109 protein-coding genes, 4 tRNA genes and 2 pseudogenes (2 of these 115 cut by a window edge) are annotated in these 112934 nt (G+C 60.1%); 46 read left to right on the forward strand and 69 right to left on the reverse strand.

Annotated features, from left to right (window positions below):
• Positions 1–805: the 3' portion of a dipeptidase gene (locus AACY08_RS15890; protein WP_339470318.1), read on the forward strand. The gene continues 935 nt to the left of window position 1, outside the view; only the last 805 of its 1740 coding nucleotides appear in the window; the start codon falls outside the window, past its left edge; it ends in the stop codon at positions 803–805.
• 306 nt (positions 806–1111) lie between these two features.
• On the opposite strand, the gene AACY08_RS15895 is transcribed toward AACY08_RS15890, so the two are convergent.
• The 4 genes from AACY08_RS15895 to AACY08_RS15910 form a co-directional block, all read right to left on the reverse strand.
• Positions 1112–1187, reverse strand: a tRNA-Gly gene (locus AACY08_RS15895).
• Between the two features lie 3 nt (positions 1188–1190).
• Positions 1191–1266 (reverse strand) — tRNA-Glu (locus tag AACY08_RS15900).
• Between the two features lie 104 nt (positions 1267–1370).
• Positions 1371–1446 (reverse strand) — tRNA-Gly (locus AACY08_RS15905).
• A gap of 4 nt (positions 1447–1450) precedes the next feature.
• Positions 1451–1526 (reverse strand) — tRNA-Glu (locus tag AACY08_RS15910).
• Between the two features lie 359 nt (positions 1527–1885).
• Here AACY08_RS15910 and AACY08_RS15915 point away from each other — a divergent pair.
• Both AACY08_RS15915 and AACY08_RS15920 read left to right on the forward strand, forming a co-directional pair.
• Positions 1886–2656 (forward strand): hypothetical protein, encoded by a 771-nt coding sequence (locus AACY08_RS15915; RefSeq protein WP_339470319.1) that lies wholly within the window; start codon positions 1886–1888, stop codon positions 2654–2656.
• Between the two features lie 117 nt (positions 2657–2773).
• Positions 2774–3586: an alpha/beta fold hydrolase gene (locus AACY08_RS15920; protein WP_339470320.1), complete on the forward strand. Its 813-nt coding sequence runs from the start codon at positions 2774–2776 to the stop codon at positions 3584–3586.
• Between the two features lie 36 nt (positions 3587–3622).
• Here AACY08_RS15920 and AACY08_RS30535 read toward each other — a convergent pair whose 3' ends face one another.
• The 4 genes and pseudogenes from AACY08_RS30535 to AACY08_RS15935 all read right to left on the reverse strand — a co-directional run bounded on the left by AACY08_RS30535 (position 3623) and on the right by AACY08_RS15935 (position 8083).
• Complete coding sequence (locus AACY08_RS30535; protein WP_445261446.1) at positions 3623–4504, reverse strand: methyl-accepting chemotaxis protein; 882 nt, start codon at positions 4502–4504, stop codon at positions 3623–3625.
• Positions 4484–5590: pseudogene (locus tag AACY08_RS30540) on the reverse strand (HAMP domain-containing protein); the annotation flags it as partial. The pseudogene AACY08_RS30540 and the gene AACY08_RS30535, both read right to left, overlap by 21 nt.
• Before the next feature lie 114 nt (positions 5591–5704).
• Complete coding sequence (locus AACY08_RS15930; protein WP_339470323.1) at positions 5705–7117, reverse strand: aminotransferase-like domain-containing protein; 1413 nt, start codon at positions 7115–7117, stop codon at positions 5705–5707.
• A 204-nt stretch (positions 7118–7321) separates the two neighbouring features.
• Complete coding sequence (locus AACY08_RS15935) at positions 7322–8083, reverse strand: SDR family oxidoreductase (protein ID WP_339470324.1); 762 nt, start codon at positions 8081–8083, stop codon at positions 7322–7324.
• A 240-nt stretch (positions 8084–8323) separates the two neighbouring features.
• On the opposite strand from AACY08_RS15935, the gene AACY08_RS15940 reads away from it, so the two are divergent.
• The gene (locus tag AACY08_RS15940; RefSeq protein ID WP_339470325.1) at positions 8324–9331 is read left to right on the forward strand and encodes an NADP-dependent oxidoreductase; all 1008 of its coding nucleotides are present in this window, start codon (positions 8324–8326) and stop codon (positions 9329–9331) included.
• A gap of 86 nt (positions 9332–9417) precedes the next feature.
• Here the strand turns inward: AACY08_RS15940 and pyrF are convergent, their stop codons facing one another.
• Positions 9418–10116, reverse strand: coding sequence for an orotidine-5'-phosphate decarboxylase (gene pyrF, locus AACY08_RS15945; protein WP_339414653.1), 699 nt, complete (start codon positions 10114–10116; stop codon positions 9418–9420).
• Between the two features lie 259 nt (positions 10117–10375).
• On the opposite strand from pyrF, the gene AACY08_RS15950 reads away from it, so the two are divergent.
• On the forward strand, positions 10376–11140 hold the full coding sequence (locus AACY08_RS15950) for a response regulator (RefSeq protein ID WP_339470326.1): 765 nt from the start codon (positions 10376–10378) through the stop codon (positions 11138–11140).
• Positions 11140–12177, forward strand: coding sequence for a sensor histidine kinase (locus AACY08_RS15955; RefSeq protein ID WP_339470327.1), 1038 nt, complete (start codon positions 11140–11142; stop codon positions 12175–12177). Before AACY08_RS15950 ends, AACY08_RS15955 begins: the two co-directional genes overlap by 1 nt.
• Before the next feature lie 38 nt (positions 12178–12215).
• Here the strand turns inward: AACY08_RS15955 and AACY08_RS15960 are convergent, their stop codons facing one another.
• From AACY08_RS15960 to AACY08_RS16000, 9 genes are all read right to left on the reverse strand, one after another.
• Positions 12216–13277, reverse strand: coding sequence for an AI-2E family transporter (locus AACY08_RS15960; RefSeq protein ID WP_339470328.1), 1062 nt, complete (start codon positions 13275–13277; stop codon positions 12216–12218).
• A gap of 71 nt (positions 13278–13348) precedes the next feature.
• A complete protein-coding gene (locus AACY08_RS15965; protein WP_339470329.1) occupies positions 13349–14167 on the reverse strand; it encodes a DUF4892 domain-containing protein in 819 nt (272 codons plus the stop codon).
• Between the two features lie 102 nt (positions 14168–14269).
• Positions 14270–15124 (reverse strand): alpha/beta hydrolase, encoded by an 855-nt coding sequence (locus AACY08_RS15970; RefSeq protein WP_339414658.1) that lies wholly within the window; start codon positions 15122–15124, stop codon positions 14270–14272.
• The gene (locus AACY08_RS15975; protein WP_339470330.1) at positions 15121–15924 is read right to left on the reverse strand and encodes an alpha/beta fold hydrolase; all 804 of its coding nucleotides are present in this window, start codon (positions 15922–15924) and stop codon (positions 15121–15123) included. Before AACY08_RS15975 ends, AACY08_RS15970 begins: the two co-directional genes overlap by 4 nt.
• A gap of 97 nt (positions 15925–16021) precedes the next feature.
• On the reverse strand, positions 16022–16465 hold the full coding sequence (locus AACY08_RS15980) for a hotdog fold thioesterase (RefSeq protein WP_339470331.1): 444 nt from the start codon (positions 16463–16465) through the stop codon (positions 16022–16024).
• 30 nt (positions 16466–16495) lie between these two features.
• A complete protein-coding gene (locus tag AACY08_RS15985; RefSeq protein WP_339470332.1) occupies positions 16496–18145 on the reverse strand; it encodes an AMP-binding protein in 1650 nt (549 codons plus the stop codon).
• 85 nt (positions 18146–18230) lie between these two features.
• Positions 18231–18680 (reverse strand): phosphohistidine phosphatase SixA, encoded by a 450-nt coding sequence (sixA, locus tag AACY08_RS15990; RefSeq protein ID WP_339470333.1) that lies wholly within the window; start codon positions 18678–18680, stop codon positions 18231–18233.
• Positions 18677–19024 (reverse strand): DUF4389 domain-containing protein, encoded by a 348-nt coding sequence (locus tag AACY08_RS15995; RefSeq protein WP_339414664.1) that lies wholly within the window; start codon positions 19022–19024, stop codon positions 18677–18679. The genes sixA and AACY08_RS15995 overlap by 4 nt, the downstream gene beginning before the upstream one ends.
• A 10-nt stretch (positions 19025–19034) precedes the next feature.
• On the reverse strand, positions 19035–20060 hold the full coding sequence (locus AACY08_RS16000; RefSeq protein WP_339470334.1) for an NAD(P)H-dependent glycerol-3-phosphate dehydrogenase: 1026 nt from the start codon (positions 20058–20060) through the stop codon (positions 19035–19037).
• A gap of 194 nt (positions 20061–20254) precedes the next feature.
• Between AACY08_RS16000 and AACY08_RS16005 the strand changes: the two genes are divergently transcribed.
• The 5 genes from AACY08_RS16005 to fabB all read left to right on the forward strand — a co-directional run bounded on the left by AACY08_RS16005 (position 20255) and on the right by fabB (position 27201).
• On the forward strand, positions 20255–22375 hold the full coding sequence (locus AACY08_RS16005; RefSeq protein ID WP_339470335.1) for a TonB-dependent receptor plug domain-containing protein: 2121 nt from the start codon (positions 20255–20257) through the stop codon (positions 22373–22375).
• A gap of 1 nt (position 22376) precedes the next feature.
• Positions 22377–23306, forward strand: a complete 930-nt coding sequence (locus AACY08_RS16010) for an ABC transporter substrate-binding protein (protein ID WP_339470336.1) — start codon at positions 22377–22379, stop codon at positions 23304–23306.
• Positions 23303–25204, forward strand: coding sequence for an ATP-binding protein (locus AACY08_RS16015; RefSeq protein ID WP_339470337.1), 1902 nt, complete (start codon positions 23303–23305; stop codon positions 25202–25204). Before AACY08_RS16010 ends, AACY08_RS16015 begins: the two co-directional genes overlap by 4 nt.
• A gap of 249 nt (positions 25205–25453) precedes the next feature.
• Positions 25454–25969 carry a 3-hydroxyacyl-[acyl-carrier-protein] dehydratase FabA gene (gene fabA, locus AACY08_RS16020; protein WP_003210552.1) on the forward strand — a complete coding sequence of 172 codons (516 nt, stop codon included), beginning with the start codon at positions 25454–25456 and terminating at the stop codon, positions 25967–25969.
• Positions 25970–25980: 11 nt separating this feature from the next.
• On the forward strand, positions 25981–27201 hold the full coding sequence (fabB, locus tag AACY08_RS16025; RefSeq protein WP_012723103.1) for a beta-ketoacyl-ACP synthase I: 1221 nt from the start codon (positions 25981–25983) through the stop codon (positions 27199–27201).
• Positions 27202–27279: 78 nt separating this feature from the next.
• On the opposite strand, the pseudogene AACY08_RS16030 reads toward fabB, so the two are convergent.
• Both AACY08_RS16030 and AACY08_RS16035 read right to left on the reverse strand, forming a co-directional pair.
• Positions 27280–27758: pseudogene (locus tag AACY08_RS16030) on the reverse strand (HAMP domain-containing protein); the annotation flags it as partial.
• Positions 27759–27932: 174 nt separating this feature from the next.
• The gene (locus tag AACY08_RS16035; RefSeq protein WP_339470338.1) at positions 27933–28955 is read right to left on the reverse strand and encodes an amidohydrolase family protein; all 1023 of its coding nucleotides are present in this window, start codon (positions 28953–28955) and stop codon (positions 27933–27935) included.
• Positions 28956–29094: 139 nt separating this feature from the next.
• On the opposite strand from AACY08_RS16035, the gene AACY08_RS16040 reads away from it, so the two are divergent.
• A complete protein-coding gene (locus tag AACY08_RS16040) occupies positions 29095–29511 on the forward strand; it encodes an OsmC family protein (RefSeq protein ID WP_314567716.1) in 417 nt (138 codons plus the stop codon).
• Positions 29512–29575: 64 nt separating this feature from the next.
• Positions 29576–30442: a pirin family protein gene (locus AACY08_RS16045; protein WP_339470340.1), complete on the forward strand. Its 867-nt coding sequence runs from the start codon at positions 29576–29578 to the stop codon at positions 30440–30442.
• 107 nt (positions 30443–30549) lie between these two features.
• Here the strand turns inward: AACY08_RS16045 and AACY08_RS16050 are convergent, their stop codons facing one another.
• The 4 genes from AACY08_RS16050 to AACY08_RS16065 all read right to left on the reverse strand — a co-directional run bounded on the left by AACY08_RS16050 (position 30550) and on the right by AACY08_RS16065 (position 34265).
• Entirely contained in the window at positions 30550–31278 is a 729-nt protein-coding gene (locus AACY08_RS16050) for a dienelactone hydrolase family protein (protein WP_339470341.1), read from the reverse strand.
• Between the two features lie 67 nt (positions 31279–31345).
• Positions 31346–33250: a molecular chaperone HtpG gene (gene htpG / locus AACY08_RS16055; RefSeq protein ID WP_339470343.1), complete on the reverse strand. Its 1905-nt coding sequence runs from the start codon at positions 33248–33250 to the stop codon at positions 31346–31348.
• A 104-nt stretch (positions 33251–33354) separates the two neighbouring features.
• Entirely contained in the window at positions 33355–33792 is a 438-nt protein-coding gene (locus tag AACY08_RS16060) for a PaaI family thioesterase (RefSeq protein WP_339470345.1), read from the reverse strand.
• Complete coding sequence (locus AACY08_RS16065) at positions 33789–34265, reverse strand: PaaI family thioesterase (RefSeq protein ID WP_339470347.1); 477 nt, start codon at positions 34263–34265, stop codon at positions 33789–33791. Before AACY08_RS16065 ends, AACY08_RS16060 begins: the two co-directional genes overlap by 4 nt.
• 157 nt (positions 34266–34422) lie before the next feature.
• On the opposite strand from AACY08_RS16065, the gene AACY08_RS16070 reads away from it, so the two are divergent.
• A complete protein-coding gene (locus AACY08_RS16070; protein WP_090407089.1) occupies positions 34423–34674 on the forward strand; it encodes a hypothetical protein in 252 nt (83 codons plus the stop codon).
• A gap of 90 nt (positions 34675–34764) precedes the next feature.
• Here AACY08_RS16070 and AACY08_RS16075 read toward each other — a convergent pair whose 3' ends face one another.
• The 11 genes from AACY08_RS16075 to sdhC all read right to left on the reverse strand — a co-directional run bounded on the left by AACY08_RS16075 (position 34765) and on the right by sdhC (position 48749).
• Complete coding sequence (locus AACY08_RS16075) at positions 34765–35502, reverse strand: DUF599 domain-containing protein (RefSeq protein ID WP_339414676.1); 738 nt, start codon at positions 35500–35502, stop codon at positions 34765–34767.
• 171 nt (positions 35503–35673) lie between these two features.
• Positions 35674–36987 carry a branched-chain amino acid transport system II carrier protein gene (brnQ, locus tag AACY08_RS16080; protein ID WP_339414677.1) on the reverse strand — a complete coding sequence of 438 codons (1314 nt, stop codon included), beginning with the start codon at positions 36985–36987 and terminating at the stop codon, positions 35674–35676.
• A 373-nt stretch (positions 36988–37360) separates the two neighbouring features.
• Positions 37361–38242 carry a succinate--CoA ligase subunit alpha gene (gene sucD / locus AACY08_RS16085; RefSeq protein ID WP_065872666.1) on the reverse strand — a complete coding sequence of 294 codons (882 nt, stop codon included), beginning with the start codon at positions 38240–38242 and terminating at the stop codon, positions 37361–37363.
• Positions 38242–39408, reverse strand: coding sequence for an ADP-forming succinate--CoA ligase subunit beta (gene sucC / locus AACY08_RS16090; RefSeq protein ID WP_060754516.1), 1167 nt, complete (start codon positions 39406–39408; stop codon positions 38242–38244). The genes sucD and sucC overlap by 1 nt, the downstream gene beginning before the upstream one ends.
• Positions 39409–39612: 204 nt before the next feature.
• Complete coding sequence (lpdA, locus tag AACY08_RS16095; protein WP_339414678.1) at positions 39613–41049, reverse strand: dihydrolipoyl dehydrogenase; 1437 nt, start codon at positions 41047–41049, stop codon at positions 39613–39615.
• Positions 41050–41157: 108 nt separating this feature from the next.
• On the reverse strand, positions 41158–42381 hold the full coding sequence (odhB, locus tag AACY08_RS16100; protein WP_339470348.1) for a 2-oxoglutarate dehydrogenase complex dihydrolipoyllysine-residue succinyltransferase: 1224 nt from the start codon (positions 42379–42381) through the stop codon (positions 41158–41160).
• Between the two features lie 44 nt (positions 42382–42425).
• Positions 42426–45257 (reverse strand): 2-oxoglutarate dehydrogenase E1 component, encoded by a 2832-nt coding sequence (locus tag AACY08_RS16105; protein ID WP_339470349.1) that lies wholly within the window; start codon positions 45255–45257, stop codon positions 42426–42428.
• 263 nt (positions 45258–45520) lie between these two features.
• Entirely contained in the window at positions 45521–46225 is a 705-nt protein-coding gene (locus AACY08_RS16110) for a succinate dehydrogenase iron-sulfur subunit (protein ID WP_003172807.1), read from the reverse strand.
• Between the two features lie 11 nt (positions 46226–46236).
• A complete protein-coding gene (sdhA, locus tag AACY08_RS16115; protein ID WP_065872671.1) occupies positions 46237–48009 on the reverse strand; it encodes a succinate dehydrogenase flavoprotein subunit in 1773 nt (590 codons plus the stop codon).
• 3 nt (positions 48010–48012) lie between these two features.
• Positions 48013–48381, reverse strand: a complete 369-nt coding sequence (gene sdhD / locus AACY08_RS16120) for a succinate dehydrogenase, hydrophobic membrane anchor protein (RefSeq protein WP_003172805.1) — start codon at positions 48379–48381, stop codon at positions 48013–48015.
• Complete coding sequence (gene sdhC, locus AACY08_RS16125) at positions 48375–48749, reverse strand: succinate dehydrogenase, cytochrome b556 subunit (protein WP_339470350.1); 375 nt, start codon at positions 48747–48749, stop codon at positions 48375–48377. The genes sdhD and sdhC overlap by 7 nt, the downstream gene beginning before the upstream one ends.
• Positions 48750–49113: 364 nt before the next feature.
• Between sdhC and gltA the strand changes: the two genes are divergently transcribed.
• A complete protein-coding gene (gene gltA, locus AACY08_RS16130) occupies positions 49114–50403 on the forward strand; it encodes a citrate synthase (protein ID WP_339470351.1) in 1290 nt (429 codons plus the stop codon).
• A 171-nt stretch (positions 50404–50574) separates the two neighbouring features.
• On the opposite strand, the gene AACY08_RS16135 is transcribed toward gltA, so the two are convergent.
• The 3 genes from AACY08_RS16135 to AACY08_RS16145 all read right to left on the reverse strand — a co-directional run bounded on the left by AACY08_RS16135 (position 50575) and on the right by AACY08_RS16145 (position 53610).
• Complete coding sequence (locus AACY08_RS16135; RefSeq protein WP_339470353.1) at positions 50575–52233, reverse strand: cation acetate symporter; 1659 nt, start codon at positions 52231–52233, stop codon at positions 50575–50577.
• Positions 52230–52541, reverse strand: a complete 312-nt coding sequence (locus tag AACY08_RS16140; RefSeq protein ID WP_339414684.1) for a DUF485 domain-containing protein — start codon at positions 52539–52541, stop codon at positions 52230–52232. Before AACY08_RS16140 ends, AACY08_RS16135 begins: the two co-directional genes overlap by 4 nt.
• Before the next feature lie 217 nt (positions 52542–52758).
• Positions 52759–53610 carry a glycine betaine ABC transporter substrate-binding protein gene (locus AACY08_RS16145; protein WP_339470354.1) on the reverse strand — a complete coding sequence of 284 codons (852 nt, stop codon included), beginning with the start codon at positions 53608–53610 and terminating at the stop codon, positions 52759–52761.
• 331 nt (positions 53611–53941) lie between these two features.
• Here AACY08_RS16145 and AACY08_RS16150 point away from each other — a divergent pair, with 331 nt between their 5' ends.
• Positions 53942–55495, forward strand: a complete 1554-nt coding sequence (locus AACY08_RS16150) for a glycoside hydrolase family 17 protein (RefSeq protein ID WP_339470356.1) — start codon at positions 53942–53944, stop codon at positions 55493–55495.
• A gap of 112 nt (positions 55496–55607) precedes the next feature.
• Here the strand turns inward: AACY08_RS16150 and AACY08_RS16155 are convergent, their stop codons facing one another.
• Complete coding sequence (locus tag AACY08_RS16155; protein ID WP_339470357.1) at positions 55608–55976, reverse strand: hypothetical protein; 369 nt, start codon at positions 55974–55976, stop codon at positions 55608–55610.
• Positions 55977–56211: 235 nt separating this feature from the next.
• Between AACY08_RS16155 and AACY08_RS16160 the strand changes: the two genes are divergently transcribed.
• A complete protein-coding gene (locus tag AACY08_RS16160; protein ID WP_339470358.1) occupies positions 56212–57510 on the forward strand; it encodes a serine/threonine protein kinase in 1299 nt (432 codons plus the stop codon).
• Positions 57503–58291, forward strand: coding sequence for an MlaA family lipoprotein (locus tag AACY08_RS16165; RefSeq protein ID WP_339470359.1), 789 nt, complete (start codon positions 57503–57505; stop codon positions 58289–58291). Before AACY08_RS16160 ends, AACY08_RS16165 begins: the two co-directional genes overlap by 8 nt.
• Before the next feature lie 55 nt (positions 58292–58346).
• Here AACY08_RS16165 and AACY08_RS16170 read toward each other — a convergent pair whose 3' ends face one another.
• Positions 58347–59261, reverse strand: coding sequence for a DUF808 domain-containing protein (locus AACY08_RS16170; protein WP_339470360.1), 915 nt, complete (start codon positions 59259–59261; stop codon positions 58347–58349).
• 134 nt (positions 59262–59395) lie between these two features.
• Here AACY08_RS16170 and AACY08_RS16175 point away from each other — a divergent pair, with 134 nt between their 5' ends.
• Together AACY08_RS16175 and AACY08_RS16180 are read left to right on the forward strand one after the other, a co-directional pair.
• Complete coding sequence (locus AACY08_RS16175; RefSeq protein ID WP_339414691.1) at positions 59396–60001, forward strand: TetR/AcrR family transcriptional regulator; 606 nt, start codon at positions 59396–59398, stop codon at positions 59999–60001.
• Between the two features lie 221 nt (positions 60002–60222).
• Positions 60223–60681 carry an REP-associated tyrosine transposase gene (locus tag AACY08_RS16180; RefSeq protein WP_339470361.1) on the forward strand — a complete coding sequence of 153 codons (459 nt, stop codon included), beginning with the start codon at positions 60223–60225 and terminating at the stop codon, positions 60679–60681.
• Positions 60682–60813: 132 nt separating this feature from the next.
• Here AACY08_RS16180 and AACY08_RS16185 read toward each other — a convergent pair whose 3' ends face one another.
• On the reverse strand, positions 60814–61254 hold the full coding sequence (locus tag AACY08_RS16185; protein ID WP_339427792.1) for a GlcG/HbpS family heme-binding protein: 441 nt from the start codon (positions 61252–61254) through the stop codon (positions 60814–60816).
• 267 nt (positions 61255–61521) lie between these two features.
• Here AACY08_RS16185 and gcl point away from each other — a divergent pair, with 267 nt between their 5' ends.
• The 8 genes from gcl (at position 61522) to AACY08_RS16225 (ending at position 70805) form a co-directional block, all read left to right on the forward strand.
• Positions 61522–63297, forward strand: a complete 1776-nt coding sequence (gene gcl / locus AACY08_RS16190; protein ID WP_339470363.1) for a glyoxylate carboligase — start codon at positions 61522–61524, stop codon at positions 63295–63297.
• A 10-nt stretch (positions 63298–63307) separates the two neighbouring features.
• Positions 63308–64090, forward strand: coding sequence for a hydroxypyruvate isomerase (gene hyi / locus AACY08_RS16195; protein WP_339470364.1), 783 nt, complete (start codon positions 63308–63310; stop codon positions 64088–64090).
• Positions 64091–64262: 172 nt separating this feature from the next.
• On the forward strand, positions 64263–65153 hold the full coding sequence (locus AACY08_RS16200; protein WP_339470366.1) for a 2-hydroxy-3-oxopropionate reductase: 891 nt from the start codon (positions 64263–64265) through the stop codon (positions 65151–65153).
• Positions 65154–65237: 84 nt separating this feature from the next.
• Positions 65238–66518, forward strand: a complete 1281-nt coding sequence (locus AACY08_RS16205; RefSeq protein ID WP_339470367.1) for a glycerate kinase type-2 family protein — start codon at positions 65238–65240, stop codon at positions 66516–66518.
• The gene (pyk, locus tag AACY08_RS16210; protein ID WP_339470368.1) at positions 66508–67923 is read left to right on the forward strand and encodes a pyruvate kinase; all 1416 of its coding nucleotides are present in this window, start codon (positions 66508–66510) and stop codon (positions 67921–67923) included. The genes AACY08_RS16205 and pyk overlap by 11 nt, the downstream gene beginning before the upstream one ends.
• A 40-nt stretch (positions 67924–67963) precedes the next feature.
• Positions 67964–68839, forward strand: coding sequence for an urea transporter (locus tag AACY08_RS16215; RefSeq protein ID WP_339470369.1), 876 nt, complete (start codon positions 67964–67966; stop codon positions 68837–68839).
• 31 nt (positions 68840–68870) lie between these two features.
• Positions 68871–69695, forward strand: coding sequence for an ion transporter (locus AACY08_RS16220; RefSeq protein WP_339470370.1), 825 nt, complete (start codon positions 68871–68873; stop codon positions 69693–69695).
• A gap of 105 nt (positions 69696–69800) precedes the next feature.
• The gene (locus AACY08_RS16225; RefSeq protein WP_339414700.1) at positions 69801–70805 is read left to right on the forward strand and encodes a sulfate ABC transporter substrate-binding protein; all 1005 of its coding nucleotides are present in this window, start codon (positions 69801–69803) and stop codon (positions 70803–70805) included.
• Between the two features lie 39 nt (positions 70806–70844).
• Here AACY08_RS16225 and AACY08_RS16230 read toward each other — a convergent pair whose 3' ends face one another.
• Both AACY08_RS16230 and AACY08_RS16235 read right to left on the reverse strand, forming a co-directional pair.
• Positions 70845–72212 (reverse strand): hypothetical protein, encoded by a 1368-nt coding sequence (locus tag AACY08_RS16230; protein WP_339470371.1) that lies wholly within the window; start codon positions 72210–72212, stop codon positions 70845–70847.
• A 125-nt stretch (positions 72213–72337) separates the two neighbouring features.
• Positions 72338–72952, reverse strand: a complete 615-nt coding sequence (locus tag AACY08_RS16235) for a DUF5666 domain-containing protein (protein ID WP_339436670.1) — start codon at positions 72950–72952, stop codon at positions 72338–72340.
• Positions 72953–73127: 175 nt separating this feature from the next.
• On the opposite strand from AACY08_RS16235, the gene AACY08_RS16240 reads away from it, so the two are divergent.
• A complete protein-coding gene (locus AACY08_RS16240) occupies positions 73128–74324 on the forward strand; it encodes an MFS transporter (protein WP_339470372.1) in 1197 nt (398 codons plus the stop codon).
• Positions 74325–74333: 9 nt separating this feature from the next.
• Here AACY08_RS16240 and AACY08_RS16245 read toward each other — a convergent pair whose 3' ends face one another.
• The 4 genes from AACY08_RS16245 to AACY08_RS16260 form a co-directional block, all read right to left on the reverse strand.
• Positions 74334–75836, reverse strand: coding sequence for a M10 family metallopeptidase C-terminal domain-containing protein (locus AACY08_RS16245; protein ID WP_339470373.1), 1503 nt, complete (start codon positions 75834–75836; stop codon positions 74334–74336).
• Between the two features lie 305 nt (positions 75837–76141).
• Positions 76142–76546, reverse strand: coding sequence for a type II toxin-antitoxin system HicB family antitoxin (locus tag AACY08_RS16250; RefSeq protein ID WP_339470374.1), 405 nt, complete (start codon positions 76544–76546; stop codon positions 76142–76144).
• An 11-nt stretch (positions 76547–76557) separates the two neighbouring features.
• Complete coding sequence (locus AACY08_RS16255) at positions 76558–76746, reverse strand: type II toxin-antitoxin system HicA family toxin (RefSeq protein WP_339414707.1); 189 nt, start codon at positions 76744–76746, stop codon at positions 76558–76560.
• Between the two features lie 110 nt (positions 76747–76856).
• Positions 76857–77978 carry a cytochrome P450 gene (locus AACY08_RS16260; protein WP_339470375.1) on the reverse strand — a complete coding sequence of 374 codons (1122 nt, stop codon included), beginning with the start codon at positions 77976–77978 and terminating at the stop codon, positions 76857–76859.
• Between the two features lie 74 nt (positions 77979–78052).
• Between AACY08_RS16260 and AACY08_RS16265 the strand changes: the two genes are divergently transcribed.
• Positions 78053–78739 (forward strand): ArsR/SmtB family transcription factor, encoded by a 687-nt coding sequence (locus AACY08_RS16265; protein ID WP_339470376.1) that lies wholly within the window; start codon positions 78053–78055, stop codon positions 78737–78739.
• A 71-nt stretch (positions 78740–78810) separates the two neighbouring features.
• Here AACY08_RS16265 and phnN read toward each other — a convergent pair whose 3' ends face one another.
• A complete protein-coding gene (gene phnN, locus AACY08_RS16270; RefSeq protein WP_339470378.1) occupies positions 78811–79383 on the reverse strand; it encodes a phosphonate metabolism protein/1,5-bisphosphokinase (PRPP-forming) PhnN in 573 nt (190 codons plus the stop codon).
• A 396-nt stretch (positions 79384–79779) separates the two neighbouring features.
• On the opposite strand from phnN, the gene AACY08_RS16275 reads away from it, so the two are divergent.
• Positions 79780–79929: a DUF6124 family protein gene (locus tag AACY08_RS16275; RefSeq protein ID WP_339470381.1), complete on the forward strand. Its 150-nt coding sequence runs from the start codon at positions 79780–79782 to the stop codon at positions 79927–79929.
• Positions 79930–80104: 175 nt separating this feature from the next.
• On the opposite strand, the gene AACY08_RS16280 is transcribed toward AACY08_RS16275, so the two are convergent.
• From AACY08_RS16280 to ccmA, 10 genes are all read right to left on the reverse strand, one after another.
• A complete protein-coding gene (locus AACY08_RS16280; protein WP_339470383.1) occupies positions 80105–80500 on the reverse strand; it encodes a hypothetical protein in 396 nt (131 codons plus the stop codon).
• A gap of 16 nt (positions 80501–80516) precedes the next feature.
• The gene (ccmI, locus tag AACY08_RS16285; protein WP_339470385.1) at positions 80517–81704 is read right to left on the reverse strand and encodes a c-type cytochrome biogenesis protein CcmI; all 1188 of its coding nucleotides are present in this window, start codon (positions 81702–81704) and stop codon (positions 80517–80519) included.
• Positions 81697–82170 (reverse strand): cytochrome c-type biogenesis protein, encoded by a 474-nt coding sequence (locus tag AACY08_RS16290; RefSeq protein ID WP_043050428.1) that lies wholly within the window; start codon positions 82168–82170, stop codon positions 81697–81699. Before AACY08_RS16290 ends, ccmI begins: the two co-directional genes overlap by 8 nt.
• Complete coding sequence (locus tag AACY08_RS16295) at positions 82167–82703, reverse strand: DsbE family thiol:disulfide interchange protein (protein ID WP_339414715.1); 537 nt, start codon at positions 82701–82703, stop codon at positions 82167–82169. Before AACY08_RS16295 ends, AACY08_RS16290 begins: the two co-directional genes overlap by 4 nt.
• Complete coding sequence (locus AACY08_RS16300) at positions 82700–84688, reverse strand: heme lyase CcmF/NrfE family subunit (RefSeq protein WP_339436665.1); 1989 nt, start codon at positions 84686–84688, stop codon at positions 82700–82702. Before AACY08_RS16300 ends, AACY08_RS16295 begins: the two co-directional genes overlap by 4 nt.
• Before the next feature lie 3 nt (positions 84689–84691).
• Positions 84692–85147 (reverse strand): cytochrome c maturation protein CcmE, encoded by a 456-nt coding sequence (gene ccmE, locus AACY08_RS16305; RefSeq protein WP_065872700.1) that lies wholly within the window; start codon positions 85145–85147, stop codon positions 84692–84694.
• Complete coding sequence (ccmD, locus tag AACY08_RS16310; protein ID WP_049709263.1) at positions 85144–85320, reverse strand: heme exporter protein CcmD; 177 nt, start codon at positions 85318–85320, stop codon at positions 85144–85146. Before ccmD ends, ccmE begins: the two co-directional genes overlap by 4 nt.
• A complete protein-coding gene (locus AACY08_RS16315) occupies positions 85317–86072 on the reverse strand; it encodes a heme ABC transporter permease (RefSeq protein WP_339470388.1) in 756 nt (251 codons plus the stop codon). The genes ccmD and AACY08_RS16315 overlap by 4 nt, the downstream gene beginning before the upstream one ends.
• Positions 86073–86158: 86 nt before the next feature.
• A complete protein-coding gene (gene ccmB / locus AACY08_RS16320; protein ID WP_339414719.1) occupies positions 86159–86827 on the reverse strand; it encodes a heme exporter protein CcmB in 669 nt (222 codons plus the stop codon).
• Positions 86824–87459, reverse strand: coding sequence for a cytochrome c biogenesis heme-transporting ATPase CcmA (gene ccmA / locus AACY08_RS16325; protein ID WP_339470390.1), 636 nt, complete (start codon positions 87457–87459; stop codon positions 86824–86826). The genes ccmB and ccmA overlap by 4 nt, the downstream gene beginning before the upstream one ends.
• Before the next feature lie 200 nt (positions 87460–87659).
• On the opposite strand from ccmA, the gene fliK reads away from it, so the two are divergent.
• Together fliK and AACY08_RS16335 are read left to right on the forward strand one after the other, a co-directional pair.
• Positions 87660–89237, forward strand: coding sequence for a flagellar hook-length control protein FliK (gene fliK / locus AACY08_RS16330; protein WP_339470391.1), 1578 nt, complete (start codon positions 87660–87662; stop codon positions 89235–89237).
• Entirely contained in the window at positions 89234–89563 is a 330-nt protein-coding gene (locus AACY08_RS16335) for an EscU/YscU/HrcU family type III secretion system export apparatus switch protein (RefSeq protein WP_033901402.1), read from the forward strand. The genes fliK and AACY08_RS16335 overlap by 4 nt, the downstream gene beginning before the upstream one ends.
• A 42-nt stretch (positions 89564–89605) precedes the next feature.
• On the opposite strand, the gene AACY08_RS16340 is transcribed toward AACY08_RS16335, so the two are convergent.
• Together AACY08_RS16340 and moaB are read right to left on the reverse strand one after the other, a co-directional pair.
• Entirely contained in the window at positions 89606–90832 is a 1227-nt protein-coding gene (locus AACY08_RS16340) for a molybdopterin molybdotransferase MoeA (RefSeq protein WP_339470393.1), read from the reverse strand.
• On the reverse strand, positions 90816–91355 hold the full coding sequence (gene moaB, locus AACY08_RS16345) for a molybdenum cofactor biosynthesis protein B (protein ID WP_049709269.1): 540 nt from the start codon (positions 91353–91355) through the stop codon (positions 90816–90818). The genes AACY08_RS16340 and moaB overlap by 17 nt, the downstream gene beginning before the upstream one ends.
• Positions 91356–91431: 76 nt before the next feature.
• Here moaB and mobA point away from each other — a divergent pair, with 76 nt between their 5' ends.
• Both mobA and AACY08_RS16355 read left to right on the forward strand, forming a co-directional pair.
• On the forward strand, positions 91432–92034 hold the full coding sequence (gene mobA / locus AACY08_RS16350) for a molybdenum cofactor guanylyltransferase MobA (RefSeq protein ID WP_339470394.1): 603 nt from the start codon (positions 91432–91434) through the stop codon (positions 92032–92034).
• A 79-nt stretch (positions 92035–92113) separates the two neighbouring features.
• Entirely contained in the window at positions 92114–92335 is a 222-nt protein-coding gene (locus AACY08_RS16355) for a YgdI/YgdR family lipoprotein (RefSeq protein ID WP_010211805.1), read from the forward strand.
• Between the two features lie 55 nt (positions 92336–92390).
• Here the strand turns inward: AACY08_RS16355 and AACY08_RS16360 are convergent, their stop codons facing one another.
• From AACY08_RS16360 to AACY08_RS16370, 3 genes are all read right to left on the reverse strand, one after another.
• On the reverse strand, positions 92391–93281 hold the full coding sequence (locus AACY08_RS16360; protein WP_339470397.1) for a pseudouridine synthase: 891 nt from the start codon (positions 93279–93281) through the stop codon (positions 92391–92393).
• 72 nt (positions 93282–93353) lie between these two features.
• Positions 93354–93689, reverse strand: coding sequence for a transcriptional regulator (locus AACY08_RS16365; protein ID WP_065872709.1), 336 nt, complete (start codon positions 93687–93689; stop codon positions 93354–93356).
• Positions 93690–93763: 74 nt separating this feature from the next.
• Positions 93764–94000, reverse strand: coding sequence for a glutaredoxin family protein (locus AACY08_RS16370; protein ID WP_339470399.1), 237 nt, complete (start codon positions 93998–94000; stop codon positions 93764–93766).
• 149 nt (positions 94001–94149) lie between these two features.
• Here AACY08_RS16370 and AACY08_RS16375 point away from each other — a divergent pair, with 149 nt between their 5' ends.
• Complete coding sequence (locus AACY08_RS16375) at positions 94150–95886, forward strand: cation:proton antiporter (protein WP_339470400.1); 1737 nt, start codon at positions 94150–94152, stop codon at positions 95884–95886.
• On the opposite strand, the gene AACY08_RS16380 is transcribed toward AACY08_RS16375, so the two are convergent.
• Complete coding sequence (locus tag AACY08_RS16380; RefSeq protein ID WP_339470401.1) at positions 95873–97081, reverse strand: ammonium transporter; 1209 nt, start codon at positions 97079–97081, stop codon at positions 95873–95875. The genes AACY08_RS16375 and AACY08_RS16380 overlap by 14 nt on opposite strands.
• A 360-nt stretch (positions 97082–97441) precedes the next feature.
• Between AACY08_RS16380 and AACY08_RS16385 the strand changes: the two genes are divergently transcribed.
• The 8 genes from AACY08_RS16385 to AACY08_RS16420 all read left to right on the forward strand — a co-directional run bounded on the left by AACY08_RS16385 (position 97442) and on the right by AACY08_RS16420 (position 106248).
• Positions 97442–97756: a DUF883 family protein gene (locus AACY08_RS16385; protein WP_012723021.1), complete on the forward strand. Its 315-nt coding sequence runs from the start codon at positions 97442–97444 to the stop codon at positions 97754–97756.
• A 2-nt stretch (positions 97757–97758) separates the two neighbouring features.
• On the forward strand, positions 97759–98142 hold the full coding sequence (locus AACY08_RS16390; RefSeq protein ID WP_339470403.1) for a phage holin family protein: 384 nt from the start codon (positions 97759–97761) through the stop codon (positions 98140–98142).
• Positions 98139–98474, forward strand: a complete 336-nt coding sequence (locus tag AACY08_RS16395; protein WP_339470404.1) for a hypothetical protein — start codon at positions 98139–98141, stop codon at positions 98472–98474. The genes AACY08_RS16390 and AACY08_RS16395 overlap by 4 nt, the downstream gene beginning before the upstream one ends.
• 93 nt (positions 98475–98567) lie before the next feature.
• A complete protein-coding gene (locus tag AACY08_RS16400) occupies positions 98568–99731 on the forward strand; it encodes an EAL domain-containing protein (RefSeq protein ID WP_339470405.1) in 1164 nt (387 codons plus the stop codon).
• A gap of 71 nt (positions 99732–99802) precedes the next feature.
• Complete coding sequence (locus AACY08_RS16405) at positions 99803–101134, forward strand: deoxyguanosinetriphosphate triphosphohydrolase (RefSeq protein ID WP_339470406.1); 1332 nt, start codon at positions 99803–99805, stop codon at positions 101132–101134.
• A 171-nt stretch (positions 101135–101305) separates the two neighbouring features.
• Complete coding sequence (locus tag AACY08_RS16410; protein ID WP_339470408.1) at positions 101306–101707, forward strand: response regulator; 402 nt, start codon at positions 101306–101308, stop codon at positions 101705–101707.
• 249 nt (positions 101708–101956) lie between these two features.
• Entirely contained in the window at positions 101957–102583 is a 627-nt protein-coding gene (locus AACY08_RS16415; RefSeq protein WP_339470409.1) for a response regulator transcription factor, read from the forward strand.
• Positions 102584–102591: 8 nt separating this feature from the next.
• Complete coding sequence (locus AACY08_RS16420; protein ID WP_339470410.1) at positions 102592–106248, forward strand: transporter substrate-binding domain-containing protein; 3657 nt, start codon at positions 102592–102594, stop codon at positions 106246–106248.
• On the opposite strand, the gene AACY08_RS16425 is transcribed toward AACY08_RS16420, so the two are convergent.
• Together AACY08_RS16425 and AACY08_RS16430 are read right to left on the reverse strand one after the other, a co-directional pair.
• On the reverse strand, positions 106249–106731 hold the full coding sequence (locus AACY08_RS16425; RefSeq protein WP_339470411.1) for a GAF domain-containing protein: 483 nt from the start codon (positions 106729–106731) through the stop codon (positions 106249–106251).
• Complete coding sequence (locus AACY08_RS16430) at positions 106728–107618, reverse strand: ATP-binding protein (protein ID WP_049709281.1); 891 nt, start codon at positions 107616–107618, stop codon at positions 106728–106730. The genes AACY08_RS16425 and AACY08_RS16430 overlap by 4 nt, the downstream gene beginning before the upstream one ends.
• 162 nt (positions 107619–107780) lie before the next feature.
• Here AACY08_RS16430 and AACY08_RS16435 point away from each other — a divergent pair, with 162 nt between their 5' ends.
• Complete coding sequence (locus tag AACY08_RS16435) at positions 107781–110090, forward strand: hybrid sensor histidine kinase/response regulator (RefSeq protein ID WP_339470413.1); 2310 nt, start codon at positions 107781–107783, stop codon at positions 110088–110090.
• Here AACY08_RS16435 and AACY08_RS16440 read toward each other — a convergent pair.
• The 3 genes from AACY08_RS16440 to msrB all read right to left on the reverse strand — a co-directional run bounded on the left by AACY08_RS16440 (position 110044) and on the right by msrB (position 111537).
• Positions 110044–110523 (reverse strand): MarR family winged helix-turn-helix transcriptional regulator, encoded by a 480-nt coding sequence (locus AACY08_RS16440; protein WP_339470414.1) that lies wholly within the window; start codon positions 110521–110523, stop codon positions 110044–110046. The genes AACY08_RS16435 and AACY08_RS16440 overlap by 47 nt on opposite strands.
• A complete protein-coding gene (locus AACY08_RS16445; RefSeq protein ID WP_339470415.1) occupies positions 110520–111005 on the reverse strand; it encodes a glutathione peroxidase in 486 nt (161 codons plus the stop codon). Before AACY08_RS16445 ends, AACY08_RS16440 begins: the two co-directional genes overlap by 4 nt.
• A gap of 139 nt (positions 111006–111144) precedes the next feature.
• Positions 111145–111537, reverse strand: a complete 393-nt coding sequence (msrB, locus tag AACY08_RS16450) for a peptide-methionine (R)-S-oxide reductase MsrB (RefSeq protein ID WP_017849410.1) — start codon at positions 111535–111537, stop codon at positions 111145–111147.
• A 201-nt stretch (positions 111538–111738) separates the two neighbouring features.
• Here msrB and AACY08_RS16455 point away from each other — a divergent pair, with 201 nt between their 5' ends.
• On the forward strand, positions 111739–112934 hold the 5' portion of the coding sequence (locus AACY08_RS16455; protein ID WP_339470418.1) for a pyridoxal phosphate-dependent aminotransferase. Its footprint extends 16 nt past the window's final position; the window shows 1196 of its 1212 coding nt (coding positions 1–1196); it begins with the start codon at positions 111739–111741; its stop codon lies beyond the right edge, outside the window.

Raw genomic sequence — 112934 nt, forward strand, 5'->3', positions numbered from 1 at the left:
CCCGTCGGCTTCGGTTGCAACGTTTGTCAGCGACAAACCTGCCGAATTGGCCGCCAGCCTGCAAAAGGCCGGCACTGAATATGCCAAGCGTAACGGCGGTGATTTCGAGGTCGCCACCAAGGTCGACGGTAAAGACGTCAAGCTGACAGTCACTGGTGTTTCGGCTCACTCGTCCGAGCCGGAGTCCGGCATCAACCCGGTATCGCGCATGCTGGAACTGATCCACAGCATCGACGGCAAAATCGCACTCAAGCACAACCACATTACCGATGCCGCACGTTATGCGTCTGACAACTGGGGCCTGGACTACCTCGGCGGCAAGCTGGGCGTGGGCTTCTCTGACGAATTCATGGGGCCGCTGACCACCTCGCTGACCTTTGTTGGCCTGGATGACAAAGCCTTCAAACTGGCGGTGAACCTGCGTGTGCCGAAGGGCAAATCCCCGGAGAAACTCAAGGCAGAAATCGCCGAAAAGTTGAGCGCCTGGGACAGGAAAACCAAGGTTGACGTGGACTTTACCTACTCGGTGGCCGAACCGATGTTCCGCAACCCGGAAGGTGAATGGGTGAAAGCACTCTTGGCAGTGGCCAGCGAAAATCTCGGCATGGAGCACAAGTTCGGTACCTCGGCCGGCGCAACGTCCGTGCACGAACTGCCGAACGGCGTGCAATTCGGCCTGGCGCGGCCGGAAGTAAAGTACACCGGGCACACCGACAATGAGTTCAAGACCGTCGACCAGTTCTTGCTGGACTTGCAGATTGTCACAGAAATGATGGCCCGTATCGGGCAGTTGCCGAAGCTCTGACCCTCGCCGGACCCGTCAACCTGGCGGGTCCTTTTGGCGCTGACCTAGCGGTTCGGTCAGTTACCACGCTGAATCCTCTTGCGTACCCTGCCCTCTGACTCTGTCGGACGAATCGGGATGTCTCTGCTCAACGCTGTAGAACGTGCCTGTACACGCCTGGCTCCCTTTGGGTGGCGCGACCTGTTGCTGCTCCATGGCCTGGATATCGTGGTGGACGCCACCGGGCGGCCTGGCTGCACACTCAGGAATAAAAAATCGACACACACAAAAACGCCGATCATCTCTGACCGGCGTTTTCGTTGAATATGGAGCGGGAAACGAGACTCGAACTCGCGACCCCGACCTTGGCAAGGTCGTGCTCTACCAACTGAGCTATTCCCGCAAATGGCGTCCCCTAGGGGACTCGAACCCCTGTTACCGCCGTGAAAGGGCGGTGTCCTAGGCCACTAGACGAAGGGGACACGCTACTGAAATACATGGTGTGTATTTCAGTGCCCAGAGATTAAATCCGAAGATCATGCCCTGGTTTCACTCAGTGTCGCCCGAGAGCAACACTGCTTAAATTTGGAGCGGGAAACGAGACTCGAACTCGCGACCCCGACCTTGGCAAGGTCGTGCTCTACCAACTGAGCTATTCCCGCATATTGGCGTCCCCTAGGGGACTCGAACCCCTGTTACCGCCGTGAAAGGGCGGTGTCCTAGGCCACTAGACGAAGGGGACACACGTACAACATTCACTCCCTACCGCGTTTCGCTGTGTGCTTTACGCTGTAAGTGGCGCGCATTCTATGGATGGATTGAAAGGTCGTCAACCCCCAAGGATAAATTTATTTAAATCAATGACTTCGCCCTGCTTTCCGGACTTGTGCAGGCGTTATGCGTGTTCGGGCTTTGGCGCCTATATTCTGGCGCCCGACAAGACGCTATAGTTCACTCCGGAAAATGATGGCAATGTGCATCCATGCAGGGAACGCCTATCTATATAGAAGCAAACTACCTGGGCAACTGGTCGATCAGTTCTATCCGCCGGAACGCCCAGTCACTACACTCCACTGTAAACCCTATAAAGAGGTCACACCGGTGACACCACTCATGATCACCCTGTTGGTAATAGCCGTTATCGCCATACTGATTGCCATTGGCTATATGAACCACGTGGTGGAAAACAACAAGCTGGAAAAGAAACGTAGCGAAATCGAACTCAATGATCGGCTGCGCCGCTGCGGTGAAATCACCGAGACCTTTCCTGGCCAGTTGATGACCCCGGCGCTCAAACTGTTGCTGACCCGACTGGAGCTCAACGTTAACCAGCGGCTGTTGAACCTCAACAAGACCAGCGCACCGATCAAGGCCCGCATCGCCGAGCTGAATGCGCTGGTGGCTCAGGGTGAATCGATCCCGGTGAGCAACCCGCCCGCGCCGATCCAGACCGAAGCCAAGGCCAAGGACGTGCGTTTCCTGCTTGAAGCCCTGCACGGCCAGGTCACCCGCGCTGCTCAGGACGGCTTCCTGTCGACCAACGAGGCCAAGCACTGGATCAAGGAAATCCGCCATATCCTGGTGTTGCTGCATATCGAGTTCTTCAACAACCTCGGCCAGCACGCTTTGCAGCAAAGCCAGCCGGGCCAGGCGCGCCTGGCATTCGAACGTGGCGTGCAGTACCTGCGCAAACAACCGGAGCCGGCGATCTACAGCGCACAGCTGCAACAACTGGAAGCCCAACTGGTCCGCGCCAACTCCACGGTACTGACCAACAGCAAGCCTGCCCAAGACGAGGTCAACGAATTGACCGAAGGCCTCAAAGTGGTCGACGCCGACGCGGAATGGAAGAAAAAAGCCATCTACGACTGATTGGCCCCTCTCCATGTGGCGAACGCTGTTCGCCACATGCCATCACTTTGCATCTATCCCCCGCCCCTCGACTAGCGTAAAAAAGTGCCCCTCACTCCGTGAAGTCAGAGGCCTGCTATGCCTGTCGCCGTCATTGATGGACAACCGCTGCACTACGTCGACCAGGGCTGCGGCCCCGTCGTCCTGCTGGGCTCAAGCTACCTGTGGGACCGCGACATGTGGTCGCCGCAGGTCGAAGCCCTGTCGCAACAGTACCGCGTGATCGTGCCCGAGCTGTGGGGCCATGGCGAGTCCGGCCCGCTGCCGGCGCAAACCCATTCCCTCGACGACCTCGCACGCCAGGCCCTGGCCCTGCTGGACCAGTTGGACATTTCACACATCAACCTGGTGGGTCTCTCGGTCGGTGGCATGTGGGGTGCGCGGCTGGCGTTGCTCGCACCCGAGCGGGTCAACAGCCTGGTGCTGATGGACACCTACCTCGGCGCCGAGCCCGAGGCCACGCGCCAGTACTATTTCTCGCTGTTCAAGATGATCGAAGACGCCGGCGCCATCCCCGAACCTTTGCTGGATGTTATTACTCCGATCTTCTTCCGCCCAGGCATCGATCGCGAATCAGCGCTGTACCAGGATTTCCGCAAGCAATTGCAGGGTTACTCCAAAGAGCGCCTGCTGCGCAGCATCGTGCCCCTGGGCCGGTTGATCTTCAGTCGCGAGGATGTGCTGGCGCAGTTGCCACGCCTGGAGGCCAACACTACGTTGGTAATGTGTGGCGAACAGGACAAACCGCGCCCTCCCGCCGAGTCCGAGGAGATGGCCGGTCTGATCGGCTGCAGCCTGATCCTGATTCCGCAGGCCGGCCATATCAGTGCGAGGGAACATCCGGACTTCGTCAACGAAGCGCTGCTGACCTTCCTGGCCAACCACGCCTGACCGCCCTACCCAGTGATCGCAGCCAACACGCTGCGATCACAGGCGAAAATGCCCCACCATGCCCTTGAGCTCCGCCCCCAACTGCGCCAGTTGAATACTCGACGCAGCGTTGCCCTGCATGCTCAGCGCCGACTGATCCGCACTGGCACGGATACTGGTGACGCTGCGGTTGATCTCTTCGGCCACAGAGCTTTGTTCCTCAGCCGCAGCGGCAATCTGCTGGTTCATCTGCTGGATCAACGACACCGCCGCCGCGATGCTGCCCAGGGCGCTTTCGGTTTCCAGCGCATCGCTCACTGCCAGCTTCACCAGCTCGCCGCTTTGCTGGATCTGCTGCACGGACGACTGCGCCGCACTGCGCAAGGTACTGACCAACCGCTCGATTTCTTCCGTGGATTGCTGGGTGCGCTGGGCCAACGCGCGCACCTCATCGGCGACCACCGCAAACCCCCGCCCCTGTTCGCCCGCGCGGGCGGCTTCGATGGCGGCGTTAAGGGCCAGCAGGTTGGTCTGTTCAGCCACGCTTTTGATGACGCTCAACACGGTGCCTATATGCTGGATCTCTGCGCTCAGGCTCTCGATGCTGGTGCTGGCACTGGTGCTGGAGGTGGCCAGTAATTCGATGCGCTGCAGGCTTTGGCGCACCACCCGTTGGCCACTGTCGACTTTGTCATCCGCCGTCTGCGCGGCTTGCGCGGCCTCTTCGGCATTGCGCGCCACGTCGTGCACGGTGGCGGTCATCTGGTTCATCGCCGTGGCAACCTGTTCGGTTTCTTCTTTTTGGCTGCTGACTTCGATATTGGTCTGCTCGGTGACGCTGGACAATGAATGCGCCGAGCTGGCCAGTTGTTCGATACCGGCTTGCAGGCCGCTGACCATTTGGCTCAAGCCACTGCCCATCTGCTGCATCGCCTGCATCAACTGGCCGATTTCATCGCGACGACTGACGTCCATGCGCCCGCTCAAGTCGCCGGCGGCGATCTGCTGGGCCACGGCGATCACACTGCGCAGCGGCGCGACGATCAATCGGGTTATCACCCACGCCGCAATCAAACCTACCAGCAGTGCCAGGGCCGAAGAACCGATGATCAGCCCTGCGCTTTTCTTTAACTGCGCCTGCATCGACTGATCTTCGGCGCTGTAAGCCTGGTTGACCCGGCTGACCACTTGCTCCGCCCGATCATGCAACTGTTTGTAGACCACTTTCTCCTGCGCCAGCAGGCCGGTGTATTCGCCGAGCTTTTCAGTGAACGCGGCAATATGCCCGGAGACTTCGTTGAGCACGGTCTGGTAGCCCGAGTCCTTTACCGAGGTCTTCAGTTGCTCAACCTGCGCCAGGGCCTGGTCGGCCTGCTCGATCTTGCCCTGCTCGGTGTCTTCCTCGCTCACTTTGCGGCTCTGATCCAGACGCACATGGGCTTCGTTCATGGCTTGCAACATCAAGCGTGAGACTTGGCTGACCTGTCCCGCCTGCTCGATAAACTCAGCGCCCTCCTTGCCCTGGCTTTCCTTCAGGCCATAGGCACCGTCATCTGCCAGCCCGGCCTGCAAGACGTCTAGGTTGTTCGCCACGCTGGACACCGACCAACTGGCCATTTCCAGGGCCAAGTCCTTGGTCTGGGTCAATTCGACAAACTCATCGAATGCCTTGCGGTATTGCGCCAAGGCTTGCTCGACATCGGTCATCACCGGCACGTTGGCGGGCGATTGAGCCTTGAGGCTGGCCGCGAGCGCTGCCAAGGTATCGACACTTTCATGCAGGGCATCGACGGCCTTGGGGTCGGCATGCAATGCGTAGTCCTGCTCGATCAGGCGCACCTTGAGCAGGCCGCTATTGAGCGAAGACATGGCCTTGAGGCCTTCGAAACGCTGTCCAACGGATTGCAGGGACCACACGCCGATGGCCGCGACCAACGCGGTCAGCAGCAATACCAGCATGAAGCCCAAGCCCAGTTTCTTTGCCATACCGAGGTTGGCGAAATGTCGTTGCACGGCCGAAATCATTGCACTTGGATCCTCTTGCAATGGCAGATGCCATAAAGCCCGGTTAACTCAGGCGAGATTCGCAACCACAAGGCATTGAACACAAGGCGTTGGCGCCACAATAATGGCAAAAAGCTACACGCTCGTCGTTTTCAGGATGGTCGAGGTCGATCTGGCAGGCCCCATGGCGCGGAACAACGCCAAGGCTCGTTGATCGGCCGCATAGGCCACATTGATGCGCAGCCAGTCGCTGGGTTCGCCGGTTGGACTGAACAGCGCCCCCGGCGATAACAGGACACCGAACCGCCGGGCACACCCCTGCACTCGTGACCGATCCCCCACCCCTGGCCGTGCCCACAGGAACATACCGCCAGCGGGTTTGGCGAACACCTCCCACTCCTCGTCCTCCAGTACCTGCAACGTAGCGGCCATTTGCGCACGCAGTCGCTTGCGCAGGCGCTGCACACACTTGCGATAGGTGCCATTAGCCAGCAGCGTGGCCACCACCGCCTCGGCAAATCGCGAGGTGCCAAACCCGGTCATGGTCTTGAGGCTGGCCAGTTGCGCGATAATCACCGTGCTGGCACTGAGATACCCCACGCGCAGGGCACTGCTCAGGGTCTTGGAAAAGCTCGCGACATAGATCACACGGTCATCATGGGGAAACGCCGACAGCCGCGTGCAAGTGGCAGGTTGCAGGTCGCCTAAAACATCCTCTTCAATGATCAGGAAGTTCTCGCGGTGCGCCAGTTCCAGCAAACGTTCAGCCACTGTGCGGCTCAGGCTGGTGCCGGTGGGGTTGTGATACAGGCTGTTGATGAACAGGCACTTGGGCCGATGCCGCTGCAGCAATGCTTCCAGCGCCGAAAGGTCCGGGCCTCCTTGGGTGCGCGGCACTTGCAGCAGTTGCACGCCGTGGAAAGCCAGCTGCCGATAGAGGTTGCCGTACCCCGGCGTTTCGACCACCACGCAATCGCCAGCCTTGAGCAACGTGCGGATCAGCAAGTCCTGTGCATGGCTGGCGCCTGCCGTGGTGAGAATGCGGTCAAGGTGGGTGGCAATGTGAACCTGGGTCAGTCGCTTGAGCAGTTGTTCGCGCAGCGCCAGCAAACCCAATGGGGTGCTGTAATTGAACAGACCGGCGGTGTCGGTACGCGTGACTTCACGAATCGCATAGCTGATGTCATCGCTTTCGCGCCAGGCATCCGGCAACCAGCCGCAGCCCAGTTTCAGCTCACCCATTGGGTTATCGACGAACGGCCCCCATTCCCGCTCTGCGCCTTCGTACCATTGGCCCTCATGCAAGCCGGACGGCTGCGCGACCACAAACCCCGAGCCGTGCTTCGACACCAGTACGCCCTGGGCGACCATCCGCTCGAACGCCTCGATCACGCTGGACTGGCTGAGCAGGTTATCGAGGGCCACCTGTCGAATGGACGGCAAGCGTGTGCCGGGGCTCGCCCCACTGTTGCGAATCCACTGCGCCACTGCGCTGATGATTTGCTGCACCACCGGTACAAGGGCTTGTCGATCGATCCCTAAATCCATGCGCCACTCACTTCAACTGTCTGTTATTCAACCCAGAACAGTTAAGCACAGAAGCCCCTCACAACCCGTCGCCAAATTTTATTAAAGTATTGATTTTATTACGTTATTTACCTAATGATACACATTCTGACAGGGCCCATTGCCAGCTATGGAAACGCCCCACAACCCTCCCAAACCTTTTCGAATGGCGGGCGACGCGAGGTCCTAGATAGCCGTAGCACCACCGTCAACCGCCAAGGCCTGGCCAGTGGTAAAGGCAGCGCCATCGCTACAGAGGTAGAGCACCGCACTCGCGATCTCCTCGACCTTGCCAATGCGCCCGACCGGATGCATGGCGGCGGCAAATTCGGCTTTGCGTGGGTCGGCTTCATAGGCACGCCGGAACATATCGGTATCGATCACCGCCGGGCAGACCGCATTGACGCGAATTTTCTTCTTCGCATACTCGATGGCAGCCGATTTGGTCAGGCCGATCACCGCATGCTTGGAAGCGGCGTAAATGCTCATCTTGGGCGCCGCGCCCAAACCCGCTACCGACGCCGTGTTGACGATTGCCCCGCCACCCTGGGCCAGCAGTAGCGGCACCTGGTACTTCATGCACAGCCACACGCCTTTGACGTTGACGCCCATGATCGCGTCGAACTCATCCAGGCTGCCGTCGGCCAACTTGCCTTTCTCGATCTCGATTCCGGCGTTATTGAAGGCATAGTCCAGGCGGCCATAGGCGGTGATGGTCTGGGCCATCAATTGCTGCACATCGGCCTCCAGCGTGACGTTGCAGCGTACAAACAGCGCTTCCCCACCCGCCTGGTGGATCAAGGCGACGGTGCCCTCGCCGCCCGCTGCATCCAGGTCGGCAACCACGACCTTCAAGCCTTCGGCGGCGAATGCGAGCGCAGTGGCGCGACCAATACCGGCGGCGGCACCGGTTACCAGGGCGACTTGACCGGAAAACGTCATGCTCATGGAGGATGTCCTGAAGAGTGTGTTGTGGGAAATCTAGCCGTGGGCCGAGTCTAGCCAACGCCACGCCGGACGCGTCAGCACTATCAAAAGGCCGGTTAAGGCTGCATGGATCGCAGTGATAACAGACATAGGCTGACTATCAGCAATGCCTATCGACAAGCATTCGCGCATTGGGTGAACCTTGCTCCATAGCCGATCAAGGTCTATCACTTCAGGTTCATTTCCAGAAGAGTCCCTGCCATGACCGCCCAGACCAACCGTCAATTCCTGCTCGCCAAGCGCCCGGTCGGCGCGGCGACCCGGGACACCTTCACCTACCAGGAAGTGCCGGTGGGCACACCCCAGGATGGGCAGGTGCTGGTGCGCAACGAATACCTGTCCCTCGACCCGGCCATGCGCGGCTGGATGAATGAAGGCAAGTCCTACATTCCGCCGGTCGGCATCGGTGAAGTGATGCGTGCGCTGGGTGTGGGAAAAGTGATTGCGTCCAACAACCCGAAATTTGCGGTCGGGGACTACGTCAACGGTGCCTTGGGTGTGCAGGATTACTTCCTGGGCGAGCCGCGTGGTTTCTACAAGGTTGATCCAAAACTCGCGCCTTTGCCGCGCTACCTGTCTGCCCTGGGCATGACCGGCATGACTGCCTACTTCGCGTTGCTGGACACCGGCGCACCCAAGGCAGGCGAAACCGTAGTGATCTCCGGCGCGGCCGGCGCCGTGGGCAGCATTGCCGGGCAGATCGCCAAGCTCAAAGGCTGCCGCGTGGTGGGCATTGCCGGCGGTGCAGACAAGTGCACGTTCCTGGTGGATGAACTGGGCTTCGACGCCGCCATCGATTACAAAAGCGAAGACGTGCCCGCCGCGCTCAAGCGCGAATGCCCCAAGGGCGTGGATGTGTATTTCGATAACGTCGGCGGCGATATTCTCGACGCCGTCCTCAGCCGCCTGGCACTGAAGGCGCGCGTGGTGATTTGCGGTGCCATCAGCCAATACAACAACAAGGAAGCCGTGAAGGGCCCGGCCAACTACCTGTCATTGCTGGTCAATCGCGCGCGTATGGAAGGTTTTGTGGTGATGGATCACGCGGCGAACTTTGCCGAGGCCGGGCAGGAAATGGCCGGCTGGATGGCGCAGGGCAAGCTCAAGAGCAAGGAAGATATCGTGGAGGGGCTGGAGACGTTCCCGGAGACGTTGATGAAGCTGTTCAACGGGGAGAACTTTGGCAAACTGGTACTCAAGGTCAACTGACACACCTTGGATCTAATTGTGGGAGCAGCGGTGCGACGATTCGACTTGCTCGCTCCCACATCTATGTTTCCAGGTTCGACCTGATATCAGGCGATCTCGGCAACTACCGCCGCCAGCGCCTTCGCCGGATCCGCCGCCTGGCTGATCGGGCGGCCAATCACCAGGTAATCCGAACCCGCATCCAGTGCCTGACGCGGGGTCAGGATACGGCGCTGGTCATCCTGGGCGCTGCCCGCCGGACGAATCCCCGGAGTCACCAGTTGCAGCGACGGGTGCGCGGTTTTCAGCGCCTGGGCTTCCAGCGCCGAACACACCAGGCCATCGAGGCCGGCTTTCTGCGCCAGGGCGGCCAGGCGCAGGACTTGCTCCTGGGGCTCGATGTCCAGGCCAATACCGGCCAGGTCTTCACGCTCCATGCTGGTGAGCACAGTGACGCCGATCAGCAGCGGTTTAGGACCGCTGCGCTGTTCCAGCACTTCACGGCAGGCGGCCATCATGCGCAGGCCGCCGGAGCAGTGCACGTTGACCATCCACACGCCCATTTCGGCGGCAGCCTTGACCGCCATGGCGGTGGTGTTCGGGATGTCGTGGAATTTCAGGTCGAGGAACACCTCGAAGCCTTTATCACGCAGGGTGCCGACGATGTCCGCGGCGCAGCTGGTGAACAGTTCCTTGCCGACTTTGACGCGGCAAAGCTTCGGATCCAACTGGTCAGCCAGCTTCAGTGCGGCGTCACGAGTGGGGTAATCCAGGGCGACGATGATAGGAGTCTGGCAGACGGGCATTGGAATGGGCTCTCAGGCAAGTCGAAATCGGCGCGGATTGTAGCGCAAGCAGCGCCTTTGCGGGATCCGATGATCGGTAAATACTGACCAAGCGCCGTCAGGCGGGCATTTCTGGAAATTATTTCAAAACTGATACATTCACGACATGCCCACAATACGCCCTACGGCTAGCCTCGCCTGCACGACCCACCGACCAGCACTTCCAGCCATGGGGCTGGGCGCCTATGCTGACCGCAACGACCAGGCAGATGATTGCATTATGCATACCCCTTCCGTCTTTATGAACGACGAGCAAAAAGCGGCGGTGATCGCCGATGACAAGCGCTGGAACACCCGTGCGCTGATCGTTGACGACGATGTGCCGATCCGCGAACTGCTGATCGACTACCTGGCCCGCTTCGGCATTCTCGCCACGGGCGTCACCGACGGCACCGCGATGCGCCAAGCCATGCAAGCCGAAACCTTTGACGTGGTGGTGCTCGACCTGATGCTGCCAGGCGAGGACGGCCTCTCGCTGTGCCGCTGGCTGCGCGCGGAATCGGACATCCCGATCCTGATGCTCACCGCCCGCTGCGAACCCACCGACCGCATTATCGGCCTGGAACTGGGCGCCGATGACTACATGTCCAAGCCGTTCGAGCCGCGCGAACTGGTAGCGCGCATCCAGACCATCCTGCGCCGCGTGCGTGACGACCGTACTGAACAGCGCACGAATATCCGCTTCGACAACTGGCGCCTGAACAGTGTGCTGCGCCAACTGGTGGCCGACGATGGTTTGGTGGTGCCGCTGTCCAACGCGGAATTCCGCTTGCTGTGGGTGTTTATCGAGCGCCCGCGCCGCGTACTGAGCCGCGAGCAGTTGCTGGATGCAGCCCGTGGCCGATCAATTGAAGCCTTTGATCGCAGCATCGACTTGCTGGTATCGCGCCTGCGGCAGAAACTCGGGGATGATCCCAAGGCACCGCAGTTGATCAAGACCGTGCGTGGCGAAGGCTACCTGTTCGACGCGCGAGATATCGGCTGATGCGTGCGCCCTTCAACACGCTGTTTGGTCGGCTGTTTGGCGTGTTGCTCGTGGCGATTGTGCTGGCCCACGCGCTGGCGTTCTTCTGGTTCCACCATTACGGCCAACCGCCGCCGCCACCGCCTGAGCGGTTTATCGAGCAACCGGACGGAACAAGGGTACCGGAGCACAAAGAGCACCACCGCCCCTGGTTTGGCGGCCCGGTGGTGCCCCTGACGTTTCAATTTGTCTCACTGATTATCGCCGCCTGGTACGGGGCCAAGCTGTTGAGCAGACCGATTCAACGCCTCAGCGAGGCGGCCGAGCGTTTAAGCCTGGACCTTGACAGCCCGCCGCTGGAAGAGTCCGGGCCGCTGGAAGCGCGGCAGGCGGCATCGACCTTCAACCTGATGCAAAAACGCATCCGCGAACAGGTCAGCCAACGCGCGCGCATGCTCGGTGCGGTCTCCCATGACCTGCGCACCCCACTGTCACGCCTCAAGCTGCGCCTGGAACAGATCGAAGATACGCGGCTGCAGGGCCAGATGCGCCAGGACTTGGACGACATGATCGGCATGCTCGACGCCACCCTGAGCTACCTGCACGAACAACGCACCAGCGAAACCCGGCATTGGCTGGACGTGCAAGCGCTGGTGGAGTCGATGAGCGAAAACGCCCAGGACCAGGGTTCGGATGTGCAATTCGCCGGCACCTGCGCGCCGTTGCAAGTACAGCCGATGGCCTTGCGTTCGTGCCTGAATAACCTGATCGACAACGCCTTGCGTTATGCCGGCTCGGCACGCATCGAGCTGACGGACAGTCGCGAGGCACTGGTCATCCGCGTCATCGATCATGGCCCCGGCATCGCCGCCGACAAGCGTGAAGCGGTGTTCGAGCCGTTCTACCGGCTGGAAGGCTCACGCAACCGCAACTCCGGCGGCGTCGGCCTGGGCATGACGATTTCCAAGGAAGCGGCGGAACGCCTCGGCGGTCGCCTGAACCTGGAGGAAACCCCAAGTGGTGGACTGACTGCCGTGATGTGGTTGCCCAGGGCCTGAGGGCCAGCACCACTCCCACATTAGGCCTCATACAACCGTTACAGCGGCTTATCTTCCAGACGCGCCTGAGCCTGGGTCGCACTCCAATCCGTCAACAGGCTGTAGGCCACCGCCAGCAAGGTCGGGCCGATAAACAGGCCGATAAAACCAAAGGCAATCAAGCCACCGAACACGCCGAGCAGCACAATGACCAGCGGCAGGTTGCCGCCCCGACTGATCAGGTAGGGCTTGAGCACGTTGTCCACGCCGCTGATGATGAACGTGCCCCATACACCGAGGAACACCGCATAGGTGTAATCGCCTTTCCAGGCCAGCCAGGCCGTGGCAGGGATCCACACCAGCGGCGGGCCCATGGGGATCAGGCTGAGCAGGAAGGTGACGACGCCCAGCACCAGCGCGCCCGGTACGCCGGCGATCAGGAAGCCGATAAGTGCCAGCACCGCCTGGGCGGCAGCGGTGCCGATCACGCCATTGACCACCCGTTGTACGGTGCCAGCCACCAGTTCGATGTAGTAGCCCGCGCGTTCGCCGATCAAGCGTTCCAATAAACGGTGGACGAACATCGCCAAGCGCGGCCCGTCTCGATAGAAAAAGAACACGAACACCAGGCTCAACGTCAGTTCAAGAATGCCCCCGCCGATCTGCGCACTGCGTGCCAGCAACCAATTGCCAACCTGCCCCAGGTACGGCTTGATGCTGACCATCATGGCCGCGCCTTGTTGGTCGATGCTGTCCCAGGTTGCCACCAGCCGCTCGCCAACAAAGGGAATGGAACCGAGCCAGGTGGGCGCCGCCGGCAAGCCGTCGACCTGGATATTCTTGATCAACGCCACCGCGTCGCGCACATGGTCCGCGAGGTTGAAGCCCAGCCACACCAGCGGCACCGCCACCAGCAACATCCAGCCCAGCGTCAGGATGGAGGCCGCCAAAGACTCCCGGCCGCCGAGCGAACGCGTGAGCAGGACCATCAGTGGCCAACTGGCAAACGCCAGCACCGCGCCCCAGAACAGCGCCGACCAGAACGGTGCCATCACCCATAGACTGGCACCAAACAGCACCAGCAGCAGGATTTGCACCAGTAGGCGATCGTTATTGAGCATGGGGTATCTCTAGAAGAAGGCTTAGGAAGACAGCTTAGGCGAACGAAGCGGGTCCGTTCGCCTGGTCACGCCTAGCGTATCAGATGCACGTGCAGGCCTTTGGCATCACCGGCGCCGGTTTCCAGGCGAGCAGCGCGCACGCCTTTGTCGATCAGGCCCTGGCGCCACGCTTCGGCGCTCGGCCCGGTCAAACTGACGCGCAACGTGGTGTCGAGGTTCAACCCACGGGAAATCAAGGTCAGCCAGGTGGTGTCGGGGGCGCCGGCGAGCGCAGGGAAGTCCAGCTCTCCGGTGCTCTTCAGCTCGCGCGACAGGGTCGCCGAGGTCGGCAATAGATGGCCCAATGGCGCGCTGGCGTCCAATTGCTCCACATGCAGATAGGCGCGGCGATTGCCCCGGGTGATGCCATAGAGCGCGACCAGGGAGTTGGCCTGTGGCTCGGCCAGACGCAGCAACACGTATTCCTGCTGGCTGTCGGCGCCGACCAACTTGGCGTTGCCGAAAATCTCATTGGCCCACAGGCTGCTTTCACCACAATCGCGGGCATTGCACCAGAATAACAACTGCGCGCCCTTTTCCTGTAAGGCTTCACGCGTCGCGGTAAACGCGGCGCTGGAGCTGTGTTCGGCGGGCAACTCATAGGTGATGGCGGTGGCTTGGCCGCGCGCGATGGCCTGGTCTTCATAGCGCAACTGGCCGCTGATCTTGCGGATCGCGCCCATGGGGTAGATGCGTTCTTTTTCTTCAGCGGGCCGGTAATCGACAATTTGCGAATCGACCTGGCGGGCCACGGCGGGCAGGTCCTGGCTACCCGGTAGGTCGGCGGCGAATACCAACGGGCTAAGCAGGCTTAAGCCCAAGACACGGATACATCCGTTACGCACGCTCATAAGATCAACGAGCCCTGGCCATCGTTGGTCATAGCGATGTTGAAGTTGTTCATGGTTGACTCCTTTTCAATCCGCCCAGCCTCGGCAGTTGACCGCCCCAAGTCAAGGCGCTCGGAAGAACCGATTGAAACAGTCTGCAACAAGGAGCGCCCCGGACTCATCATTCAGGTGCAAATGATGGCCACCGGGCAGCGTGGTCACGGTAAAGGGTAGCTGGGAAAGCAATTCGGGATGTTTCGCCAGCATGCCGTCGGCAGCGACCACTAACTGCGTAGGGCACCTTACGCGCCGCACGAAGGCCATGGCTTGTTCGTCGGTCAGGCGCATCGGCGAAGCCAGGGTCAGGCGGCTATCGGTACGCCAGGTGTAACCACCCGGCACCGGCATCAAACCGCGCTGGGCCAGCAGTTCTGCGGCTTCGCGACTGACCGCTACCACGCCTTTCATGCGCGCTTCGACGGCGCTATCCAGGGTGTTATAGACCGGCTTGCGCTTGTCCTGCAGGTTCAATTGCGCTTGCAACGCCATGCCCAGCCGCTCGGCGGCGTTCTCACCGTTGGCCGTCGGCGGGATCACGCCGTCGATCAATCCCAGGTGCGTTACGCGCTCCGGCAACGCACCGGCGAGCACCAGAGACACGATAGCGCCGAGAGAGTGACCAAGTAATGCAAAACGTTTCCACCCGAGTTGCTCGGCGACTTGCAGCACGTCATAGACGTAATCCCACAAGGCATAACCGGCGCCTGTAGGACGATGCGCCGAATGCCCGTGCCCGGCCATATCCAGCGCAACGACGCGCAAACCCTGAAGTTTCGGGGCCAGTCGCGCAAAGCTGTTGGCGTTGTCCAGCCAGCCATGCAGCGCGATCACCGGCACACCGTCCTCGGGGCCGAACAGGTGGGCCGCCAGTTCGATATGCGGCAGGCTCAGGCGGACGTCCTCGACGGGTGTGCTCATGCGCAACTACGCTCGCGCGTGTCCCAGCGGGAAAACAGGTTCTTGATCAAGGTCGCGGTGTCTTGGGGGCGCTCAAGGGGGAACATATGGCCGCCGGGCATGGTGAGCATTTCACCCATGGGCAGACGTCCGACGCCGCTGGCGTGGTGACGCATCACTACGCGGCTCTGTCGGCCGCGCACCACCGCCAGCGGCACCTTCAATTGGCGCACCTGGCCCGGGCTGGTGTGCGGCACGCCACGGTAGATGCTGATTTCGGTGGCTGGGTCAAAGCGCAGGCGCAGGCGATCACCCACCTGATACAAGCCATGTTGCAGGTAAGCGTCGAAGCATTCCGGGTCAAAGCCACGGAACAAGGTCTTGCCGGCGAAGTAACTGCGCGCAGCCTCTAGGTCGGTAAATTCCTCGCGACGGCCCAGGGTGCGTCCAGCCGGGGTCAGGCGGTCGATGAAACCCAAGCGCTTGGCCGCGCGAATTACCCAGCGGTCGGCGCGGGTCAGCACCGGCGAATCGAGCATCACCACACCGCGATACAACTGCGGGCAACGCATGGCCGCGTGCAGATGCAACACGCCGCCCAAGGAATGGCCCACGCCCCACACCGGTTCCGGCTGCTGCTCAAGGTGGTGGATCAACTCGTCCACCAGATTCTGCCAATTATCATCCACCGGAAACCTGGGGTCATGACCGTGCTGCGGCAGATGAGCCACCGTGTATTCCGGGGCCAGGGCGGCAAACAGCTTGCCGTAGGTGGCCGAAGGGAAGCCATTGGCGTGGGCAAAAAACACATGCTGCGACATACCGGATCCATCTACAAAAACAGAGACTGATTGTCACCATGCCTGGCCGGCACAGCAATGACTGTAACTGCCAGGAATGATGACACTCACGCCACGCCTATCGCACCGGTGGGTTCTCGCCCAACGGTACCACCGCCATGGTCAGGCGCGAGATGCAACTGGCCTTGCCATCGTCGCTGGTCAAGCGGATGTCCCACACCTGAGTAGTGCGGCCGATGTGAATCGCGCGCGCCACGGCAGTCACCCGCCCGCTGCGCACACCACGCAGGTGGTTGGCGTTGACCTCAAGGCCGACGCAATAGAACTTGGCGGGATCAATACACAGGTAGGCGGCCGTCGAGCCGACGGTTTCTGCCAACACCACCGACGCACCACCGTGCAGCAAGCCGTAGGGTTGATGGGTGCGATGATCGACCACCATGCTGGCGGTCAGGGACTCGTCGTCCACGCTGTCGAAGCGAATATCCAGCAGCTCACCGATGGTGTTTTTCTGCATGGCATTGAGTTGTTCGATATTCGGCTGGGTACGCCACAGGCTCATACAGGTGTCCTTCTTGGTTTTATGATGGGCCTAATCCTGCCACAGAACCGATTCGGAACGCTCGCTCCACGCCTGCAATTGTGCACCGTAGGTCGATTCGATCACGTTGCGCTTGATCTTCAGGGTCGGGGTCAGAAAGCCGTTTTCCACCGCCCAGTTTTCGTTGACCACCACCAGTTGACGCAAATGCTCATGCTTGTCCAAGGCGCCGTTGACCTGTTCCAACAGGCGCTCAAGGCTGCTGCGCAGCACTTGCCGGTCCTGGCTCCCCGCCGACAGCACACACAGGCCGATTGGCGCAGCCAGGCCGTCGCCCACTACGCACACCTGCTCGATGCGCGAGTGTTCGGCCAGGCGGTTTTCGATCGGCGCCGGGGCCACGTATTTGCCTTTGCTGGTCTTGAAGATTTCCTTGAGCCGCCCGGTCAGGCGCAAACGGCCATCGGCATCCTGCTCGCCCTTGTCGCCGGTACGCAAGAACCCATCGGCGGTGAGGGTCTCGCAGGTTTTCTGTGGGTCCTTGAAGTAGCCGAGCATGGTCGCACCGCTACGCACCTGCACTTCGCCCGAGGGGTCGATGCGCACTTCAACACCGGGGCACGGCAGGCCAATCCAGCCGAGGATCTGCTGGCCGGGACGACACACATGGGAGTAGCCGCAGCTCTCGGTCATGCCATACACCTCGAGCACATCCAGGCCCAGGCGTTGGTACCAGCGCAGCAGCGCCTCGGGCACGGGCGCCGCGCCGGACAGTGCGATGCGCAACGCGTCCAGGCCCAGGCCGGCAAGTACCTTGTGGCCTACGCGTTTGCCGATAAAGGGCAGGCGCAGCAAGGTATCGAGGCGCTTTTGCGGGATCTTGGCGTAGACACCCATCTGGAATTTGCTCCAGATCCGCGGCACGCCAAACAGTGCGGTCGGACGTGCCCTACGCAGATCGGTCAGAAAAGTCTCCAGGCTTTCTGCGAAATAAACCGTTTGCCCGGTGTAAATCGACGCCATCTCCACAAACATCCGCTCCGCCACATGACACAACGGCAGGTAGGACAACAGCCGGTCGCCCTCCCCCAGCCCAAATAACTCGGTGCCGCGGGTGGCGGCAAACCCCAAGGCGCCAAAGCTGTGCATCACGCCTTTGGGCAGGCCGGTGGTGCCGGAGGTATAGATGATGGTGGCCAGGTCCGAAGCGGCAGGCTGGGGGTCGTCATGAATCGACGGGCAGGCTTGCAGGTCGGCCCAACTGAAATCGAACGCGCCCGACGGGCACAGTGGCAGGCTGATGGTGGGCACACCCGCCGGCACACCGGGTGCCATGGCGGGCCAATCGTCGAGCTTGCCGATAAACACCAGTGCCGCCTCGGAATGGCTGAGCACATGGGCAACGGAGTCGGCGGTGAGGTTGGGGTACAGCGGCACAGAGACGTGCCCGGCCATCCAGATCGCCAGGTCGGCAATGATCCAGTGCGCGCAGTTTTTCGAGATCAAGGCAATGTGCGAGCCCTGGGGCAACTCGCGAGCACGCAGCCACTGCGCGGCGCAACGGGCCTGGTGGCCGACATCGCCCCAACTGAGGCGTTGCACCTCGCTGCCGCCAACGGGCTGGACCAGAAAGGTCTGACGCGGGTGGCGCGCTTCACGTTCAAAGAAGACCTGCAACGGCAAACGAAAAGCGACGGGCATGGGACGCGCTCCTTTGTGGTCCGACGATAGCCAACCAAGCACTTGCTTGGTTGAATATATAGCACACACAAAGCAGCGATATAGCCTACGGGTGTTTCACACCGACCAGGCTCATAAGCCCCGCCAGCGGGAAATCCCCCTCCAGTTCCGCCAGGCTGGCGGTGTGCATCGGCTGCGGCTGACGCTGGTGACCATGCTGCAGAAAGCTGATCAGGCTGCCCACCAACGGCTGGTGGCTGACCAGCAGCACGTTGTCATCGGTGTCGAGCTTTTCCAGCACCTGCAAAGGATTGCCCTCCGGCGTCAGCCACGCCACCGTGCGAATATCCGGCTCGAAACCCAAGGCCTCACGCACCAGGTGCGCGGTCTGCTGCGCCCGCACATAGGGGCTGGCGATGATGGCGCTGAGGGGTTGGCCAATCAGGTGCGCAGCACTGCGCAACACTTCGGCGCGCCCCTGTTCGGTGAGGTTGCGCTGAGCGTCGGAGGGGGCATGGGCTTCTGCTTCGCCGTGACGCAAAATCCACAACTTCACAGCTTTGGCTCCTCATCACGCACCGGGTGCGGCGCTGGCGGCACACTGTGGGCGGCTTCGCCCTCGGGTGCGCGCGGGGTCGGCCAGTCAGCGAACGGCCATGGTTTCTGTTCGGAGTGGAAGCTGCCGAAACGGCCGATCTGCGCCAGGAACTGGCTGAGGCTGTCGCCGAAGTTCATCAGGCCCAGGTTCGGTGCGCCATAGATCAAGCGGTAGATCAACTGCACCACCACCAGCGCGCCGAGCAGGAACTGCGCCACCTGCCACACCAGGGCAAACACCAACATCCACAGGATGCGCAGGCCAATGGATTCGTACTTGGGCGCTGCTTTTGGATCGTTCATGACGCGTTCCTCAGTTGAAACCACTGGTGGAAATAAAGTCGACATCGGTTTTCGGCTCGGCGCGCATCAGCACCTCGATGACCTGGTCCAAGGTGCGCCCTTCAAACAGGATAGCGTGCAGCCCGGCGACCAGCGGCATATACACGCCGGCCTCCTGGGCCTTGGCCTTGAGCACCTTGAGGGTGTTGACGCCTTCGGCCACTTCACCCAGGCGCGTGACCGCGTCATCCAGGCTCAAGCCCTGGCCGAGGGCGAAACCCACCTGGTAGTTGCGGCTTTTCGGCGAGGAGCAGGTGACGATCAAGTCGCCCACACCCGCCAGCCCCAGGAAGGTCATCGGGTTGGCGCCCTGGTTCACGGCAAAACGGGTCATCTCGGCCAAGGCGCGGGTGATCAGCATGCTCTTGGTGTTTTCGCCCATGCCCAGCGCCACGGCCATGCCGGCGATGATCGCATAGACGTTTTTCAGCGCACCGCCCAGTTCGACGCCAAAGCGGTCGTTGCTGGCATAGACGCGGAAGGTCCGGCCATGGAGCACGGCCTGGACGCGCTCGCAGAGCGCTTCGTCTTCACTGGCGACCACGGTGGCGGTCAGCGCATGCTCGGCCACTTCCCGCGCCAGGTTCGGCCCGGACAGCACGCCAATGCGCGCCTGAGGAGCGATTTCTTCAAGGATTTCACTCATCAGCTTGAAGGTCTGCGCCTCGATGCCTTTAGTCAGGCTGACCAGCAGCTTGCCCGCCAGGCGTTCGGCGTGAGGCGCCAACACCGAACGCAGTGCGCTGGACGGCAGCGCGACAAAGCACAGGTCGCAGGCTGTGAGGGTTTCCAGCAGGTCGGTGACAGGCTCGACCGCCGGATGAATCTTGATGCCTTTGAGGTAACGCGGATTTTCCCGGTTAACCCGAATGGCCTCGGCCTGTTCCGGATCGCGCATCCACTGGCGCACAGCGTGACCGTTTTCGGCCAGCAAATTTGCCACGGCGGTACCAAAACTTCCGCCTCCCAGGACCGCGATAGGGCGCTGTTCAGTCATATGCAATCCGTTAATCCATACCAGTGGCGATGGCGCATTATACGGGCCGACCCGCTTGCGGCCAGCCCCCGTATCAATTCATGCGTTTGCCGGAAAATGGCAAATTTACATGAAGTAATTACAAGTCCGACGACTGGCAAAAGGCCCCACCTCAGTTAACATGGGCGGCTATCCGCAATTATCAAGGCCGTGCCGTGTATTTGGGCCCTCCTCCTCGTCTACCTCTGTGGCTGATGCTGCTGTGCAGCGCGCCGGTCATGGCCGATGACCTGTTCCTCGACAGCCAGCCCCTGCCCCAAGTGTTGACCGCCACGCGCCTCAAGCAATCGGCCGCCGCCGTGCCTGGCAGTATGACCGTGATCGACAGCCAGCTGATCAAGGCCAGTGGCGCGCGGGATATCAGTGAACTGCTGCGGCTGGTACCAGGGATGATGGTCGGCTACACCACCGGCAACCAGGCGACGGTGAACTACCATGGCACCAGTGCCAGCGATGCGCGGCGCATGCAGGTGCTGATAGACGGCCGCTCGGTGTATCGCGCGGGCCTGGCCACCGTGGACTGGAGCGACATTCCGGTCGCCATGGAAGATATCGAGCGCATCGAAGTGTTCCGCGGCCCCAACACCGTCAGCTACGGCGCCAATGCCTTGATGGCGGTCGTTAACATCCTCACGCGCTCGCCGGCCAACAGCCATGGCTCGCGGGTCAAGGTGGTGCGTGGCGCACGCGGCATCAACGACTTCTATGCCAGCCAGGGAGCAGGCTGGGAAACCGGCGACTTGCGCTTGTCCCTCTCCGGGCAACAGGACGACGGTTTCGACAGCGACGCTGCCGGCGCCGACCGCCGTGACGGCCGCCGCCTCAACCGCTTCAGCCTGGCGATCAGCCAGACGCTGAACACCCAACAGAGCATCGATGTGCAGTTGGATGCAAAGGAAGGCACCAACCAACGACCTTATACCTACACTCCAGTGTTTGCCGGGATTACCGAAGGCGGTAACAATTCCGACGTCACAGCCAAAGACTACGCGGGTTCCCTGCGCTGGAATTTTGATTTCAACCCTGACCACAGCCTGTATATCCAGGGCTCGGCCCAACAGTGGGATCGCCGGCAAATCTGGAAAGCCTGTGATGCCAAGGTCTCGTTCAGCCCGGAGCTGACCCAGTTATGGCAGTTGAACCCCAATTATGCCGAACGGCTGGCCCGGCACATGGACACCTACAGCCAAGGCAGTGCGCCACCGGGCAGCCCCGCCGAGCAAGCCCTGGCCGACCAGGTGCTGGACCAATGGCGTAACGGCGCCAACCAGAGCGTGTGCGGTGACATCGACCAAAGCACTCGCGAAAGCCGCTATGACCTGGAGATTCAGGACACTCTCAGCCTGTCCGACAGCCTGCGCCTGGTCAGCGGCATGAACTACCGCTACGACCGCGCCGACTCCGACACCTATTTCAACGGCACTCTGGACGACAGCACCTGGCGTCTGTTCGGCCAGTTGGAATGGCGCGCCAGCGAGCATTGGCTGCTGCAAGGCGGCGCGATGTACGAAGACACGCACCTGAGCGGCAACTCGCTGACGCCACGGGTGGCCGTCAACTACCTGATCAACCCGCGCCACGGCCTGCGGGCGGTGTATTCCGAAGCGATCCGCTCGCCGGACATGTTCGAGAACAATGTCAACTGGAGCTATCGCGTCACCAACCTCGGCTCCCCGGCCTATGGGCAGACCACCGGGCAATACTTCGTAAAGACCCGGGGCCCGGGCAACCTCGATAAAGAGATGATGAAATCGAGGGAACTAGGGTACAACGGCTTTTTTGCCGACATCGGGCTGAACATGGACGTGAAACTGTTCTACGACGAGATCACCAACATGATCAGCTCGCCGCTGCGCAATAACCAATACATTGCCAGCAACGCCAACAGCTCTCGGTTTACCGGTGCTGAATCCCAGTTCGACTGGCGCGTGAGCAACGCCGACCGCCTGCGGCTGACCTATGCTTACGTCGATGCCACCAGCAGTAACCCGCGTGATAAAGCACAAACCGCGCGTAACAGTGGCTCCGCCGGCTGGTTGCGTGAATGGGGTCAGGGCTGGTCGAGCGCGCTGTTCTACTATGGCGACGACGCACTCAACGGCTATCGCTTCGAACGGGCCGACCTGCGGGTGGCCAAGCGCATTGCCTTGGGCAAAGCCAATGTGGAGCTGGCCGGCATGCTGCAACAACGCCTCGACAACCAGCCCACCACCTGGGCCGATAACAATTATGACAGTCGCCACGTGCTCTACTTCAGCGCGGAGTTAGAGTTCTGACATGGGCGACTCGTCACGGATGACCCGTTCTTTTATCAATACGCTCTGTCGACGCGCTGCGCTGCTCGGTTGCCTGCTGTTTGCCGCTCCTGCCTGGAGCGCCGATATCCTGCTGACCGCCGCCGAAGACGGCGCGGGCGTGCAGGCCTTTGCCCAGGCGCTGGCCCAACAACGCCCCGAAGACCACGTCACTTTCACCGCCCTCAAGGATTTACCGGCTCCCAGCCACCTGCCGGCCAACACGCGCCTGATCCTGCTCGACCTGCCCGGCCTCGACTGGCGCCTGCAGGACACCCTGGGCCCGCCGACCCTGGTGCTGCGCATCAGTCGGGTGCAAGCCCACCAGCGCCTGGGCACAACGCAGCACCCACGCATCAGCCTGTTGTGGAGCGACCCGCCGCTGGAGCGCCAATTGAGCCTGATCACCGGCATCCTTCCCCAAGCACGGCGCATCGGCGTGCTCTATGGCACCGAAAGTGAATTTCTCCTGCCCGAATTGCGCCAGCACGCCACGCCCTTGGGCCTGGAAATCGTGCCGCAGCGCTGGGACAACATTAATGACAGTCGGCCGCTACAAACCCTGTTCAGAAAAAGTGACGTGTTGCTCGGCCTCGACGACCCGCAGTTGTACAACCCGAAAACCGCGAAGAACCTGTTGCTGAGCAGCTATGCCCAGCAATTGCCGCTGGTGGGCCCAAATGCGGGCTTTGTGCGGGCCGGCAGCCTGGCCAGCACCTACAGCGACCAGGACGACTGGCTGCGCGTGCTCGACCGCCTGCTCGACCATCCGCCAGCCCATTGGCCGAGTTCGCTGTATCCGGAACGCTTCAAAGTCGTGGGCAACCCGCAAGTCGCGCGCTCACTGGGGATCGAACAGGTGGACGAAGCCAGCGTTGCCACGCGATTGGCCGAAGGAGAAAAACGCCCATGACCTTGCGTCGCCGTTGGGATATCAACACCCGTACCCAGCTCATCACCCTGGGCCCGGCACTGTTGCTGACGTTGCTGTTGATCAGCTTCTTTACCTTCGTGCGTATCCAGGACCTGCGCCAGGAACTGGACCACACCGGCCAATTGATCGCGAACCAACTGGCGCCCGCCACCGAATACGGGGTGATTTCCGGCAACAATGATGTGCTTGATAGCCTGTTGCGCGCGACGCTGGCCACGCCCCATGTGCGCTTCCTGGAGATCCAGGACAGCAGCGAGAACATTCTGGTGTACGTCGAGCAACCTTCAGAGAACCACGACCGTTCGCTGTCGGTAAAAGTGTTCCAGGCGCCGATTCGCCTGCAACACATCCAGTTGGGCAATGACTTCTTCCAGGACACCCTCAACGAACCCAAGGCACCGCGTGCGGACTACCTGGGCCGGGTGATCGTCGGCATGTCCAACGACGCGTTCAGCCAGCGCCAGCAGGAGATCCTGTTGAAGGCCGGCATCCTGGCGCTGTTCGCCCTGTTGTTCACCTTCCTGCTCGCACGGCGCCTGGCCGCCAGCCTGTCACAACCGATCAGCGCCATGGGCAATGCGGTGAAGGCCATCCAGCAAGGGGACTACAAGACGCCGCTGCCGATCGTGGATGACTCGGAGCTCGGCGACCTGTCGCGGCATATCAATAACCTCGCCGAAGGGCTCAACCAGGCCAGTCGCGAACAACAGCAGGCCATGGCCCAGTTGATCCAGACCCGCGAAGAAGCCGAGCGCGCCAACAACGCCAAGTCGGATTTCCTGGCGATGATGAGTCATGAGCTGCGCACGCCCATGAACGGTGTGCTGGGCATGTTGCAGCTGCTGGAAACCACCGAGATGACCGAGGAGCAGACCGAGTACGCGGCGCTGGCTTGCGAGTCCACCGAGCATTTGCTCAAGGTCATCAATGACATCCTCGACTTCTCGCGGATCGAACGCGCCGCGCTGGAGTTGGAGCACATTCCGTTCAACCTCGCGGACCTGATCAACAACTGCGCCCAGGCCTTCCAGCACAGCGCGCAGCAGCGTGGGTTGGCGCTGCAGCTGTCGATCCCGCAAGGAATGGACGCCTTGCGCGTGCAGGGCGACCCGACGCGGATCCGCCAAATCCTGGTGAACCTGATCGGCAACGCACTGAAGTTTACCGAGCACGGCGCGGTCAGCGTTGAACCCCAGTGGCAGACCCTCGACCATGAACTGATGTGGTTCACCTGTACCGTGCGTGACAGTGGCATCGGGATTTCCACCGAGCGCCTGGAGTTGATGTTCGATGCATTCCAGCAAGCCGACAGTTCCATTTCAAGACGTTACGGCGGCACCGGCCTGGGACTGCCCATCGCCCGTACCCTCGCTGAACGCATGGGCGGCACCCTGCGCGCCCAGAGCGAAGAAGGCCGTGGTTCGTTGTTCACCCTGGAAATTCCCCTGGCCATTGATCAGCAAAGCTTGCCGACCATCGCTACCGACGCCGACGGCAAAGGCAGCGCCGGCGATGGCCGCCATGTCCTGCTGGTGGAAGATAACCCAGTCAACCGCACCGTGGTCGAAGCCATGCTGCGCAGCCTGGGTTTCGCAGTGAGCATTGCCACCGACGGCGCCGAGGCGATCCGTAGCGCCGAAAGCCTGATTTTCACGGCGATCCTGATGGATTGCCGGCTGCCGCTGATCGATGGCTACGAAGCCACCCGGCAGATTCGCCAATTGCCGGGGTGCGCTGACCTGCCGATCATCGCCCTGACCGCCAACGCCTTGCAGGGTGACCGTGAAGCCTGTCTTGCAGCCGGAATGAACGATTACCTGGCCAAGCCGTTCAAACGCACGGATTTGCAGCAAATCCTGCAACGTTGGGTGCAATAGCGCCGCGCCATCAGCCAACTCCGACTGGCGTGAAAGGCGAAAGTGCGGCAGTCTTAGGCACCCGAACGGGCCCATAAACAGACCCGGTTTAAAATTTCAGTGAACAAGTGTACATTCAGTGCCTTGCCGCTGTGACTTTCACTACAACGCAATAGTCTATGTGTAGGCTGCCGACATGAGGCATGAACGCTTCATTCGGTTCGGGAAGATTTGCCCTACCCTGCCGCATGGGATTATTGAGGAGCTCGCATGACCAAACAAAACGCCTTTACTCGGGAAGACCTGCTGCGCTGCAGTCGCGGTGAGCTGTTCGGCCCAGGTAACGCGCAACTGCCCGCCCCGAACATGCTGATGGTGGATCGCATCACCCATATCAGCGAAGAAGGTGGCAAGTACGGCAAAGGTGAATTGGTCGCCGAGCTGGATATCACCCCGGACCTGTGGTTCTTCGCCTGCCATTTCGAAGGTGACCCGGTGATGCCAGGCTGCCTGGGCCTTGACGCCATGTGGCAACTGGTTGGCTTCTATCTGGGCTGGCAAGGCCTGCCGGGTCGCGGTCGCGCCCTGGGGTCAGGCGAAGTGAAATTCTTTGGCCAGGTCTTGCCGACCGCCAAGAAAGTCACCTACAACATTCAAATCAAGCGCGTCCTCAAGGGCAAGCTGAACCTAGCTATCGCTGACGGTTCGGTGACTGTCGACGGTCGCGAGATCTATACTGCCGAAGGCCTTCGAGTCGGCGTATTCACTTCCACTGACAACTTTTAAGGGTTATCCGCATGCGCCGCGTCGTTATCACTGGTCTGGGCATCGTTTCTTGCCTGGGCAATGACAAAGAGACCGTCACCGCTAACCTGCGTGCAAGTCGCCCTGGCATCCGCTTCAACCCGGAATATGCCGAAATGGGTCTGCGTAGCCAGGTTTCCGGCTCCATCGACCTGCCCCTCGAAGAACTGATCGATCGCAAGATCTATCGCTTCGTCGGCCACGCAGCCGCCTACGCCTACCTGGCGATGAAAGACGCGATCGCCGACTCCGGCCTGAGCGAAGACCAGGTATCCAACGTACGCACCGGCCTGATCGCTGGCTCCGGCGGCGCATCGACCCTCAACCAGATGGAAGCGCTGGACATCCTGCGCGAAAAAGGCGTGAAGCGCGTCGGCCCGTACCGTGTTACGCGGACCATGGGCAGTACCGTTTCGGCCTGCCTGGCCACGCCATTTGCAATCAAGGGCGTGAACTACTCGATCTCCTCCGCCTGCGCCACCAGTGCTCACTGCATCGGGACTGCCGTTGAGCAGATCCAGCTGGGCAAGCAGGACATCGTGTTCGCCGGCGGCGGTGAAGAAGAGCATTGGAGCCAATCGTTCCTGTTCGACGCCATGGGTGCACTGTCCACCCAGTACAACGAAACCCCGGAAAAGGCCTCCCGCGCCTACGACGCCAAGCGTGACGGTTTCGTCATTGCCGGCGGTGGTGGCATGGTGGTGGTCGAGGAGCTGGAACACGCTCTGGCCCGTGGTGCCAAGATCTACGCGGAAATCGTTGGCTACGGCGCGACGTCCGATGGCTACGACATGGTTGCACCAAGCGGTGAAGGCGCCATCCGTTGCATGCAGATGGCAATGTCTACCGTTGACACCCCAATCGACTACCTGAATACCCACGGCACGTCGACTCCGGTCGGTGACGCCAAGGAAATGGAAGGCGTGCGGGCGGTTTTCGGCGACAAGGCCCCGGCCATCAGCTCTACCAAGAGCCTGTCCGGTCACTCCCTGGGCGCCGCTGGCGTTCACGAAGCGATCTACTGCCTGCTGATGATGGAAGGCAACTTCATGGCCGGCTCGGCCAACATCGACGAGATTGATCCGGTTGTGGCTGATATGCCAATCCTGACCAAGACCGTTGAAAACGCCAAGATCGACACCGTGATGAGCAACAGCTTCGGCTTTGGTGGCACTAACGCTACCCTGGTGCTGAAACGCTGGCAGGGTAAATAAACCTCGCAGGTTGATCATATGAAAAGCCCCGACTGGTTCGGGGCTTTTTTGTGGGTCACTGAATTTGAGATCGTGCTGCTACACAGAAAACCGCGCCACCATCGAATTCAAATCCACCGCCAACCGCGACAACTCCTGGCTCGCCGCACTAGCCTGATTCGCCACCTCGATGTCTGATACGCCAGATCGCGAACGTTCATCAAATTGCGATCCACTTCCCGCGCCACTGCCGCCTGTTGCTCAGACGCACTGGCAATCACCAGGTTACGCTCATTGATGAGGGTAAACGCCGAGGCAATTTCCTCCAGCGCCGTGCCCGCCGAGGTCACACAGCTGAGTTCTTCAGAGGCCGACGCCAACTGGTTGGAAGACGCGGAGATACGCCGGATGGTCTCGCTCAAGTTCTCCTGCATGCCCTTGAGCGCCTGCTGCAAGCGCGCCGGCTCGTCGCGGCCACTCACGCCGACCTCACCGGTCAAGTCCCCGCTGGCCACGCCCTGGGCGACTTTCAACGACTACGCCAACGGCAGCACGATACTGCGTGTCAGCAAAACCGCCCAGGGCAAACACCATCAACGCCAACACACCAAAACCCAATCCTGCACGCGGGGCGATATTCAGACGTCTGATACTCATGCCTTGGCTCCTTCCAAACGCGCTGCATCCATTTGCAGCTGGCTCCTGAAAGGAATCGGCCCATTACGGCGATTGCGCAGGACCACAACGCGATATCAACGTGCTCCGCCATCGCGGCTCGCTTTAGGCAAGACGGCAAGAAAGTTGTCACGCGCGACTTTTTTGGCAACCTCCTCAGGCAACGCATCTAGAAAAGGGTCAAAGCGGCGCATTTCCTTACCCAGCTTGTTGAAACGCCCGACTACATCCGAGCCCACCATAAACCGATCTGGAAAGCGCCTCACCAGCGCTACCCACTCCGAGCGTGGCTGACCTGCGTCGTCCAGTAGATACGGCGTGAGCATGCTCCAGGACAAGTCGATATACAGGTTGGGGTAGGCCTCCAGCATGCGGCTCAACGCGGGCAACAAAAAGTCCATCTGCACCTGATGCCGCTGGATTTCCTTGCTGGTGCCGGCATGGGCCCAGATAAAGCGGGTGTGCGGATGGTTGCGCAGCGGCTCCTCGACCTCGGCGAGATACAGCGGGTTACGCTCGCGTTTGGAGGTGATATTGGAGTGCAGCATCACCGGCAGGTCGTTTTCCGCGGCGAGGTGATAGATGCGTGTCATGGCTTCGTTATTCGCGCGCGGTGTGTCACCCGCCGTGATGGCTGTGAGGTCGTCATGGCGCGTGAAGACTTCGCCGATGCCCTGCCAAAGCCCTGGGTTGAGGTCGAGCATGCGCTGGATATGGGCGTCCGAATTCTTGTCGTTGGGATTGAAGCCGGACAGGAACGGATGAAAGTGCTGGCGCTGCTCTGGGGTCAGTTTGTTGACGGCTGCCGCGACGATCACGTCGGTGGCGCTGTACCAATAGGCATCGGCGTCATCACCGGCGTAGTAGCGTGGGCGTTTGGGCTCGTCTTCGTGCCATTTCTTCGCGACCGGTATGCCGGAAATCATCACATGCTCAATGCGGTTGTCGGCCATCGCCTTGAGCAGCTTGTCCATGCCCGCGGTTTCCTGGAAGAAATCCACGTAATGCAGGTGCGCGTCGCTGTAGGCATAGTCGCGAGCCTGCACGGCAAGGCTACTGGCGGCGAGCCACAAGGCAAGGGTCAGGCGAGTCCAGGGCACGGTAAAACCTCGATTAGGGCTGATACGGGTAGACCTTGCGCGCCATGCCAGGTTCATCCAGCAAAAAACGCGGAACACCGAAGTGCCCGCATGCTCTATAACTGCATGACCTTCATCCTGCCACCCTGTGAGGTTTGCCATGCCTGTTACCGTGAATACCCTGAACCAGGACAACTTTCGCCATAGCGTCAATATCAACAACCATGAGTTGTTTACTGACCTGCCCAAAAGCCTGGGCGGCGACGATTCGGCGCCCTCCCCCCATGACTACTTCGACGCGGCACTGGCGTCGTGCAAGGCCTTGACCGTCAGGCTTTATGCCCAGAAAAAAGACATCCCGCTGACCGGCGTGACCGTGGAAGTCACCCACGACGCCACCGAAGAGCAAAAGGGCAAATACAAACTCAACGTTAAGCTGACGCTAAAGGGCGTACTCACCGACGAACAACGCGATGAGCTGCATCGCGTGGCTGATCGCTGCCCGGTGCACAAGTTGATGACTACCGCCGAGGTCAGCATCGAGACCCAATTGTCGGAAGGCGCCTTCAGCCAATAGCGGCAACATCCTACCGAGCGGGTTATGCTCAGAAGCATCCAACCCGCTCAGACTGGGATGCACCATGACCACCCTCACCGTGATCCGCCCTCGCCCCGAAGATGTCGAAGGCCAACCGATCCTGCGCCCTTTGCCGTCGCGAGAATGCCGCAGCGTTGGGCCTTTTGTGTTTTTCGACCATATGCTGCTCACCCGCTACACGCCGGGCGATGGCATGAACATCCGCCAGCACCCGCATATCGGGCTGTCGACCCTCACTTATCTGTTCAACGGTGCACTGCAGCATAAGGACAGCCTGGGCTCGGACCAAGTGGTGCAAGCCGGCGATGTCAGCTGGATGACTGCCGGCAGTGCGATTGCCCACGTCGAGCGCACGCCAGAGGCGCTCAAGGCCAGCGGTTTCAGCCTGCATGGGCTGCAAGTCTGGCTGGCATCACCAAAGGACCACGAAACGGGGCCGGGGCATTACAGCCATCACCCGGCAGCGAGCTTGCCGGTGAGTGACAACCTCGGCGTGCAGATCCGCCTGATTGCGGGTGATGGGTTCTGCCTCAAGTCGCCGGTGCCGGTGCTATCGCCCACGCTGTATGCAGAGGTGCGCATGCAACCCGCCACGACGCTGCTGATTCCTGATGAGCATGAGGAACGCGCGGTGTATGTGCTGGAGGGTGAAGCGCAGTTGGATGGTGAGGTGTTGGAGGTGCACAGCCTGGTAGTGTTGCCGACCGGGCAGGAAATGACGTTGTGTGCCGAGAGTGACTGCCATCTGGTGGTATTTGGCGGCGCGGCGCTGGATGGGCCACGGCGGATCAATTGGAATTTTGTGGCGAGTGACCCCTCAAGAATCGAACAGGCGCGGCAGCGCTGGGCGGCTGGGGATTGGCCGACGGTGCCGGGTGAGTCTGAAAGAATTGAGTTGCCGGTGAGATAGCATTCGCGAGCAAGCCCGCACACATTCGACCGCGTTTACCCTGTAGGAATGCGCTCGAATGTGGGAGCGGGCTTGCTCGCGATGAGGCCCGAACAAGCGCTAGGGATTTAGCCCTTGAACACTTCATCCAACAAGTTATGCATCGACTGAAAGGCCCGCGCAGCGGTCTTCGCGTCGTACATCATCGTGCCCGGCACATTCGCATGCGGGTCAGTGAAGGAATGTACCGCGCCGCCGTAGCTCAGCAACTGCCAATCCACACCCGCCGCGTTCATTTCATCTTCAAACGCCGGCAGTTGCTCTTTCGGCACCAACGGGTCGCAAGCACCGTGCAGCACCAGCACTGAACCCTTGATGTTCTTCGCATCCGCCGGATTCGGCGTGTCGAGGGTGCCGTGGAACGATACCGCAGCCTTCAACGGCGCACCGGTGCGCGCCAGCTCCAGGGAGCAGCAACCGCCAAAGCAGAACCCAAAGGTTGCCAACCTGGAGGTATCAACCTTCGCTTCGGCCTGGCCTTGCAACTGCTCGAAGGCCGCCTGCATACGCTGGGTCAGCAACGGGCGGTCATTCTTCAACGGCATCATCGCTGCGCCGGCTTCATCGCCATTCGACGGACGCACGGTTTGCCCGTACAGGTCGGCGATGAGCACCACGTAGCCCTTGCTGGCCACGCTTTTGGCGATCTCTTCGGCACCCGCACTCACACCCATCCAGTTCGGCGCCATCAGCAGGCCCGGCAACGGGCCTTTGTGGCTGGCATCGAACGCCAGGCGGCTTTCATAAGACTGGCCATCAATCTGATAGACCACGGAACGCACAGTGACTTGGCTCATCATTTACTCCAGTTGAGATGCACTAGAACGAAAAAACCCGCCGAGGCGGGTTTTCTCTACAACGGTGTCAAACCGACAGTTCAACCAACAGCTTGTTCAGGCGGCGCACATAGGCGGCCGGGTCTTTCAGGCTGTCGCCAGCAGCCAGGGCCGCTTGGTCGAAGAGGATGTGCGACAGGTCGCCAAAACGCTCTTCGTTCTGCTCGGCGTCGAGCTTCCCGATCAGCGGGTGAGCCGGGTTGAATTCGAAGATCGGCTTGGAATCCGGAACCTTTTGCCCGCTGGCTTCGAGGATCTGACGCATCTGCATGCCCAGGTCCGCTTCGCCGATGGCCAGGATCGCCGGGGAATCGGTCAGACGGTGGGAAACCCGCACTTCGCTGACAGCCTCGCCCAGGGACGCCTTGATCCGCTCAACCAGGCCTTCTTTGGCCTTGGCGACTTCTTCGGCTTCTTTCTTCTCTTCTTCGGAGTCCAGGTTACCCAGGTCCAGGTCACCACGGGCCACGTCGACAAAGGACTTGCCGTCGAAGTCGCTGAGGTAGCTCATCAGCCACTCATCGATACGGTCGGTCAGCAGCAGCACTTCGATGCCTTTCTTGCGGAAGACTTCCAGGTGCGGGCTGTTCTTGACCTGAGCGTAGGTTTCGCCGGTCAGGTAGTAGATCTTGTCCTGACCATCCTTGGCACGTGCCAGGTACTCGGCCAGCGACACAACTTGCTCGCCGCCCTCTTCATGAGTCGATGCAAAACGCAGCAGGCCGGCGATTTTTTCCTTGTTGGCGAAATCTTCAGCAGGGCCTTCTTTCATGACCTGGCCGAAGTTTTTCCAGAAGCCTTTGTATTGCTCAGGCTCGTTCTTCGCCAGTTTTTCCAGCATGTCGAGCACGCGCTTGGTCAGCGCCGACTTCATGGAGTCGATGATCGGGTCTTTCTGCAGGATTTCACGCGACACGTTCAGCGACAGGTCGTTGGAGTCGACCACGCCTTTGATAAAGCGCAGGTACAGCGGCAGGAAGGATTCCGCCTGGTCCATCACGAACACGCGCTGCACGTAGAGCTTGAGGCCCTTCGGCGCTTCACGCTGGTACAGGTCGAACGGAGCACGGGCCGGCACGTAGAGCAGCGAGCTGTATTCCAGCTTGCCTTCGACCTTGTTGTGGCTCCAGCTCAGCGGGTTTTCGTAGTCGTGACCGATGTGCTTGTAGAACTCCTGGTATTCCTCGTCCTTGATCTCGGTACGCGGACGGGTCCACAGCGCGCTGGCGCGGTTGACCACTTCCCATTCCTGGGCCGGCGCTTCTTCGCCTTCGGCAGCAGCCTGTTCTTTAGGCAGTTCGATGGGCAAAGCGATGTGGTCGGAGTACTTCTTGATAATGTTGCGCAGGCGCCAGCCATCGGCAAACTCGTCTTCACCGTCTTTGAGGTGCAGCACGATACACGTGCCACGGTCGGCCTTATCGATGGTAGCGATTTCGAACTCGCCCTCACCTTTGGATGACCAGTGCACGCCTTCACCGGCGGCAAGGCCGGCACGGCGACTGAACACTTCAACTTTATCGGCAACGATAAAGGCCGAGTAGAAGCCCACACCGAACTGGCCGATCAGGTGCGAATCTTTTTTCTGGTCGCCCGACAGATTCTTCATGAAATCAGCGGTACCGGATTTGGCGATGGTACCCAAGTGGGTAATCGCGTCTTCACGGCTCATGCCGATGCCGTTGTCTTCGAGGGTGACGGTCTTGGCGTCCTTGTCGAAGCTCACACGGATTTTCAGTTCGGCGCCACCTTCAAGCAACTCCGGCTTGGACAGGGCTTCGAAACGTAATTTGTCGACAGCGTCAGAGGCGTTCGAGATCAATTCGCGAAGGAAGATTTCCTTGTTGGAATACAGCGAATGGATCATGAGGTGCAGCAGTTGCTTCACCTCGGTCTGGAAGCCCAGGGTTTCCTTTTGAGTTTCCACACTCATGGTCATCAAACTCCAATTGGATGGTAGTGGCCGCGCCCTTGAGGGTTGGCGGCGGGTTGTCATCAAAGTTGGGGGCTAAGACCAGGATTTCAAGGGCAGCTCTGTTACTCGATTTTGAAATGCGCACGAGCGGTGGCGATGGGCTCGGCCGCGATGCTTTGCCAGGCGGTGATCGCCACGTTTGCCACTCGTCGGCCTTGGCGCCACACCTGGCATTTGGCGTAAGTGTCGCGAAATTGCCCGGCGCGCAGGTAATCCAGGGAAAAATCGATGATTTTCGGGATGCCTGGCGTACCGGTAAACACCAGTAGGTGCAGCGCCGCCGACAGTTCCATAAAGCCCGCTATCACCCCACCGTGCAGCGCCGGCAATATCGGGTTACCAATATTGTCCTTGTTGGCCGGCAGCCGAAACAGCAATTCATCTCCAAGCCGGGTGCATTCGATGCCGATCAGTTTGGCGTAAGGGATCAGGTTGAGCAGCGCCTCGTAATCGCCGCGCGCATGGGCCTGCTCCAGGCGGGTCTTGAAACGGTGCGTCATGCCTGTTCTCCCTTGAGCGTACTGCCCAGCCCTTGCGTGCCTTTGAGGCGCTTGCCCATGCGCATGAACGTACCCACCACATGGGCGATGGGTTGTTGAGCGTCATCCTGATAGGCGAAGCCACGGGTGAAGATCACGTCGGTGGTCACTCGATAGCATTGGGCGAACCCATACACCGGTTTATGTGGCGCGGCGGGATGCATGTAATCGACCCGCAGGTCGAGGGTCGGGCACACCTCGAACTCCGGCAATACACACAGGGTGGCCATGCCGCAGGCCGTGTCCATCAAGGAGGTCAGCGCGCCGCCGTGGATCACGCCGGTAGTGGGGTTTCCTACCAGATGCGCGGCGTAGGGCATGACAAGTGTGACGCCCTGCGCGTCGGCATGATGGGCGGTAATGCCCAACACCTGACAATGGCGCAAGGCCGATACAAAGCGTGTCGCACGCGCTAGCAGGGGATTTTCGGTCATCGTGTCTGGACTCTTATTTGTATGGATTCGCAATATCGGTGGCGCGTATGGAAGTTCCTAGGTGACTGTTTTTATATATCTTCGTAACAAAAGGAACTAATGCTGAACCGCCATGCTCGAAAGGCCAGTAGATATCTTCAATAAGGAGAAACACCCAATGCGCAAGACTTTAGCTATTTCCATGATGCTGGCCGCTGCCCTCGGTCTCGCTGCCTGCGACAAGAAATCCGAAGACAAAGCCCAAGACGCCGCAGCACATTCCGAGCAAGCTCAGAAAGACATGGCGAAGGCTCAGGATAAAGTGAACGACGCCGCGAAAGAAAATGCCGATGCTGCCAAAGCTCAGGCTGAATCGAACGACGCCGCCGCAAAAGAAGCAGCACCTGCTACCCCTGCCACCGGTTCTTGAGACCGCGGCTTGAAATAGCTTTGCTGCAAGAAGAAAGCCCGCTTAGATAGCGGGCTTTCTTTTGTCTGGCATTTAGAGTTGACGGTTTAACTAAATCGTCTCTTTAACCACTTCCGGCAACGGCGTATCGGTCTGCGTATACACCATCACTTGCAGTACGTCGGAATGAAACTCCCGGCGATACAACACCAGCACCACTCCACTGCTCATCAACATGAACAACCAGGGGCTGACAAACCACGCGAGCATGGTCATGCCGAAGTAATAAGCGCGAAGACCAAAGTTGAACTGGTTGGCGGCCATGGAGATCACCCGTGCCGCGCGCAGGGCAAATGCGTTGCGCTCCTGCTCCGACACGTGCCGCTCGCCGATCATCGGTGCCGAGCCCACCAGCACCGCCGCGAAGTTGTATTGGCGCATGCACCAGCTGAACGTGAAAAACGCATAGACGAATACCAGCGCCAGGCATAGCAGCTTGATCTCTGACATGCCTTGGGAGGCCTGCTGCACCATGGGGATGTCCGCCAACAGCGACACCGCGCGCTCCGAGGCGCCGAGCACGGTGAGAATACCGGCCAGGATAATCAAGGTACTGGAGGCGAAGAACGAGGCGTTGCGTTCCAGGTTGCCGATCACACTGGCATCGGCGATGCGGTTGTCGCGCAACAGCATGCGGCGCATCCAGTCCTCGCGATACAGATGCAGCACGCTGGCGAGGCACGCGGTGTCCCGGGCTTTCCAGGTGGCATAGCGGGTGTACCCTCCCCAGCAGAGGACGAACCAGAGGGCGGCAAGCAGGTGGATCTGATTGGTTTCGACGAACGACATGTGGATCCTGTTGCACGGTGGTGTGGATGTTAACGCAGTCTAAAATGTGGGGGCGGGCTTGCTCGCGCCCATATTTACTGCGCTCCAACTTTAGAAGGTTGTTGTCTCATAAGCATAAAAAATGCCCCGTATCGATTGATACGGGGCATTTCAGTACTGCGCGAGCGTGGGTTATGCGATCGCTTCGCTGCGCTTACCGAGCATGCGGTCAACCACCACCGCAACCCCCAGGGTCATCACCGAAGGCACCAGCCACGCCAGGCCCTGCTCGCTCAACGGCAAATTTGCAAACTGCGACGGCAACCAACCCGCCAGACCCGCCCCCTTGAGCGCGTCGATGCAGCCAAAGATGAACGACACCAACATCACCGGTCCAACGATACGGCCCTGCTCCTGCCAGAAGTCTTTGCAGAAGCTCAGCGCAACCAGCACGATGCACGGCGGATAGATCGCGGTGAGTACCGGGATCGAGAAGGCAATCAGCTTGGTCAGGCCCAGGTTGGACACGAACAGCGAGAACAGCGCCAGGATCACCACCAGGGTCTTGTAGGACAGCGGCAAGACGCGGCTGAAGTACTCGGCGCAGGCACAGGTGAGGCCAACAGCCGTGACCAGGCACGCCAGGGAGATCAGCACAGCCAGGAAGCCGCTGCCCAGGGAGCCAAACGTGTGTTGCACATAGGCGTGTAATACGGCGGCGCCATTGGCAGCACCGGCGGCGACTTCATGGCTGCCCGAACCAAGGCGGAACAGGCTGACATACACCAGCGCCAAGCCCACACCGGCGATCAAGCCGGCGATGATTGCGTAGCGGGTGATCAGCTTTGGCGACTCCACGCCACGGGAGCGAATGGCGTTGACGATCACGATGCCGAACACCAGGGCGCCCAGGGTATCCATGGTCAGGTAGCCATTGATGAAGCCTTGTGAGAACGGCGCAGCCACGTATTCCGGGGTAGCGACACCCACGTCACCGGCCGGCAAGGCAAACGCGGCGATGCCGAGGATGGCCAAGGCAATGATCTTCAGCGGTGCGAGGAATCGACCCACGGTGTCCAGCAGTCGGCCTGGGTACAGGGAGACAAAGAACACCACCAGGAAATACACCGAACTGTAGAGGAACAGCGCCAACGGGCTTTCGCCGGTCAGCGGTGCCAGGCCCACCTCAAAGGATACGGTCGCGGTACGCGGCGTGGCGAACAGCGGCCCTACCGCCAGATACGCCGCCGCCGCCAGCAGGCCACCGGCAATCTTGCCGATCGGGCTGCTCAACGCGTCCATACCGCCGCCAACCTTGGCCAGCGCGATCACGGTGACCACCGGCAAACCCACCGCGGTGATCAAAAAGCCCAGCGCTGCCATCCAAACGTGAGGCCCGGACTGCAAACCCACAATAGGCGGGAAGATGATGTTGCCGGCGCCCACGAACAGGGCAAAGGTCATAAAACCCAGCGCCAGGATGTCCTGGCCTTTCAACACTTTCATTTGAGGAAATACCACACTACTGAATCGGAATTTAGAGAGGGATTCCCTATGGATGAGGGAAATACTGCCGGCCCTTATGGGAGCCGACCGGTCTAGCACGCGGCTTCCTTTTGGGATGCGGGCGCATAAAGAGGCGGCTAGGGTACAGAATTGGGCTGACAAACGCACTGTTGCGGGGCGGACTGTCCGATAAGCGACAGTTCCATGTCGCATTCTCGTAAGAGCAGCAACAAGTGGCAAGCTTCAAGCGGCAAGAAGCACCGCATGCTTCTCTCTTACCGCTTAAAGCTTGCCGCTTATAGCTGCCTTTAAACGCACAAAGGCCACCCGAAGGTGGCCTTTGTGTGGGTAAAGCGTCAGCTAAGCGCGAGGCTTATTTGACAGCCCAACCCGTCAGCTCGGACAAAGCCTTGCCGATGTCTGCCAGCGAACGCACGGTTTTAACGCCTGCGTCTTCCAGGGCTGCAAACTTCTCGTCTGCAGTGCCCTTGCCGCCAGAGATGATTGCGCCAGCATGGCCCATGCGCTTGCCAGCAGGGGCAGTCACACCAGCGATGTAGGAAACAACCGGCTTGGTCACGTGTGCCTTGATGTAGGCAGCCGCTTCTTCTTCAGCCGAACCGCCGATCTCACCGATCATGACGATCGCTTCGGTCTTCGGGTCTTCCTGGAACAGCTTCAGGATGTCGATGAAGTTGGAGCCTGGGATCGGGTCACCGCCGATGCCGACGCAAGTCGACTGACCGAAACCGGCGTCAGTGGTCTGCTTAACAGCTTCGTAGGTCAGGGTGCCGGAACGGGAAACGATACCGACTTTGCCTGGCAAGTGAATGTGACCTGGCATGATGCCGATCTTGCATTCGCCTGGGGTGATCACGCCTGGGCAGTTAGGGCCGATCAGGGTAACACCCAGCTCGTCGCACTTAACTTTAGCGTCCAGCATGTCCAGGGTAGGAATGCCTTCGGTGATGCAAACGATCAGCTTGATGCCGCCGAAGGCTGCTTCCAGGATGGAGTCCTTGCAGAAAGGAGCTGGAACGTAGATCACGCTGGCGGTAGCGCCAGTGGTTTCTACAGCTTCTTTCACGGTGTTGAACACTGGCAAACCCAGGTGCTCGGTACCGCCTTTACCAGGAGTAACGCCACCCACCATCTTGGTGCCGTATTCGATGGCTTGCTGGGTATGGAAACTACCTTGCGAACCGGTAATACCCTGGCAGATAACTTTGGTGTCTTTATTGATCAGGACGCTCATTATTTGCCCTCCGCAGCTTTGACAACTTGTTGAGCAGCGTCGGTCAGGCTGGTAGCCGCGATGATGTTCAAACCGCTTTCTGCCAGTACTTTAGCGCCCAGTTCAGCGTTGTTACCTTCAAGGCGAACAACAACCGGGATTTTAACGCCGACTTCTTTCACTGCACCGATGATGCCTTCGGCAATCATGTCGCAACGAACGATGCCGCCGAAGATATTGACCAGTACTGCAGCGACGTTGGCGTCGGACAGGATGATCTTGAAGGCTTCGGTCACGCGTTCTTTGGTGGCACCACCGCCTACGTCGAGGAAGTTGGCTGGTTTGCCGCCATGCAGGTTGACGATGTCCATGGTACCCATGGCCAGGCCAGCACCGTTGACCATGCAACCGATGTTACCTTCCAGCGCTACGTAGTTCAGTTCGAACTTGGCAGCGTGCGCTTCGCGCGGATCGTCTTGCGACGGATCGTGGAAAGTCTTCAGCTTAGGCTGACGGTACATGGCGTTGGCGTCGATGTTGATCTTGGCGTCCAGGCAGTGCAGATCGCCGTCAGCCTTGATCACCAGCGGGTTCACTTCCAGCAGGGCCAGATCGTGATCCTGGAACAGTTTGGCCAGACCCACAAAGATCTTGGCGAACTGGGCAACTTGCTTGCCTTCCAGGCCCAGCTGGAATGCCAACTCGCGACCTTGGAATGGCTGAGCGCCAACCAGTGGATCGATAGTGGCTTTCAGAATTTTTTCTGGGGTTTCGTGAGCGATTTTCTCGATGTCCACGCCACCTTCGGTGGAAGCCATGAACACGATGCGACGGCTCGAACGGTCAACGACAGCGCCCAGGTACAGCTCTTTAGCGATATCAGTGCACGATTCAACCAGGATCTTGGTGACTGGCTGGCCATTGGCATCAGTCTGGTAAGTCACCAGACGCTTGCCCAGCCACTGCTGTGCGAAGGCTTTGGCGTCTTCTTTGCTGCGAACCAGCTTAACGCCGCCCGCTTTACCGCGACCACCAGCGTGGACCTGGGCTTTGACAACCCACTCGGTGCCGCCGATTTTGTCGCACGCTTCCGCTGCTGCTTCCGGGGTGTCTACTGCGTAGCCCTTGGATACTGGCAGGCCGTATTCAGCGAACAGCTGCTTACCCTGATACTCGTGAAGATTCATGCTTTTTACCGTCTTCGTTAGGTACTGCGCATTCGGCGCTGCGCTCATTATGAGTGCCGCGCCACCTGTGACTGCTGCTTGCGCAACTTGCGGGGCTCAGGGCCCGTAAAGCTGCGCAAGACTGCGTCCAGCGGATATTCCGCGGTGAGTCTTGCGCGCAAGGCTCACGACGGGCAACTCCGCCGTGGTTTCTTATTATCTCGCTTAGCGCTTCTTGCGGTTGGCGATGTGGATGGCGCCGCCATTCACCGCCAACGCTGCTTCGTGCAACGCTTCGGACAGGGTCGGATGGGAGAAGACCATCATGCCCAGGTCCTCGGCGCTGGTGCCGAATTCCATACCGATCGCGCCTTGCTGAACCAGTTCTGCAGCGCTTGGGCCAATCACGTGGACGCCCAATACGCGGTCAGTCTTGGCATCAGCGATGACTTTGACAAAACCACCGGTGTCGTTGGCTGCCATGGCACGGCCAGAAGCAGCAAACGGGAAGGTGCCGACGTTAACTTCAACGCCTTCAGCTTTCAACTGCTGTTCGTTCTTGCCGACCCATGCAATTTCCGGGTGGGTGTAGATAACCGATGGGACCAGGTCGTAGTTCATCTGGGTCTTGTGACCCTTGATGCGCTCGACAACCATAATGCCTTCTTCGGAAGCCTTGTGCGCGAGCATCATGCCGCGAACCACGTCACCGATGGCGTACACGCCAGGCACGGTGGTAGCGCAGTGATCGTCAACGTGGATGAAGCCACGTTCGTCGATGTTCACGCCGCTGTCAGCTGCCAGCAGGTCAGTGGTCACTGGACGGCGACCAACGGCTACGATCAGCTTGTCGAATGTGATGGTCTGCTCGCCTTCTTTATCGGTGTAGGTCACAACGACTTCTTCGCCGTTGACCTTGGAACCGGTAACACGGGCGCCCAGTTTGATGTCCAGACCTTGCTTGGTCAGGGTTTTCAGGGCTTCTTTGGACACCGCGGTGTCGGCAGCCAGCAGGAACGTGTCCAGGGCTTCCAGCACGGTGACGTCGGAACCCAAACGGGACCATACCGAACCCAGTTCCAGGCCGATCACGCCAGCGCCGATCACGCCAAGACGCTTAGGAATCGATTGGAACTCCAGGGCGCCGGTCGAATCAACGATCACGTTCTGGTCAACTGGAGCAGGCGGGATGTCGATTGGGCGCGAACCTGGGGCCAGGATCACGTTCTCGGCTTCGATGACTTCAACCGAGCCGTCTGGCTTGGTGATTTCAACTTTCTTGCCGGCCAGCAACTTGCCGTGACCTTGCAGGGAAGTCACGCCGTTGGCCTTGAACAAGGTGGCAACGCCGGAAGTCAGGCCTTTAACGATGTTGGCTTTACGGCCGATCATCGCTGGCACGTCCATGGTCACGCCAGCGTGGTTAATGCCGTGGATCGCGAAACCGTCTTGGGCTTCGTGGAATTTCCAGGAGCTGTCCAGCAGCGCCTTGGAAGGAATGCAACCAACGTTCAGGCAAGTACCGCCCAATGCCAGTTTGCCTTCCTTGTCGGTGTATTTTTCGATGCAAGCAGTCGAGAGGCCCAGTTGTGCGGCCTTGATGGCGGCAACATAGCCGCCAGGACCTGCACCAATCACTACAACGTCAAATTTCTGTGTCATAAAAAGGTTCCCTTTTTAGCTGCAAGCTACAAGCTGCACGCCGCAAGTTGAAAGCACCGTTCGCCGCTTTGGGCTTGGCGCTTTCAGCTTGCGACTTGCAGCTGCTTTTTAGATATCCAGAAGCAGACGAGCTGGGTCTTCCAGCAGGTTTTTGATGGTCACCAGGAAAGTCACGGCTTCTTTACCATCGATCAGGCGGTGATCGTAAGACAGTGCCAGGTACATCATCGGGCGGATCACGACTTGGCCGTTGATGGCCATCGGACGCTGGATGATGTTGTGCATGCCCAGGATCGCGGCTTGTGGCGGGTTGACGATCGGCGTCGACATCATCGAACCGAAGGTACCACCGTTAGTGATGGTGAACGTACCGCCGGTCATCTCGTCGATGGTCAGCTTGCCGTCACGGGCTTTCTTGCCGAAGCCTGCGATGCCGCCTTCGATTTCAGCCAGGCTCATCAGCTCGGCGTTACGCAGTACTGGAACTACCAGGCCACGGTCGCTGGACACGGCAACGCCGATGTCTGCATAGCCGTGGTAAACGATGTCGGTACCATCGATCGAAGCGTTGACTGCCGGGTAGCGTTTCAGCGCTTCAGTAGCCGCTTTCACGAAGAACGACATGAAGCCAAGGCGCACGCCGTTGTGGGACTTCTCGAACAGATCCTTGTACTTCGAACGCAGGGCCATGACTTCGGTCATGTCGACTTCGTTGAAGGTAGTCAGCATCGCCATGTTCGACTGTGCTTCAACCAGACGCTTGGCCACGGTGGCCCGTACGCGGGTCATCGGTACGCGCTTCTCGGTGCGGTCGCCAGCGGCGAACACAGGCGCAGCGGCAGCCGGGGCAGCTGCCTTGGCAGGTGCGGCGGCTGGAGCGTTTTTCTTGGCTTCAACTGCAGCCACCACGTCTTCCTTGGTCACACGGCCGTCTTTGCCGGTGCCTTTGATGGACGACAGGTTGATGCCGTTTTCTTCAGCCAGCTGACGGGCAGCCGGTGCAGCGATGGGATCTTCGCCACCTGCAGCCGGAGCAGCAGCGGGAGCCGAAGCAGCAGCCGGTGCAGCGGCAGCAGGAGCAGCGGCAGCAGCGCTGCCCTCTTCGATCGAGCCCAGCACCTGGTTCGACAGAACGGTAGCGCCTTCTTCGGCAACGATTGCACCCAGTACGCCGTCAGCTTCGGCCAACACTTCCAGAACGACTTTGTCGGTCTCGATGTCGACGATCAGGTCGTCACGCTTTACAGCGTCGCCTGGTTTCTTGTGCCAGGTGGCAACGGTGCCATCGGCAACCGATTCCGGGAATGACGGGGCTTTGATTTCGATAGCCATTATCTGTGGGTCCTTAAAATTCGGTTTCAGTCAGCGCGAAGGCGTTAAACAGTGAAAGCATCTTGCAGCAGTTTTTCCTGCTGCTCGGCGTGCATCGACGCATAACCACACGCAGGTGCAGCAGAAGCGTCACGACCGGCATATTCCAGGCCCAGGGCCTGCTTATGGTTACCGATGCTGCGACGCAAATGATGCTGGCTGCTGTACCAAGCGCCCTGGTTCATCGGTTCTTCCTGGCACCACACAACATTAGTGAGGTTGGTGTAAGGCGCGATGGCCTCCATCAGGTCGTCTTCCGGGAACGGGTAAAGCTGCTCGATACGCACGATGGCGATGTCTTCGCGGCCTTCGGCACGGCGTTTTTCCAGCAGGTCGTAGTAGACCTTGCCGCTGCACAGGACCAGGCGAGTCACTTTCGCCGCGTCCAGCGTATCGATCTCTGGAATAACGGTCTGGAACGAACCATCCGCCAGATCTTCCAGGGTCGAGATGGCCAACTTATGACGCAGCAGCGACTTCGGTGTCAGTACCACCAGCGGCTTGCGCAGCGGGCGGATCACCTGGCGACGCAGCAAGTGGTAGATCTGGGCCGGGGTAGTCGGCACGCACACCTGGATGTTGTGCTCGGCGCACAGCTGCAGGTAACGCTCCAGACGGGCCGAGGAGTGCTCCGGACCCTGACCTTCATAACCGTGTGGCAGCAGCATGGTCAGACCGCACAGACGGCCCCACTTGTGCTCGCCGCTGGTGATGAACTGGTCGATAACCACCTGGGCACCGTTGGCGAAGTCGCCGAACTGGGCTTCCCAGATCACCAGCGCCTGCGGCATGGTGGTCGAGTAACCGTATTCGAACGCCAGTACCGCTTCTTCGGACAGGAACGAATCGTACAGGTCGAAACGTGGCTGGCCTGCGTACAGGTTCTGCAACGGGATATAGGTGCCCGCGTCTTTCTGGTTGTGCAGCACAGCATGACGGTGCGAGAACGTACCACGGCCGATGTCCTGGCCAGTCATGCGGATAGGGTGACCTTCGAACGCCAGGGTCGCGTACGCCATGGTTTCGGCGTAACCCCAGTTGATCGGCAGGCCGCCGGCTTGCATCTTCTGACGGTCTTCGTAGATCTTCGCAACCTGGCGCTGAACCACGAAACCTTCCGGGATTTCCAGCAGCTTGGCGGACAACTCCTGCAAGGTCTTCAGATCGAACGACGTATCGTGACGCGCAGTCCAGGCGTGGCCCAGGTACGGACGCCAGTCAACGAACAACTCTTTGTTCGGCTCTTTAACCAGGCTTTTTACAACATGCAGACCATTGTCCAGCGCGTTGCGGTATTCATCGACTTTCGCCTGAACACGCGCATCGTCAACCACGCCGGCCTTGGTCAGGCTTTCGGCGTACAGCTCACGGGTAGTGCGCTGCTTGGTGATCTGCTGATACATCAACGGCTGAGTACCGCTTGGCTCGTCCGCTTCGTTGTGACCGCGACGGCGGTAGCAAACCAGGTCGATCACCACATCGCGCTTGAACTGCATGCGGTAATCAATGGCCAACTGGGTCACAAACAGCACAGCTTCCGGATCATCGCCATTCACATGGAGGATCGGCGCCTGGATCATCTTGGCAACGTCGGTCGCGTACTCGGTAGAGCGCGCGTCCAGCGGGTTGCTGATGGTGAAGCCAACCTGGTTGTTGATGACGATGTGAACGGTACCGCCGGTCTTGAAGCCGCGGGTCTGCGACATCTGGAACGTTTCCAGGACCACGCCTTGACCGGCGAAAGCCGCGTCACCGTGGATGGAAATCGGCAGAACCTTTTCACCGGTGGTGTCATTACGACGATCCTGGCGAGCACGGACCGAACCCTCGACCACTGGAGAAACAATTTCCAGGTGGGATGGGTTGAAGGCCATGGCCAGGTGAACTTCACCGCCGGTGGTCATCACGTTGGACGAGAAGCCCTGGTGGTATTTAACGTCACCGGAACCCAGCTCAACCTTCTTCTTGCCTTCGAACTCGTCGAACAGCTCACGCGGGTTCTTGCCGAAGGTGTTGACCAACACGTTCAAGCGACCACGGTGAGCCATGCCGATCACGATTTCCTTGGTGCCGTAGGAACCGGAACGCTGGATCAACTCGTCGAGCATCGGAATCAGGCTTTCGCCGCCTTCCAGACCGAAACGCTTGGTGCCCGGGTATTTGGTACCCAGGTACTTTTCCAGGCCTTCGGCAGCGGTTACGCGCTCGAGCAGATGGCTGCGGACATCGTCAGACAGCACTGGACGACCACGCACACCTTCCAGACGGTGCTGGAACCAGTGGCGTTGCTCGGAATCGGTGATGTGCGTGAACTCAGCGCCAATGGTGCGGCAATATGTCTGCTGCAACGCTTCGTGAATTTCGCGTAGGCTCGCTTCCTCTTTGCCGATGAACAGGTCGCCGGCACGGAAGGTCGTATCAAGATCGGCATTGGTCAAGCCGTAATGATTGATCGACAGGTCAGCAGGTGCAGGACGCTTCCAGAGCCCCAGCGGATCAAGCTGGGCCGCCTGGTGGCCACGCATCCGGTAGGCCTGGATCAGTCGCAATACCTCAACTTGCTTCTTCTCGTGCTCACTGCTCACGCTGCCGGCGGAAACCGGTTGGGCGCGGCGCTGGTTCTTTGCCAGCAGCACAAACTGATCGCGAATCGTGGCGTGCGATACATCGGTGGCAGCGTTGCCGTCTGAAGACAACGTCTGAAATTTGGTGCGCCATTCTTCTGGCACAGCGTTAGGGTCGTGCAGGTAGAGCTCATAAAGCTCTTCCACATAGGCAGCGTTACCACCTGAAAGATAGCCGCTGTTCCACATGCGCTGCATCACGCTTTCTTGCATGCTTGGTCACCCTCGATTTGGGGACACCACCGGCGAAAACACCGAGTTTGCTTGCAAAAGGCCAAGTGCAGCGACCAAAACAAGCCACTTAGGATCACGCTGATAGTTCGGGTACCAACCCGAATGCCCCTGCTTGTCTCATTTCTTCAAAATAAGAGCCGCGGCTTTGTAAGTCGCTGCTCAAGTTAAAACTACGGCGCCGGTTGAAGCCTGCGCCGTAGCATTTACGGGCACAACGGTCCTGCTTTTACGAAAAACGTCGCTTACACGCCGCTCTGCAGCAGCATGTTACGGATGTGACCAATGGCCTTAGTCGGGTTCAGGCCTTTGGGACATACGTTGACGCAGTTCATGATCCCGCGGCAGCGGAATACGCTGAACGGGTCATCCAGCGAAGCCAGACGCTCGGACGTCTTGGTGTCACGGCTGTCTGCCAGGAAGCGGTACGCTTGCAGCAGGGCAGCTGGACCCAGGAACTTGTCCGGGTTCCACCAGAAGGACGGGCACGACGTCGAGCAGCAAGCGCACAGGATGCACTCGTACAGACCGTCGAGCTTCTCGCGCTCTTCCGGGGACTGCAGACGCTCGATGGCCGGAGCCGGCGTGTCGTTCTGCAGGAACGGCTTAACTTTCTCGTATTGCTTGTAGAAGATGCTCATATCCACGACCAGGTCACGGATAACCGGCAAACCTGGCAGCGGACGAACGATCAGCTTGTTGCCTTTAACCACGGCAGACAGCGGCGTGATGCACGCCAGGCCGTTTTTGCCGTTGATGTTCATGCCGTCGGAACCGCACACACCTTCACGGCAAGAGCGACGATACGAGAAACCTTCGTCCTGCTCTTTGATCAGCGCCAGTACATCCAGCACCATCAGGTCTTTACCACCGGTATCAACCTGGAACTCCTGCATGAACGGCGCAGCGTCCTGATCAGGGTTGTAGCGATAAACACTGACTTTCAACATGGCAGCCACCCTTAGTAAGTCCGAATCTTCGGTTCAAACGTCGGTACCGTCTTCGGCGAGAAGTTCACGGCACGCTTGGTTACGCGCTTGTCACCCGGGAAGTATAGGGTGTGGCACAACCAGTTTTCGTCATCGCGATCTTCAAAGTCTTCACGCGCATGAGCACCACGGGATTCTTTACGAACCTCGGCGGCGATCGCAGTCGCTTCAGCCACTTCCAGCAGGTTTTGCAGCTCAAGGGCTTCGATACGAGCGGTGTTGAACGCCTGGCTCTTATCGTTGATCTTGACGTTGGCGATGCGCACGCGCAGATCAGCCAACTGGGCAATACCCTTCTGCATGTATTCGCCGGTACGGAATACACCGAAGTAGTTCTGCATGCAGCTTTGCAGCTCGCGACGCAGGGTAGCTACGTCTTCGCCATCCGTGCGCGAGTTCAGCGCATTCAGACGGGCCAGGGCTGCTTCGATGTTGGCGTCGGTCGCGTCATCGTATTCGATGCCGTCGGTCAGCGCTTTTTCGAGGTGCAGGCCGGCAGCACGACCGAATACCACCAGATCGAGCAGCGAGTTGCCGCCCAGACGGTTGGCACCGTGTACCGATACGCACGCCACTTCGCCTACGGCGAACAGACCATGAATGATCTCGTCCACGCCTTCAGCGTTCTGGGTGATCGCCTGGCCATGAATGTTGGTCGGCACGCCGCCCATCATATAGTGGCAGGTTGGAACAACCGGAACCGGTGCAACGACCGGGTCAACGTGTGCGAAGGTCTTGGACAGCTCGCAGATGCCTGGCAGACGGCTGTGCAGCACTTCTTCGCCCAGGTGATCGAGCTTGAGCAGTACGTGGTCGCCGTTCGGGCCACAGCCGTTGCCGGCGATGATCTCTTTAACCATCGAACGGGCTACAACGTCACGGCCAGCAAGGTCTTTCGCGTTCGGCGCATAACGTTCCATGAAACGCTCGCCGTGCTTGTTGATCAGGTAACCACCTTCACCACGGCAACCTTCTGTAACCAGTACACCGGCACCGGCGATGCCGGTCGGGTGGAACTGCCACATTTCGATGTCTTGCACTGGCACGCCGGCACGCAGTGCCATGCCAACGCCGTCACCGGTGTTGATCAGGGCATTGGTGGTCGAAGCGTAGATGCGGCCTGCACCGCCCGTCGCCAGAACAGTAGCCTTGGCGCGGATATAGGTGGTTTCACCGGTTTCGATGCAAATGGCGATCACGCCGACGAATGCGCCGTCGGCGTTCTTCACCAGGTCAACCGCGTAGTATTCGTTCAGGAACGTAGTGCCGGCTTTCAGGTTGCCCTGATAAAGCGTGTGCAGCAGCGCGTGACCGGTACGGTCGGACGCGGCGCAAGTACGGGCAGCCTGCCCGCCTTTACCGTAATCCTTCGACTGGCCACCGAATGGACGCTGGTAGATACGGCCTTGCTCGGTACGGGAGAACGGCAGACCCATGTGGTCCAGCTCGAACACCGCGGCCGGGCCTTCCTGACACATATATTCGATAGCGTCCTGGTCACCGATATAGTCGGAACCCTTGACGGTATCGTACATGTGCCAGCGCCAGTCATCGTTCGGGTCGGCGGAGGCGATGGCGCAGGTGATGCCACCCTGGGCCGATACGGTGTGGGAACGGGTCGGGAACACCTTGGTGATCACGGCAGTCTTGTGACCGCCCTGTGCCAGCTGCAGCGCAGCGCGCATGCCAGCACCGCCGCCACCAATAATGATGGCGTCGAATGAAATAGTTGGAATGTTAGCCATGAATCAGATACCCCAAAGAATCTGCACACCCCAGACGAAGTAAGCGAACATCGCGACGCCGCATACTGCCTGGAAGAGGAAACGTACTGCGGTCGCAGACTTACCCAGTGCCATTGGCGTCAGGTAGTCGGTCGCGATGGTCCACATGCCAACCCAGGCATGAGCACCCAGGGCAACAAGGGCCAGCAGACTGAAGATTCGCATCGCATTGTGGGAAAACAGGCCGTGCCATTGCTCATAGCCGATGCCCGGATTTGCGACGAGGTATCCGATCAGGAAAATGAAATAAGCCGCGAGAACAACCGCAGACACACGTTGTGCCATCCAGTCATAGAGGCCCGAACGCGATAGGTTCGTAACGCTGGTTACCATATCCAAACTCCTGCCAGAACGATCAGCACCACGGAAATGGCGATGATGATTTTCGAGCCCAGGCGGCCGCCTTCCAGCGTCTCACCGATGCCCATGTCCATGATCAAGTGGCGCACACCGGCTACCAGGTGATACAGCAGAGCGGACAAGAGGCCCCATGCTACGAACTTGGCCAGCGGGCTGGTCAAGCATGCCTTCACCTCGGCGTAATCTTCCTCGGAACCCAGGGATTTGCTCAATGCATAAAGCATGATGCCCAAGCCCAGGAACAGGATGATGCCGGAAACACGGTGCAGGAACGACGTAACGCCGGTGATGGGGAGTTTGATGGTCCTTAGGTCTAGGTTTACAGGTCGTTGGCTATTCACGGCTTTTTTTCACACTTAAGAGCCCCTAACAATCAGGGCAAAGTTGTCGGGGAGTGCACTGGTCAGGTAAGCACCACCCAGGGAGTGCGACCCCCAATGAAAGCAAGCCCAAAAGCCCTTGGCGGTCGGTGGCCGAGTATAGACAGTTAGGTTACTAATGACAACGCGCTCACCTCACCCTAATAGCGGATTGCGCTGGCGGGGTAAAAGGCGTAAACGGCAGTCAATTTCGAGGAAAAAGTACGGTTAAAGCCTTCTGGGGCAAGACTTTAGGCAAATTGACATCTGAATTTATCTCACTATAGTGGTGCGGGCCCTGCGTGGGGGGTCTGTCTGATGATTTGAAGCATAAATAGGAGGCCACATGGCTGACAAAAAAGCGCAGTTGATCATCGAGGGCGCAGCCCCCGTCGAGCTGCCCATTTTAACCGGCACCGTTGGTCCCGATGTTATCGACGTACGGGGCCTGACGGCCACGGGCCGTTTCACTTTCGACCCAGGCTTCATGTCGACCGCTTCTTGCGAGTCGAAGATCACCTATATCGACGGCGATAATGGCATTCTGCTTCACCGCGGCTACCCGATTGAACAACTGGCTGAGAAGTCGGACTACCTGGAAACCTGCTACCTGCTGCTAAACGGCGAATTGCCAACAGCCGAGCAAAAAGCCCAGTTCGTCAGCACCGTGAAGAACCACACCATGGTTCACGAGCAGTTGAAGACCTTCTTCAACGGCTTCCGTCGCGACGCCCACCCGATGGCCGTCATGTGCGGCGTGGTCGGCGCCCTGTCGGCCTTCTATCATGACTCCCTCGACATCAATAACCCGCAGCATCGCGAAATCTCCGCGATCCGCCTGGTTGCCAAGATGCCGACCCTGGCCGCAATGGTTTACAAGTACTCCATGGGCCAACCCATGATGTACCCGCGCAACGACCTGACGTACGCGGAAAACTTCCTGCACATGATGTTCAACACGCCGTGCGAGATCAAACCGATCAGCCCCGTGCTGGCCGCCGCGATGGACAAGATTTTTATCCTTCACGCCGACCACGAACAGAACGCCTCGACTTCTACCGTACGTCTGGCAGGTTCTTCGGGTGCCAACCCGTTCGCCTGTATCGCCGCCGGTATCGCTGCACTGTGGGGCCCTGCCCACGGCGGTGCGAACGAAGCCGTGTTGGCCATGCTCGATGAAATCGGCGACGTCTCGAACATCGACACATTCATCGCCAAGGCCAAGGACAAGAACGACCCGTTCAAGCTGATGGGCTTCGGTCACCGGGTCTACAAGAACCGCGACCCGCGCGCCACCGTCATGAAACAGACCTGCGACGAAGTGTTGAAGGAACTGGGCATCAAGAACGATCCGCAACTCGAACTGGCCATGCGCCTGGAAGAGATCGCCCTGACCGACCCCTACTTCATCGAACGCTCGCTGTACCCGAACGTCGACTTCTACTCGGGGATCATCCTCAAGGCGATCGGCATTCCAACCAGCATGTTCACCGTGATCTTCGCCCTGGCGCGGACCGTGGGCTGGATCTCCCACTGGAAAGAAATGCTCTCCAGCCCGTACAAGATTGGCCGCCCGCGCCAGCTGTACACCGGCTACGAGTCGCGTGACATCACCAAGCTGGAAGATCGGCACTAAATTCCAGCCAAATAAAACGGCCTCTTAATGTGGCCGTTTTTTTGGCTGGAATTTAGTGAGCTGCAAGCTTCAAGCGATTAGTTACAAGCAAAAAAATACCCCTGCATCTCTACAGGGGTATTTCTCTACACAGCACTGCTTTTAACTTGCAGCTTGTAGCTTAAAGCTGCTTCAGTGCTGTACTGCCCCACTCGCCCCCAGGCCAGTTTGCGAACGCACAAACTGCGGGAAGTACAGCGCACGCTCTTTCTCTGCCGCCGCCGACTTGTCGGTGATGGAGAAGAACCAGATCCCGACGAACGCAATGATCATCGAGAACAGCGCCGGATACTCGTACGGGAAGATGGCTTTTTCATGGTGCAGGATCGAGACCCAGATGGTCGGGCCCAGCACCATCAGACCAACGGCACTGATCAAGCCCAGCCAGCCGCCAATCATCGCGCCACGGGTGGTGAGGTTTTTCCAGTACATGGAAAGCAGCAACACCGGGAAGTTACAGCTGGCCGCAATCGAGAACGCCAGGCCGACCATGAACGCAATGTTCTGGCTTTCGAACAGGATACCCAGGCCGATAGCCAAAACGCCCAAGGCGATGGTGGTGATCTTCGATACGCGAATCTCATCCTTGTCGTTGGTCTTGCCTTTCTTGATCACGCTGGCGTACAGATCATGGGACACCGCCGAAGCACCGGCCAGGGTCAAACCGGCAACCACCGCTAGGATAGTGGCGAACGCCACGGCCGAGATGAAGCCCAGGAAGATACTGCCACCCACCGCATTGGCCAGGTGCACCGCCGCCATGTTGTTACCACCCAACAAGACGCCTGCCGCGTCTTTGAACGCCGGGTTGGTGCTGACCAGCAGGATCGCGCCAAAGCCGATGATAAAGGTCAGGATGTAGAAGTAGCCAATGAAGCCGGTGGCATACAGCACGCTCTTACGCGCTTCCTTTGCGTCGCTTACGGTGAAGAAGCGCATCAGGATGTGCGGCAGGCCAGCGGTACCGAACATCAGTGCCAGGCCCAGGGAGAATGCCGAAATCGGGTCTTTGACCAGGCCGCCGGGGCTCATGATCGCTTCACCTTTAGGGTGAACCTTGATCGCCTCGGAGAACAGGGCGTTGAAGTCGAAGTTGACGTGCTTCATCACCATCAGCGCCATGAACGAGGCACCGGACAGCAACAGCACTGCCTTGATGATCTGCACCCAAGTGGTCGCCAGCATGCCGCCGAACAGCACGTACATGCACATCAAGATACCCACCAGGATGACCGCTACGTGGTAGTCCAGGCCAAACAGCAGTTGGATCAACTTACCCGCGCCAACCATCTGCGCGATCAGGTAGAACGCCACCACTACCAGGGAGCCACACGCCGACAGGCTGCGGATCTGGGCTTGCCCGAGGCGGTAGGACGCCACGTCGGCAAAGGTGTACTTGCCAAGGTTACGCAGACGCTCGGCGATCAGGAACAGAATGATCGGCCAGCCCACCAGGAAGCCGATCGAGTAGATGAGGCCGTCATAACCGGAGGAATAGACCAGCGCGGAAATCCCCAGGAAGGACGCCGCCGACATATAGTCACCGGCAATCGCCAGGCCGTTTTGGAAACCGGTAATCTTACCGCCAGCCGCGTAGTAGTCGGCTGCCGAATTGTTACGTTTGGACGCCCAGTAGGTGATGCACAAGGTGGCACCGACAAACGCGACAAACATCACGATGGCGGAGATGTTCAGCGGTTGCTTTTGCACTTCACCGGTCAATGCCTCCGCCGCCCAAACGGCCGGAGCAAAGAGCGAAGCGCCGAATACTGCCAGTAGACGCCGGATCATTGCGCAGCCTCCTTGAGAATCGCATTGTTCAGGTCGTCAAACTCGCCGTTGGCCCGCCGCACATAGATGCCGGTCAGGACAAAAGCCGACACAATCAGCCCGACACCCAAGGGAATACCCCAGGTAATCGACGAGCCGGGGCTGAGTTTTGCACCCAGCACGTGTGGCCCGTAGGCGATCAACAGGATGAAACCGGAGTAAAGCCCTAGCATGATCGCCGAGAGAATCCAGGCGAACCGTTCCCTTTTTCTCACCAGCTCCTTGAAACGCGGGCTGTTTTGAATCGAGAGGTAAATGCTGTCGTTCATTGTTTTTATCCTCGCAGCACAGCTTTTTTATTATTGGAACGTATCCACTGTATGCGGCTGCACAAAGGGTTCCAGACGACCTTAGTATTAGAACGACATGAGTGTTATCGCCAGTTTTGCACTGACTGAATTGACAGTCTTTGGCCCAGAAACGACAAAGCCCGCCTGACGACAACGCCAGACGGGCCTGCAAGGTGCTATCTAGACACTTCGGGTTTTATTTACCAACCCACTCGGCGACACGCTCAGGGTGCTTGGCGACCCAATCCTTGGCCGCCACATCAGGCTTGGCACCGTCTTGTATTGCCAGCATGACTTCGCCGATTTCGTCCTTGGAAGCCCACTGGAATTTCTTCAGGAAGGCTGCGACTTGCGGCGCTTTCTTCTCCAGGCCCTTGCTGCCGATGCTGTTGACGGTTTCAGCAGCACCATAAATCCCTTTTGGATCGTCCAGGAAACGCAGTTTCCACTTGGCGAACATCCAGTGTGGCACCCAACCGGTAACCACAATGGATTCCTGCTTGTCTTCGGCACGGGCCAGCTCGGCGATCATCGCCGCGCCCGAACTGGCTTGTAGCTTATAGTCGAGGCCATATTGCTTGATGGCTTCGTCGGTCTTGAGCATCACACCTGAACCTGCGTCAATGCCGACGATTTTGTTGTTGAAGGTGGTGTCAGTCTTGAGGTCTTCGATGGACTTGGCCTTGACGTACTCCGGCACGATCAAGCCGATCTTAGCGTCCTTGAAGTTGGGGCCGTAGTCGACCACCTTGCCCTTGTTCTTGGCCCAATACTCACCGTGGGTGACCGGTAGCCAGGCAGAAAGCATGGCGTCGAGCTTACCGGTGGCAACAGCCTGCCACATGATCCCGGTGGCGACCGCTTGCAGTTTCACGTCATAGCCGAGCTTTTGCTTGATCACCTCTGCCGCCACGTGGGTGGTGGCAACGCTGTCAGACCAGCCATCTACGTAGCCGATGCTCAGGGTTTTGCTGTCGGCGCTGGCCAGTGTGCAGCTCATCGCAACTGCCAAAGTGGCAGCTGCGCCCAAGAGTCGTCGCATCTTCATTGTGCTTCCCCGAAAGTGCTGCGCCCAGCGGATGCCGAGCGACGTCAACCTGTTGTTCTGTGGTGACCGCACCCCCTTCATGCGCATCGATCCGGCTGCTGCGCCGTCAGTGGAGTGCTGACCCCTCGATCATCGACCTGACTGGACTTGGAACCTGCTCTGTCAGCGACCTTGTACAAGCAGGAAACGACATCACATCGCCAGCAGGACAGTTTGTAGAGCTTGACGCCAAAATCCCGCCCGAACTTTGCATGTCAAAATTGTGCTGCCCCACTGGCACGCGCCAAATCCGGGTAAGATGCGCGCCTTTGCTCTTCCAGATAAGCTGACCATGCCCGCGAATGCCCGCTTCCCTGCCCTGCCCTATTTCTTCGCCTTGCTCCTCGGCCTGTTGGCCCTGATCGGTTACTGGTATGGCCTCGGCCGGCCCGTGGTGTTACCCGATGTCGCCAGTGCCACGCACAAGATACAGTGCGCGTCGTACACGCCGTTCGACAAAGACCAATCGCCGTTTGACCAGCCGTTCAAACTGCGCCCGGAACGCATGGACGCCGACCTGGCCCTGCTGGCCACCCGCTTTGAATGCATTCGCACCTACTCCATGACCGGCCTGGAAGCCTTGCCGGACATGGCGCGCAAGCATGGGCTGAAGGTGATGGCCGGCGCCTGGGTCAGCAGCGATCCGGTGGCGACCGAAAAGGAAATCGACCAGTTGATCGCCTCGGCCAACGCCAGCCCGGATGTCGTGACGTCGGTGATCGTCGGCAACGAAGCCCTGCTGCGCAAGGAAGTCACCGCCACGCAACTGGTAAAGCTGATCCATAAAGTCAAAAGCCAGGTCAAGCAGCCGGTGACTTATGCGGATGTGTGGGAGTTCTGGCTGCAACACCCGGAAATAGCTCCGGCGGTGGATTTCCTGACGATTCACCTGTTGCCGTACTGGGAAGATGACCCCTCCGGCATCGACCAGGCCCTCAAGCACGTGGGCGATGTGCGCCAGACCTTTGGCAACAAGTTTGCGCCCAAGGACATCCTGATCGGTGAAACCGGCTGGCCCAGTGAAGGCCGCCAGCGCGAAACCGCGGTGCCAAGCCGGGTCAACGAAGCCAAGTTCATGCGCGGCTTTGTGGCCATGGCTGAGGCCAATGGCTGGCGTTACAACCTGATCGAAGCGTTTGACCAGCCCTGGAAGCGCGCCAGCGAAGGCGCCGTGGGGGGTTACTGGGGCCTGTTCGATGCTGATCGCCAGGACAAGGGTATCCTCGCCGGGCCGGTGACCAATGTGCCGTACTGGTCACTGTGGCTGGGAGTGGGTGGGATTATCCTGCTGGGCACCTTGGCGCTGGGTGGGCGTGTACGCAGCACGCGCGCCGCCATTGCCCTGCCGCTGCTGGGTGCAGTCGCCGCCTGCTCCATCGGCACCTGGGCTGAGCTGAGCCGGGTGACCGCACGCTTCAGTGATGAATGGGTGTGGGCAGGTTTGCTGATGGTGTTGAACCTGTCGGTGCTGGCGCACGCCGCGCTGGCTTTGAGCGCGCGCGAAGGCTGGCGTGAGCGGGCGTTCAACTGGCTGGAGCAGCGTGCAGGCTGGCTGGTGGCGATTGCCGGGTTTGCCGGCGCAGTGATGATGTTGGCGTTGGTGTTTGACCCGCGTTATCGCAGCTTCCCGAGTGCGGCGCTGGTGCTGCCTGCTCTGGTGTACCTGGTACGTCCGGTGACGGGGCCGCGTCGGGAGATCGCGCTGCTGGCTTTTATCATCGGTGCCGGCATTGCGCCGCAGTTGTACCGTGAAGGGTTGTTGAACCAGCAGGCTTGGGGTTGGGCGGTGGCCAGCCTGCTCATGGTTGTGGCTTTGTGGCGTTGCTTGCGGGTGCGTAAGGCTTAACAGCGCTTTCGCGAGCAAGTCGAAGCGTAGAACCGCCGCTCGCATATTTGACCGAGTACATCCCTTGGAATGCGGTCGAATGTGTGTGGGGCTTGCTCGCGAAGAGGCTCTATCAAGCAGCCCGAGGCTTCCTGACCAAACGCAACCCCGCAATCACCACCGCAAACACCGCAAACGCCGTGTTGTACAACGCCAGCGCCGGCAAACCGAACACCATCCCCAGCACTGCAAACCCCCATCCCGCACGACCCGGCACGAAAAACGCCAGTACCGACGTAACCAACGCCGCCCAGCCGAGTACCTTGAAGTGAATCATCAACCCCAGGTTCGAACGCAGCTGACACTCCCAGCGGCTGGCTTCATCGGCGCAGATGCCAACCCACCGGCCATCTTCCATAAAGCCGTAACGCGCGCCATAACTGGCGGCCAGCCATAACGGCAAGGCAATAAGCAGCAAAATCAGCGGCAAACGATGGGACATGAGGTACTCCGATAGGCAAAAACGGCGCTCAGCTTAATGCTCCGACGGCCGTTAGCAAGGTATACGCGCAGATAACTGTTCACCAATGGGCGGCAAAGTGTATCTTCTCGCTACTATTACCCCGATTCCGACGTTATTTTCCGACTTTTCGTGCCGAGAGCTGGCACTTCGGTGGCAACGCGGTGGTCATAGCCTGCGAACTTTATTAAGCACGTTTCCTCCTAGGGATTAAGTCATGCTCCGTTCCTTGCGCTGTGCTGCCTTGCTGGGCAGCCTTTTTTTGAGTGCGTCAGCACTGGCCGTCGACATCGATCAGGCCACCTATGGCTACCCTTTGACGAATCCGTTCGAGGCGACCATCGCCACTACCCCGCCTGACCTTCGGCCGAAATTGCCGAGCGATGACGAGATCAACCAGTCCGACTACACCCTGAACATGCGCCCCGAGCGCGAGTTCAGCCTGCCGGACAACTTCTGGGCGGTGAAGAAACTCACCTACCGCATCGCCAAGCAGGATCGCGCCGCGCCGTTGATCTTTCTGATCGCGGGCACCGGTGCGCGTTTTGACAGCAGCATCAACGAATACCTGAAAAAACTGTATTACCAAGCCGGCTACCACGTGGTGCAACTGTCGTCGCCGACCAGCTTCGACTTCATCAGCGCCGCCTCGCGCTTCGCCACGCCGGGGATCACCCAGGAAGACGCCGAAGATATGTACCGGGTGATGCAGGCCGTACGGGCACAAAACGCTTCGCTGCCGGTCACCGACTTCTACCTCACCGGCTACAGCCTCGGCGCACTGGATGCGGCATTTGTCAGCAAACTCGACGAGACCCGCCGCAGCTTCAACTTCAAGAAAGTCTTGCTGTTGAACCCGCCAGTCAACCTCTACACGTCGATCACCAACCTCGACAAGCTGGTACAGACCGAGGTCAAGGGCATCAACAACTCCACCACTTTCTATGAGTTGGTGCTGAACAAGCTGACCCGCTACTTCCAGCAAAAGGGCTACCTCGATCTGAATGACGCCCTGCTCTACGACTTCCAGAACTCCAAGCAGCACCTGACCAACGAACAGATGGCCATGCTGATCGGCACCTCGTTCCGCTTCTCGGCGGCCGACATTGCCTTTACCTCGGACCTGATCAACCGCCGCGGCCTGATCATCCCGCCGAAATACCCGATCACCGAAGGCACCAGCCTTACGCCGTTCCTCAAGCGTGCGCTGCAATGCGACTTCGATTGCTACCTCACAGAACAAGTCATCCCGATGTGGCGCGCGCGCTCGGACGGCGGCAGCCTGTTGCAACTGGTCGACCAGGTCAGCCTGTACGCCCTCAAGGACTACCTGCACACCAACCCGAAGATTGCCGTCATGCACAATGCCGACGACGTGATCCTCGGCCCTGGCGACCTCGGTTTCCTGCGCGAAACCTTCGGCGATCGCTTGACCGTCTACCCGCTGGGCGGCCATTGCGGCAACCTCAATTACCGCGTCAACGCCGACGCCATGCTGGAGTTCTTCCGTGGCTAAATATCTTCTGCTGCTTGCCGCCTTGATGTGCGCAGGCGTGGCCAATGCCGACAACAGCAAGGCTCACGAACCCACCGTGGTTGACTCAGACGGCTTCAAGGAGCCGCTGACCAAGCTCAAGTTCAACCCCGGCCTGGACCAGCGTGAATTCGAGCGATCAACGCTCACCGCGCTCAACGTCTACGACCCGCTGGAAGCGTGGAACCGTCGCGTGTACCACTTCAACTATCGCTTCGACCAATGGGTATTCCTGCCGGTGGTCGACGGTTACCGCTACGTCACCCCAAGTTTCCTGCGCACCGGCGTGAGCAACTTCTTCAACAACCTGGGCGACGTGCCGAACCTGTTAAACAGCCTGCTGCAGCTCAAGGGCCACCGCTCCCTGGAGACCACTGGGCGCCTGCTGGTCAACACCACCCTCGGCATCGCCGGCCTGTGGGACCCTGCTACCGCCATGGGCCTGCCGCGCCAGAGCGAAGACTTCGGCCAGACCCTGGGCTTCTACGGCGTGCCTGGCGGCGCGTACCTGGTACTGCCGGTCTTCGGCCCGTCAAACCTGCGCGACACCGGTGGTTTGCTGGTCGACTACACCGCCGAAACCCAGATCAACTTCCTCAATGTGGCTGAAGTCAGCTCCAACCATCCGGAACTCTGGGCACTGCGTGCGGTGGACAGGCGTTATCAGACCAGCTTCCGGTACGGTCAGATGAACTCCCCGTTTGAGTATGAGAAGGTGCGGTACATCTATACGGAATCGCGCAAGCTGCAGATTGCTGAGTAATTAGCGCCATAAAAAAAGGCCATTCGATTGAATGGCCTTTTTTATTGCTATTGGATCAAGCCTTCGCGGTTTTCCAGAGCTTACCCACTACGCTGACCACCGCCAGCACCACCGCCCCCGCAACAATCCCCGCCACGCCATTCAGCAGCGTCGGCACCAACCAGGCCACGCTACCTGCCCCCTGGCTGACCGTCTCGATCCCGTGATGCACCACGGGTACACCATGGGTGAGAATCCCACCACCGACCAGGAACATTGCTGCCGTGCCGATAACCGACAGGCTCTTCATCATGTAAGGCGCTGCGCGCAGGATGACACCACCGATACTGCGCGCCACCTGGCCAGGTTTCTGGGTGAGCCACAGGCCCAGGTCATCCAGCTTGACGATGCCGGCCACCAGCCCGTAGACGCCCACCGTCATGACGATGGCAATGCCCGACATCACAACCACCTGCTGCATCAGTGGGGCGTCTGCCACGGTGCCAAGGGTGATGGCGATGATTTCGGCGGAGAGGATGAAGTCGGTGCGGATTGCGCCCTTGATCTTGTCCTTTTCAAAGGCCACCAGGTCGGTCGCCGGGTCGCCAACAGCTTCGACCAACTGGGCGTGTTCAGCTTGATCTTCATCCTTACTGTGCAGGAACTTGTGCGCGAGCTTCTCAAAGCCTTCGAAACACAGGTAGGCACCGCCAAGCATCAACAAAGGCGTCACCGCCCAAGGCGCAAATGCGCTGATCAATAGTGCGGTGGGCACCAGGATCAATTTATTGATAAACGAGCCCTTGGCCACCGCCCACACCACGGGGATTTCCCGCTCGGCCCGCACCCCGGAGACCTGCTGGGCGTTGAGTGCCAGGTCGTCACCCAGCACGCCGGCAGTCTTCTTCGCCGCCATTTTTGTCATCAGGGCAACGTCATCGAGTACGGCGGCGATATCGTCGATCAACACCAACAAGCTGCTTCCTGCCATGAATCGGACTTCCGTAAGAGTGAGATGGCGCGAGCATAACGCGGCGCAAAGCGTTGCAGGCACATTGTTGAGGCTCGCGGATGGCCGGTGCTACCATGCGCAACCGCCTGTACTGGCAAGGAAACCTCTGGTTTATGAGCACCATTCGCGAGCGCAACAAAGAAAAGATCCTGCGAGCGGCCAGCGAGGAGTTTGCCGACAAAGGCTTCGCCGCGACCAAAACCAGCGACATCGCCGCCAAGGCCGGGCTGCCCAAGCCCAACGTGTATTACTACTTCAAGTCCAAGGACAACCTCTACCGCGAGGTGCTCGAAAGCATTATCGAGCCGATCCTGGCGGCTTCCACGCCGTTCAATCCGGAAGGCGAGCCTTCGGTGGTGCTGAGCAACTACATCCGTTCGAAGATCCGCATTTCCCGCGACCTGCCATTTGCCTCGAAGGTCTTCGCCAGCGAAATCATGCACGGCGCGCCGCACTTGAGCGCTGATCAGGTCGAACAGCTCAACGCCCAGGCCAAGCACAATATCGCGTGCCTCCAGAGCTGGGTGGATCGTGGCCTGATCGCGGCGATCGACCCCCATCACTTGATGTTCAGCATCTGGGCGGCGACGCAGACGTATGCGGATTTTGACTGGCAGATCTCGGCGGTGACCGGGAAGGCCAAGTTGGATGAGGCCGATTATGAGGCGGCGGCGTTGACGATTATTCGGTTGGTGTTGAAGGGGTGTGAGTTGGACTGAGAGACCGGGGGGGCCCCGATCGCAGGCAAGCCAGCTCCCACACTACTCTGCGGCGTACACATAATGTATGAACACCGCAAAACCACTGTGGGAGCGGCGGTGCGACGATTCGACTTGCCCGCGATAGCGGCCTCCCAGACACATCCTGCCAAAAGCCTGCCATTCAGCATCAGCCACCTGGATCTAGCCTCTCAGAACCCCCACTGAAGAGAGGCCATGGAATGCCTGATCTCCCCGCTTCAAAGCGTCTGCGCATTGGTCGTTATGACGAACCCAACCGTATCTACCTACTAACCAGTAACACCCTCGATCGCGAACCCATTTTCCGGGACTTCAAGCTTGGTCGGTTGGTGGTTCAACAATTCAGAATTGCTCAAAACCAAGGTCTGGCGACATCCCTGGCCTGGGTCGTCATGCCTGATCATTTCCACTGGCTTATCTCGCTGGAAAAGGGCTCCCTTGCCGACGTGATGCGCCAAGTAAAGTCCAAAAGCACGCGTGTCGTAAATGCGGTTGCTGGCCGCCAAGGTCGCCTCTGGCAACCCGGTTTTCACGACCATGCCCTGCGCCGTGAAGAAAGCCTTGAAGGCATAGCCCACTACATCGTGGCCAACCCTCTGCGAGCGGGTCTAGTGAAGAAGTTCGGGGACTACCCGCTGTGGGATGCCATTTGGCTTTGACTTGATACCGAGTCGCCCGCATCGCGGGAAAGCCCGCCCACAGGGTTCGATGGTGTTCAAACAATCTGTGCCAAACACCCTTCAGTGTGGGAGCGGGCTTGCCCGCGATGAGGCCGACAGATTACCCAATATTTAAGCAGACACCCCCGCATCCGCCATCAAACCCACCCCCTCAATCGCCGTAATCGCACACTGCTCATCAATATCCGATGTATCCCCGCTGATCCCGATCGCCCCCAGCACTATGCCTTCCTGACTTCGAATCAACACACCCCCCGGCGCCGGCACCACGCTGCCTTGCCCCAGGCTGTTCAATGCCGCGATAAACGCTGGCCGTTGTTGCGCATCCAGCGCCAGCAGCCGTGAGCCCTTGCCCAGGGCAATCGCGCCCCAGGCTTTGCCGATGGCGATCTGCGGGCGCAGCAGGCTGGCGCCGTCTTCGCGTTGCAAAGTGACCAGATGGCCGCCGCTGTCGAGTACTGCGATCGTCAGGGGCGCCGCCACAATCGTGCGCCCTGCGCTGAGGGCCTGGCTGGCCAGTTGGGTGGCGAGTTTCAAGGTTAAAGCGCTCATGGTGCCGTCCTTCTTTTGTTATTGGGAAAGCGGTGGAGGTCTGAGAGATCAGATGCTCGACCAAACAAATAGAACACAATGACATGGATTTCTGTATACAATATTTTCAAAAAAATTCGCCATTCGTCGATAAAACTTGCTTTTAAGGCTATCCGACGCACAGACAGGCCAGAAAATAAAATGCATTGACCTGCGCAGTCGGCCGTGAATACACTTCAAGAAGAAACCACTTGTATACAATTACAAAAAGCAAGAGGCACCAAAACCATGAGCAAAATGAGAGCAATCGAAGCCGCCGTTCTGGTGATGCGCCGTGAAGGCGTGGACACCGCCTTCGGCATCCCAGGCGCCGCGATCAATCCGCTGTACTCGGCCTTGCAGAAGGTGGGTGGCATCGATCACGTCCTTGCTCGCCACGTTGAAGGCGCCTCGCACATGGCGGAGGGGTACACCCGCACCAAGGCCGGCAATATCGGCGTGTGCATCGGCACCTCGGGCCCGGCGGGCACGGACATGGTCACCGGCCTCTACAGCGCCTGGGCTGACTCGATCCCGATCCTGTGCATCACCGGCCAAGCACCCCGCGCCCGTATGCACAAGGAAGATTTCCAGGCCGTCGACATCACCAGCATCGTCAAGCCAGTGACCAAATGGGCGACCATGGTGATGGAGCCCGGCCAAGTGCCCTACGCGTTCCAGAAAGCCTTCTACGAAATGCGCTCCGGCCGCCCAGGCCCGGTGCTGATCGACCTGCCGTTCGACGTGCAGATGGCCGAGATCGAATTCGATATCGATGCCTACCAACCGTTGCCACTGGCCAAGCCACGGGCAACCCGCATCCAGGTCGAAAAAGCCCTGGCCTTGCTGGACCAGGCCGAACGCCCACTGCTGGTCAGCGGTGGCGGCGTGATCAATGCCGACGCCAGCGAGCTGCTTGTTGAATTTGCTGAGTTGACGGGTATCCCTGTGATCCCGACGCTGATGGGCTGGGGCACCCTCCCGGACGATCACCCGCAGATGGTCGGCATGGTCGGCCTGCAAACCTCCCACCGCTATGGCAACGCGACGCTGCTCAAATCGGACGTGGTGCTGGGCATCGGTAACCGTTGGGCCAACCGCCACACCGGTTCGGTGGAGGTCTACACCGAAGGCCGCACATTCATTCACGTCGACATTGAGCCGACGCAGATTGGCCGCGTGTTCACCCCAGACCTGGGCATCGTTTCCGACGCCGGCTCGGCACTGACGATGTTCATTGAAGTGGCCCGCGAGTGGAAAGCCGCCGGCAAGCTCAAGGATCGCAGCGCCTGGTTGAATGACTGCCAGCAGCGCAAAGCCACCCTGCACCGAAAGACCCACTTCGACAACGTGCCGGTCAAGCCGCAACGGGTGTACGAAGAGATGAACCAGGTGTTCGGCAAAGACACGTGCTACGTGAGCACCATCGGCCTGTCGCAGATTGCCGGCGCGCAATTCCTGCATGTGTACAAGCCACGCCACTGGATCAACTGCGGCCAGGCCGGCCCGTTGGGCTGGACCATTCCGGCGGCGCTCGGCGTGGTCAAGGCTGACCCGACGCGCAAAGTGGTGGCGCTGTCCGGCGACTACGACTTCCAGTTCATGATCGAAGAACTAGCCGTGGGCGCGCAGTTCAAGCTGCCGTACATCCACGTGGTAGTGAACAACTCCTACCTGGGCCTGATCCGCCAGGCCCAGCGCGGGTTTGAAATGGACTACTGCGTGCAGTTGTCCTTCGACAACCTCAACGCGCCACAGCTCAACGGTTATGGCGTGGACCACGTGGCCGTCGCCGAAGGCCTGGGTTGCAAGGCACTGCGTGTGTTCGAGCCAAGCCAGATCGCGCCTGCTTTGCGCCGCGCCGAGCAAATGATCGAAGAATTCAAGGTCCCGGTCATCGTTGAGATTATTCTGGAGCGCGTGACCAATATTTCCATGGGCACCGAGATCAACGCCGTTAACGAATTCGAAGATCTGGCACTGGTCGGCAACGATGCGCCGACTGCCATTTCCCTGCTCGATTAAGGAGAACCTTATGCCGCGTTTCGCCGCCAACCTGTCCATGCTGTTTACCGAACAGGACTTCCTTGCTCGCTTTAAAGCGGCCGCCGATGCTGGCTTCGAAGGTGTCGAGTACCTGTTCCCCTACGAATTCAGCTCCGCTGAAATCAAGGCGCAACTCGACGCCCATAACCTGGCCCAAGTGCTGTTCAACCTGCCGGCCGGCGACTGGGCCAAGGGCGAACGCGGCCTGGCGTGCCACCCGGACCGGGTCGAGGAGTTCCGTGCGGGCGTCAAGCTGGCCATCGCCTATGCCGAGGTGCTGGGCAATACCCAGATCAACTGCCTGGCGGGCATTCGGCCACAAGGCGTGGATGATGAAACCCTGGAAAAAACCTTTGTCGCCAACCTCAAGTACGCCGCCGACAAGCTGCAAGCGGTGGGCATCAAGCTGGTGATGGAAGCGATCAACACCCGCGACATACCGGGTTTCTACCTGAACAACACGGCGCAGGCCCTGTCGATTCGCGAGCAAGTGGGCAGCGCCAACCTGTTCCTGCAATACGACATCTACCACATGCAAATCATGGAAGGCGACCTGGCCCGCACCATGGCCGCGTACCTGGGTGAGATCAACCACATCCAGCTGGCGGACAACCCTGGGCGCAATGAGCCGGGGACTGGGGAGATCAACTACCGCTTTCTGTTCGAACATTTGGATCGGATTGGGTACCAGGGGTGGGTTGGCTGTGAGTACAAGCCGTTGACCACCACCGAGGCGGGCTTGGGCTGGCTGAAGACCCACAACGCGATCTAACAGACACAAAACTAAACAATGTGGGAGCTGGCTTGCCTGCGATAGCGGCGTATCAGGCAATCAGTCTGTAACTGAACGATCGCCATCGCAGGCAAGCCAGCTTCCACAGTAGATCTTCGGTGCTTGGCAGACCGAGCTGGGCCTGCCTATCGAATAACAAGAGGATTTTCTCATGGCTAAAATCGGATTTATCGGCACCGGCATCATGGGCCAACCCATGGCCGCCAACCTGCAAAAAGCAGGTCATCAACTGTTCCTGTCCGAGCACCACGGCAAGGCTGCGCAAGCACTCGTCGACGCCGGCGCCGTGGCCCTGGCCAACCCGCAGCAAGTGGCGCAGGAAGCCGAGTTCATCATCGTGATGGTGCCCGATACCCCGCAGGTCGACGACGTACTGTTCCGCGCCGACGGCGTGGCCGCAGGCCTGTCGCCCAACAAGGTGGTGATCGACATGAGTTCGATCTCTCCCACGGCGACCAAGGCTTTCGCGTCCAAGATCAACGCAACTGGCGCTCAGTACCTCGACGCGCCGGTGTCCGGTGGTGAAGTCGGCGCCAAGGCCGGCACCCTGAGCATCATGATCGGTGGCGAGCCACAGACCTTCGAACGCGCCTTGCCGTTGTTCCAGGCCATGGGCAAGAACATCACCCTGGTGGGTGGCAATGGCGATGGACAGACCGCCAAGGTCGCCAACCAGATCATCGTCGCGCTGAACATCCAGGCGGTGGCCGAAGCGCTGCTGTTCGCCGCCAAGAACGGCGCCGACCCGGCCAAAGTGCGTGAAGCGCTGATGGGTGGCTTTGCGTCATCGAAGATCCTTGAAGTGCATGGCGAACGCATGATCAAGGGCACCTTTGATCCGGGCTTCCGCATCAATCTGCACCAGAAGGACCTCAACCTGGCGCTGGCCGGTGCCAAGGAGTTGGGGATCAACCTGCCGAACACGGCTGGCACGCAGCAGGTGTTCAGTACCTGCGCTGCGATTGGCGGCGGTAACTGGGACCATTCGGCGCTGATCAAGGGCCTGGAGCATATGGCGAATTTTTCGATTCGCGATAAATAACCCACATCGCTCCCACATTCGATCGCGTTCCAATGCTCGAATTTGCTGAAACTCTAATAACAAGAATCCCCCGGGAGCCCGCTTATGTCGGTCGATCCGCAACACCTGCTTCGCCAGCTGTTCGCCACAGCTATCGACGCCGCCCACCCTCGGCACGTCCTTGAACCCTACCTGCCCACCGACCGCAGCGGCCGTGTGATCGTGATCGGCGCCGGCAAGGCTGCCGCCGCCATGGCCCTCGTGGTCGAGAACTGCTGGCAGGGCGAAGTCACCGGCCTTGTGGTCACCCGCTACGGTCACGGCGCGCCGTGCAAGAACATCGAAGTGGTCGAAGCCGCCCACCCTGTGCCCGATGCGGCCGGTCTGGCGGTAGCCAAGCGCGTGCTTGAATTGATCAGCAACCTGTCCGAAGACGACCACGTGATCTTCCTGCTGTCCGGCGGCGGCTCGGCGTTGCTGGCCCTGCCCGCCGAAGGCATCACCCTGGCCGACAAGCAGGCCATCAACAAAGCCCTGCTCAAATCCGGCGCGACCATTGGCGAGATGAACTGCGTGCGCAAGCACCTCTCGGCCATCAAGGGCGGCCGACTGGCGAAAGCGGCATGGCCCGCGACGGTCTACACCTACGCGATTTCCGATGTGCCGGGTGACCAGGCCACGGTGATCGCCTCCGGCCCCACGGTCGGTGACCCCAGCACGTCGCAGCAAGCCCTGACAATCCTCAAGCGCTACAACATCGACGCCCCGGCCTCGGTGCGCAGTTGGTTGCAGAACCCAGCCTCGGAAACCGTCAAGCCCGGTGACCCGGTGCTCGCCCGCAGCCATTTCCAGTTGATCGCACGCCCGCAGCAATCACTCGAAGCGGTCGCGGTGAAAGTCCGCCAAGCCGGTTTCAGCCCGTTGATCCTTGGCGACCTCGAAGGCGAAGCGCGGGACGTGGCCAAGGTGCACGCCGGTATCGCCCGGCAGATCGTGCAGCACGGCCAGCCACTGGCAGCGCCGTGCGTGATCCTGTCCGGCGGCGAAACCACCGTCACCGTGCGCGGCAATGGCCGTGGCGGGCGCAACGCGGAATTCCTGTTGAGTCTTACCGACAACCTCAAAGGCCTGCCCGGTGTGTACGCCTTGGCGGGTGACACCGATGGCATTGACGGTTCTGAAGACAACGCCGGCGCCCTGATGACCCCGTGCAGCTATGCCCGCGCCGAAGCCCTCGGCCTGTCAGCCAGCGACGAGCTGGACAACAACAATGGCTACGGCTACTTCGCCGCCCTCGACGGTTTAATCATCACTGAGCCGACGCGCACCAACGTCAACGACTTGCGCGCCATCCTGATTCTTGAGACTGCCAACCATGACGCCTGACAAGAAGGTCAAAATCCTCGCCACCCTGGGCCCGGCCACCGACGGTATCGATGACATCCGCGAGCTGGTGGAAGCCGGGGTGAATATCTTCCGGCTCAATTTCAGCCACGGCGATCACGCCGACCACGCCCAGCGCTTCCAGTGGATTCGCCAAGTCGAACGCCAGTTGAATTACCCGCTGGGCATCCTCATGGACCTGCAAGGGCCGAAGCTGCGGGTCGGGCGTTTTGCCGAGGGCAAGGTGCAACTAGTGCGCGGCCAGGCCTTGCGCCTGGACCTGGACCCGACGCCGGGTGATCAGTGCCGGGTCAACCTGCCCCACCCGGAAATCATCGCGGCGCTGGAACCGGGCATGGACCTGCTGCTGGACGACGGCAAGCTGCGTCTGCGGGTGATCACCAAACATACCGACGCCATCGACACCACAGTGCTGAATGGCGGCGAATTGTCTGATCGTAAAGGTGTCAACGTCCCACAAGCCTTGTTGGAGCTCAGCCCACTGACCGCCAAGGATCGGTGCGATTTGAGCTTCGGCCTGGAGCTGGGCGTGGACTGGGTGGCGCTGTCATTCGTGCAACGCCCGGAAGACATCCGCGAAGCCCGCGAGTTGATCGGCGACAAGGCCTTTCTGATGGCGAAGATCGAGAAGCCGTCCGCCGTGCAACGCTTGAGGGAGATCGCCGAACTCAGCGACGCGATCATGGTGGCCAGAGGCGACCTCGGCGTGGAGGTGCCGGCAGAAAGCGTGCCGCAGATCCAGAAAGACATCATCAGCACCTGCCGCCAACTGGGTAAACCGGTGGTGGTGGCCACACAGATGCTTGAATCCATGCGCTTCTCCCCGGCGCCGACCCGTGCCGAGGTAACGGACGTCGCCAATGCCGTAGCCGAAGGGGCGGACGCCGTAATGCTGTCGGCCGAAACCGCGTCCGGCGAGTACCCGCTGGACGCCGTGCAGATGATGAGTAAGATCATCCGCCAAGTGGAAAACGGCCCGGACTACCAAACCCAACTGGATGTCAGCCGGCCCAAGGCGGATGCCACGGTGTCGGACGCCATCAGTTGCGCGATCCGCCGCATCAGCAGCATCCTGCCGGTGGCGGTGCTGGTGAACTACAGCGAGTCCGGCAGCTCCAGCTTGCGCGCGGCGCGGGAACGGCCGGTGGCGCCGATCCTCAACCTCACGCCGAACCTGTCCACGGCGCGGCGGTTGAGCGTGGCGTGGGGCGTGCATTCGGTGGTGAATGATCGGCTGCGCCAAGTGGATGAGGTGTGTTCCACGGCGCTGGAGATTGCCCAGGCGCAGGGCATGGCGCAGCGCGGAGATACCTTGGTGATTACGGCGGGGGTGCCGTTTGGGCAGCCGGGGTCGACGAACTCGTTGCGTATAGAGATGTTGATTTAGCGTCTGTAAGGGGGCAACTCGGTCTAACTGACTTAACCAAATGCGCAACCAAACCTGCCCAGACTGGGCCGAAGCCCTGCTCAACGGTTTCAGCCAGATCTTCCTGCAGCGCCAGCCGCTGTGTGGCCTGCTGTGCCTGCTGGCCATCCTGATCGGCGCGCCGGCCTTGTTCGGCGGGGCGTTGCTGGGTGGTGTGGCGGGATTACTCACGGCTCAGCGCCGCGGCTATCCCAAGGCTGAGCGCCAGGCCGGCCTTTATAGCTACAACGGCGTGTTGCTGGGCGTGTTGATCAGCCATGACTTCGCCTCGTCGGCCTTGTTGCCGCCGCTGATCCTGGCGTGCGGTGGCTTGAGTGCGATCCTGACCCGGCAATGGTTGAAGCGCGCCAGCCAGCCCGATGACTTGCCCGCATATACCGCGCCTTTTGTGGTACTGGGTTGGCTGCTATTGGGCACGGTCCAGGAGAGTACGTTTACCCTGAGCGAACCCGACACATTGAACATCCTCACGGCACCTTTTATCGGGCTCGCCCAAATCATGCTGCTGGACCAACCCATCGCAGGAGGCCTGATTGCGCTGGGCCTGTGGCTGGCCAACCGCCGCGCCGCCGTGTGGGCCTTGATTGGCGCCAGTGTCGGCGTGCTGATTGCGCTTTGGCTGGGCGAACACGCCAACGCCCTCCTCAGCCTGCACAGCTACAACCCTGCGTTGGCAGCGCTGGCGCTGAGCCAAGTGCGCCGCCAACCCTGGCTGCCGCTGCTCGGCATCGTGCTGGCGATCCTCCTCACGCCGGGCTTTGCTGCCCTGCACCTGCCCACATTGACCGCGCCCTTCATCCTTGCTTGCTGGCTGGTGCGCGCAGGCAGTCGCGTGCTGCGCAAACCCCGCATGGACAGTCCCTTCGAATCACCCTAGGCTTGCCCAATATCAGTTTCAGGCGGGATTTATGGACAGCAACAACGATTGGCGCCAACGGCTCTACGTCATAATTTTTCAAAGTGACACCAAGGCCGGGCGGCTTTTTGACGGCATTCTGCTGCTGGTCATCCTCGCCAGCCTGGTGATCGTGATGCTCGACAGCATCGACCAGATCCACCAGAACTACGCTGACGTGCTGGCCTATATCGAGTGGGGGTTTACCCTCATCTTCCTGATCGAGTACGGGCTGCGGCTGTATTGCTCGCCCAAACCGTTGCGCTATGCCTTCAGCTTTTATGGGCTGGTGGACCTGCTGGCCATCGTGCCCGGCATCCTCGCGCTGTATTACAGCGACGCGCAGTACCTGCTGATCATCCGCATCATCCGGATGCTGCGGATTTTCCGCGTGTTCAAGCTCAGCCCGTACCTCAAGCAGGCCAATTACTTGATGGCGGCGCTGCGCGGCAGCAAGCAGAAGATCGTGGTGTTCCTGGTGAGCGTGTGCACGCTGGTCACGGTATTCGGCACCTTGATGTATGTGATCGAAGGTCCGGAACACGGCTTTACCAGCATTCCCAAAGGTATCTACTGGGCCATCGTGACGCTGACCACCGTGGGCTTTGGCGATATCGTGCCGACGACGCCGCTGGGCCAGGTGATTTCGTCGCTGGTGATGATCACCGGTTATTCGATCATCGCCGTGCCTACCGGTATTTTCACCGCCGAACTGGCGAGTGCCATGCGCGGCGAACAGCTGCAGACCGACTGCCCGGTGTGCAAGAAAGACAGCCATGAGCCCAACGCGGCGTTCTGCTCGCGGTGTGGGAGTCATCTTTTTCGTAAAGTGGAATAAGCAAAGTGCGTTTTAATCTTTAAACGTCTATGCAACGCCAGCTATAGTCACTGGCAAAATGCCCTCACGCACACAGCAACCTTCTCGAACAACAAGGAATGAGCAGTGAAAAAACTCGTTAGCGCCTCTCTTCTGGCCGCCGGTCTTGTCCTGGCGGGCGCCGCACAGGCTGCCCCGGTCACACTGCTCAACGTCTCCTACGACGTGATGCGCGATTTCTACAAGGACTACAACGCCGCCTTTCAGAAACATTGGGAAGCCGAGCACCCAAACGACAAGCTGACCCTGCAGATGTCCTTCGGCGGTTCCAGCAAACAAGCGCGCTCGGTCATCGACGGCCTGCCGGCTGACGTAATCACCATGAACATGGCCACCGACATCAACGCCCTGGCAGACAACGGCAAATGGGTGCCGGACAACTGGGTCACCCGCCTGCCGAACAACAGCGCACCGTTCACCTCCGCCACTGTATTCATCGTGCGCAAAGGCAACCCGAAAGCCCTGAAAGACTGGCCGGATCTGCTCAAGGACGGCGTGCAAGTGATCGTGCCCAACCCGAAAACATCGGGTAACGGCCGCTACACCTATCTGTCGGCCTGGGGTTATGTGCTGAAAAACGGCGGTGATGAAGAGAAGGCCAAGGCCTTCGTCGGCAAACTGTTCAAACAGGCGCCTGTGCTGGACACCGGGGGCCGTGCTGCTACCACGACCTTCATGACCAACCAGATCGGCGACGTGCTGGTGACCTTCGAGAACGAAGCTGAAATGATCGCCCGTGAATTCGGTCGTGATCAGTTCGAAGTGATCTACCCAAGCGTCTCTGCCGAAGCTGAGCCGCCGGTGTCGGTGGTCGACAAGGTGGTCGAGAAGAAAGGCACCCGCGTGGCTGCCGAAGACTACTTGAAGTACCTGTGGTCGCCGGAGGGCCAGGAAATCGCGGCGAACAATTACCTGCGCCCACGTGATCCGAAAGTGCTGGCCAAATACACCGACCGCTTCCCGACAGTTGACTTCCTGTCGGTGGAGAAGACCTTTGGTGACTGGCGCACCGTGCAGAAGACTCACTTTAATGATGGTGGGGTGTTTGACCAGATATATTCCGGTCAATAAGCCCTGGCTCAAAAGCCCCTGATTTCAGGGGCTTTTGCTTTATGCAGGGATACACCACACACCCTCACTGCCTGTACCCTTCCTGGGAAACGGCGCATCGACTTCAAACCCAGCCCCCTTCAACCGCAGTCGCCCGGCCGGACCATTTGGGAACTCACTCGCGGCGATGGGCACCACCACAAAGCCACTCTTCTCACCGCAGGCCTCGCTGACGGCCAGTGCTACCGTGGCACGATCAAACGTGACACGACCTTTTGATGGTGAGAACTGTGCCGAGAAATCCACGAGCATCTCGTCGGGCGCCTCTTCAACCTGATAGCTGCCGCTCATGCTGATAGACCCGGCCACAGCGCTCATGGGGACCATGAGGCGTACCGTGTCGGGGTGGTTCAACTGTGCAATGACAGGATCAATGACCTGCGCCAGGTGCCGATTGCGCTCGCTAATCTCCTCGGCGATCCGTCGATTCAGCGCTGCATCCGGCACATCGACGCTCTGCCTCACGTTCGCCAGCAAACGTTGGACGGGAGTTTGCCCCTCGATGATTGACTGCCACCCATTGGCGTCCAGACGGTCCAGGATATAAATGGCCAATGCGCCCAACGCGTAGCTTTCGCCATCCAGAGACAAGGCTGCAGCGCTCGGGAAGCGTGCCATCACGCCTTGCGCCCAGGCCTCAGGCTCATCTGCAGCAACACTCGCAAAAGTCCGAGCAAGCCCTTCTATGTATTCGGCGGTGCCTTCGAGAATGTCGTAGTAGCGAATTTCCTGAGCCTCCAGGGCAAACTCGGTCTGCCAACGGTCATGCCAATAGCGCGCCTTGCCCAACGCCTGGGGATCACCTTGCAGCGACGCATGTAAGGCGTTGATCACGTGTTGCCGGTACTGCCTGGGCTGGGCCTGAAGAGGATAGCGCCCGGCGCGCGAGCCCGAAATCAATTGCCAACCGGCCTGGCCAAAGAAATGAAAGGCTTCATGGGTTGCCAGTGCAAACAATGCTGGTACTGCGCCGGGGTTGTTGAGTATGTTGCGCGCTTCAACCTCCGGCAAGGTTTTACCCAGGCCCATATAGACGGTGGGTTGCCCTTCCCACAGCAGTTCCTTGAAGGATTTGTAATCCGACGAAAAACCAAGCGCGTGTACAGGTCCCGCCGCAATCGCCCGATAACCGTTTGCATCGATCAACCAGGCCGAAACGCCGTCGTACACCAGAATCTGCGCTTGGGCATAAAATCCGGTCTGGCCTTTCAGGCGCTCCATTGTCGCCAGCCTCGGCCAGGCGGATGCGGTAGCCGCGGCCATCCGCTCGACGTAAACCGTGTGAGTGATCGTTTCGAGCTGTTTTTCAGCGGCGACTGTGATGACCGGTATGAGCAGGCAAAGCATCAACATCTGGATAATCCGCATAGTGAGGTTCCTGTCTTGATTCAGCCTGCGAGCGTGCATGCGTCGAATCTACGACAGGCAGCCCCTGCGGCCTTGCCAGACAAGTCCTGTAACTGCGTCGGAACCAGCCTATATGAAAAAGCCAACTACATAGGGGGTGTTACGCCATCTTTGCCGGCCGAGATGGCCTGGGCAGTGACCGTCCCATCCGCCCCCTGCGCCGCAAACAACACCACCTTCACCCCCGCCTTGAGCAAGCTGCGATCGCCTGCTTCCAGGTTGACGATCGGCACACCCTCCGGCACCACGATCTTCTTCTCGCCGCCTTTGTACTTCACGGTCAGGGTACGGCCGTTGCTGACCACCAAGTCGCCAACGGTACCGTTGGTCATGCTGCTGCCTTCTTTCAAATCAAACGCGCGGTGCCCGTCGCCCGTACCGGCCATGGCCGGTGGGAACACATGCACTTCAAGCGCAGTCAACGTGCCATCAGCATTGGGCATGGCCGCCGAACCGATGTAACTGCCAGGCTTGATCTCGTCGATCCTGGCCAGGGTGACGGCGCGTACCTGAGTGGCCTGTGTCAAATGCACCGTGACGTCTTCGCCGCTGTTGACCTTGACGTGCATCGTATCGCCGTCTATGGCGGTGATGGCGCCGCGCACGCCCACGCGCGGGGCCTCGGCAGCCTGGGCCAGCCCTACGGCCATAGCGGCGGCCAGCGTGGAAGCCAGGAGCATCTTGTTCAACGTGATCTTCATCGCAATGGATTTCCTGTTTCGGCGGTTGTTTCTGAATGTATCATTCCCCTTCGCACAGAAAGTTAACGATTCACTCATCATTACCGAGCATGAGTGTTATCACTGCCACCAGCCTACCCAGGCTACGGTGTTGTCTTTAGGCTCGCTCCACTTCCTTCGCTGTTATGAGAACACCATGAACGCTACTTCCCACGCTAAAAGCACCATGACCCGGAGCATGGTGATGCTGTTTGCGTTTTGCTGCGGCGCCATCGTCGCCAACATCTACTACGCGCAACCGATCATCGAACTGATCGCGCCGGACATCGGCCTCACGCCTGCCATGGCCAGCCTGATCGTATCGCTGACGCAAATCGGCTACGCCCTTGGCTTGTTTTTCCTGGTGCCCCTGGGCGACCTGCTGGAAAACCGCAAGCTGATGATCGCCACTACCGTGCTCGCTATCGCCAGCCTGCTGGGGGCAGCGTACACCGAACAACCCAACCTGTTTTTGCTGGTGTCGCTGCTGATCGGCTTCAGTTCGGTGTCGGTGCAGATCCTGATCCCGCTGGCCGCGCACCTGGCGCCCGCCGAGTCCCGTGGCCGTGTAGTCGGCAGCATCATGGGTGGCCTGTTGCTGGGTATCCTGCTGGCCCGACCGGTGTCCAGCGTGGTCGCGGATCACTTTGGCTGGCGCGCAATGTTCATGGCGGCGGCCGCGTTGATGGCATTTATCAGCGTGGTGCTGATGCTGACCATTCCTAAACGTCAGCCGGATCACTCCGCCAGCTATGGCCAATTGCTGGGTTCTTTGGGCACCTTGCTGCGTCAGCAACCGGTACTGCGCCAACGGGCGTTCTACCAGGGCTGCATGTTCGCCACCTTCAGCCTGTTCTGGACCGCCGCCCCACTGGAGCTGGCACGCAACCACGGCCTGAGCCAAAGTCAAATCGCGCTGTTTGCCTTGGTCGGTGCCCTGGGTGCCATCGCCGCGCCTATCGCAGGTCGCCTGGCCGACGCCGGCCATACCCACCGTGCTTCGTTGCTGGCCATGCTGTTTGCCGCGCTGAGCTTCCTGCCAGCCTTCGTACATCCGTTGTACAGCGTCATCGGCCTGGCCGTGACCGGCGTGGTCCTGGACTTCTGCGTGCAGATGAACATGGTGCTTGGCCAACGCGCCATCTACGCCCTCGACGCCAACAGCCGCAGCCGACTGAACGCGCTGTACATGACCAGCATCTTCATCGGCGGCGCCTTCGGCTCGGCGATTGCCAGCAGCGTGTATGAACACGGCGGCTGGCTGGGCGTGATGCTGGTGGGCAGCGCGTTTGCGCTGCTGGCGCTGTTGCGGTTCCTCAGCGCTTCGCGTCAGGCCACGGCCGCCATCGCTTGAGTGACGGATTTAAGGCTGGTTTTTCCCCGCGGATGCCTGGCCGGACGGCGACCTTATCAGGCTTATCAACTGCGCGAAAAACGCTAACAGGGTGATGGCAAACATTTGGATCAAGCCTGAGGCGCCTTCCAGTGTCTTATCCTGCAACGAGGTGGGTGCAGGGGCAGGCGTCGGCGTAGGTAAAGGCTGGACTTTAGGTGTCTCGCCGCCCCCCTGCACGTCGCCTGACTTGATCTCCCCTTTGCTCTTGACTACCAGGTCCGCGTTGCCCGTGCCTTTCAGGTCAATAGCCAGGCTTGAGAGGCCGGTACTGGGGTCATGCTTGAGCATCGCCTCACCCGCTCGCCCGGTGAACCGGTCAGTAAAAACCAGCCCCCCCACACCCGCGTCCTTCATGGCGCCCGAAACGTCGATCTTATCGGTGCCGCTGGTGAAGTCCTCGATCATGTCTGGGTCGGATGGCGTGGAGTCGCCGGCCTTGTCGTAGACAAAGGTGTCTGCGCCGCCACCGCCTCTCAGGGTGTCGCCCTTCCCACCCCCCTTGAGCCGATTACCGGCTTCATTCCCCGATATCGTGTCCCCGCCAGAGCCGCCAATCGCGTGTTCAATCGTGCAGCCCTTGGCAATGGACACATTGCCCTTCAACCCACCTATGTCAGAAAACGATTCGGCATTCAGGTTGATGTTCTGGTCCTGGGAAAACCCGGAGAAATCCAGCGTGTCGACACCACCACCGTCCCAGACACAGAACACGGGTTTGTCCGTGGCCCTATTGAGACTCATCGCCTCCCGCTCGGTATTGGAATTGAAGCCATAGGTGGTGTCGGTGTTACGGGCTTGGTGGTTGGCCCCGTACAAGCGTTGCGCCGCCGCGATATCGTCCATCATCGGCGCAGAGGGGTTCTGCCCCTTGAAGTCGTGCCCCTTCTGATTCTTCTCCGACCAATAACTCATCACCGTGCGCGCCTTTGTGTCCTCGGCGTAGACCGCGCCGTTCTGGTAATTGGAGCCACCACCGTTGTAGTTCCCCGGATGGTGCAGGCCAATGGCGTGGCCCACCTCATGGATCGCAGTGACCGAAAAGTGACTGCCCAATGCCGGTGACCCGCTCTCTCTAAGCGTGCCGATCGTGGCAGATGTGTTGGAAGTGGAGCGACCGGGAAATGTGGCAACCCCGCGATCACCGCGAGGGTTATTGCGGATATTGAGCGTGCCGTCCGAGTTGCCTGACTGCTCACGAAAATTAATATTGGCTACGTCCTGCCAGGACTGCACCGCCTGGCGGACGCGTTGCTGCTGTGGTTTAGTGAAACTGTTGTCCACCGTGTAATTCACGTCGACCTTCGAGTCGCCATTACGGTCATGAAATCGCAGGTTGTCCCGCGTGATGTGTTTGGCTGCCTGGTCCGTGGCGTAAGACGGCTTGCTTCCAGCCCCCGCACCAAACGGGCCGGGGTCCGATACCGGCAGGTTGTGAAGAGGAATAACTCTACGCAGTTCATAATTATTCATTGTGCGGCGCCTTTGGTTTGAATAAATAGGGCCGGTCAACGGATCGTCGGCCAACCACTCCAGAGGTAAATTCGCACGTTGAAAAATCTGATACCAACGCAGTTTTGATTCTAACCGCAACACCTGTAAGCCCCGAAACACAAGGCGATACACCCAGAGATTCCTTTGCAATTTAAACACTCAACAACACAAATGCCTGGGCGATATCGAGTTGTTTTTGCAAGAGAAAAACAAAATCTAAATAACCAATGCTTGCTCAAGTACGCCGTTTTTCCAGCGCTCAGGACACATCCATTAACCCTTCCTCAGGACCGCACCAGCTTCTCAAGCGCAGCATCTGCCAGGAAGGAAGAACGACTCTTGACCTTATGCTCACGCACATACCGGTCGATGCGCTGGATGACATAACCTGGCAAAGTCACATTGACCTTTTCGGTCTTGCCCAGATAGGGCGAGATGTCCAACTCCAACATCCCCCAGCCCATTCCGACGTAGTCGTCGTGCGCGTGATAGTTGGCCACCGACGTTGGCATCGGTATCGGCCCGCCCTCTGCGGCGATCTCCTGCAACAGGATGTGGGCCACTTCCACAGCGGCGTTGTAGGCCTCTTCAAAACGGTCCCCGGCGGTGACTGCACCTGGAATATCGGGGATCTGGACACCGGTGGCGGTGAAGTCATCGCCCCATTCGATACAGATTGGGTATTGCATGAATGCTCTCCTTAAAACTGAAACAAGCCTGCGCGTTTCCTGATGCTTGTGACGGTGCCCAGCGGCAGGTCCTTTTTCGGATGAGGTACTGGAATCGTGTACGGGTTATAGCGATGGGTAAAAATAGGATGACTGCCCGTGACCCGATCCAACACCCAACCTGCCTCTTGCAGTTCCTTGATCAATAACCGGCTTTGCACTTCAGCCTCGTTGGCTTGGCCTGAATAAATAACCCTAGAGTTATCTTTACTCAAGCACAAAATACGGAAGGCTGACTGGCGGTTGTTTTGCGGGATGTTGAAAGCCAGCTTTACGAGCTAACCGGCGCGGCGTTGAACCTGGGGATACGGCCATTGAGGGACGGCCAGTAGCCTTGCTGGCAAGCGTGCTCGAGCACGGCCGGCTGACGACGCAGCAATTGCACAATGGCCTGCGCGGCAATAGTCAGCGCGAGCGTCTGGCCTGGGCACTGGTGGCGCCCCAAGCCAAAACTGAACAGCCGTCGCTGCGGGCGTTCAAGCACAAAGCTATCGGGCTGCGAATGTGCATCGCTGTCGCGGTTGGCGGACGCCAACAGGACTAAAACAGTGTCCCCCGCCTCCAGTACCCAACGGCCAATCGTGCAGCGCCGTGCCACGAATCGCCGCGTGTTCTGCACGGGCGAGTCGAAGCGCGCCACTTCTTGCACCAGTGCGATCGCCAGTGTGGGCTCACGCTTAACCCGTTCAACCAAGTCAGGTCGTCGCGAAAGTAACACCAGCGAATTACCAATCAGGCCAGCGGTTGCTTCACAGGTCTGCGACAACAACCCAATCAGGTTGGCAGACATCACCTCGGCGTCTTTCCAATCGCCCGCGCGGATAGATGACAACAACACCGTTTGCTCAAGCACCCCGCTGAACATCTGCCGCAGCTGTGATGCCCCGGCATCGGCGTTGCGCAGTTGGGCTTCGTTGCTCAACGGCGACAGGCAGGCCACGAAGTCCCGCGTCAGGCCGGCAACGATCTGCAACTGCTCATCAGGCAAGCCCAGCAGACGTGCAACCACCGATACCGGCAAGGTGAACATCCACGCATCCAGATTGTTCATGCCGGCACTGAGCTGCTCCACGTCGAGGGCTATACGTTGCGCATCCAAAGCGGCCAACGCAGGCTCCATCACCGCTCTCGGGCAGCGATGGGCCACGCCTTCATTCATGCGCATCAGCCGAGCAAATACCTGGCCCGCCACTCGTTGTGCAATCGCGGGCGGAACCGGCTCATGCAGCGGGCGTACGCAGCAGTCAGGATGCGCCAAAACGGCCTCGACCGTCTTCGCGCAACTGGCTATCCACAGCCCGAGGTCGGCATCGAACAGCAGGCCGGCATTGCGCCGCAAGCGAGCGTAGTAATCATAAGGGTCAGCATGGGTCGCAGCTTGCAGCGGTGTCATTCGGCACGTCCTGTTCTAAAAGAATCGGTACTATCAGCCACCCCGCACGGTAACGATTCGCTCAGGAACGAAATATGAACGGCCACGACCCTGACGCCGCCCTCTCGCAAATCGCCGGCGCGATTGCAGAACCTGCGCGTACGAAAATGCTCTGCGCGTTGATGGACGGCCATGCGCGCACCAGCACCGAAATGGCAGTGATCGCTGAAGTGAGTACCTCCACCGCCAGCGCCCACTTGGCCAGGCTCAAGGACCAGGGCCTGATCATGTTGCACACCCAGGGGCGCCACCGTTACTACAGCCTGACAGGCCCGCACATCGCCCAGGCCATCGAAGGGTTGATGGTCATCAGCCGCCACAGCGCCAACGCCTTTGTGCCGAGCACACCCACCCGCTTGCAGTTCGCGCGCACCTGTTACGACCACATGGCCGGCACGCTGGCGGTGCAGCTACATGACCATTTCATCGCAGCGGGCTGGCTGATTGGCGAGGGTACTTACCAGCTCAGCCTGACAGGTGAAAAAGCCATGATCGACCTCGGGGTGGATGTCGTCGCACTGCGTTCACAGCGCCGGCATTTTGCCTGTGCCTGCCTGGACTGGAGCATGCGCCGTCCGCATTTGGCGGGAGCATTGGGTGCGGCATTGCTCCAAAGCGTGATCCGCCGGGAATGGGTGACACAGGACCTGGATACCCGGGCACTCGGCTTGACGCCCAAGGGACGAAAGGCACTGGCTAGCCGATTCGGAATAGAAACCTGAATGTAGTGAGCGGGCTGTCGGGTCACTACCAGCGATGTATCCGCAACATCTTCGCTGGCAAGCCAGCTCGGTCATGCGCATGCCGAATGGCCATGATCCAGGCAGCACAGCAAGCGCTCGACCGTATGCTCCAACGGGCCGGAGTTATCCAGCACGAACAACCCTGAGCCATTGCCGGCAATCAGTTCGGCAGTGAATTGCGCATTGCGCGCCAGGCGCGCTTCGATATCTGCCAGAGCTTCACGCCCCCGCGCGACCAACCGCTGGCGCAATATGGCTTGATCAACCGTCAGCAGCAACACCAGCAAGGTGGGATAGCGCTCACGGGTTTGCGCCAAGTGAGCACGGGAGCCGTTGACCAGTACGTCTTCGCCTGCGGCCAGCCAGTCGTCAATCTCCTTGGGAATGCCATAGCACAACCCATTCGCCTGCCAACTCAACGCAAACGCGCCCGCCGCTTCCAGCGCTGCAAATTGCGCCGGGCTAACACCTTTCGCGGCCTCGCCCACCGCTTCCGCCGAACGGGTGATGACGCGGCGCACGATGCGGCAACCGCGCTCGACCAAACGCGGTCGTGCGGCATCCAACAGGCTGTCCTTGCCCGAACCCGATGGTCCGATGAGATAGATCAACCTGCCTGCCATCAACACACCCTCTTTGCTGGTCGCCGGTCCCCGGTCAGTGGGCCGGCGGCGGCCACCTTACCCGAGTGCGACCCGTTCGCCATCTGGTATTTCGTTGTTATGACAGTAGCGCACTAGATGGAAGCGCTGAGCCATCGTTAGGACCTGCCCTACACAGATTTCGGGTTGCGTCCGATCAACCTCGCCGCTTCTCTTCGCTGGGCGCTGCAAAATCAGCGAACGGGTGTGGTAGCGAGATGGAGGGGCTCATTCATAGGAGCTTCGCCATGAAAAAAGTCACGCCTAACCCCGCGCCATCCACTTCGGGTGCCCCCCACCAAAAAAACACCCCCCAACGTAATCTTCACCGTCCGCCCCGGCCTCAGCACCGAAGCTGCTCTGAGTAATGCCAGCGAGGTGCTTGAATCGGCGACTGTCTGTGCGTACGACTGCGCCGAGCATCTGGAGGGCTCGGGCCGTAAACAGGTGTTGGCGGTGGTGCAGATGATCGAGATCGCGCAGTTATTGGTGGACGAGGCGCTGAATCGGGAGTGTCCCGTGGCCTGACGGCCTGAAATGATTGTTCCCATGCTCTGCGTGGGAATGCCGCCTGGGACGCTCTGCGTCCTTAAGTTGGCGTAGGGCTTGAGCCTTGCGCGAGGTGACGCAGAGCGTCACGGGATGCGTTACCACGCGGAGCGTGGGAGCGATCAAAAAAAGGCGACCCGAAGGTCGCCTGTTGTCATTGCGCGTAGTGCTTGCTCAACCCCGGCGGCACGCCCTGCACGTCGGTCTCTTCCCACGGCCCGTTCGGGCTGATGGAGCGGCTCCAGCCGTTGCTCCAGCGGTAATACGTGCGCTGGCGGTAGAAGGTGTCGGGCTGCTCTTCCAGCACATACACCTGCATCTTGCCGTCCCAGTGGCTGGCGGCGCCTGGAGGTGGTGCGAAGGTTGGCGATTGGGTTGGCACTGGCTTCGGCGGCGGGGTCACCGGACCGGAGGGTTTGGTGCCTGGCTGGGTAGACGGGCCCGACGGTGGGATGGTCGGGCCGGTAGGCGCAGGAGGTGGCCGGTGGACCGCACAAGCGCTCAGGCCCAATACCAGGCTGAGCAGGGTGATGCGTGCGAGTGCGGTCATAGGCGTTTCCTCAAGTTTACTTATCCGGACTGTCGATGGTCAGCTGCTGCAGCGCAGTGGTGCTGCTGCCCAGGGGTTGGCTGCGGCCGATCCACTCGCCAGCGGTCGGAAGACCTGCCCGGGATATGCGCGCAACCAGTTGGACTTCAGGGAAGTTCGACAGTTTCAACTGCGGCATCATCGCGTCGGCATCGCCCAGTTCGACGGTGATCGGCAGTTCGGCGACGGTGACGCGCTTGGCTGCCAACGGTGCCGGCGGACCTTTCACGGCGCGGGCGAAGATGAATACGCTGTCGGTTGGCAGCGCCTTGGCCTTCACCTCGGCGGACACGTCCACCCGGACTTTCATCACGGTTTTTTGAGGGGCGACGGTGCCGCCGCTCTCTTTCAGCTTCTCGGCCGCAAGGTCGATGCCGCCTTGCAGCGCCGCACGGGAATTGTCTCCCGGCGGCAGTTGCGCCAGCAGACGGTTCCAGTAATCGATCGCTTCCTGATAACGCTGGCCTTCAAACGCCGCGATACCCAGCAGGCCAAGGCTGGTGACTTCCTTCGGGTCAAGCTTCAACGCTTCGTCAGTTAGCGCCTGGACCTTCGGCGACCACTGTTTATTGTCGGCAAAGTACTGAGCCTGAGCCCACTGCCCGAGCAGTTCCGGCTGGCGGCCAGCCAACGCCACAGTGCGTTCGAAGACTTTGGCTGCATCGGCCGAGCGGTCCTGGGCCATGTAGGCGCGACCGAGGAAGTACAAGCCTTGCGCAGAGTCCGGCTGGGCGGCGGCGGCGCGTTCCAGGCGCTGGGTCATGTCTTCCATGGACACCGGCGGCTGGGAGAATTCGCGGGTCAGTTCGACCTTGTCGCTCGCGCCGTAATGCAGGTACAGCGCAACGCCCAGGACAGGCACCAATAAGGCGGCCAGAAATGGCAGCGGTTTGCCCAAACGCGATTCGCGAGGCTTTTCCACGCCTTCGGTGTCAGCCAGCAATTCGCGAGCAGCCTCGGCACGGCCGCTGTCGAGTTGCGCGGCATTCAGCACGCCTTCGTCCTGCTGCACTTGCAGCTCGGCGACGCGCTCCTGATACAGCGCCACGTTCAGCGCGGTGCGGTCCTCTTCACGCTGGGCACGGCGGCCACGCAACACAGGGATCAACAGGAAACTCAGGGCAATCAGTAGCAGCAAGCCGGCTGCGAGCCAGAAATCAATCATCAGTCTTGGTGTCCAGCAATTGGTCGAGACGTTTACGCTCTTCAGGGGACAGCGCGTCGGAACCATCGGTAGGCGCGGCGCGGCGGCGGCGCACGATCACGGCCATCACCACCACGCCGGCCAGCAACAGCCCGGCGGGGCCGAACCAGAGCAACGCGGTCTTGCCGGTAAGGGCCGGTTTGTAGCGCACGAAATCACCGTAGCGGTCGACCATGAAGTCGATGATCTGCTGGTCATCCTTGCCCTCCCCCAGCATGCGGAAGATCTCTCTGCGCAGGTCGGTGGCGATGGGCGCGTTGGAATCGGCGATGTCCTGGTTCTGGCATTTGGGGCAGCGCAGTTCCTTGGTGAGGTCGCGGAAACGCTCACGCTCGGCGTCGTTGGCGAATTCGTAGGTGTCGATGGCGGCGTGGGCCACGCCAGCCAATCCCAGCGCCAGAACAGCGGCGGCTAACAAGCGCTTCATGGCTTGGCCTCATCGACCAGCGCCTGGTACTTGGCGGCCAATTGTTCGCGCCAGACCACCTCATCGATCACACCCACGTATTTGTCGCGGATGACGCCCTTGGCATCGATGAAGAAGGTTTCCGGGGCACCGTACACGCCAAGGTTCAGGCCGAGGTTGCCGTCTTCATCACGGATATCCAACTGGTACGGGTTGTGGAACTCGGCCAGCCACTTCAAGGCCGCTGCGTTGTCGTCCTTGTAGTTGATGCCGTAGATCACCACGCCCTTCTCGGCCAGAGTGTTCAGCACCGGGTGTTCGACGCGGCACGAGATGCACCAGGTGCCCCACACGTTGACCAATGCCGGTTTGCCCAGCAGGTCGGCCTGGGTCAGGGTCTTGTCGCCCTGCACCGTCGGCAGGCTGAACGCGGGGAACGGTTTGCCGATCATTGCCGAGGGCAACTCGGCCGGGTCCAGGTACAAGCCGCGGTAAAGGAACACCGCCACCACCAAAAACAAAGCCAGCGGCACAACCATCAACCAACGCTTCATACCGCCGCTCCTTGCAGGCCGAGCGCTTCACGCACCCGGCTCTTGACCTTGACCCGATAACGCCGGTCCAGCGCGGCAAGCAAACCACCGAAACCGGTGAGCAAACCGCCGAACCAGATCCAGCGCACGAACGGTTTCACATGCACGCGCACCGCCCAGGCCCCCTCGCCCAGCGGTTCACCCAGTGCCACATAGAGGTCGCGGGTGAAACCGGCGTCGATCCCGGCTTCGGTCATCATCGAACTCTGCACGGTGTACAGGCGTTTTTCCGGGTGCAGCACGGCGATTTCCTTGCCGTTGCGGACGACGCGCACAGTGCCTTTGTCTGACGTGAAGTTCGGGCCTTCAAAGTGCTTAGCGCCTTCGAAGATGAAGTGGTAACCGGCCAGGTCCATCGACTCACCGGGCGCCAGGCGCAGGTCGCGCTCAGCGCTGTTCTGGCTGGAAAGCACCACGCCCAGGGCGCAGACGGCGATACCGATGTGGGCGATCTGCATGCCCCAGTAGCTGCGGGTGAGCGTCGGCAAGCCTTTGAGCAGGCCCTTGTGGCGGGTCTTGTCGAAGATGTCACGCACGCCGGCCAGCAATACCCAGGCAGCGAGCAGGAAGGTCGCGAGCACTGCCCAGTTGAAGTCGCCATAAGCGAAGCCGGCGATCACCGCCAAGGCCACGCTGCCGAGCAACACTGGCATCAGCATGCCGGCCAGCCATTTCACCGGTGTGTCTTTCCAGCGCACCAGCATGCCTACCGCCATCACCACCATCAACAGGCCCATCAAAGGGATAAACAGCGCGTTGAAGTACGGCGGGCCGACCGACAGTTTGGCGCCACTGAGGGCATCCAGCACCAGCGGATACAGAGTGCCGAGCAGGATCATCGACGCGGCCACCACCAGCACCAGGTTATTACCCAGCAGCAGCGTTTCCCGCGACCACAGGTTGAAGCCGACCTGGCTCTTGACCACCGGGGCGCGCAGGGCGAACAGCGTGAGTGAGCCGCCCACCACAAACAGCAGGAAGATCAGGATGAACACGCCGCGCTCCGGGTCGGACGCAAACGCGTGCACCGACGTCAGCACGCCCGAACGCACAAGGAATGTGCCGAGCAGGCTGAGGGAAAACGCCGCGATGGCCAGCAACACGGTCCAGCTCTTGAACACGCCACGCTTTTCGGTAACGGCCAGCGAGTGAATCAATGCCGTGCCGACCAGCCATGGCATGAAGGAGGCGTTTTCCACCGGGTCCCAGAACCACCAGCCGCCCCAGCCAAGTTCGTAGTAAGCCCACCACGAACCGAGGGTGATGCCGATGCCGAGAAACGCCCAGGCGACGATGGTCCACGGCCGCGACCAGCGCGCCCAGGCGGCATCGAGACGCCCGCCCAGCAAGGCGGCAATGGCGAAGGCGAAGGCCACGGAGAAACCCACGTAACCCATGTAAAGCATTGGCGGGTGCACGATCAGGCCGATGTCTTGCAGCAGCGGGTTGAGGTCATGCCCGTCCACCGGGATCTGCGGCAAGATGCGCGTAAAGGGGTTGGAGGTCATGATCAGGAACAGCAGGAAACCGATGCTGATCATGCCCATCACCGCCAGCACCCGCGCCAGCATCACTTGCGGCAGTTGGCGCGAGAACACCGACACGGCGAAGGTCCAGCCGCCGAGGATCAACGCCCACAGCAGCAACGAACCTTCGTGGGCGCCCCACACGGCGCTGAATTTGTAGTACCACGGCAGCGCGCTGTTGGAGTTATTGGCGACATAGGCGACGGAAAAGTCGTCGGTCATGAAGGCGTAGGTCAGGCAGCCAAACGCGAACAGCAGGAACGCGAACTGGCCCCAGGCGGCCGGCTGCGCCAGGCTCATCCACAGGCGGTCACCGCGCCAGGCGCCAAGCAATGGCACCACCGCCTGGACGATGGCAAAGCACAGGGCGAGGATCATCGCCAACTGACCCAGTTCCGGAATAAACAGTGCGGACGTCATGGCTCAGCCCTCCTTGGCAGGCATTGGCGCGGACTGGCCGCTGTCTTTCAACGCTTTGGTGACTTCTGGCGGCATGTATTTTTCGTCGTGTTTGGCCAGCACTTCATCGGCCACCACCACGCCGTCGGCGTTGAGCTTGCCCAGGGCGACAATGCCCTGGCCTTCGCGGAACAGGTCCGGGAGGATACCGCGGTAGGTGATGGTCACGGATTTGCTGAAGTCGGTGACCACGAAGGTCACGTCCAGGGAATCGCCGGAACGCTTCAAGGAACCCTTCTCCACCATGCCGCCAGCACGGATGCGCGTATCGACAGGCGCTTCACCGTTGGCAATCTGGGTCGGGGTGTAGAACAGGTTGATGTTCTGCTGCAGAGCGCTCAAGGCCAGGGCCACGGCAATGCCGACGCCAGCGAGGATGGCAAGGATGATCAACAGACGCTTTCTACGCAGCGGATTCACTTTTCGGTCTCCCGGCGCAAACGACGCGCCTCTTGTTGCAGGTAACGCTTGCGGGCCAGGATCGGCGCGGCGACGTTGAGGGCCAGCACTGCCAGGCAGATGCCATAGGCCGTCCAGACGTACAGGCCGTGGTGGCCCATGGCGATAAACTCGCTGAAAGAAGCAAAACTCATCCACGCGCTCCCAGGCTGCTTTGCACTTCGGCCTTGACCCAACGGGTGCGGGCTTCACGCTTGAGCACTTCTAGGCGCATGCGCATCAGCAGCACGGCGCCGAAGAAACAGTAGAACCCCAGCACCATCAGCAGCAGCGGCGCCCACATTTGCACAGGCATCGCCGGTTTTTCGGTGAGGGTGAAGGTGGCGCCCTGGTGCAGGGTGTTCCACCACTCCACCGAGTATTTGATGATCGGGATGTTGATCACACCAACAATCGCCAACACCGCGCAGGCCTTGGCGGCGCTGTCACGATTGCTGATCGCATTGCCCAGGGCAATCAGACCGAAGTACAGGAACAGCAAAATCAGCATGGACGTTAGTCGCGCATCCCACACCCACCACGAACCCCAGGTCGGCTTGCCCCAGATCGCGCCGGTGACCAGCGCCACGGCGGTCATCCACGCGCCGATGGGGGCAGCGCATTGCAGCGCGACGTCTGCGAGCTTCATCTTCCACACCAGGCCGACGATGCCGCACACCGCCAGCATCATGTAGCAGGACTGAGCCAGCATCGCGGCGGGAACGTGGATATAGATGATGCGAAAGCTGTTGCCTTGCTGATAGTCCGGCGGCGCGAAGGCCAGGCCCCAGACCAGGCCGATGCCGATCAGCAACACGGCGGCGATGCTCAACCACGGCAGCAGCTTGCCGCTGATGCCATAGAACCATTTGGGCGAGCCGAGCTTATGAAACCAGGTCCAGTTCATTGCTGTTTCCATCACGGTTGCTTCTTGTCGTGGCAAGAAGCGTAGGGTCTTTACTGACTGAACGTATAGCGTTCAGTCAGACCTCATTATTCGCCAACGCTAATCTTCAGGCCGGCCGCTATAGCAAAGGGTGTCAGGGTTACCGCCAGGGCGGTCAGGCTACCCAGCCACAAGAGATAACCGGTCGCCGGCATGCCCATGAGCGCGGCTTGCAACGCACCGCTGCCCAGGATCAGTACCGGGATATACAAAGGCAGAATCAACAAGGCCAGCAACAGGCCGCCGCGCTTCAAACCCACGGTCAACGCCGCGCCCACCGCCCCCAGCAAACTGAGGACCGGTGTACCGAGCAGCAGGCTCAGGAGCAGGATCGGCAGGCATTCGGTGGGCAGGCCCAGCATCATCGCCAGCAGCGGCGAGAGCAAGACAAGCGCCAGGCCGGAAAAAGCCCAGTGTGCCAGTACCTTGGCCAGTACCAGAAGTGGCAAGGGGTGCGACGAAAGGACCCACTGTTCCAGGGAACCGTCTTCGAAATCACTGCGAAACAGTCCGTCCAGCGAGAGCAGGACGGATAAAAGTGCGGCGACCCACACCAGCCCAGGGGACAAGGTTTGCAACAGTTTAATCTCGGGGCCGACCGCCAACGGGAACAACGCGATGACAATGGCGAAGAATACCAGCGGGTTGGCCAACTCGGCCGGGCGACGACACAGCAGCCGCGCTTCGCGGGCAACCAGCAGGGCGAATACGCTCATGCCGACCACCGCCCCAGGTCCAGGTCACGGTAACCGGCGGGCTTACGCGTGAGGGTATGGTGAGTGGTGAGGATGACCAGACCGCCCCGCTCGCAGTGCTGGGCCAGGTGTCCTTCCAACTGGGCGACGCCTTGCTTGTCGAGGGCGGTGAACGGCTCATCGAGGATCCACAACGGCGGGCCGGGCAGGTACAAACGCGCCAGGGCCACGCGGCGCTGTTGACCAGCGGACAGGGTGTGGCAGGGCACGTCTTCGAAACCCTTGAGACCCACAGCAGCCAGAGCCTGCCAAATGGCATCGCGCGAAGCAGGGTGATGCAGGGCGCTGAGCCAACTGAGGTTTTCTTCGGCGGTGAGCACGTCCTTGATGCCGGCGGCGTGGCCGATCCAGATCAGGTTGCGTGCCAGTTCGGTGCGTTGTTCGTTGAGGGGCTTGCCGTTGAGGCGTACCTCGCCGGCCGTCGGCTGCATCAGCCCGGCCAGCAGGCGCAGCAAACTGGTCTTGCCGCTGCCGTTGGGGCCACTGATCTGCACCATGTCGCCGCCCACCAGCCGCAGTTCGAGGTGCTCGAACAGCAGGCGCAGGTCGCGTTCACAGGAGAGCGCTACGGCTTCAAGAAGAGGGCTGGTCAAAAGATCGCGGGCCTTTACGGTTCAAGTCGGCGGTGCAGCGGCCGTTAAAGAGAAATGCACAATAACGGCTTCGGCGACCGATTTTAGAGAGCTGGATCAAATAGTTGTGAGGTTTTTAGCGCTCTCTTTGCAGACGGGCGGCATTATACATGTGATGCCCGACTCTAAAGAGGGCAATTTCCCCAGAGACGACGCGCGCGATGACCGGTGAGATCAACCTTCCTACGCTTCCACCTGCTACTGCGGCCGGGCCCAGCCCTGCGCCTGCGACCGGTGAATTGCTGAAACTGCTGGAGCCGCAGATCGGCCTGATCGACCCAGGGAAAACCGCAAACGCTGAAGTGATCGCCTTGAAACAAGGCGCAGACGCCTTTCAGTTGCTACTCAAATTGACCTTGGAAGGTGGCCGTCAGACCCTGGTGCAAGCCAGCAGCACCCAACCCTTGCCGCTGGGCAGCAATGTCGCGGTGAGCCAGACGCCCGCCGGCAACCTGACCCTCAGCCTGCAGCAGGCCTTGAGCGCGAATGTCGCCGCCCTCACCCGCATCGATACCCACCAGACGCCAGTGGGCACGCTGTTGCAGGCCAAGGTGCTGACCACCCAAATGCTGCCCCAAGGCACGGCGCAACCAGCGATTTACCGCTCACTGGTGACCGTGCTCAACAGCGCACTGACGGGCGCCACCCTGACCGTGGAAAGCCCGCAGCCGCTGCGCGTCGGCAGCCTGCTCAGTGCCGTGGTGCAGAACGCGCAGACCTTGAGCTTTGTGCCCTTGAGCGGGCTCAAGGATCAGTTGGCCGTCACGCAGCAACTGTCGACCCAACAAAGTCGCCAAGGCTCGCTGGATGCGGTGTTCACTGCGCTGCAAAACCTGCCGCGCGGCGACAGCACCTCCGCCGACCTGCGCGCCGCCGCCGACCGTTTGCTGGCCGCCTTGCCGGATTTGGCCCAGGTCAGCAACCCCAAGGTACTCGCGCAAGTCATCCAGAACAGCGGGGCGTTTCTTGAAGCCAAGCTGCTCGCCGGGCAAAACCCGCAAATTCCCCCGTTGGACATGAAAGGTGCCTTGCTGCGCCTGGTCGCGGACTTGTTGCCCGCCCTGCCCGCCAGCACCAACCTGAATGCCATCCTCGCCGCCAATACCCTGGCCCAGGTGCTGCCCAACTTTGTACGCAGCCCGCTGAACACCCTCGGCCAGGTCAGCGCCCGACAACTACCCGCTGGCTTCCCGCTGCCCGAACGCCTGATGGCCAAGCTGGAAGGCGAAGGCGACCTGGAAAACCTGCTGCGCCTGGCCGCCGGGGCGATTTCACGGTTGCAGAGCCATCAGCTGTCGAGCCTGGAGCAGACCGGCACCACCGCCGACGGTCGCCTGCAAACCACGTGGCAGTTGGAAATCCCTATGCGCACCCTGCAGGACATCGTGCCCTTGCAGGTCAAGTTCCAACGCGAAGAACCGGCGCCGGACAAAGACCAGCCCGAACGCAAAGACAAGAAGGACGCCAAACAGATGCTCTGGCGCGTCGAGTTGGCCTTCGATATGGAGCCACTGGGGCCGTTGCAGGTCCAGGCGCAATTGAGCCAGGGCAAACTGTCCAGCCAGCTGTGGGCGACCCGGCCATTCACCGCCAGCCTGATCGAAAGCCACTTGAGCAACCTGCGCGAACGCCTGGTGACCTCGGGCCTCAACGTCGGTGACCTCGATTGCCACCTCGGCACCCCGCCGCGCGGGCCCAAAACTGGACTGGAACAACGCTGGGTGGATGAGACCGCATGAAAAACCCTACGCCACCGCGCCAAGCGATTGCCCTGAAGTACGACGGCCAGCAAGCACCTACCCTGACGGCCAAGGGCGATGATGCCCTGGCCGAAGCGATCCTGAAGTTGGCGCGTGAAAATGAAGTGCCCATCTATGAAAACGCCGAGCTGGTGAAGCTGCTGGCGCGGATGGAGCTGGGAGACAGCATTCCGGAGGAGTTGTACCGCACAATTGCCGAGATCATTGCGTTTGCATGGACGTTGAAGGGCAAGTTTCCGGTGGGGTATGACCCGCATGCCGCGCCAGTGGAACGCGACGTGACCGAACGCGGGGATGACTACTGAGTTCTCCCGGACACACACAGCTCCCACATTGGCTCTGTATTGTCAGTTCAGGACTTCGCTGAGCGGGATGAAATTGACCCGGTCACCCACCTCCAGCGTCGTGCCTTCCAACACCTCCACAAACCCTTCTGCCCACGCCGCACTGCGCAGCACGCCCGAGCTCTGGTTACGGTAGCTGATTGCCTTGCCCTGCTCGATGCGTCCGCGCAGGTATTCGCGACGGTTGCCCGGTTTGGGCCAGGTGAACCCCACCGGCACCTCAAAGCGCAGCGGCTCCACATCCGCCACACCTTGGCGGCGCAGCAAATAAGGGCGCGCCAGCAGCGCAAATGTCACCAGCGTCGAAGCAGGGTTACCCGGCAAGCCGATCACCGGCACGCCTCGGAAGTGGCCGAAGGTCAGCGGCTTGCCTGGCTTGATCGCGAGTTTCCACAGCGCCAGCTCACCCTCTTCACGCAGGGCAATGCCGAGGAAATCCGCCTCGCCTACCGACACACCGCCGGTCGACAGGATCAAGTCGACATTGCCCAAATCGGCCAGGCGAGTGCGAGTCAGGTCTAGATCATCGGGCAGGATGCCAGCGTCGATCACTTCGCACCCCATGCGCGCCAGCCATGAGCAGAGCACGCGCCGGTTGCTGTTGTAGATCTGCCCCGGCCCGAGCGGCAAGCCCGGCTCGATCAATTCATCGCCGGTGGACAACACCGCCACGCGCGGTCGGCGTACGACTTCCAGGCAATCACGGCCGAGGGAAGCGGCCAGCCCCAGTTCAATCGGGCCCAGGCGCGTGCCGGCCGTTAACACAAGCTCGCCTACGGTGGTTTCCTGGCCTTGGGGGCGGATGTTCTGATCGATGTGCAGGGCTTCGGTGAAGCTCACGCGCTCGTCGGCGTGGACCACAGCGTTCTCTTGCATTTCCACACAGTCAGCACCTTCGGGAACCGGCGCGCCGGTGAAGATCCGCGCGCAAGTACCGGTGGCCAGGGGCTGTGGCGCCTGACCGGCGAAGATGCGCTGGCTCACGACCAACGGTTCCCCGGTCCAGTCCGCCAAGCGCACGGCGTAGCCGTCCATGGCGCTGTTCGGCCAAGGCGGCAGGTCGAGCGTAGAGATCAGGTCTTGGGCCAATACACGGCCATCGCAGTCAGCCAGGGGCAGCGTTTCCTGCTCGCGGATCGGCGCGGCTTCGGCCATCGCAAGCAGTTGTTGCAATGCCTCTTCCACCGGCATCAGGGCGCCGGCCTTGCCAGGCTTACCCACGGGATTCACAAGGCTCGGCCTGCTTCAGGTGCGGCACGAAGTTGCACGGGCGATGACGGTTGTCCAACTGCTCGGCGAGGATGCCATCCCAACCGGTACGCACCGCATTGGTGGAACCCGGCAGGCAGCACACCAGGGTGCCATTGGCCAAGCCTGCCAATGCGCGGGACTGCACGGTAGAAGTGCCGATATCAGCCACGGAAATCTGGCGGAACAGTTCGCCAAATCCGTCGACCTGTTTATCGAGCAGGCAACTGACGGCCTCAGGCGTGCTGTCACGGCCGGTGAAGCCGGTGCCGCCGGTGATCAACACCACTTGCACCACGTCTTCGGCGATCCAGTGGGCGACTTGGGCGCGGATTTTGTAAAGGTCGTCCTTAAGCAGCACGCGCTCGGCCAGGTGATGGCCTGCGGCGGTGAGACGGTCGACGAAGACCTGGCCCGAGGTGTCGGTGTCCAGGGTGCGGGTGTCACTGACGGTCAGTACAGCGATATTCAGGGGTACGAAGGGCGCATCTGCCTTGGCGTTCATGGCACGGTCCGGTTGTCGAAGGAACAGCCCGATGTTATATCACAGCCCCCCCTTTTGCTGCCGCTGCGGAACCGCCATGCCTATCGACTCATCCCCCCTGCCATGTTCGGTCCTGCTGCTATCCGGTGGGCGCGGGCAGCGCATGGGCGGCCAGGACAAAGGCCTGTTGGATTGGCGCGGCCAGCCCTTGATCGCGCATCTACAGAGCCTGGTTCGACCGCTCACGGATGACCTGATCATCTCGTGCAACCGCAACCCGCAACACTACGCCGCCTATGCCGACCAACTGGTGAATGACGACAGCCCGGACTTTCCCGGTCCGCTCGCCGGTATCCGTGCGGGACTCGCCGCCGCGCGCCACGCGCACCTGCTGATATTGCCGTGCGATGTACCGCATATTGACGCGCGATTGCTCGCCGACCTGCGGCAGACAGCGCGGCACAACCCGCTGCTGCCGGTGATGGTGCGCCATGGTGAATTCTGGGAACCCTTGATCTGCATCATCCCTACCCACCTGCAAACCGAGGTAGAACAGGCATGGCGTGCGGGTGAACGCAGCCCACGCAAGATCTTCCTGCAACTGGGTGGCGTGGGACTGGAGTGCCCGGCGGATGACCCGCGACTGGCCAACCTCAATACGCCCGAGCTGTTACAGACGCGGCCGGGCATGTCAGAATGAACCTCGCATCAGGAACTTTGTCGGCGCCGCACGCGTCACAAGGTCAGCAATTAAAAAGTATTCTCTCGGAGACAATCTCATGACTCAACGGACCATCGCCGCTCTCATGCTTGCACTGGGCCTCGCCACCCTCGCCGGTTGCGCTTCGCCGACAGTGATCACCCTGAATGACGGTCGCGAAATCCAGGCCGTCGACACCCCGAAATACAATGAAGATTCGGGTTTCTACGAATTCGAACAACTTGACGGCAAGCGCACCCGCATCAACAAAGATCAGGTTCGCACCGTTAAAGACCTGTAAGTCTTACCGTTTGCTACAAGGCCCGCCTCGCGCGGGCCTTGTCGTTTCCGAGGGGTTACCAGTCGAGGGTGATCTGGCTGCGCAAGCGGCGCTCTACGCCTGTGACCGGGTCGATGAAACGCACGCCCTGTGCCAGCAGCTTGAGTGGGTTGGCGTAGTCGTCCACCGCGTCCTTGATCACGTCCGGGTAGAACGGGTCGTTACAGATACTCGCGCCAAGCGCCGTCATATGCACGCGTAGCTGGTGCTTCTTGCCGGTCACGGGAAACAGGCCGTAGCGCCATAGATCGCCATTCTTTTCGCGCACTTCCATAGCCGTTTCAGTGTTGGCGGCGCCGGGCCCCTCCTGCATACGAAAGAACGGTTCGCCATCGACCAGACGGCTTTTATGCACCCTGGGGAACGTCAGGTCAGGCAAGGCCGGTGCGATGGCCTCGTAAAATTTATCGATCTTGCGCGTGGGAAACAGTTGTTGATACGCGGAGCGGCTGGCCGGGTTGGCCGAGAACAGCACCAACCCCGCCGTATGTCGATCGATGCGATGCAAGGGCACCAGCGACGGATTGTCGAGGCGGCGAATCAGGCGCCGCAGCAGGGTTTGCTCGACATATTCACCGGCCGGGGTCACGGGCAGGAAATGGGGTTTGTCTGCCACCACCAGGTGCTCGTCGGCATACAGGATGGTTTCCTGTACGGGGATGATTTTCTCGTTGGGCACTTCGCGGAAGTAATAGATGCACAGGCCTTCCTTGTAGGCCAGGTCCTGGCTGATCGGGCTGCCGTTGATATCCAATACACGGCCGCGGGCGATGCGGTCCAGCCAATGTTCACGGCCGATCGCCGGGAAGTGTTCGCACAGGCAATCCAGCACCGTCGCCCAAGGGCCAGGTGGCAAGTACAACGTACTGGCTTGATGCTCGGAGGCGATAAAAACAGAAGTGGACATGCAGATGCTCGAGCCTTGGGAAAACCGGCAGGCATTATCCCGCATTGCGCGGGATTGAGCCTAGGGCGAATCTCAGGCCTTGGCCAACGCTGCCCGCAGAACCTTCGAGGCACTGGCGGCGTCGGTGAATTCCTTGAGCCAGCGCAGCACGTCCACCGCTTCCCAGCGGCCCGGGTCGTACAACGCGTACAACAAGCCCTGGTAACCCACCACATCCAGCTGCTTGTGATAACCGGCGCGCTGGAACAGCGCCTCGATCTCGGCGAAGCAAGTATTGAAATGCACTTTATTAAACGGCGTCTTGCCTTCCGTGACCAGGCCGTCAAGGCGCAGCTCGTTCACCGCGTCGCGCACGACGTCGGCGGACATGCGATTGACGCTGCTTTTCAGTTGTTCAACATTCACCACGGGCGTTCCCTCTATTCAATCGCTGTACAAACATACAGTAACGTAATAATCGGAAACCTGCCATCGCATAACACTCAGCGAAGGAAGGCGACAACCTGTTGTGCGTCGAATGGCCAATCCAGTTCCGCCCCGGTGTCTACCCGGCGAAGCACCGGGATCCGCAGGCCGTAGGCTTCGGTCAGGTCTTCGGGGTCGGTGATATCCACCAGTTCCACCAGCAACCCGTGTTCGACGAGCGGCATGATTTCGGCTTCGGCGATTTCACAAAGATGGCAACCCAGGGTGCCGAATAACTGGCATTCAGGAAGCATGGCAATGGACCTGGTCAGAAAACAGGCCATCATTCTAAGCCCGGTTACGGCCTCTCGCCCACCCTCACTAAAACCCTGACCCAGGTCACCATGGCGTATAACTGATTCAGCGATTCTTGCGGCTTTTTGCCTGCCCCCTAGCAACGGAGATGCGTGTGTTTGCCAACCTGCTGATCATTTTGGCCTCGTCCCTGGTGGTGATTGCTCTGTTTCGCCGGTTGCGATTGCCGCCCGTGCTGGGCTATTTGTGCGTCGGCCTGGCCGTGGGGCCCACCGCGCTGGACTGGGTGAATGACAGTGAGGACCTGCCCGACCTCGCCGAACTCGGTGTGGTGTTCCTGCTGTTCTCCCTGGGCCTGGAGTTTTCCCTGACCAGGATGCTCGCCCTGCGCCGCGTGGTATTTGGCCTGGGCAGTTTGCAGGTGCTGGGTTGCGCAGTACTGCTGGGCGGATTATTGATGGCCTTTGGTGTGGCGCCGGGGATCGCCCTGTTGCTGGGGGCTGGGCTGGCGTTGTCATCCACGGCGATCGTCAGCAAGGAGCTGACCAGCCTTGGTGAAATCTTCAGCAGCCACGGCCAGAACGCGATTGGCGTGTTGCTGTTTCAGGACGTAGTGGCAGTGTTGCTGCTGACCTTGGTGCCGGTGTTTGCCGGCACCGGCGAGCAAGCCTGGTACCTGGCGCTGCCGCTGACACTCGGCAAAACCGTGTTCTTGTTTGTCGGCCTGCTGCTCGCCAGCCGTTGGCTATTGCCGCGTTTGTTCCGCGAGGTCGCCGCGTCCCATTCGGCGGAGCTGTTTGTGCTGCTGGCGCTGGTGATTGTGTTGCTGACGGCCTGGCTCACCCACCTGCTTGGGCTCTCCCCAGCGCTGGGTGCGTTCCTCGCCGGCATGCTGCTAGGGGAAAGCCACTACCGCCATCAGATCGAGGCGGATATCCGCCCGTTTCGCGACATCCTGCTGGGGCTGTTTTTCGTCAGCATCGGCATGCTTATCGACCTGCAACTGTTCGTCAGCCATAGCCTGCTGATCCTCGGCCTGACCCTGGCACTGATGGTGGTCAAAGGCTGTGTGGTCGCCGCGCTGGTCAAGCTGCGTGGCAGCGACAGTGAAACTGCCTGGCGCAGTGGCCTGGCCCTGGCCCAGGGTGGCGAGTTCTGTTTCGCGTTGATGGCACAGATGCAGCAAAGCCGTCTGATCCCGGATGAATTCAACGGCCTGCTGCTCGCTGCCACGTTCTGTTCGATGTTGCTGACGCCGCTGCTCTTGCGCGCCGCACCACGCATTGCCCTGCGCCTGCACCGCAAGCCCAACCAGCAAGTGCAGTTGGAAGAAATCACCGCGCTGAACGCCGAGTTACGCGGGCACGCGGTGATTTGCGGGTATGGCCGGGTTGGCCAATCCATCGGGCGCTTCCTGCGCAAGGAACAACAGGCGTTTATCGCCCTGGATGAAGACCCGGAACGGGTCCAGGAAGCCAACACCGAAGACAGCAGCGTGCATTACGGCGATTGCCGGCGTGGCGCCCTGCTCAGTGCAGTCGGCCTGGAGCGTGCACGGTTGGTGGTGATTGCGGTGGACAACAGCGACGTTGCCTTGGTGGTGTTGAAAGAAGCGCGCCGGATCAACCCCGACGTGCCGATCCTGGTGCGCACCCGCGATGACAGCCAACTGGCTGAACTGAAAGCCGCGGGCGCCAATGAAGTGGTGCCCGAGCTGTTGGAGTCGAGCCTGATGCTCGCCTCCCATGCCTTGATCCTGCTAGGCCTGTCGGACCAACAGGTACAGGCGCGTGTCGATGAAGTGCGGCAGAACCGCTATCACCTGCTGCACGGTTTCTACTCGCACCCGAACAACGCAGAAGAGGCGCCGATCAATCCTGACTGACCGCGCCGATCTTGTGGATCGACAGGTCCGCACCGTAGTACTCTTCTTCCTGGCTCAGGCGCAGTCCGGTCACGCGCTTGATCACGCCGTACACCAACAGGCCGCCGGCCAGCGCCACCAGCACACCGAGGGTGGTGCCGATCAACTGGCTGATCAGGCTGACACCCCCCAGTCCACCGAGGGCGGTCTGGCCGAAAATGCCACAAGCGATGCCGCCCCATACGCCGCAGAGGCCGTGCAACGGCCACACACCCAGCACGTCGTCGATCTTCCAGCGATCCTGGGCCGCGATGAAGAACCACACGAACACACCTCCGGCGACTGCCCCCGTGACCAGCGCGCCCACCGGGTGCATCAGGTCGGAGCCCGCGCAGATCGCCACCAGCCCGGCCAATGGACCGTTATGCAGGAAGCCTGGGTCATTGCGCCCGATGATCAGGGCAGCAACGGTGCCGCCGACCATGGCCATCAGCGAATTGACTGCCACCAGGCCACTGACGCCGTTGAGGGTTTGCGCGCTCATCACGTTGAAGCCAAACCAACCGACGATCAAAATCCACGAGCCCAACGCCAGGAACGGAATGCTCGACGGCGCAAACGCTACCAGGCGCCCGTCGCGGTAGCGCCCATTGCGCGGGCCAAGCAACAACACCGCCGCCAGCGCCAGCCATCCGCCCATAGCGTGCACCACCACGGAACCGGCAAAGTCGTGGAAGCTGGCGCCAAAGGTCGCGAGCAGCCAAGCCTGCAGGCCGAAATTGCCGTTCCACACCATGCCTTCGAAAAACGGGTAGATAAACGCCACGATCAACGCCGTTGCGCAGAGCTGCGGAGCAAACCGCGCACGCTCGGCGATACCGCCGGAAATAATCGCCGGGATCGCCGCCGCGAAGGTCAGCAGGAAAAAGAACTTCACCAACCCATAACCATGATCGGCACTGATCACAGCGGCCGGTTGCATGAAGCTCACACCGTAGGAGATCCAATAGCCAATAAAGAAATAGGCCAGCGTGGAAATGGCGAAGTCGCTGAGGATCTTCGACAAGGCGTTGACCTGGTTTTTCTGGCGCACGGTGCCCACTTCCAGGAACGCGAAGCCGGCGTGCATCGCCAGCACCATGACCGCACCGATCAGGATAAACAGGGTATTGGAACTATGGACGAGGGTGTCCACTGCACTTTGCACATTTTCCATGAAGCTTGGCAGGCCTGTAATAAAGGCAAAAAGCACCAAAGCGGTTCAAGCCAGGGTTGCGCGCGCTAAATTGGCACCACCGGCCCCACCCCTCTACAGAGGATGTGAACCGCTTTAGCGCAGCGATCAACACAACAGGCCGTTGCCGACAGGGTTTTTCCGCGGGTTTCAGTTATTTAGGGTAAGGTTTTTCAAGGCATTGCCTAAGGCCGCCCGGATTCAGCGCAAGCCCCGGGGCCTTCGCACCAAGGCAAAGCAAAAGCTGTACCAGACAATTGCACTGAACCTTCACCGATGCCGGTGACTCGAAACCACTACGTATCGAACCGACGTACAGATCAGCCAATCACGGAGATAACCATGGCCAGAAGAACTGCAAAGACTGCTCAAGAAATATTGATGGCGGATTTTCAAACCTTGGTGACTGACACCGAACGGTTGCTGGATGACACCAAGGTGCTTGCGGGTGACCAGGCCGATGAGCTGCGCGCGAAGATTCATGACACGCTGCTGCAGGCCCGCGAAACCCTTAAACAGACCGAAGACTCCTTGCGCGAACGTGGCCAGGCGGCCGTCACCGCCACTGAAGATTACGTGCAGGCCAACCCTTGGCAGTCGGTAGGCATTGCCGCCGGCGTGGGCTTTCTGATCGGCCTGTTGGCCACAAGGCGCTAATCATGTCTATCGGGGAAACTGGCGCGTCCACGGGCACTACCTCAAGACGTTTGGGCGCGGCCGTGTTGGGCTTGCTGCACAGCCACGTCGAATTGTTTGGCATTGAATTGCAGGAACAGAAGGCCCGCACTGTCAGCCTGCTGCTATTTGCCGGCCTGGCGCTGGTGTTTGCGCTGCTGTTGCTGGTTGGGCTGTCGACCTTGGTGATGATCCTGGTGTGGGACACCGGCTACCGCCTGACCGGGATCATCTGCCTGTGCGTGTTCTACACGCTGGCCGCAGTGTTCTGCGGGGTGCGCTTGAAAGCGGCGGTGTTCGATGAGTCCACACCGTTCCACGCCACCCTCGAAGAGCTGGCCAATGACCGGGAGCGCCTGCTGCCATGACTCAACTACCAACAAACACCTCACGCCGGGAAATGCGCAAGGCGTTGATTCGCCTGCGCATGGAAATGCACCGCCAGGAGATTCGACACGAATCCCAGCAATTGATGTCGCCCTTGAACAAGGTGCGCAACCTGGGCCAGAACGTTCAGGACGGCCTGGGCATCAAGCACGCGCCGCTGTGGGGCGTCGCCGCCGTGACGCTGATGGGCTTCTTTACCGGTAAGGGCGCCAAGGGCGGCGGTATCGGCAGCCTGACGCGCATGGTGCGCCTGGGCGCCGGCTTGATCCCGCTGATCAAACTGGCCATGCAGGGTTCATCGCGCAAAGATTGAGCCTCGCTGGCTGCATTCTTGCTAACAGAATCGGCCCGGCCCTCGTTTTCGAGGGCCGGGCCTTTTTTTCGCCACCTCGCTTAAGGAGGCCCCGTGATCGACGGGCAACCGCTCGCCTGCTTCCAGCCGTTTATCGACACCGCCACCGGCCGCATCGCCGGCGTTGAGGCCCTGGGCCGTCTGCGCCAGGCTGACGGCCGCTTGCAGTCCGTGGGCCCGCTGTTCGCCGACCCACGCACGCCGGGCGTGACCTTGCGCCGTCTCGACCGGCAGATCCGTGACAATGCACTGAGCCGCTTGCACGAAGCCCCCGAAGATTGGTTCCTGAGCTTGAACATCTCGCCGCGCTGGATCAATCGCCTGCGCCCGGGCCAAGCCTTGCCGAGCCTGAAGCAGATCCACAGCCATGGCGTCGACCCGCGACGCATCGTGTTCGAGATCACCGAACTGGGCGGCGACATCCAGCGCCTGGCCGACGTGGTGGTGCGTTATCGCGAGGCCGGCGCGCGCATTGCCATCGATGACTTTGGCGCTGGCTATTCGCAGCTCGACCGGGTGCTGGCATTGCAGCCGGATATTCTCAAGCTGGACATGCGCCTGTTCCAGGCCGCCGCCCGCGGCGGCCCGAGCAGCGAAGTGGTCAGGGCATTGGCGCAAATGGCGGAGAAGACCGGCTGCTGGATCATCGCCGAAGGCGTGGAAACCGAGGCGCAGTTAAGCTTCGCCCTGGAGTGTGGTTCTCGCTATGTGCAGGGCTATCTGTTTGCCCAAGCGCAGTTGGACTGGTTCGCCGCCGACGCCTTCGTCTCGCGCTTCGCCCAATTGCGCACAGCGTATGTCCAACAAAAGCTCGCAGAGCGTGGGCGCATCATGCAATTGCGCCAGCAATTGGCCGAGCTGATGAACATCCTGCAAACCTGGGCGCAGGCCCAGGCGCCGCTGAGCCAGTTGCCGCAACTGCCGGCCTTTCCCTGGCTGCTGCGCTTCTACCAGTGCGACCGGCATGGCACCCAGCTGACCCCCAACTTCGAGTGGCGCCATGACGCCTGGCAGGCCGACAGTCGCTACCTGGGCCACAACTGGTCGTGGCGCCCGTACTTCTATCACCTGCTGGCCGAGGGTTGGGAGGAGCGGCGCCTGACCCTGTCTTCGACCTACCGCGACGCGACCACCAATCAGTATTGCCTCACTGCCGGACAATTCTTCGATAACGGTCAGCGTTTGCTGTTAATCGATATCGAGGCGGCCGGGCTGTAGATTTTCGCTTGCCCAGGCCGCGCTGAACCGGGAAGCTGAGAGGGTCATTCACCGTACGGAGAGTACCCGCCTTGGATTGGCCCACCCTGCTGACTCGCGAACGTCTTGGCAAATCGCTGCACAGCCCGGAAGAACTGGGGCGTAGCCCGTTTCACAAAGACCACGACCGTATTATCTTCTCCGGCGCCTTTCGCCGCCTGGGCCGCAAGACCCAGGTACACCCGGTCTCCAGCAACGACCACATCCATACACGCCTGACCCACTCCCTGGAAGTGAGCTGTGTGGGCCGCTCCCTCGGCATGCGTGTCGGAGAAACCTTGCGCAGCGCCCTGCCCGACTGGTGCGAGCCGAGCGACCTGGGCATGGTGGTGCAATCGGCCTGCCTGGCCCACGACATCGGCAACCCGCCATTTGGGCATTCCGGCGAAGACGCCATCCGCCACTGGTTCCAGCAGGCCGCAGGGCGCGGCTGGCTGGACGACATGAGCAGCGCCGAACGCAATGACTTCCTCAACTTCGAAGGCAACGCGCAGGGCTTTCGTGTGCTCACCCAACTGGAATACCACCAGTTCGACGGCGGCACGCGGCTGACCTACGCGACCCTGGGCACGTACCTGAAGTACCCCTGGACCGCCCGGCACGCGGATTCGCTGGGCTACAAGAAACACAAGTTCGGCTGCTACCAGAGCGAGCTGCCGATCCTCGAGCAGATCGCCCACAAGCTCGGCCTGCCGCAACTCGAGGATCAGCGCTGGGCCCGGCATCCGCTGGTGTATCTGATGGAGGCGGCGGACGACATTTGCTACGCCTTGATCGACTTGGAAGACGGCCTGGAAATGGAGTTGCTGGAGTACACCGAAGTCGAGTCGCTGCTGCTGGACCTGGTGGGCGATGACCTGCCACAGACCTATCGCCAACTCGGCGCCCAGGACTCCCGTCGACGCAAGTTGGCAATCCTGCGTGGCAAGGCCATCGAGCATTTGACCAACGCGGCGGCACGAGCCTTCGTGGAACAGCAAGACGCTTTGTTGGCCGGCACCCTGCCCGGGGATCTGGTGGAGCATATGCACGGCCCGGCCAAACGCTGCGTCCTGGATGCCAAAGACATGGCGCGCAAGAAGATCTTTCAGGACAAGCGCAAGACCCTGCATGAAATCGGCGCCTACACCACCCTGGAGATTCTCCTGAACGCCTTCTGCGGTGCCGCGCTTGAGCAGCATGGCGGGCGCACGCCGTCGTTCAAGAACCGGCGCATTCTCGACTTGCTCGGCAACAACGCGCCGAACCCCGAGTGGCCGTTGCACGCGTCGTTCCTACGCATGATCGACTTTATCGCGGGCATGACCGACAGCTATGCCACCGAGATGGCGCGGGAAATGACCGGACGCTCCAGCCCTCAATAACGAACACGATCACGTCGCCTGTTTCCTGAAAGGAATCTGCCTACAAAGGGAACAGAGCGGCCTGATCGAATTCGCACAACCACCCGATGAATAATCACGCACGCTCCCGGCGACCCTGGCGATCTGTTCCTACGCGCCCCCATCGACGCTTGACTCACCGCGTGGCCCCCAATGCCCAATTACCCACTTCGTATCCTGCTGGTGGAGGATCACCCTTTTCAACTTCTCGCCACCCAATGCCTGCTCAGAAGCTTCGGCTTCGCACGGCTCACGCCAGCCGAAAACGCCGAGCAGGCAATCTGTTTGATGTCACAGGCCGAGGAGCCTTTCGACATTCTCCTCTGTGACCAATGCTTGCCTGACCTGCCAGGACTCGAACTGATTGAAATCGCCAGCCGCCGGCGCTTTACCACCACCGCCATCCTGCTGAGCGGATTGCCCGTGGCGGAACTCGCCAGCCTGATATCCCAAGCGGCGGATCGTGGCCTGCCACTGCTCGGCTATTTATCAAAGCCGCTGAACAAGAATGAACTTGCGCACTTGCTGTGCCCTTTACTCAAGTTACAGATGTAGGAATTAAACATCATGGACTGACGAGAATCGCCGACACCGCACCCGTTAAATCCATGACAGCAACATTTAGCTCACTCACTTCCACAGCACTGACATATCGTTTCACAACGCCTTAGCAGCCGGTAGGCACTTACCTTTTATAACGTAGGACTTTTCCTGTTTTACATCTAGTTCTCCCTCGGCTTATGCTCCTCCCTCCTCTTCTGAGCTAATGTGCCCGCTTTATATGCACTTGCATGGAATGTGATCATGAACTCAGTTTTTATTATCGATGACCACCCCGTTATACGGCTTGCCATCCGAATGTTACTGGAACACGAAGGTTACAAAGTGGTGGGTGAAACGGATAACGGCTGCGACGCCATACAAATGGTCCGAGAATGCCTGCCTGACCTGATTATCCTGGACATCAGCATTCCCAAGCTGGATGGGCTGGAAGTGCTCTGCCGCTTCAACGCGATGAACACGGCGATGAAGACCCTGATCCTGACAGCCCAGTCCCCCACCCTGTTCGCCACACGCTGCATGCGCTCGGGCGCCGATGGTTACGTGTGCAAGGAAGGCGATTTGAGTGAGTTGCTGAGCGCCATTCGCGCGGTGTTGTCCGGCTACAACTATTTCCCGAGCCAGGCACTGAACAGCAATGGTGTAGACGGCGGGGACTCCCAGGAACTCGAATTGTTCAAGACCGTCAATGATCGCGAACTAATGGTCTTGCAACTTTTTGCACAAGGCCGCACCAACAAGGAAATCGCCAAAGGTATGTTTCTGAGTAATAAAACAGTAAGCACTTATAAAAAGCGCCTGATGCAGAAACTTCAAGCCAAATCCTTGGTAGAACTTATCGAGATGGCAAAACGAAACGCGCTAGTGTGAGAAAGCGGATGCCCAGGCGTATAAAGGACTATCTGATTACATTGAGTGCCGGCTTGTGCTTCAGCACCGTCGTGCTCGCGAACCACCCAGCGGACCCGGAACACTTCACCTTGTTGAGCCGTGCAGGCTCGGTTCAACTGGAAACCCACCTGAACAAGGCCCAACGCCAATGGCTGGAAAACAAACGCGAGTTGGTGCTGGGCACCGCCTCCCCTGATTATCCACCCTTCGACCTCACGTCCAGCGGCCGCGACTACGAGGGACTCACCGCCGATTACGCCGGCCTGCTGGCCAAGGCACTGGCCCTGCCGATGAAAGTCTTGCGCTACCCCTCCCGAGAAGCGGCGATCCGCGCCCTTGAAACGGGGGAAATCGACTTGCTGGGATCGTCCAACGGCTTTGAGGCGGCAAATCCGAACCTCACGCTGTCTGAACCCTATGCAGTGGACCAGCCGGTACTGGTCACCCGTGAAGGCGAGACCCGCAGCCTCAAGGATGGCCTGGCCGGGATGCGCTTGGCTTTGGTCTACCACTACCTGCCACTGGGCGAAGTAGAAAAGCTTTACCCGCAGGCGAGCATCCGCGTCTATCCCTCTTATCAAAATGCCTTGAATGCGGTGGCATTCGACCAAGCGGACGTGTTTCTCGGCGATACCATTTCCACCCATTACATGATCAACAAGGGCTACCTGAAGAATATCCGCATGGCCAATTTCGGCAAGCACGAGGCCTATGGGTTCAGCTTTGCCATCCCCCAGCAGCAGCGCACCTTCTTAAGTATCGTCGATGCGGTAATGACAGCCGTGCCTACCGCTGAACGCGAAGCGATCGCCAAGCGCTGGAGCGCCGGCAGCGACATCCTGCTGACCGACGAGAAACTGCAACTGACTCAACGTGAGGAGCGTTGGTTGAAGGACCACCCGGTGGTCAAAGTGGCAGTGAACGAAACCTTCGCGCCCTTGACGTTCTTCGATGCCGACGGCAATTTTCGTGGCATTACCGCCGATTTGCTGGAGTTGGTTCGCCTGCGCACCGGACTGCGTTTCGACATTCAGCGCGGGCGTGACGTGAATGCGATGATCGAACAGGTGGCCGCCGGCAAGGTCGATATCATCGGCGCAATCGTGCCCAGCGCTGAACGGGAAGCGCAACTGAACTTCAGCCGACCTTACCTGGAAAACTCCTACGTACTGCTGACACGTAAAGAGCCCGATGCGCCCTCGAGCCTGGAGCAGATGGCCGGCAAGCGCTTGGCGATCACCCCGGGCAACCCTCTGGAACCCGTCCTGCGCCGCGACTTTCCACAGATCCAACTGGTACAAGCCAGCGATACTTTCAAGGCCTCCGAAATGCTGGTCCAAGGGCACGTGGAAGGTGCGGTGAACTCTCTAGTGGTCGCCAACTATTTCCTGTCGTCCCAGGTGTTCCAGGACAAACTGCAGATCAGCACCACTATCGGCACCTTTCCAGCCACGTTTGCCCTGGCCACAGCGCGCAGTGCCACCGAACTCAGCTCGATTCTCGACAAGGCCTTGCTAAGCATTGCCCCGGATGAACTGGGGGTCAACAGTCGCTGGCGAGGCTACACCTCCGCCTCCGATAGCTACTGGCGCAACTATCACCAACTGATCGCACGCATCATTATCGGTACCGGGCTTTTGCTGTTGGTTTCCCTGTGCTGGAACGCCTACATGCGTCGCCAGATCAAACACCGCAAGATGGCCGAACGCGCGCTCAGTGACCAGTTCGAGTTCATGCGCGCGCTCGTCAATGAAACCCCGCATCCGATCTACGTGCGAGACCGTAAAGGCCTGCTGCAGACCTGCAATGACAGCTACCTGCAGGTCTTCGGCGTCAAGCGCGAGGATGTGATCGGCAAAAGCGCCATCCAGATGAGCGAGGCCCTTCAAACCGACGCGGTTCAATATCACGCCGATTACCAGCGGGTGATGGCCGAAGGCAACCCGCTGATCCTTGATCGCACCCTGTATATCCGCGGAAAAAAACTGACGATCTACCACTGGATCCTGCCATACCGCGACTCTACCGCAGAGGTGCAGGGCATCATTGGTGGCTGGATTGACATCAGCGAGCGGCGCCAATTGTTCGACGAAATCCGTGCCGCCAAAGAGCGCGCCGACGAAGCCAACCGGGCCAAGAGCACATTCCTCGCCACCATGAGCCATGAAATCCGCACACCGATGAACGCGGTGATCGGCATGCTCGAACTGACCCTCAAGCGCGCCGACCAAGGCCACCTTGATCGCCCGGCGATCGAAGTGGCGTACAACTCGGCCAAGGACCTGCTGGAACTGATCGGCGATATACTCGACATCGCGCGCATCGAATCCGGCCGCCTCAGCCTGGCGCCGGAGCGCGTGAACCTGCGAGAAGTGATCGAGTCGGTGGTGCGTGTGTTCGACGGCCTGGCCCGCCAGAAAACCCTCAGCCTGTCCCTTGAGTTCAAGCCCAACCTGGATGACACCGATGTGTTGATCGACCCGCTGCGGTTCAAGCAGGTACTGTCCAACCTCGTCAGCAACGCGATCAAGTTCACCGAGCGCGGCCAGGTCAAAATCAAGGTTGAGGTATTGCCCACAGCACTGGCGCAGCAAGTCGAGATGAAACTGGTGGTCGAGGATACCGGGATAGGCATCAGCCGGGATGACCAGTTACGCCTTTTCGAACCCTTTGCCCAGGCCGACAATTCCGGGCTGCTCGCCAGGAGCGGTGCAGGCCTTGGGCTGGTGATCTGCCGCAGCCTGTGTGAAATGATGGGCGGGCAACTGAGCCTGAGCAGCGTGCCCATGGTGGGCACTCAGGTGCATGTCAGCTTGAACATGACGCGCCTGCAGCCGGAACAGGCAACGGTCGAACCGAAACCCGAAGCCCCTGCGACCGCGCCAGTGCTCAATGTGCTGGTGGTGGACGATCATCCCGCCAACCGCTTGCTGATGTGCCAGCAACTGGGTTACCTGGGACACCAGTTCACCGCCGCCCAAAACGGCGCCACCGGTTTCCAGGCCTGGCGCCAGGAACGCTTCGACCTGATCATCGCCGACTGCAACATGCCCATCATGAATGGCTACGAGCTGAGTCGCTCGATCCGGGAATACGAACAGCGTGAGCAACTCGCGCCGTGCGTGGTACTGGGTTTTACCGCCAATGCCCAGCCCGAAGAGAAGCAACGCTGCGCCGAAGCCGGTATGAACGATTGCCTGTTCAAACCGATCAGCCTGACGGCATTGGAGCGGCAACTGGCGAAGATCGCCCCTCAACACAGCGACCTGCACCTGGACCTCGGCAACTTCGAGGCCCTGACCGGCGGCGATCCACAGTTGAGCTGGCGTTTGCTGGAGGAACTGTTGAGCAGCAGCCGACATGATCGTCAGGAACTGACTGCGCTGATTAGTGCACATGCCTCGCTCCTGGAAATCATTGAGCAGGCTCACAAAATCAAAGGTGCTGCCCGCATTGTTCAGGCGACCCCCTTGGCCAGGCAGTGCGAAACCCTTGAACAAGCCTGTGCCCGCGGTGATGACTGGGCGTTGATTGAAGCCAGTGCGAAAGCCTTGGAAAAGCTCATGCTGGAACTGGAGAGGTTGCTGCAAATGCAGCTTCAAGAACTCGATGCCAGCAAGGGGCGGCTACCGCCCCTTACGTGATCAGCAGTTGGTCAAGCGCAGGAAAATTGCTGCCAGCTGTTCAATGCCCGCCTGGTCCTGAGGGGTAAAACGCGCCAACGACGGGCTATCGAGGTCAAGGACGCCGATCAATTTGCCGTCCTTGACCAGGGGTACCACCAGCTCGCTGTTCGATGCGCTGTCACAGGCGATATGCCCAGGGAACGCATGCACATCCTCCACCCGCTGGGTCTGCCGCGTCGCCGCCGCCGCACCGCACACCCCGCGGCCGAACGGTATGCGCACGCAGGCGATCTGGCCCTGGAACGGGCCAAGTACCAGTTCTTCGTCACGGTTAAGGTAAAAACCGGCCCAGTTCAAATCGTCCAGCTGGTTGAACAGGAAGGCAGAAAACTGCGCACTGTTGGCGATGAAATCTCGCTCATCGGCCAGCAACGACGCCAGTTGCGCGCAGAGCATGGCATAGCCATCAAGGCCAGTACCGGCGCTTTGTAAATCAATCATGGTTGACGTTCCAGTAATTTGAGGCCGACCCAGTAACGAGCGAATTGGTACGCGCAACGACCGTTGCGGTTGCCGCGTCCGGTAGCCCAGCGTACCGCAAGAATGTCTAGCGCTTCATCGCGCTGCCACTGCAAACCGGCCTTGCTCGCCAGTTCGCCGATCCAGTGCTCCACGACATCCAGGAAGTGTTCCTGGGTAAATGGGTAAAACGAAAGCCACAAGCCAAAACGGTCGGACAAGGCGATCTTGTCTTCCACCGCTTCGCTTGGGTGCAACTCACCATCCACGCGTTTCCAGTTGTCATTGTCGCTCTGGTTTTCCGGCACCAAGTGACGGCGGTTGGAAGTGGCGTACAGCAGCACGTTTTCCGGGGCCTGTTCGAGGGAGCCGTCGAGCACGCTTTTCAGCACACGGTAATCGCCTTCGCCTGCCTCGAATGACAGGTCGTCGCAGAACAGGATAAAACGCTGCGGCAGCTTGAGCAGTTGCTCGACCACACGCGGCAGGTCGGCCAGATGGTCGCGTTCGATCTCGATCAGGCGCAAACCGGCCTTGGCGTGCTGCGCCAGCAAGGCGCGCACCATTGACGATTTACCCGTGCCACGCGAGCCCCATAGCAGCGCATGATTGGCGGGCAGGCCATCGATGAATTGTTGGGTGTTGCGCGCCAGCGTTTCACGTTGCTTGTCGACACCGATCAGGTCCGACAGGCGCATGTCCAGGCTCACGTCCAACGGCAACAGGAAACCACTGCGGCCTTCGCGCTGCCAGCGGGCAGCCAGGCACTGGTTCCAATCGATGGTCTGGCGTGGTGCGGGCAATAAGGGTTCGAGGCGGGCGAGCACTGCATCGGCCCGCTCAAGAAAGGCACTCAATCGAGAATCCACAATTATTCCTCTGGCAAGTTCTTGCAAAAGATGGCGTATTGGCAGCCCTGCGGCAGACCGCACAAGGCTGCGTAAAAACGATTCATGCCGGGTAAGCCAAAGCCTGTGGATGTTCAGCTATGCTTGCCGGGCGAAGGGAAACGTAAAGTGGTTCAACACTCGATGGATATCAAGTTCGCCCACCGCTTGTCTTATAAACAAGCCAGATTGACTGTGCTGGTCGGTTTCGTGTTGGGAACCTTACTCAGCCTGATCCAAATCGGCATTGATTATGCCAGCGAAGACGCATCCATCAACCGTGAAATTCGCTCGCTGATCGAAATCAGCCACAACCCCGCGTCACGCATCGCCTACAACATCGACGCCGAATTGGCTCAGGAACTGACCCTGGGCCTGCTGCGCTCCCCCGCCATCATCCATGCCCAGTTGATCGACAATAATGGCGTGGTACTGGCGGATGTAGACCGGCCGCGTAAAGAAAACACCTACCGCCCCCTCAGCGATTTTCTGTTTGGTGCCAACCGCCAGTTTGAAGATCAGCTGTTCCTGAACCCTATGCCCAACGAGTCCCTCGGCGTGCTACGTCTGGACGTGGACACTTATGCCTTTGGCAGCCGCTTCCTGCGCCGTGCCGAGATCACCCTGCTCAACGGGTTTACCCGCAGCCTGCTGCTGACCGGCATCCTGCTGGGTCTGTTCTACGTCATGTTGACCCAGCCACTGGTGCGCATTATTCGCGAGCTGAGCAACCGCAGACAGGCACGCCTGGATTGCCCGCCGGGCCATGAACACGACGAAATCGGCGTACTGGTGAATGTTGCCAACCAACAATTCGAAAACATGGAGACGGAGATCCAGCAACGCCGCCACGCGGAAGATCGACTGACCGAATACCTGGGGCAATTGGAGGACATTGTCTCCGCGCGCACCCTGGAGCTCAAGGCCAGCAACCAGCGGCTGAGCCAGTCCAACGACGAATTGGAGGCGGCGAAGATGCATGCATTGGGCATGGCCCAGGCGCGTGCGGCGTTCCTGGCCAACATGAGCCATGAAATTCGCACCCCGCTCAACGGCCTGCTGGGGATGATCGCACTGTCGCTGGACAGCCCGCTCAACGCCGAACAGCGTCAGCAACTGTCTATCGCCCATGACTCGGGCAAAGTGCTGGTGGAGTTGCTCAACGATATCCTCGACCTGTCCAAGTTCGATGCTGGCCAACTGGAGCTGGAACGCATCCCTTTCGACCTCGGCTCGCTGGTGGAGGACACCGCTAACCTGCTGTCACAAAACGCGGCGCCGAGTGTGGAACTGACCTGCCTGATCGACCCGCAGTTTCCCGCCCAGGTGCTGGGCGACCCGACCCGTGTGCGGCAAATCGTCAGTAACCTGCTGTCCAACGCCTTGAAATTCACGCGCTTCGGCCGGGTCGATGTGCGCCTCAGCGCGCTGGATGGCCGAGTGCGCATCGAGGTCTGTGATACCGGCATCGGCATTGCGCAGGAAGCCCAGGTAAAGATTTTCCAACCGTTCACCCAGGCCGGAGCCGGTATCACACGCCAGTTTGGCGGCACGGGTCTCGGTTTGGCGTTGACGCACAACCTGTGCGAAGCGATGCAAGGCCGACTGAGCATCAGCTCGGAGGTCGGCTTCGGCAGCCAGTTCTGCGCCGACCTGCCGTTGCCGATCCATTTGCCCGCCGTTCAACAGGTGCCGCTCAAGGGTGAGGTGATCGCCATTACCAGTGCCGGCAGCGGCCTGACGGAACTGCTGACCACCCTCCTGCCCCACTGGGGGCTGACACCCCACTGCTACCCGCGTGATGAGGATTTAAGCGGGCAAACGCCGGACTTGCTGATCACCGACTGCCCCGAATGCTTATTCCGCCTGCGGCCTTCCATCACCGCGCCGATCCTGCTGGTGACCGCCTATGGCAATTTCATGCCCAGCGAAGAAGTCGCGGCACTGGGGCCGTTGCAACAACAGGCGCGCCCGCTGAGCCGCAATGCGTTGTATCAAATCCTGGAACGTAACTTGCGCAGCGATAACCAACTCATCCTTGATCCCATCCAGATGGAAGCCGTGCCCCTGGCACGCCGGGCGCGCATCCTGCTGGTGGAGGACAACGCGGTCAACCAACTGGTCGCCAAAGGCATGCTCAACAAACTGGGGTGTGAAGTGATCGTGGCCGCACACGGTGGGGAGGCGCTCAAGTTTCTAGAAGAACAACACTTCGACATGGTGTTGATGGACTGCAATATGCCGGTGATGGACGGTTACGAAGCCAGCCGGCAGATTCGTCGCAGCGGCCGCTGGCCGGACCTGCCGATCGTCGCGTTGACCGCCAACGCCCTGTCCGAAGAGCGCGAGCGTTGCCGGGCCGCGGGCATGAATGACTACCTGGCCAAGCCGTTTCGGCGCGAGGAACTCAGCGGTTTGCTGGACTTGTGGGTGCCGAAGACGACAAGTCTCTGACCTGCAGCAGCAACTGGTCCAAGCCGTCGCGCAAGGCATCGGCCTGGTTCAGGTCGATGCCGCTGTCGCACAGCAGCCGGGTCTTGAGCGCATGGGCCTGGACGCGCAACTGCACACCGCTTTCGCTGAGGCTCAGGTGCACTTCCCGCTCATCCTTGGCGCTGCGCTGGCGCTTGACCCACGTAAGGTGCTCAAGGCGCTTGAGCAACGGCGTCAGCGTGCCCGAATCCAGCATCAAGCGCTCGCCCAACGCCTTGACCGTGGGTTGCGCGGGGGCTGTGTCGTGCCATTCCCACAACACCAGCATCACCAGGTATTGCGGGTAGGTCAGGCCCAGTTGATCCAGCATCGGCTTGTAGGCGCGGGTCACCGCCCTGGACGCGGCATAGAGCTTGAAACACAGCTGGTTATCGAGGGCCAGGGATACACTCATTTGAGCAGGGCTTCGATCTCTTGAGTCAGGTCATGCGGCTTGGTGGTCGGGGCAAAACGCTTGACTACCTGGCCTTCACGACCGATGAGGAACTTGGTGAAGTTCCACTTGATGCCTTTGGAGCCGAGCAGGCCCGGCGCCTGTTGTTTCAGTTGCACGAACAGCGGGTGGGCATCGCTGCCGTTCACGTCGATTTTCTTGAACAGCGGGAAGCTGACGCCGAAATTCAGCTCGCAGAATTCGGAGATCGCCCCTTCGTTACCCGGTTCCTGCTTGCCGAACTGGTTGCAAGGGAAACCCAATACCACCAGCCCCTGATCCTTGTACTGCTGCCAGAGTTGCTCCAGTCCCTTGTACTGCGGGGTAAAGCCACACTTGCTGGCGGTGTTCACCACCAGGATGGCCTTGCCGGAAAAATCGGCCAAGGTCTTTTGCTCACCTTTGATGGTGGTGCAAGGGATGCTCAGCAGGTTGTCATTCATGGCAGTGCCTTGATAAGGGGGAGAGAGGGATAAACATAGTAGGCAATTCAATTGCGTGCAATTTGATTGACCGCATTGATATCCCATTATCACCTCCCCCTGTAGGAGCCAGGCTTGCCGGACGCCTACAGAGGTTTTATCAACGCGGGACGAGGTCCAGGCACACCGAATTGATGCAATAACGCAGGCCAGTCGGCGGCGGACCGTCGGGGAATACATGGCCCAGGTGGGCATCGCATTTGGCGCAGGTGACTTCGGTGCGGATCATGCCGTGGCTGACGTCACGGATTTCGATCATCGCGCTGTCGGCAATCGGCGCGTAGAAACTGGGCCAGCCGCAGCCGGAATCAAACTTGGTGGTCGAATCGAACAGCGGCTCGTTGCAGCAGATGCAGTGGTACACACCGTCCGTCTTGGTGGCGTTGTACTTGCCGCTGAAAGGTCGCTCGGTACCCTTGAGACGACATACGTTGTACTGCTCGGGGTCGAGCATGGCTTTCCATTCATCAATGGTCTTCTGCAGCTTTTCCATCGGTACACCTCGGCAACTGAAAAAGCCTGATCTGTGTCTTTTCCGTAGATCAGGCGGCACGTATGATTGCGCCTCTTCAAAACGCCAGTCTGGCACCCGCGCTACCGGCATTCAAACGTATTTATGGGGGCGGCCCCGCGGGATTCACAGTACGGTAGTGTCCACACCGTCTGGATCGTTCATTTTCAGGATCACATCGCCATGCAGGTCAGCAAATCGAACAAGCTCGCCAACGTCTGCTATGACATTCGCGGCCCAGTGCTCAAGCACGCCAAACGCCTGGAAGAGGAAGGCCATCGCATCCTCAAGCTGAACATTGGCAACCCGGCGCCCTTTGGTTTCGAAGCGCCGGACGAGATCCTCCAGGACGTGATCCGCAACCTGCCCACCGCCCAGGGCTACAGCGACTCCAAAGGCCTGTTCAGCGCGCGTAAAGCGGTGATGCAGTACTACCAGCAAAAGCAGGTCGAAGGTGTTGGCATCGAAGACATCTACCTGGGCAATGGCGTGTCCGAGCTGATCGTGATGTCCATGCAGGCCCTACTCAACAATGGCGACGAAGTGCTGGTGCCGGCGCCGGACTACCCGCTGTGGACCGCCGCCGTGACCCTGTCCGGTGGCCACCCGGTGCACTACCTGTGTGACGAAGGCGCAGACTGGTTTCCGGACCTGGCCGACATCAAGGCCAAGATCACCCCAAACACCAAGGCCCTGGTGATCATCAACCCGAACAACCCGACCGGCGCCGTGTATTCCAAGGAGGTGTTGCTGGGCATGCTCGAACTGGCGCGCCAGCACAATCTGGTGGTGTTCTCCGACGAGATCTACGACAAGATCCTCTACGACGACGCCGTGCACATCTGCACCGCGTCGCTGGCGCCAGACCTGCTGTGCCTGACCTTCAACGGCCTGTCCAAGTCCTACCGCGTGGCGGGGTTTCGCTCCGGCTGGATCGCCATCTCCGGCCCCAAGCACAACGCGCAAAGTTACATCGAAGGTATCGACATACTGGCCAACATGCGCCTGTGTGCCAACGTGCCCAGCCAGCACGCGATCCAGACCGCGCTGGGCGGCTACCAGAGCATCAACGACCTGATCTTGCCCCAAGGTCGCCTTCTGGAACAGCGTAATCGCACCTGGGAACTGCTCAACGCAATCCCGGGCGTGAGCTGCGTGAAACCCATGGGCGCGCTGTACGCCTTCCCGCGCATCGACCCGAAGGTGTGCCCGATTCTCAACGACGAGAAGTTTGTGCTCGATCTGCTGCTCTCGGAAAAACTGCTGGTGGTGCAAGGCACGGCGTTCAACTGGCCGTGGCCGGATCACTTCCGCGTGGTGACATTGCCGCGTGTGGATGACCTGGAGATGGCCATTGGTCGCATCGGTAGCTTCCTCAA

This window comes from Pseudomonas sp. EL_65y_Pfl1_R83, assembly GCF_963970695.1.
Taxonomy (GTDB): domain Bacteria; phylum Pseudomonadota; class Gammaproteobacteria; order Pseudomonadales; family Pseudomonadaceae; genus Aquipseudomonas; species Aquipseudomonas tritici.

Excerpts from the sequence above, each read along its gene's own strand:
- AACY08_RS15920 (WP_339470320.1), top strand. The coding sequence starts at position 2,774 with ATGCCTGTCGCCGTCATTGATGGACAACCGCTGCACTACGTCGACCAG.
- AACY08_RS30535 (WP_445261446.1), bottom strand. The coding sequence starts at position 4,504 with ATGCAGGCGATGCAGCAGATGGGCAGTGGCTTGAGCCAAATGGTCAGC.
- AACY08_RS15930 (WP_339470323.1), bottom strand. The coding sequence starts at position 7,117 with ATGGATTTAGGGATCGATCGACAAGCCCTTGTACCGGTGGTGCAGCAA.
- AACY08_RS15935 (WP_339470324.1), bottom strand. The coding sequence starts at position 8,083 with ATGAGCATGACGTTTTCCGGTCAAGTCGCCCTGGTAACCGGTGCCGCC.
- AACY08_RS15940 (WP_339470325.1), top strand. The coding sequence starts at position 8,324 with ATGACCGCCCAGACCAACCGTCAATTCCTGCTCGCCAAGCGCCCGGTC.
- pyrF (WP_339414653.1), bottom strand. The coding sequence starts at position 10,116 with ATGCCCGTCTGCCAGACTCCTATCATCGTCGCCCTGGATTACCCCACT.
- AACY08_RS15950 (WP_339470326.1), top strand. The coding sequence starts at position 10,376 with ATGCATACCCCTTCCGTCTTTATGAACGACGAGCAAAAAGCGGCGGTG.
- AACY08_RS15955 (WP_339470327.1), top strand. The coding sequence starts at position 11,140 with ATGCGTGCGCCCTTCAACACGCTGTTTGGTCGGCTGTTTGGCGTGTTG.
- AACY08_RS15960 (WP_339470328.1), bottom strand. The coding sequence starts at position 13,277 with ATGCTCAATAACGATCGCCTACTGGTGCAAATCCTGCTGCTGGTGCTG.
- AACY08_RS15965 (WP_339470329.1), bottom strand. The coding sequence starts at position 14,167 with ATGAGCGTGCGTAACGGATGTATCCGTGTCTTGGGCTTAAGCCTGCTT.
- AACY08_RS15970 (WP_339414658.1), bottom strand. The coding sequence starts at position 15,124 with ATGAGCACACCCGTCGAGGACGTCCGCCTGAGCCTGCCGCATATCGAA.
- AACY08_RS15975 (WP_339470330.1), bottom strand. The coding sequence starts at position 15,924 with ATGTCGCAGCATGTGTTTTTTGCCCACGCCAATGGCTTCCCTTCGGCC.
- AACY08_RS15980 (WP_339470331.1), bottom strand. The coding sequence starts at position 16,465 with ATGAGCCTGTGGCGTACCCAGCCGAATATCGAACAACTCAATGCCATG.
- AACY08_RS15985 (WP_339470332.1), bottom strand. The coding sequence starts at position 18,145 with ATGCCCGTCGCTTTTCGTTTGCCGTTGCAGGTCTTCTTTGAACGTGAA.
- AACY08_RS15995 (WP_339414664.1), bottom strand. The coding sequence starts at position 19,024 with ATGAACGATCCAAAAGCAGCGCCCAAGTACGAATCCATTGGCCTGCGC.
- AACY08_RS16000 (WP_339470334.1), bottom strand. The coding sequence starts at position 20,060 with ATGACTGAACAGCGCCCTATCGCGGTCCTGGGAGGCGGAAGTTTTGGT.
- AACY08_RS16010 (WP_339470336.1), top strand. The coding sequence starts at position 22,377 with ATGGGCGACTCGTCACGGATGACCCGTTCTTTTATCAATACGCTCTGT.
- AACY08_RS16015 (WP_339470337.1), top strand. The coding sequence starts at position 23,303 with ATGACCTTGCGTCGCCGTTGGGATATCAACACCCGTACCCAGCTCATC.
- fabA (WP_003210552.1), top strand. The coding sequence starts at position 25,454 with ATGACCAAACAAAACGCCTTTACTCGGGAAGACCTGCTGCGCTGCAGT.
- fabB (WP_012723103.1), top strand. The coding sequence starts at position 25,981 with ATGCGCCGCGTCGTTATCACTGGTCTGGGCATCGTTTCTTGCCTGGGC.
- AACY08_RS16040 (WP_314567716.1), top strand. The coding sequence starts at position 29,095 with ATGCCTGTTACCGTGAATACCCTGAACCAGGACAACTTTCGCCATAGC.
- AACY08_RS16045 (WP_339470340.1), top strand. The coding sequence starts at position 29,576 with ATGACCACCCTCACCGTGATCCGCCCTCGCCCCGAAGATGTCGAAGGC.
- AACY08_RS16050 (WP_339470341.1), bottom strand. The coding sequence starts at position 31,278 with ATGAGCCAAGTCACTGTGCGTTCCGTGGTCTATCAGATTGATGGCCAG.
- htpG (WP_339470343.1), bottom strand. The coding sequence starts at position 33,250 with ATGAGTGTGGAAACTCAAAAGGAAACCCTGGGCTTCCAGACCGAGGTG.
- AACY08_RS16060 (WP_339470345.1), bottom strand. The coding sequence starts at position 33,792 with ATGACGCACCGTTTCAAGACCCGCCTGGAGCAGGCCCATGCGCGCGGC.
- AACY08_RS16065 (WP_339470347.1), bottom strand. The coding sequence starts at position 34,265 with ATGACCGAAAATCCCCTGCTAGCGCGTGCGACACGCTTTGTATCGGCC.
- AACY08_RS16070 (WP_090407089.1), top strand. The coding sequence starts at position 34,423 with ATGCGCAAGACTTTAGCTATTTCCATGATGCTGGCCGCTGCCCTCGGT.
- AACY08_RS16075 (WP_339414676.1), bottom strand. The coding sequence starts at position 35,502 with ATGTCGTTCGTCGAAACCAATCAGATCCACCTGCTTGCCGCCCTCTGG.
- brnQ (WP_339414677.1), bottom strand. The coding sequence starts at position 36,987 with ATGAAAGTGTTGAAAGGCCAGGACATCCTGGCGCTGGGTTTTATGACC.
- sucD (WP_065872666.1), bottom strand. The coding sequence starts at position 38,242 with ATGAGCGTCCTGATCAATAAAGACACCAAAGTTATCTGCCAGGGTATT.
- sucC (WP_060754516.1), bottom strand. The coding sequence starts at position 39,408 with ATGAATCTTCACGAGTATCAGGGTAAGCAGCTGTTCGCTGAATACGGC.
- lpdA (WP_339414678.1), bottom strand. The coding sequence starts at position 41,049 with ATGACACAGAAATTTGACGTTGTAGTGATTGGTGCAGGTCCTGGCGGC.
- odhB (WP_339470348.1), bottom strand. The coding sequence starts at position 42,381 with ATGGCTATCGAAATCAAAGCCCCGTCATTCCCGGAATCGGTTGCCGAT.
- AACY08_RS16105 (WP_339470349.1), bottom strand. The coding sequence starts at position 45,257 with ATGCAAGAAAGCGTGATGCAGCGCATGTGGAACAGCGGCTATCTTTCA.
- AACY08_RS16110 (WP_003172807.1), bottom strand. The coding sequence starts at position 46,225 with ATGTTGAAAGTCAGTGTTTATCGCTACAACCCTGATCAGGACGCTGCG.
- sdhA (WP_065872671.1), bottom strand. The coding sequence starts at position 48,009 with ATGGCTAACATTCCAACTATTTCATTCGACGCCATCATTATTGGTGGC.
- sdhD (WP_003172805.1), bottom strand. The coding sequence starts at position 48,381 with ATGGTAACCAGCGTTACGAACCTATCGCGTTCGGGCCTCTATGACTGG.
- gltA (WP_339470351.1), top strand. The coding sequence starts at position 49,114 with ATGGCTGACAAAAAAGCGCAGTTGATCATCGAGGGCGCAGCCCCCGTC.
- AACY08_RS16135 (WP_339470353.1), bottom strand. The coding sequence starts at position 52,233 with ATGATCCGGCGTCTACTGGCAGTATTCGGCGCTTCGCTCTTTGCTCCG.
- AACY08_RS16140 (WP_339414684.1), bottom strand. The coding sequence starts at position 52,541 with ATGAACGACAGCATTTACCTCTCGATTCAAAACAGCCCGCGTTTCAAG.
- AACY08_RS16145 (WP_339470354.1), bottom strand. The coding sequence starts at position 53,610 with ATGAAGATGCGACGACTCTTGGGCGCAGCTGCCACTTTGGCAGTTGCG.
- AACY08_RS16150 (WP_339470356.1), top strand. The coding sequence starts at position 53,942 with ATGCCCGCGAATGCCCGCTTCCCTGCCCTGCCCTATTTCTTCGCCTTG.
- AACY08_RS16155 (WP_339470357.1), bottom strand. The coding sequence starts at position 55,976 with ATGTCCCATCGTTTGCCGCTGATTTTGCTGCTTATTGCCTTGCCGTTA.
- AACY08_RS16160 (WP_339470358.1), top strand. The coding sequence starts at position 56,212 with ATGCTCCGTTCCTTGCGCTGTGCTGCCTTGCTGGGCAGCCTTTTTTTG.
- AACY08_RS16170 (WP_339470360.1), bottom strand. The coding sequence starts at position 59,261 with ATGGCAGGAAGCAGCTTGTTGGTGTTGATCGACGATATCGCCGCCGTA.
- AACY08_RS16175 (WP_339414691.1), top strand. The coding sequence starts at position 59,396 with ATGAGCACCATTCGCGAGCGCAACAAAGAAAAGATCCTGCGAGCGGCC.
- AACY08_RS16180 (WP_339470361.1), top strand. The coding sequence starts at position 60,223 with ATGCCTGATCTCCCCGCTTCAAAGCGTCTGCGCATTGGTCGTTATGAC.
- AACY08_RS16185 (WP_339427792.1), bottom strand. The coding sequence starts at position 61,254 with ATGAGCGCTTTAACCTTGAAACTCGCCACCCAACTGGCCAGCCAGGCC.
- gcl (WP_339470363.1), top strand. The coding sequence starts at position 61,522 with ATGAGCAAAATGAGAGCAATCGAAGCCGCCGTTCTGGTGATGCGCCGT.
- hyi (WP_339470364.1), top strand. The coding sequence starts at position 63,308 with ATGCCGCGTTTCGCCGCCAACCTGTCCATGCTGTTTACCGAACAGGAC.
- AACY08_RS16200 (WP_339470366.1), top strand. The coding sequence starts at position 64,263 with ATGGCTAAAATCGGATTTATCGGCACCGGCATCATGGGCCAACCCATG.
- AACY08_RS16205 (WP_339470367.1), top strand. The coding sequence starts at position 65,238 with ATGTCGGTCGATCCGCAACACCTGCTTCGCCAGCTGTTCGCCACAGCT.
- pyk (WP_339470368.1), top strand. The coding sequence starts at position 66,508 with ATGACGCCTGACAAGAAGGTCAAAATCCTCGCCACCCTGGGCCCGGCC.
- AACY08_RS16215 (WP_339470369.1), top strand. The coding sequence starts at position 67,964 with ATGCGCAACCAAACCTGCCCAGACTGGGCCGAAGCCCTGCTCAACGGT.
- AACY08_RS16220 (WP_339470370.1), top strand. The coding sequence starts at position 68,871 with ATGGACAGCAACAACGATTGGCGCCAACGGCTCTACGTCATAATTTTT.
- AACY08_RS16230 (WP_339470371.1), bottom strand. The coding sequence starts at position 72,212 with ATGCGGATTATCCAGATGTTGATGCTTTGCCTGCTCATACCGGTCATC.
- AACY08_RS16235 (WP_339436670.1), bottom strand. The coding sequence starts at position 72,952 with ATGAAGATCACGTTGAACAAGATGCTCCTGGCTTCCACGCTGGCCGCC.
- AACY08_RS16240 (WP_339470372.1), top strand. The coding sequence starts at position 73,128 with ATGAACGCTACTTCCCACGCTAAAAGCACCATGACCCGGAGCATGGTG.
- AACY08_RS16245 (WP_339470373.1), bottom strand. The coding sequence starts at position 75,836 with ATGAATAATTATGAACTGCGTAGAGTTATTCCTCTTCACAACCTGCCG.
- AACY08_RS16250 (WP_339470374.1), bottom strand. The coding sequence starts at position 76,546 with ATGCAATACCCAATCTGTATCGAATGGGGCGATGACTTCACCGCCACC.
- AACY08_RS16260 (WP_339470375.1), bottom strand. The coding sequence starts at position 77,978 with ATGACACCGCTGCAAGCTGCGACCCATGCTGACCCTTATGATTACTAC.
- AACY08_RS16265 (WP_339470376.1), top strand. The coding sequence starts at position 78,053 with ATGAACGGCCACGACCCTGACGCCGCCCTCTCGCAAATCGCCGGCGCG.
- phnN (WP_339470378.1), bottom strand. The coding sequence starts at position 79,383 with ATGGCAGGCAGGTTGATCTATCTCATCGGACCATCGGGTTCGGGCAAG.
- AACY08_RS16280 (WP_339470383.1), bottom strand. The coding sequence starts at position 80,500 with ATGACCGCACTCGCACGCATCACCCTGCTCAGCCTGGTATTGGGCCTG.
- ccmI (WP_339470385.1), bottom strand. The coding sequence starts at position 81,704 with ATGATTGATTTCTGGCTCGCAGCCGGCTTGCTGCTACTGATTGCCCTG.
- AACY08_RS16290 (WP_043050428.1), bottom strand. The coding sequence starts at position 82,170 with ATGAAGCGCTTGTTAGCCGCCGCTGTTCTGGCGCTGGGATTGGCTGGC.
- AACY08_RS16295 (WP_339414715.1), bottom strand. The coding sequence starts at position 82,703 with ATGAAGCGTTGGTTGATGGTTGTGCCGCTGGCTTTGTTTTTGGTGGTG.
- AACY08_RS16300 (WP_339436665.1), bottom strand. The coding sequence starts at position 84,688 with ATGACGTCCGCACTGTTTATTCCGGAACTGGGTCAGTTGGCGATGATC.
- ccmD (WP_049709263.1), bottom strand. The coding sequence starts at position 85,320 with ATGAGTTTTGCTTCTTTCAGCGAGTTTATCGCCATGGGCCACCACGGC.
- AACY08_RS16315 (WP_339470388.1), bottom strand. The coding sequence starts at position 86,072 with ATGAACTGGACCTGGTTTCATAAGCTCGGCTCGCCCAAATGGTTCTAT.
- ccmB (WP_339414719.1), bottom strand. The coding sequence starts at position 86,827 with ATGAGCGTATTCGCCCTGCTGGTTGCCCGCGAAGCGCGGCTGCTGTGT.
- fliK (WP_339470391.1), top strand. The coding sequence starts at position 87,660 with ATGACCGGTGAGATCAACCTTCCTACGCTTCCACCTGCTACTGCGGCC.
- AACY08_RS16335 (WP_033901402.1), top strand. The coding sequence starts at position 89,234 with ATGAAAAACCCTACGCCACCGCGCCAAGCGATTGCCCTGAAGTACGAC.
- moaB (WP_049709269.1), bottom strand. The coding sequence starts at position 91,355 with ATGAACGCCAAGGCAGATGCGCCCTTCGTACCCCTGAATATCGCTGTA.
- mobA (WP_339470394.1), top strand. The coding sequence starts at position 91,432 with ATGCCTATCGACTCATCCCCCCTGCCATGTTCGGTCCTGCTGCTATCC.
- AACY08_RS16355 (WP_010211805.1), top strand. The coding sequence starts at position 92,114 with ATGACTCAACGGACCATCGCCGCTCTCATGCTTGCACTGGGCCTCGCC.
- AACY08_RS16360 (WP_339470397.1), bottom strand. The coding sequence starts at position 93,281 with ATGTCCACTTCTGTTTTTATCGCCTCCGAGCATCAAGCCAGTACGTTG.
- AACY08_RS16370 (WP_339470399.1), bottom strand. The coding sequence starts at position 94,000 with ATGCTTCCTGAATGCCAGTTATTCGGCACCCTGGGTTGCCATCTTTGT.
- AACY08_RS16375 (WP_339470400.1), top strand. The coding sequence starts at position 94,150 with ATGCGTGTGTTTGCCAACCTGCTGATCATTTTGGCCTCGTCCCTGGTG.
- AACY08_RS16380 (WP_339470401.1), bottom strand. The coding sequence starts at position 97,081 with ATGGAAAATGTGCAAAGTGCAGTGGACACCCTCGTCCATAGTTCCAAT.
- AACY08_RS16385 (WP_012723021.1), top strand. The coding sequence starts at position 97,442 with ATGGCCAGAAGAACTGCAAAGACTGCTCAAGAAATATTGATGGCGGAT.
- AACY08_RS16390 (WP_339470403.1), top strand. The coding sequence starts at position 97,759 with ATGTCTATCGGGGAAACTGGCGCGTCCACGGGCACTACCTCAAGACGT.
- AACY08_RS16395 (WP_339470404.1), top strand. The coding sequence starts at position 98,139 with ATGACTCAACTACCAACAAACACCTCACGCCGGGAAATGCGCAAGGCG.
- AACY08_RS16410 (WP_339470408.1), top strand. The coding sequence starts at position 101,306 with ATGCCCAATTACCCACTTCGTATCCTGCTGGTGGAGGATCACCCTTTT.
- AACY08_RS16415 (WP_339470409.1), top strand. The coding sequence starts at position 101,957 with ATGAACTCAGTTTTTATTATCGATGACCACCCCGTTATACGGCTTGCC.
- AACY08_RS16420 (WP_339470410.1), top strand. The coding sequence starts at position 102,592 with ATGCCCAGGCGTATAAAGGACTATCTGATTACATTGAGTGCCGGCTTG.
- AACY08_RS16425 (WP_339470411.1), bottom strand. The coding sequence starts at position 106,731 with ATGATTGATTTACAAAGCGCCGGTACTGGCCTTGATGGCTATGCCATG.
- AACY08_RS16435 (WP_339470413.1), top strand. The coding sequence starts at position 107,781 with ATGGATATCAAGTTCGCCCACCGCTTGTCTTATAAACAAGCCAGATTG.
- AACY08_RS16440 (WP_339470414.1), bottom strand. The coding sequence starts at position 110,523 with ATGAGTGTATCCCTGGCCCTCGATAACCAGCTGTGTTTCAAGCTCTAT.
- AACY08_RS16445 (WP_339470415.1), bottom strand. The coding sequence starts at position 111,005 with ATGAATGACAACCTGCTGAGCATCCCTTGCACCACCATCAAAGGTGAG.
- msrB (WP_017849410.1), bottom strand. The coding sequence starts at position 111,537 with ATGGAAAAGCTGCAGAAGACCATTGATGAATGGAAAGCCATGCTCGAC.